The 113539-nt window shown below is 73.0% G+C and carries 95 protein-coding genes, 4 tRNA genes and 1 pseudogene (1 of these 100 cut by a window edge); 51 read left to right on the top strand and 49 right to left on the bottom strand.

Going from position 1 to position 113539, the window contains the following annotated elements:
• Positions 1-468: 468 nt before the first annotated feature.
• Together ACFZB9_RS02740 and ACFZB9_RS02735 are read left to right on the top strand one after the other, a co-directional pair.
• Complete coding sequence (locus tag ACFZB9_RS02740) at positions 469-1428, top strand: PAC2 family protein (protein WP_391443127.1); 960 nt, start codon at positions 469-471, stop codon at positions 1426-1428.
• Positions 1429-1568: 140 nt separating this feature from the next.
• A complete protein-coding gene (locus ACFZB9_RS02735) occupies positions 1569-2540 on the top strand; it encodes an SGNH/GDSL hydrolase family protein (protein ID WP_391443126.1) in 972 nt (323 codons plus the stop codon).
• 71 nt (positions 2541-2611) lie between these two features.
• Here the strand turns inward: ACFZB9_RS02735 and ACFZB9_RS02730 are convergent, their stop codons facing one another.
• Entirely contained in the window at positions 2612-3916 is a 1305-nt protein-coding gene (locus ACFZB9_RS02730; RefSeq protein WP_391443125.1) for an MFS transporter, read from the bottom strand.
• Entirely contained in the window at positions 3913-4581 is a 669-nt protein-coding gene (locus ACFZB9_RS02725; protein ID WP_391443124.1) for a helix-turn-helix domain-containing protein, read from the bottom strand. Before ACFZB9_RS02725 ends, ACFZB9_RS02730 begins: the two co-directional genes overlap by 4 nt.
• 119 nt (positions 4582-4700) lie before the next feature.
• Between ACFZB9_RS02725 and ACFZB9_RS02720 the strand changes: the two genes are divergently transcribed.
• From ACFZB9_RS02720 to ACFZB9_RS02710, 3 genes are all read left to right on the top strand, one after another.
• Positions 4701-6053 carry a deoxyguanosinetriphosphate triphosphohydrolase gene (locus ACFZB9_RS02720; protein WP_391443122.1) on the top strand — a complete coding sequence of 451 codons (1353 nt, stop codon included), beginning with the start codon at positions 4701-4703 and terminating at the stop codon, positions 6051-6053.
• 22 nt (positions 6054-6075) lie between these two features.
• Positions 6076-7971: a DNA primase gene (gene dnaG, locus ACFZB9_RS02715; protein WP_391443121.1), complete on the top strand. Its 1896-nt coding sequence runs from the start codon at positions 6076-6078 to the stop codon at positions 7969-7971.
• Between the two features lie 104 nt (positions 7972-8075).
• Entirely contained in the window at positions 8076-9230 is a 1155-nt protein-coding gene (locus ACFZB9_RS02710; RefSeq protein ID WP_391443119.1) for an RNA polymerase sigma factor, read from the top strand.
• Positions 9231-9250: 20 nt separating this feature from the next.
• On the opposite strand, the gene ACFZB9_RS02705 is transcribed toward ACFZB9_RS02710, so the two are convergent.
• The 4 genes from ACFZB9_RS02705 to ACFZB9_RS02690 all read right to left on the bottom strand — a co-directional run bounded on the left by ACFZB9_RS02705 (position 9251) and on the right by ACFZB9_RS02690 (position 15593).
• Entirely contained in the window at positions 9251-11875 is a 2625-nt protein-coding gene (locus ACFZB9_RS02705) for a GH92 family glycosyl hydrolase (RefSeq protein WP_391443118.1), read from the bottom strand.
• Positions 11876-12213: 338 nt separating this feature from the next.
• Positions 12214-13620, bottom strand: a complete 1407-nt coding sequence (locus ACFZB9_RS02700; RefSeq protein WP_391443116.1) for a glutamate decarboxylase — start codon at positions 13618-13620, stop codon at positions 12214-12216.
• Between the two features lie 108 nt (positions 13621-13728).
• On the bottom strand, positions 13729-15156 hold the full coding sequence (locus ACFZB9_RS02695; RefSeq protein WP_391443114.1) for an FGGY family carbohydrate kinase: 1428 nt from the start codon (positions 15154-15156) through the stop codon (positions 13729-13731).
• Positions 15157-15299: 143 nt separating this feature from the next.
• A complete protein-coding gene (locus ACFZB9_RS02690; RefSeq protein ID WP_391443113.1) occupies positions 15300-15593 on the bottom strand; it encodes a hypothetical protein in 294 nt (97 codons plus the stop codon).
• A gap of 251 nt (positions 15594-15844) precedes the next feature.
• Between ACFZB9_RS02690 and ACFZB9_RS02685 the strand changes: the two genes are divergently transcribed.
• A tRNA-Asn gene (locus tag ACFZB9_RS02685) sits at positions 15845-15917 on the top strand.
• Between the two features lie 50 nt (positions 15918-15967).
• Positions 15968-16040: transfer RNA gene (locus ACFZB9_RS02680), tRNA-Asn, on the top strand.
• A 114-nt stretch (positions 16041-16154) separates the two neighbouring features.
• Here ACFZB9_RS02680 and ACFZB9_RS02675 read toward each other — a convergent pair.
• Positions 16155-16922: a trypsin-like serine peptidase gene (locus tag ACFZB9_RS02675; protein ID WP_391443111.1), complete on the bottom strand. Its 768-nt coding sequence runs from the start codon at positions 16920-16922 to the stop codon at positions 16155-16157.
• A 119-nt stretch (positions 16923-17041) separates the two neighbouring features.
• Positions 17042-17902, bottom strand: coding sequence for a trypsin-like serine peptidase (locus ACFZB9_RS02670; protein ID WP_391443110.1), 861 nt, complete (start codon positions 17900-17902; stop codon positions 17042-17044).
• Positions 17903-18147: 245 nt separating this feature from the next.
• Between ACFZB9_RS02670 and ACFZB9_RS02665 the strand changes: the two genes are divergently transcribed.
• Positions 18148-18221: transfer RNA gene (locus tag ACFZB9_RS02665), tRNA-Ile, on the top strand.
• Positions 18222-18383: 162 nt separating this feature from the next.
• On the opposite strand, the gene ACFZB9_RS02660 is transcribed toward ACFZB9_RS02665, so the two are convergent.
• The 4 genes from ACFZB9_RS02660 to ACFZB9_RS02645 all read right to left on the bottom strand — a co-directional run bounded on the left by ACFZB9_RS02660 (position 18384) and on the right by ACFZB9_RS02645 (position 24322).
• Positions 18384-20123 carry a pentapeptide repeat-containing protein gene (locus ACFZB9_RS02660; RefSeq protein ID WP_391443108.1) on the bottom strand — a complete coding sequence of 580 codons (1740 nt, stop codon included), beginning with the start codon at positions 20121-20123 and terminating at the stop codon, positions 18384-18386.
• A 111-nt stretch (positions 20124-20234) separates the two neighbouring features.
• Positions 20235-20516 (bottom strand): hypothetical protein, encoded by a 282-nt coding sequence (locus ACFZB9_RS02655; RefSeq protein WP_391443107.1) that lies wholly within the window; start codon positions 20514-20516, stop codon positions 20235-20237.
• Positions 20517-20605: 89 nt separating this feature from the next.
• A complete protein-coding gene (locus tag ACFZB9_RS02650) occupies positions 20606-22132 on the bottom strand; it encodes an LCP family protein (protein ID WP_391443105.1) in 1527 nt (508 codons plus the stop codon).
• A 195-nt stretch (positions 22133-22327) separates the two neighbouring features.
• Positions 22328-24322 carry an FtsW/RodA/SpoVE family cell cycle protein gene (locus ACFZB9_RS02645; RefSeq protein WP_391443104.1) on the bottom strand — a complete coding sequence of 665 codons (1995 nt, stop codon included), beginning with the start codon at positions 24320-24322 and terminating at the stop codon, positions 22328-22330.
• 231 nt (positions 24323-24553) lie between these two features.
• Here ACFZB9_RS02645 and ACFZB9_RS02640 point away from each other — a divergent pair, with 231 nt between their 5' ends.
• On the top strand, positions 24554-24934 hold the full coding sequence (locus tag ACFZB9_RS02640) for an ArsR/SmtB family transcription factor (RefSeq protein WP_391443102.1): 381 nt from the start codon (positions 24554-24556) through the stop codon (positions 24932-24934).
• Positions 24927-27608 carry an HAD-IC family P-type ATPase gene (locus ACFZB9_RS02635; protein ID WP_391443101.1) on the top strand — a complete coding sequence of 894 codons (2682 nt, stop codon included), beginning with the start codon at positions 24927-24929 and terminating at the stop codon, positions 27606-27608. Before ACFZB9_RS02640 ends, ACFZB9_RS02635 begins: the two co-directional genes overlap by 8 nt.
• A gap of 25 nt (positions 27609-27633) precedes the next feature.
• Here ACFZB9_RS02635 and ACFZB9_RS02630 read toward each other — a convergent pair whose 3' ends face one another.
• Positions 27634-28077 (bottom strand): MarR family winged helix-turn-helix transcriptional regulator, encoded by a 444-nt coding sequence (locus tag ACFZB9_RS02630; protein ID WP_391443099.1) that lies wholly within the window; start codon positions 28075-28077, stop codon positions 27634-27636.
• A 102-nt stretch (positions 28078-28179) separates the two neighbouring features.
• Here ACFZB9_RS02630 and ACFZB9_RS02625 point away from each other — a divergent pair, with 102 nt between their 5' ends.
• The 3 genes from ACFZB9_RS02625 to ACFZB9_RS02615 all read left to right on the top strand — a co-directional run bounded on the left by ACFZB9_RS02625 (position 28180) and on the right by ACFZB9_RS02615 (position 30582).
• Complete coding sequence (locus tag ACFZB9_RS02625) at positions 28180-29205, top strand: NADP-dependent oxidoreductase (protein ID WP_391443097.1); 1026 nt, start codon at positions 28180-28182, stop codon at positions 29203-29205.
• A 43-nt stretch (positions 29206-29248) separates the two neighbouring features.
• On the top strand, positions 29249-29677 hold the full coding sequence (locus ACFZB9_RS02620; protein ID WP_391443321.1) for an organic hydroperoxide resistance protein: 429 nt from the start codon (positions 29249-29251) through the stop codon (positions 29675-29677).
• Between the two features lie 410 nt (positions 29678-30087).
• A complete protein-coding gene (locus tag ACFZB9_RS02615; protein ID WP_391443096.1) occupies positions 30088-30582 on the top strand; it encodes a DUF3145 domain-containing protein in 495 nt (164 codons plus the stop codon).
• Positions 30583-30703: 121 nt separating this feature from the next.
• Here the strand turns inward: ACFZB9_RS02615 and fabF are convergent, their stop codons facing one another.
• The 5 genes from fabF to ACFZB9_RS02590 all read right to left on the bottom strand — a co-directional run bounded on the left by fabF (position 30704) and on the right by ACFZB9_RS02590 (position 35629).
• The gene (fabF, locus tag ACFZB9_RS02610; protein ID WP_391443095.1) at positions 30704-31972 is read right to left on the bottom strand and encodes a beta-ketoacyl-ACP synthase II; all 1269 of its coding nucleotides are present in this window, start codon (positions 31970-31972) and stop codon (positions 30704-30706) included.
• Between the two features lie 101 nt (positions 31973-32073).
• Positions 32074-32316 (bottom strand): acyl carrier protein, encoded by a 243-nt coding sequence (locus tag ACFZB9_RS02605; protein ID WP_391443093.1) that lies wholly within the window; start codon positions 32314-32316, stop codon positions 32074-32076.
• An 81-nt stretch (positions 32317-32397) separates the two neighbouring features.
• Positions 32398-33444 carry a beta-ketoacyl-ACP synthase III gene (locus ACFZB9_RS02600; protein ID WP_391443092.1) on the bottom strand — a complete coding sequence of 349 codons (1047 nt, stop codon included), beginning with the start codon at positions 33442-33444 and terminating at the stop codon, positions 32398-32400.
• Complete coding sequence (locus ACFZB9_RS02595; protein WP_391443090.1) at positions 33441-34385, bottom strand: ACP S-malonyltransferase; 945 nt, start codon at positions 34383-34385, stop codon at positions 33441-33443. The genes ACFZB9_RS02600 and ACFZB9_RS02595 overlap by 4 nt, the downstream gene beginning before the upstream one ends.
• Positions 34386-34480: 95 nt before the next feature.
• Complete coding sequence (locus tag ACFZB9_RS02590) at positions 34481-35629, bottom strand: helix-turn-helix domain-containing protein (RefSeq protein WP_327071699.1); 1149 nt, start codon at positions 35627-35629, stop codon at positions 34481-34483.
• A 242-nt stretch (positions 35630-35871) separates the two neighbouring features.
• On the opposite strand from ACFZB9_RS02590, the gene ACFZB9_RS02585 reads away from it, so the two are divergent.
• Entirely contained in the window at positions 35872-36645 is a 774-nt protein-coding gene (locus ACFZB9_RS02585) for a pirin family protein (RefSeq protein WP_391443089.1), read from the top strand.
• Between the two features lie 3 nt (positions 36646-36648).
• Here ACFZB9_RS02585 and ACFZB9_RS02580 read toward each other — a convergent pair whose 3' ends face one another.
• Positions 36649-37482, bottom strand: a complete 834-nt coding sequence (locus ACFZB9_RS02580) for a serine hydrolase domain-containing protein (protein ID WP_391443087.1) — start codon at positions 37480-37482, stop codon at positions 36649-36651.
• A 102-nt stretch (positions 37483-37584) separates the two neighbouring features.
• Between ACFZB9_RS02580 and ACFZB9_RS02575 the strand changes: the two genes are divergently transcribed.
• Positions 37585-38052: a MerR family transcriptional regulator gene (locus ACFZB9_RS02575; RefSeq protein ID WP_391443086.1), complete on the top strand. Its 468-nt coding sequence runs from the start codon at positions 37585-37587 to the stop codon at positions 38050-38052.
• Between the two features lie 5 nt (positions 38053-38057).
• A complete protein-coding gene (locus tag ACFZB9_RS02570) occupies positions 38058-39101 on the top strand; it encodes an aldo/keto reductase (protein ID WP_391443085.1) in 1044 nt (347 codons plus the stop codon).
• Between the two features lie 76 nt (positions 39102-39177).
• On the opposite strand, the gene ACFZB9_RS02565 is transcribed toward ACFZB9_RS02570, so the two are convergent.
• The 4 genes from ACFZB9_RS02565 to aceE all read right to left on the bottom strand — a co-directional run bounded on the left by ACFZB9_RS02565 (position 39178) and on the right by aceE (position 44546).
• Positions 39178-40356: an alpha/beta hydrolase gene (locus tag ACFZB9_RS02565; RefSeq protein ID WP_391443084.1), complete on the bottom strand. Its 1179-nt coding sequence runs from the start codon at positions 40354-40356 to the stop codon at positions 39178-39180.
• Positions 40357-40526: 170 nt separating this feature from the next.
• On the bottom strand, positions 40527-41195 hold the full coding sequence (locus tag ACFZB9_RS02560) for a TetR/AcrR family transcriptional regulator (protein ID WP_391443083.1): 669 nt from the start codon (positions 41193-41195) through the stop codon (positions 40527-40529).
• Between the two features lie 271 nt (positions 41196-41466).
• On the bottom strand, positions 41467-41652 hold the full coding sequence (locus ACFZB9_RS02555; RefSeq protein WP_391443081.1) for a hypothetical protein: 186 nt from the start codon (positions 41650-41652) through the stop codon (positions 41467-41469).
• Positions 41653-41795: 143 nt separating this feature from the next.
• A complete protein-coding gene (gene aceE, locus ACFZB9_RS02550) occupies positions 41796-44546 on the bottom strand; it encodes a pyruvate dehydrogenase (acetyl-transferring), homodimeric type (protein WP_391443079.1) in 2751 nt (916 codons plus the stop codon).
• Between the two features lie 551 nt (positions 44547-45097).
• Between aceE and ACFZB9_RS02545 the strand changes: the two genes are divergently transcribed.
• The 5 genes from ACFZB9_RS02545 (at position 45098) to ACFZB9_RS02525 (ending at position 49173) form a co-directional block, all read left to right on the top strand.
• Positions 45098-45535 (top strand): DUF3052 domain-containing protein, encoded by a 438-nt coding sequence (locus ACFZB9_RS02545; protein WP_391443077.1) that lies wholly within the window; start codon positions 45098-45100, stop codon positions 45533-45535.
• A gap of 306 nt (positions 45536-45841) precedes the next feature.
• Positions 45842-46300, top strand: coding sequence for a peroxiredoxin (locus ACFZB9_RS02540; RefSeq protein WP_391443076.1), 459 nt, complete (start codon positions 45842-45844; stop codon positions 46298-46300).
• A 233-nt stretch (positions 46301-46533) separates the two neighbouring features.
• Positions 46534-47109, top strand: coding sequence for a TerD family protein (locus tag ACFZB9_RS02535; protein WP_391443075.1), 576 nt, complete (start codon positions 46534-46536; stop codon positions 47107-47109).
• Between the two features lie 304 nt (positions 47110-47413).
• Positions 47414-47998 (top strand): TerD family protein, encoded by a 585-nt coding sequence (locus ACFZB9_RS02530; protein ID WP_184935141.1) that lies wholly within the window; start codon positions 47414-47416, stop codon positions 47996-47998.
• Positions 47999-48048: 50 nt separating this feature from the next.
• Positions 48049-49173 (top strand): DUF475 domain-containing protein, encoded by a 1125-nt coding sequence (locus tag ACFZB9_RS02525; protein WP_391443073.1) that lies wholly within the window; start codon positions 48049-48051, stop codon positions 49171-49173.
• A 134-nt stretch (positions 49174-49307) separates the two neighbouring features.
• On the opposite strand, the gene ACFZB9_RS02520 is transcribed toward ACFZB9_RS02525, so the two are convergent.
• On the bottom strand, positions 49308-50435 hold the full coding sequence (locus tag ACFZB9_RS02520) for a DUF2637 domain-containing protein (protein WP_391443072.1): 1128 nt from the start codon (positions 50433-50435) through the stop codon (positions 49308-49310).
• Between the two features lie 403 nt (positions 50436-50838).
• On the opposite strand from ACFZB9_RS02520, the gene ACFZB9_RS02515 reads away from it, so the two are divergent.
• Entirely contained in the window at positions 50839-51561 is a 723-nt protein-coding gene (locus tag ACFZB9_RS02515) for a Tellurium resistance (RefSeq protein WP_391443320.1), read from the top strand.
• Between the two features lie 46 nt (positions 51562-51607).
• Here the strand turns inward: ACFZB9_RS02515 and ACFZB9_RS02510 are convergent, their stop codons facing one another.
• A complete protein-coding gene (locus tag ACFZB9_RS02510; protein ID WP_391443070.1) occupies positions 51608-52699 on the bottom strand; it encodes a TerD family protein in 1092 nt (363 codons plus the stop codon).
• Positions 52700-53165: 466 nt separating this feature from the next.
• Here ACFZB9_RS02510 and ACFZB9_RS02505 point away from each other — a divergent pair, with 466 nt between their 5' ends.
• From ACFZB9_RS02505 to ACFZB9_RS02495, 3 genes are read left to right on the top strand one after another with little or no spacing between them, the layout of a single operon-like run.
• Positions 53166-54299, top strand: a complete 1134-nt coding sequence (locus tag ACFZB9_RS02505; RefSeq protein ID WP_391443069.1) for an HpcH/HpaI aldolase/citrate lyase family protein — start codon at positions 53166-53168, stop codon at positions 54297-54299.
• Entirely contained in the window at positions 54274-56865 is a 2592-nt protein-coding gene (locus tag ACFZB9_RS02500; RefSeq protein ID WP_391443067.1) for a phosphoribosyltransferase, read from the top strand. The genes ACFZB9_RS02505 and ACFZB9_RS02500 overlap by 26 nt, the downstream gene beginning before the upstream one ends.
• Complete coding sequence (locus ACFZB9_RS02495; protein ID WP_391443066.1) at positions 56862-57869, top strand: HAD family hydrolase; 1008 nt, start codon at positions 56862-56864, stop codon at positions 57867-57869. Before ACFZB9_RS02500 ends, ACFZB9_RS02495 begins: the two co-directional genes overlap by 4 nt.
• A gap of 47 nt (positions 57870-57916) precedes the next feature.
• Here ACFZB9_RS02495 and ACFZB9_RS02490 read toward each other — a convergent pair whose 3' ends face one another.
• The 4 genes from ACFZB9_RS02490 to ACFZB9_RS02475 form a co-directional block, all read right to left on the bottom strand.
• On the bottom strand, positions 57917-58609 hold the full coding sequence (locus ACFZB9_RS02490) for a hypothetical protein (RefSeq protein WP_391443064.1): 693 nt from the start codon (positions 58607-58609) through the stop codon (positions 57917-57919).
• Positions 58609-58833, bottom strand: a complete 225-nt coding sequence (locus tag ACFZB9_RS02485) for a hypothetical protein (RefSeq protein ID WP_391443063.1) — start codon at positions 58831-58833, stop codon at positions 58609-58611. Before ACFZB9_RS02485 ends, ACFZB9_RS02490 begins: the two co-directional genes overlap by 1 nt.
• Positions 58834-58917: 84 nt before the next feature.
• The gene (locus tag ACFZB9_RS02480; RefSeq protein WP_391443062.1) at positions 58918-59139 is read right to left on the bottom strand and encodes a zinc ribbon domain-containing protein; all 222 of its coding nucleotides are present in this window, start codon (positions 59137-59139) and stop codon (positions 58918-58920) included.
• Positions 59140-59203: 64 nt separating this feature from the next.
• On the bottom strand, positions 59204-60604 hold the full coding sequence (locus ACFZB9_RS02475) for a hypothetical protein (protein WP_391443060.1): 1401 nt from the start codon (positions 60602-60604) through the stop codon (positions 59204-59206).
• Positions 60605-60724: 120 nt separating this feature from the next.
• On the opposite strand from ACFZB9_RS02475, the gene ACFZB9_RS02470 reads away from it, so the two are divergent.
• Positions 60725-60796, top strand: a tRNA-Val gene (locus ACFZB9_RS02470).
• Positions 60797-60961: 165 nt separating this feature from the next.
• Here ACFZB9_RS02470 and ACFZB9_RS02465 read toward each other — a convergent pair.
• Together ACFZB9_RS02465 and ACFZB9_RS02460 are read right to left on the bottom strand one after the other, a co-directional pair.
• Positions 60962-61141 carry a hypothetical protein gene (locus ACFZB9_RS02465; RefSeq protein ID WP_391443058.1) on the bottom strand — a complete coding sequence of 60 codons (180 nt, stop codon included), beginning with the start codon at positions 61139-61141 and terminating at the stop codon, positions 60962-60964.
• Positions 61142-61213: 72 nt separating this feature from the next.
• A complete protein-coding gene (locus tag ACFZB9_RS02460; RefSeq protein ID WP_391443057.1) occupies positions 61214-61384 on the bottom strand; it encodes a hypothetical protein in 171 nt (56 codons plus the stop codon).
• 225 nt (positions 61385-61609) lie between these two features.
• Between ACFZB9_RS02460 and ACFZB9_RS02455 the strand changes: the two genes are divergently transcribed.
• Genes ACFZB9_RS02455 through ACFZB9_RS02435 form a run of 5 tightly spaced genes read left to right on the top strand, consistent with a single transcriptional unit; the run spans position 61610 to position 70935 of the window.
• Positions 61610-64264, top strand: coding sequence for a lantibiotic dehydratase (locus ACFZB9_RS02455; RefSeq protein WP_391443056.1), 2655 nt, complete (start codon positions 61610-61612; stop codon positions 64262-64264).
• The gene (locus ACFZB9_RS02450; RefSeq protein ID WP_391443055.1) at positions 64261-66042 is read left to right on the top strand and encodes a hypothetical protein; all 1782 of its coding nucleotides are present in this window, start codon (positions 64261-64263) and stop codon (positions 66040-66042) included. The genes ACFZB9_RS02455 and ACFZB9_RS02450 overlap by 4 nt, the downstream gene beginning before the upstream one ends.
• A complete protein-coding gene (locus ACFZB9_RS02445; protein ID WP_391443053.1) occupies positions 66039-67985 on the top strand; it encodes a TOMM precursor leader peptide-binding protein in 1947 nt (648 codons plus the stop codon). The genes ACFZB9_RS02450 and ACFZB9_RS02445 overlap by 4 nt, the downstream gene beginning before the upstream one ends.
• A 20-nt stretch (positions 67986-68005) precedes the next feature.
• Positions 68006-69223 carry a nitroreductase family protein gene (locus tag ACFZB9_RS02440; protein ID WP_391443052.1) on the top strand — a complete coding sequence of 406 codons (1218 nt, stop codon included), beginning with the start codon at positions 68006-68008 and terminating at the stop codon, positions 69221-69223.
• Positions 69220-70935: a thiopeptide-type bacteriocin biosynthesis protein gene (locus ACFZB9_RS02435; RefSeq protein ID WP_391443050.1), complete on the top strand. Its 1716-nt coding sequence runs from the start codon at positions 69220-69222 to the stop codon at positions 70933-70935. Before ACFZB9_RS02440 ends, ACFZB9_RS02435 begins: the two co-directional genes overlap by 4 nt.
• Before the next feature lie 30 nt (positions 70936-70965).
• On the opposite strand, the gene ACFZB9_RS02430 is transcribed toward ACFZB9_RS02435, so the two are convergent.
• From ACFZB9_RS02430 to ACFZB9_RS02420, 3 genes are all read right to left on the bottom strand, one after another.
• Positions 70966-71718, bottom strand: coding sequence for a TetR/AcrR family transcriptional regulator (locus ACFZB9_RS02430; protein WP_391443048.1), 753 nt, complete (start codon positions 71716-71718; stop codon positions 70966-70968).
• A gap of 83 nt (positions 71719-71801) precedes the next feature.
• Positions 71802-73340: an MFS transporter gene (locus ACFZB9_RS02425; protein ID WP_391443046.1), complete on the bottom strand. Its 1539-nt coding sequence runs from the start codon at positions 73338-73340 to the stop codon at positions 71802-71804.
• A gap of 135 nt (positions 73341-73475) precedes the next feature.
• Positions 73476-74510 (bottom strand): TetR/AcrR family transcriptional regulator C-terminal domain-containing protein, encoded by a 1035-nt coding sequence (locus tag ACFZB9_RS02420; protein WP_391443044.1) that lies wholly within the window; start codon positions 74508-74510, stop codon positions 73476-73478.
• Between the two features lie 191 nt (positions 74511-74701).
• Between ACFZB9_RS02420 and ACFZB9_RS02415 the strand changes: the two genes are divergently transcribed.
• The gene (locus ACFZB9_RS02415) at positions 74702-76288 is read left to right on the top strand and encodes an MFS transporter (RefSeq protein ID WP_391443043.1); all 1587 of its coding nucleotides are present in this window, start codon (positions 74702-74704) and stop codon (positions 76286-76288) included.
• A gap of 88 nt (positions 76289-76376) precedes the next feature.
• Here ACFZB9_RS02415 and ACFZB9_RS02410 read toward each other — a convergent pair whose 3' ends face one another.
• Complete coding sequence (locus ACFZB9_RS02410) at positions 76377-79205, bottom strand: penicillin acylase family protein (RefSeq protein WP_391443042.1); 2829 nt, start codon at positions 79203-79205, stop codon at positions 76377-76379.
• Positions 79206-79467: 262 nt separating this feature from the next.
• Here ACFZB9_RS02410 and ACFZB9_RS02405 point away from each other — a divergent pair, with 262 nt between their 5' ends.
• The 8 genes from ACFZB9_RS02405 to ACFZB9_RS02370 all read left to right on the top strand — a co-directional run bounded on the left by ACFZB9_RS02405 (position 79468) and on the right by ACFZB9_RS02370 (position 89187).
• Positions 79468-80715 carry a glycosyltransferase family 4 protein gene (locus ACFZB9_RS02405; RefSeq protein WP_391443040.1) on the top strand — a complete coding sequence of 416 codons (1248 nt, stop codon included), beginning with the start codon at positions 79468-79470 and terminating at the stop codon, positions 80713-80715.
• Positions 80712-81884, top strand: coding sequence for a glycosyltransferase (locus ACFZB9_RS02400; RefSeq protein ID WP_391443039.1), 1173 nt, complete (start codon positions 80712-80714; stop codon positions 81882-81884). Before ACFZB9_RS02405 ends, ACFZB9_RS02400 begins: the two co-directional genes overlap by 4 nt.
• Positions 81881-82762 (top strand): SGNH/GDSL hydrolase family protein, encoded by an 882-nt coding sequence (locus ACFZB9_RS02395; protein WP_391443037.1) that lies wholly within the window; start codon positions 81881-81883, stop codon positions 82760-82762. The genes ACFZB9_RS02400 and ACFZB9_RS02395 overlap by 4 nt, the downstream gene beginning before the upstream one ends.
• 141 nt (positions 82763-82903) lie before the next feature.
• Complete coding sequence (locus ACFZB9_RS02390) at positions 82904-84334, top strand: DUF2079 domain-containing protein (RefSeq protein WP_391443036.1); 1431 nt, start codon at positions 82904-82906, stop codon at positions 84332-84334.
• Positions 84335-84554: 220 nt separating this feature from the next.
• A complete protein-coding gene (locus tag ACFZB9_RS02385; RefSeq protein ID WP_391443034.1) occupies positions 84555-86549 on the top strand; it encodes a putative Ig domain-containing protein in 1995 nt (664 codons plus the stop codon).
• Positions 86550-86657: 108 nt separating this feature from the next.
• Complete coding sequence (locus ACFZB9_RS02380) at positions 86658-87491, top strand: GNAT family N-acetyltransferase (protein WP_391443033.1); 834 nt, start codon at positions 86658-86660, stop codon at positions 87489-87491.
• A 63-nt stretch (positions 87492-87554) separates the two neighbouring features.
• Positions 87555-88514: a zinc-binding dehydrogenase gene (locus tag ACFZB9_RS02375; RefSeq protein ID WP_391443031.1), complete on the top strand. Its 960-nt coding sequence runs from the start codon at positions 87555-87557 to the stop codon at positions 88512-88514.
• Positions 88515-88530: 16 nt separating this feature from the next.
• On the top strand, positions 88531-89187 hold the full coding sequence (locus ACFZB9_RS02370) for a uridine kinase (RefSeq protein ID WP_391443030.1): 657 nt from the start codon (positions 88531-88533) through the stop codon (positions 89185-89187).
• Here the strand turns inward: ACFZB9_RS02370 and ACFZB9_RS02365 are convergent.
• Positions 89184-89813: a histidine phosphatase family protein gene (locus ACFZB9_RS02365; protein WP_391443028.1), complete on the bottom strand. Its 630-nt coding sequence runs from the start codon at positions 89811-89813 to the stop codon at positions 89184-89186. The two genes, ACFZB9_RS02370 and ACFZB9_RS02365, sit on opposite strands and share 4 nt — an antisense overlap.
• A gap of 98 nt (positions 89814-89911) precedes the next feature.
• Positions 89912-90706 (bottom strand): inositol monophosphatase family protein, encoded by a 795-nt coding sequence (locus tag ACFZB9_RS02360; RefSeq protein ID WP_391443026.1) that lies wholly within the window; start codon positions 90704-90706, stop codon positions 89912-89914.
• A 104-nt stretch (positions 90707-90810) separates the two neighbouring features.
• Here ACFZB9_RS02360 and ACFZB9_RS02355 point away from each other — a divergent pair, with 104 nt between their 5' ends.
• A complete protein-coding gene (locus ACFZB9_RS02355) occupies positions 90811-91821 on the top strand; it encodes an Lrp/AsnC family transcriptional regulator (protein WP_391443025.1) in 1011 nt (336 codons plus the stop codon).
• 7 nt (positions 91822-91828) lie between these two features.
• On the opposite strand, the gene ACFZB9_RS02350 is transcribed toward ACFZB9_RS02355, so the two are convergent.
• Complete coding sequence (locus ACFZB9_RS02350; RefSeq protein ID WP_391443024.1) at positions 91829-92329, bottom strand: hypothetical protein; 501 nt, start codon at positions 92327-92329, stop codon at positions 91829-91831.
• A gap of 273 nt (positions 92330-92602) precedes the next feature.
• On the opposite strand from ACFZB9_RS02350, the gene ACFZB9_RS02345 reads away from it, so the two are divergent.
• Positions 92603-94261, top strand: a complete 1659-nt coding sequence (locus ACFZB9_RS02345; protein ID WP_391443023.1) for a choice-of-anchor A family protein — start codon at positions 92603-92605, stop codon at positions 94259-94261.
• A 124-nt stretch (positions 94262-94385) separates the two neighbouring features.
• Here the strand turns inward: ACFZB9_RS02345 and kynU are convergent, their stop codons facing one another.
• Positions 94386-95636, bottom strand: coding sequence for a kynureninase (gene kynU / locus ACFZB9_RS02340; protein ID WP_391443022.1), 1251 nt, complete (start codon positions 95634-95636; stop codon positions 94386-94388).
• A complete protein-coding gene (locus ACFZB9_RS02335) occupies positions 95633-96484 on the bottom strand; it encodes a tryptophan 2,3-dioxygenase (protein ID WP_391443020.1) in 852 nt (283 codons plus the stop codon). The genes kynU and ACFZB9_RS02335 overlap by 4 nt, the downstream gene beginning before the upstream one ends.
• A 148-nt stretch (positions 96485-96632) precedes the next feature.
• Here ACFZB9_RS02335 and ACFZB9_RS02330 point away from each other — a divergent pair, with 148 nt between their 5' ends.
• A complete protein-coding gene (locus ACFZB9_RS02330) occupies positions 96633-97067 on the top strand; it encodes an Lrp/AsnC family transcriptional regulator (RefSeq protein WP_391443019.1) in 435 nt (144 codons plus the stop codon).
• Positions 97068-97124: 57 nt separating this feature from the next.
• On the opposite strand, the gene ACFZB9_RS02325 is transcribed toward ACFZB9_RS02330, so the two are convergent.
• Together ACFZB9_RS02325 and ACFZB9_RS02320 are read right to left on the bottom strand one after the other, a co-directional pair.
• A complete protein-coding gene (locus ACFZB9_RS02325; RefSeq protein WP_391443018.1) occupies positions 97125-97766 on the bottom strand; it encodes a MarC family protein in 642 nt (213 codons plus the stop codon).
• A 52-nt stretch (positions 97767-97818) separates the two neighbouring features.
• Positions 97819-98133, bottom strand: a complete 315-nt coding sequence (locus tag ACFZB9_RS02320) for a barstar family protein (RefSeq protein ID WP_391443016.1) — start codon at positions 98131-98133, stop codon at positions 97819-97821.
• 116 nt (positions 98134-98249) lie between these two features.
• Here ACFZB9_RS02320 and ACFZB9_RS02315 point away from each other — a divergent pair, with 116 nt between their 5' ends.
• The 3 genes and pseudogenes from ACFZB9_RS02315 (at position 98250) to ACFZB9_RS02305 (ending at position 100432) form a co-directional block, all read left to right on the top strand.
• Positions 98250-98792, top strand: a complete 543-nt coding sequence (locus tag ACFZB9_RS02315; RefSeq protein WP_391443014.1) for a DoxX family protein — start codon at positions 98250-98252, stop codon at positions 98790-98792.
• A 153-nt stretch (positions 98793-98945) separates the two neighbouring features.
• A complete protein-coding gene (locus ACFZB9_RS02310) occupies positions 98946-99857 on the top strand; it encodes an undecaprenyl-diphosphate phosphatase (protein ID WP_391443013.1) in 912 nt (303 codons plus the stop codon).
• Between the two features lie 75 nt (positions 99858-99932).
• Positions 99933-100432: pseudogene (locus ACFZB9_RS02305) on the top strand (Uma2 family endonuclease).
• A gap of 16 nt (positions 100433-100448) precedes the next feature.
• On the opposite strand, the gene ACFZB9_RS02300 reads toward ACFZB9_RS02305, so the two are convergent.
• The 4 genes from ACFZB9_RS02300 to ACFZB9_RS02285 are packed head-to-tail and all read right to left on the bottom strand — an operon-like array spanning position 100449 to position 104206.
• Positions 100449-101117 carry a response regulator gene (locus ACFZB9_RS02300; RefSeq protein WP_391443012.1) on the bottom strand — a complete coding sequence of 223 codons (669 nt, stop codon included), beginning with the start codon at positions 101115-101117 and terminating at the stop codon, positions 100449-100451.
• Positions 101114-102394 (bottom strand): sensor histidine kinase, encoded by a 1281-nt coding sequence (locus ACFZB9_RS02295; RefSeq protein WP_391443010.1) that lies wholly within the window; start codon positions 102392-102394, stop codon positions 101114-101116. The genes ACFZB9_RS02300 and ACFZB9_RS02295 overlap by 4 nt, the downstream gene beginning before the upstream one ends.
• A 25-nt stretch (positions 102395-102419) precedes the next feature.
• Positions 102420-103265: an ABC transporter permease gene (locus tag ACFZB9_RS02290; RefSeq protein WP_391443008.1), complete on the bottom strand. Its 846-nt coding sequence runs from the start codon at positions 103263-103265 to the stop codon at positions 102420-102422.
• Positions 103262-104206 (bottom strand): ABC transporter ATP-binding protein, encoded by a 945-nt coding sequence (locus tag ACFZB9_RS02285; protein ID WP_391443007.1) that lies wholly within the window; start codon positions 104204-104206, stop codon positions 103262-103264. The genes ACFZB9_RS02290 and ACFZB9_RS02285 overlap by 4 nt, the downstream gene beginning before the upstream one ends.
• A 439-nt stretch (positions 104207-104645) precedes the next feature.
• Between ACFZB9_RS02285 and ACFZB9_RS02280 the strand changes: the two genes are divergently transcribed.
• Positions 104646-106445, top strand: a complete 1800-nt coding sequence (locus ACFZB9_RS02280; protein WP_391443005.1) for a glycosyl hydrolase family 18 protein — start codon at positions 104646-104648, stop codon at positions 106443-106445.
• Between the two features lie 101 nt (positions 106446-106546).
• Here ACFZB9_RS02280 and ACFZB9_RS02275 read toward each other — a convergent pair whose 3' ends face one another.
• The gene (locus ACFZB9_RS02275) at positions 106547-107335 is read right to left on the bottom strand and encodes a VOC family protein (protein WP_391443004.1); all 789 of its coding nucleotides are present in this window, start codon (positions 107333-107335) and stop codon (positions 106547-106549) included.
• 113 nt (positions 107336-107448) lie between these two features.
• Positions 107449-107976, bottom strand: coding sequence for a MarR family winged helix-turn-helix transcriptional regulator (locus tag ACFZB9_RS02270; protein WP_391443002.1), 528 nt, complete (start codon positions 107974-107976; stop codon positions 107449-107451).
• Between the two features lie 152 nt (positions 107977-108128).
• Here ACFZB9_RS02270 and ACFZB9_RS02265 point away from each other — a divergent pair, with 152 nt between their 5' ends.
• From ACFZB9_RS02265 to ACFZB9_RS02250, 4 genes are all read left to right on the top strand, one after another.
• Entirely contained in the window at positions 108129-109412 is a 1284-nt protein-coding gene (locus ACFZB9_RS02265; RefSeq protein WP_391443001.1) for an MFS transporter, read from the top strand.
• 71 nt (positions 109413-109483) lie between these two features.
• Positions 109484-111043 carry a dolichyl-phosphate-mannose--protein mannosyltransferase gene (locus tag ACFZB9_RS02260; protein WP_391442999.1) on the top strand — a complete coding sequence of 520 codons (1560 nt, stop codon included), beginning with the start codon at positions 109484-109486 and terminating at the stop codon, positions 111041-111043.
• A 73-nt stretch (positions 111044-111116) separates the two neighbouring features.
• On the top strand, positions 111117-111890 hold the full coding sequence (locus ACFZB9_RS02255) for an ABC transporter permease (protein WP_391443319.1): 774 nt from the start codon (positions 111117-111119) through the stop codon (positions 111888-111890).
• A 205-nt stretch (positions 111891-112095) separates the two neighbouring features.
• A complete protein-coding gene (locus ACFZB9_RS02250; protein WP_391443318.1) occupies positions 112096-112680 on the top strand; it encodes a TMEM165/GDT1 family protein in 585 nt (194 codons plus the stop codon).
• Here the strand turns inward: ACFZB9_RS02250 and ACFZB9_RS02245 are convergent.
• Positions 112677-113539, bottom strand: partial view of a peptidoglycan-binding protein gene (locus ACFZB9_RS02245; RefSeq protein WP_391442998.1) — the 3' portion only. 151 nt of this gene lie beyond the right edge of the window; 863 of the gene's 1014 nt are visible here — the last part of the coding sequence; its start codon lies off the right edge, out of view; it ends in the stop codon at positions 112677-112679. The genes ACFZB9_RS02250 and ACFZB9_RS02245 overlap by 4 nt on opposite strands.

Genomic DNA, 113539 nt, shown 5'->3' with positions numbered 1-113539 from the left:
GAAGGAGTGCGCGAAGGGAAGCAGGCGGCCAGGTGAAGGCAAGGTGCGATGTGGGTGGCTGCTCGTGCATGGATCGGGACCGCGGCCCACGGCGTGACAGACGACGTGGCGACGACGCGATGATGCGTGGCAGCGAGAGGACCATACCCGGCTTGGCCCCGTGCGTCACTTCGCGGCACGCGGGTCGGCGGCGCAAGTGTCCTGATGCTACGCCCCGCCGGGCGCCGAGGGCCAGTGGCCCGCCGACTTTCCCCGCTCTGACCTGCGCCGATGCCCTGGCCGTGGGCAGGGAGCCGGGCCTGGGGCCCGGCCCGGGGATGAGAGGATTCCAGCGTTGCCCCGGCAGCCGGGAATGTCGGTGCCGCGCGGCACGCTGGTGTGTAGACCGGAACGCACCGCCGGCCGAGGTCGGCGGGGCGGGGAGTCCGGGCAGGTTAGGGCCGACGACGAGAAACGGTTGGGTGCGCGGTGCGTGATCCCGAGGCGCTGTACGAGCTGGAACCGCAGGGCATGGCGGCGGTGGCGGCTGCGAACGCGGCCGTGATGTCCACGACCGAGGGCGACGCCCCCGGCGGCCTGGTGCTGCTCTACCACTTCGAGGGCTTCATGGACGCGGGAGAGGCCGGCGAGCAGGTGATGACCCATCTGCTGGCCCAGGGCAGCCCGCAGGTGGTGGCCAGGTTCGACCACGATCGACTGGTGGACTACCGGGCCCGCCGTCCCGCGATGACCTTCGACCGCGAGAGCTGGACCTCCTACGACCCGCCGCAGATCCTGCTCCAGCTGGTCCAGGACGCCACCGGTGCCCCGTTCCTGCTGCTCACCGGCCCGGAGCCGGACGTCGAGTGGGAGGCCTTCGCGGCCGCGATCGCCGGCCTGGTGGAGCAGCTGGGGGTGCGCCTGGTGGTGGACTTCCACGGCATCCCGATGGGCGTGCCGCACACCCGCCCGGTCGGGCTGACCCCGCACGGCAACCGCCTCGACCTGGCCGCCGGCTACCCGCAGTGGTTCGAGAAGGCCCAGGTGCCCGGCAGCGCGCAGGCGCTGGTCGAGTACCGGCTGGCCGAGGCCGGCCACGAGGTGCTGGGCTTCGCCGTGCACGTGCCGCACTACGTGGCCCGCTCCCCCTACCCGGCCGCCGCCGTACTGATCCTGGAGGCCGTCCAGTCCGCCACCGGCCTGGTGCTGCCCGGCAACCAGCTGCGCGAGCGGGTCGGTGAGGTCTACGCCGACATCGAGGAGCAGCTGGCCCAGGGCGACGGCGAGCTGCGCTCGGCGATCCGCGGCATGGAGGGCCAGTACGACGCGGTGGCCGGTGCCGAGGGCCGCGAGAGCCTGCTGGCCGAGGCCGCCGAGCTGCCCTCGGCCGACGAGCTGGGCCGCCGCTTCGAGGAGTTCCTGGCCGAGCACGAGCGCGGCGAGCAGTAGCGGCGGGCGCGGTTCGCGCCCTCGGCGTTGTCGGAGCCGGGAGTCATCGGTGCCCGGTCGTTCGTTGCCCGGGTGGTGGTGACCGGCCGTCACCACCGGTTGGCCATGACCCCCATGGCAGTGCCGCCCGGGAGGCGCGTGTGATCGGCCGACCGAGGCGTGCCGGTCTGTCCGGCGTGGGTGTGCTGGCCGCACTGCTGGCGCTGGCCGGCTGCACCGGCGGCGCGACGCAGGCCGACCGGCAGCACCCTACGGTCGTCACGCCGAGCCCCACCGTGCCGAGCGGCCCGTACGTGGCGATCGGCGACTCCTACACCGCCGGACTGAAGGTCGACCCGGCGGGCGGCGGGGTCAAGGGCTGCTCCCGCTCGGCGGCCAACTACCCGTCCCTGGTGGCCGCGGGCCTGCACCTGGCGCCGGGCGGGTTCACCGACGTGAGCTGCTCCTCCGCCACCACGGCCGACCTCACGGCGGCCCAGCAGGTGACCGGTGGCAGCAATCCGCCGCAACTGGACGCGCTCAACGCCGGGACCGGCCTGGTCACCATCGGGATCGGCGGCAACGACGCGGGCTTCATGAAGGTGATGGAGCACTGCGCCGAGCAGGGCGTGGCCGCCACGCTGTTGCGGGCCATCGACCCCAAGGGCGCCAAGGACGCGCCCTGCCGGGACTCGTACACCGCGTCGGACGGCAGCGACAAGCTGGCCGGGGTGATCGGCACCGTCGGGGACAAGGTGGCCGGGGTGCTGGGCGAGGTCACCCGCCGGGCTCCGCACGCCAGGGTGTACCTGGTCGGCTACCCGGCGCTGCTGCCCACCGACCCGGCGAGCTGCGGTTCGCTGCTCGGCGGCGCGGTCACCGCCGGCGACCTGAGCTTCCTGGCCGCCCAGGAACAGCAGTTGAACGCGGTGCTGAAGGACCGGGCCAAGGCGGCCGGCGCGGTGTTCGTGGACACCTACACGCCCTCGCTCGGGCATGACATGTGCTCCGGCCAGTCGACCCGCTGGATCGAGCCGCCGTTCCCCGCCGCCGGACGGGCCCCGCTGCACCCGAACGCCGCGGGCCAGCAGGCGATGGCGGCGGCGGTGCTCAGGACCGTCCGCGGTGGCTGACGCCCGCTCAGGGCGGTGCCGCTGTTGGGGGTGGCGCTCGGGTTCTTCCTGGTCGAGCGCGCGCCGACGCCTCAGGCGGCCACGGCCCGCACGAGGGAACCCGCCGGCAGGTCGCGGTAGCGGCGCAGCGGGGAGAACCACAGGGTCAGGCCCGCCAGCGGTAGCGCGGCGCAGGTCAGCCACATCGCGGGCAGGACGCCGAGCCAATCGGCCAGTGCCCCGCCGAGCAGCGCTCCGAGCGGCATCAGGCTGTAGGCGAGGAACGAGCTGCTCGCGGTGATCCGGCCGAGCAGCTCGGCGGGGACGTAGCTCTGGGTGAAGGTGGCGCGCAGCACGTTGCCCGCCACCACGCCCGCCGAGACGGCCGCGCCGCCGATCAGGTAGCAGAGCATCCCGGCGCCGGGTCCGGTGAGCGGGATCAGCAGGACCAGGCCGGGCAGGCCGATCAGGAAGAAGAGCATCGCCCGGGCGGTGCCGAGCGCGGCGCCGACCCGGCGGGCCACCAGCGCGCCCAGGATGCCGCCGATGCTGGCGGCGCCGATCAGGGTGCCGAGCGCGCTCTCCGGCAGCTGGGCGCGGCCGAGCAGGAAGACCACCTGGATCGACTGGTAGGCCGTCAGGGCCAGGTTGCCCAGGGCCCCGTAGATCATGAAGCAGCGCAGCCAGGAGTCCCGGACGATCACCCGCAGGCCCTCGCCGACCTCGCTGAGCAGGGTCACCGGCTTGCGGTCGTCCGGCGCGGTGACCGCCTCGCGCTGCCGGATCGAACCGGTGCAGAGCAGCGAGACGAGGAAGGTCGCGGTGTTCGCCAGCAGGCTGTTGACCGGCCCGAAGACCTGTGCGAGGGCGCCGCCGGTGCCCAGGCCCACGATCTGCGCCGCCGAGGCGCTGCCCTGCAGCTTGGCGTTGCCCTCGGCGCGGTCCGGCTCGGCCACCAGGCTCGGCAGGTAGGCGGTGTAGGCGGTCTGGAAGAAGACGGTGCTGGTGCCGGCGCAGAGTGCGACGAGCAGCAGCTGGGGGTAGCTCAGCAGGCCGAGCACGGCGGCCGGCGGAACGGTCAGGTAGAGCAGCAGCGAGGCGGCGGCCGAGGCCAGCATGACGGTCCGCCGGCGCAGCCGGTCCACCCAGGCGCCCACCGGCAGGCCGATCAGCAGCCAGGGCAGCCAGGTGGCGGCGGGCAGCGCGGCGACCTCGAAGGCGCTGGCGTGCAGCCGGGTGACGGCGATCAGCGGTAACGCCAGGCCGGTGACCGAGGAGCCGTACTTGCCCGCCACCTCGCCGGCGAAGAGCAGCCTGAAGTCGCGGTGGCGGCGCAGCAGGCTGCGGCGGGGCGTGATCGCCCAGGAGGTGTCGGTGGTGGCGGTGGCGGTCTTCACTCGGACTCCTCGGTCGGTGCGGTCGGTGCGGTCGGTGCGGTCGGCCCGGTCGGTTCGGGCAGCATGGGCAGGACCTGGAACTGGATCAGGACGGGCTGGGCCCCGTCCGGCACGGGCGCCTCGGGATCGGGCACGTGGCGCCGCACCACGGCCAGCAACTCCTGCCCGAGGGCGTGGAGTTGGGAGGGGGTGAGGCGAACGTCGCCCCAGTCGGACATGTGCCCGGAGCCGACCCAGTCGCCGGTCAGCGGCACCGACAGGGCGCGCGCCGCCCGCCGGAAGGTCCGCTCCAGGTAGTGCTGCTGGTAGACCGACAGCGCCTGGCTGGTCTCCGGGTCCACCGACAGCTCGCGGGTGTTGAGCACCAGCGTGCGGTCCTTCCGTCGCCACCAGCGCTCGCGCTTGGTGCCGCGCCCCATCTCCTCCTCGATGTAGCCGTGCTCGGCCAGGTGGCGCAGGTGCCAGCTGACGGTGCCGGTGTTCTCGCCGAGCTGGGCGGCGAGCCTGGCCGAGGTGGCGGGGCCCTGGTCGCTGAGCAGGTCCAGGATCCGCATCCGCAGCGGGTGGGCGAGGGCGCGCAGGCTGCGCGGGTCGACGGTCCGGGAGTCGGACGGGCCGGTGGGGCCGGTGGGGCCAGTGGGTTCGGCCGGGGGCTCGTTGGTCATGATGCAGAGACTAGCTTGCAGAGGATCCTCTGCATGGGAGAATGTGCAGAGAGTTCTCTGCAATATTTCGAGCGTGCTGCGTCGGAACCGTCACAGTGGCGGCGTACGGTAGCTGTCATATGGACGCCACGTACGCTGCCGCGCACCAGGACCCGCACGACGACCCGCACGACGACCGACCTGACGGCCCATCGGGCGGCCGGCCCGACGAGCACGCCGAGGCCCGCTGGGTGCCCGAGCCGGACAAACGCCCCGGCCGCACCGCCTACCAGCGCGACCGGGCCCGGGTGCTGCACTCCGCCGCGCTGCGCCGACTGGCCGGCACCACCCAGGTGGTGGCCCCGATGCGCAGCGACTTCCCCCGCACCCGGCTCACCCACTCGCTGGAATGCGCGCAGGTGGGCCGGGAGTTGGGCGCCGCGCTGGGCTGCGACCCGGACCTGGTGGAGACCGCCTGCCTGGCGCACGACATCGGCCACCCGCCGTTCGGCCACACCGGCGAGGAGGCGCTGGACCAGGCCGCCAAGGAGTGCGGGGGCTTCGAGGGCAACGCCCAGTCGCTGCGCATCCTGACCCGCCTGGAGCCCAAGCGCTTCGCTCCGCTCGACGAGGCCCCGGTCCGGCTGGCGCCCCGCCCCGGGCGCAGCGTCGGCCTCAACCTGAGCCGGGCCGCGCTGGACGCCGCCACCAAGTACCCGTGGCCGCGCGGCGGCCACCCCCTCGACCCGGACTCCGCCAAGTTCGGCGTCTACGCCGACGACCTGCCGGTCTTCCGCTGGCTGCGCTCGGGGGCCCCGCAGGGCCGCAGGTGCTTCGAGGCCACCGTGATGGACTGGTCGGACGACGTCGCCTACTCCACCCACGACGTGGAGGACGGCCTGTACGCCGGGCACATCGACCCGGCCGCGCTGCGCAGCGCGGACGAGCGGGCCGAGCTGTTCAAGGTGGCCGAGCGGTACGCGCCCGGCGCCGAGCCCGAGGAGTTCGGCGCGGCACTGGACCGCCTGCAGGCCGAGGAGTGGTGGCCCGCCTCCTACGACGGCTCGCCGCGCAGCCGGGCCGGGCTCAAGGACATGACCAGCCAGCTGATCGGCCGGTTCTGCCTGGCCGCCGAGCAGGCGACCCGGGCGCGCTACGGCCCGGGAAGGCTGACCAGGTACGCGGCCGAGCTGGTGGTCCCCATCGGCGTACGGCTGGAGTGCGCGGTGCTCAAGGCCGTCGCCGTCCGCTACGTGATGCAGCGCGACGAGCAGGCCCAGCTGCGGACCCGGCAGCGGATCGTGATCGCCGAGCTGGCCGAGCTGCTGGCCGCCGGCGACCCGGCCGACCTGGACCCGGTCTTCGCCGCCCAGTACGCCGAGGCCGAGGACGACCAGGGGGCGCTACGCGCCGTGATCGACCAGATCGCCACCCTCACCGACGCCTCGGCGCTGGCCTGGCACGCCCGCCTGGTTTCCGCCGCCCGGCCCTGACCCGACCCCGTACACTTCCAAGGTGGCGGGACGGATCAGGGATGAAGACGTACAGGCGGTGCGCGACGCGCTGCCCATCGACGTGGTCGTCGGCGACTACGTGCAGCTCACCAACGGCGGCGGGGGCCAGCTGAAGGGCGTCTGCCCGTTCCACGACGAGAAGTCCGCCTCCTTCTACGTCAGTCCGAGCAAGGGTGTCTTCCACTGCTTCGGCTGCCAGGAGAGCGGCGACACGATCTCCTTCCTGATGAAGATCGAGCACTTCTCCTTCGCCGAGGCCGTCGAGCGGATGGCCACCCAGGCCAACATCACGCTGCGTTACGAGGAGGGCGGCTACTCCTCGCGCGGGCAGCAGGGTGAGCGCACCCGGCTGGTGGAGGCCCACAAGGTGGCTGCCGCCTGGTACCGCGAGCAGCTGGAGACGCCGGAGGGCCAGATCGGCCGCTCCTTCCTGGCCGAGCGCGGCTTCGATGCCGAGGCGGCCGCGCGGTTCGGCGTCGGCTACGCCCCGGCCGGCTGGGAGCACCTGGTCCGCTATCTGCGCGGCAAGGGGTTCACGGACCGGGAGATCCTGCAGGGCGGCCTGGCCTCGCAGGGCCAGCGCGGCGGGCTGATCGACCGCTTCCGTGGCCGTCTCGTCTGGCCGATCAGGGATGTGGCGGGCGAAGTGGTCGGCTTCGGCGCGCGCCGGCTGCGCGAGGACGACAACGGGCCCAAGTATCTCAACACCCCCGAGACGCCGATCTACAAGAAGTCGCACGTGCTGTACGGCATCGACCTCGCCAAGAAGGAGATCGCCAAGACCGGGCGCGCGGTGGTGGTCGAGGGCTACACCGATGTGATGGCCTGTCATCTGGCCGGTGTCACCACGGCGGTGGCCACCTGCGGTACCGCCTTCGCCGAGGATCACATCAAGATCATCCGTCGGCTGCTGATGGACACCAGCCAGTACCGCGGCGAGACGGTCTTCACCTTCGACGGCGATGCGGCCGGCCAGAAGGCCGCGCTGCGCGCCTTCGAGGACGACCAGAAGTTCGCCGCCCGCACCTCGATCGCGATCACTCCCGACGGCATGGACCCGTGCGAACTGCGGCTGGCCCAGGGCGAGGAGGCGGTCCGCGAGCTGATCGCCAACCCGGTGCCGCTCTTCGAGTTCGCGCTGCGCTCCACCGTCGCCCGGCACCGGGTGGACGCGGCCGAGGGCCGCGCCGCCGCGCTGGAGGAGGCGGCCCCGATCGTCGCCAAGATCAAGGACCCGTCGATCCGGCACGAGTACGCGGTCCAGCTCGCCGGTCTGCTCGGCATCCTGGACGAGCAGTTCGTGGTCCGCCGGGTGGGCCAGATCTCCCGCTGGCAGCGCGAGTCGCCGCAGCAGGGCCGCGGCCAGCAGCGCAGGATCGAGCCGCAGGTCGCGCCGTCCCGGCCGGTGCTGCGTCTGGACCCGCGCGACCCGGCCCAGTTCGTCGAGCGCGAGCTGCTCAAGCTCGCGCTGCAGCACCCCGAGCTGGTCAGCCCGGCCTTCGACCAGTACGCCGAGGAGGAGTTCACGGCCCCGCCGTACGCGGCCGTGCGCCGGTCGATCGGCAAGGCCGGCGGCACCACCTACGGTGCCGCGCTGCCGCACTTCCTCACCCAGGTCCAGGAGATCGCCGAGAACGACCAGATCCGCTCGCTGATCAACGAGTTGACGGTCGAGCCGGTGCGCACCCGGCGCAAGCCGGACGAGATCTACGCGGGCGAGTTCCTGGTCAAGCTGCGCCGTGCCTCGGTCAGCCGCCGGGTCCAGGAGGTCCGGGCCCAGCTCCAGCGGCTGGGCAACCGCGCCACGGCCGAGGAACTCGGTCCGGTGCAGCAGGAGTTGTGGGCACTGCAGCAGTACGACGACAACCTGAAGACGCGCGGGCCCGCCGGGCTGTGACCCGCGGGCCGGCCCGGGCGGGCGGCTGGTGACGGATTTTCAGCATCGGACTATCGGCGCGGACCTGTGGCGTACCCCACACTGAAGGGGTCTCAAGTCCGTCGATGTCCGGGCGTCCTCGCCCGCGGAGGGTGGGCCCCTTGGAGATCGTCAGAGCGCCCGAGGAGGTGCCGCCCACCGCCGGGTTCGCGGCCGGGCCGGGCCCCGCCGAGCCGGAACCGGCGCCGGGCCCCGCCGAGCCCGACGCCGATGGGCCTGACATCGACGAGCCCGACACCGACGACCGCGCTCCGGCCGAGCCGGACGGCCGAGGCCTGTCCGCGGCCCTGGCCGGGCAGGACGCCCAGGGCCCCGCCGCCGACCTGTTCCGCCAGTACCTGCGCGAGATCGGCCGGATCAAGCTGCTGTCCGCCGTCGAGGAGGTGGAGCTGGCCCGGCAGGTCGAGGCCGGCCTCTTCGCCGAGCAGTACCTCGGTGAACACGGCCTGCCGGAGGGCCCGTTGGCCGATGAGTTGGACCAGCTGGTGGTGCTCGGCCGGATCGCCAAGCGGCGGCTGATCGAGGCCAACCTGCGTCTGGTGGTCTCGGTCGCCAAGCGCTTCATCGGCCGCGGCCTGACCATGCTGGACCTGGTCCAGGAGGGGAACCTCGGCCTGATCCGGGCCGTCGAGAAGTTCGACTACACCCGCGGCTACAAGTTCTCCACCTACGCGACCTGGTGGATCCGCCAGGCGATGAGCCGCGCGCTGGCCGACCAGGCCCGAACCATCCGGGTCCCGGTCCATGTGGTCGAGCTGATCAACCGGGTGCTGCGGGTGCAGCGCCGGCTGCTCCAGGAGCACGGCACCGAGCCCACCATGGCCCAGCTGGGCCTGGCGCTGGAGCTGACCGAGGTACGGGTGCGCGAGGTGCTGCGGCTGGCCCAGGAGCCGGTCTCGCTGCACACCCCGATCGGGGCCGAGGAGGAGGTGGCGCTCGGCGACCTGATCGAGGACGCCGACGCCGCCTCCCCGGCCGAGAGCGCCGCCTTCCTGCTGCTGCGCGAGCACTTGGAGGCGGTGCTGGCCACGCTCGGCGAGCGCGAGCGCAAGGTGGTGGAACTGCGCTACGGGCTCGCCGACGGGAGGCCGCGCACCCTGGAGGAGATCGGCGCGCTCTTCGGGGTGACCCGGGAGCGGATCCGCCAGATCGAGGCCAAGACCCTGGCCAAGCTGCGCGATCACGCGTTCGCCGACCAGTTGCGCGGATACCTGGACTGATGGACTGGCTGGGCCGTCAACTAGCCTGGGACGGTCCAGCGTTGGGCACCGCTGCCGTTGCAGGGCCAGATCTGCGGCTGGGTGCCGTCGGTGGTGTTGCTGCTCGGTAGATCCAGGCACAGGCCGGAGGGCGGGTTGAGCAGTGAGCCGTCCGAGCGCGGCCACCACTGCTGGGCGCCGGTGCCGTTGCAGGTCCACAGCTGCACCTTGGTGCCGGCGGCGGTACCGCTCTGGGTGATGTCCAGGCAGTGGCCGCCGAAGGCCTGGACGGAGCCGTCCGAGGCCGTCGTCCACTGCTGGGCGGCGCTGCCGTTGCAGGTCCAGAGCTGCACCTTGGTGCCGTCGGCGCTCTGGCTGTGATCGACGTCGAGGCACTTGCCGGCCAGTCCGGTGATCGTGCCGGTGGCCGGGGCGGCCGGCCCGACGTCGAAGGACGGTGGTGCGTCGGCCGGTGTGTTGCCCCACCACGGGTCCGGTGACGTGCTCAGCCCGTAGTCCACGGTGCCGCCGGTCCGGACGAACTGCTCGCTCAGCCAGGGCTGCTGGGTCCAGGTGCCGTTGACGTTCAGGCCGTAGACGTAGGGTGCGTTGTCCGCGGCGGCCGGGGCGTTGAGGTTGATCACCACGCCGTTGCCGCGGGTGATCGTCACGGCGGGGAAGAGCGGGCCGGCGATGGCCAGTTCGGACCGCCCCGGTACTTCCGGGTACAGGCCGATCGAGGCCCAGACGGCCCAGGAGGAGATCTCCCCGAGGTCGTCGTTGCCGGGCTCGCCGTTCGGCGCGTCGGAGAAGAGGCCGGTCAGTGCCTGGCGGACCACGGCCTGGGTGCGGTACGGGCGGCCCGCGTAGTCGTAGAGCCAGGGGGTGCCGACCGAGGGTTCGTTGCCCAGGTAGGCGTAGGGCGCGGTCGGGCCGGCGTTGAGCTGGCCGAAGAAGGAGTCCAGTCGGCTCGCCACCGCGTCGTTGCCGCCCATCGCGTCGAACAGGCCGCGCAGGTTCTGCGGCACTGCCCAGGTGTACTGCGCGCCGTCGCCCTCGGTGAACCCGTCCGGCGAACTCGGTTCGAAGTTGGGCCAGTTGTGGTCGGCGTAGCGGGGCTGCAGGTAGTCGGTGCCGATGTTGAAGAGGTCGCGCCAGTCGGCCGAGCGGTGCAGGTAGACGTCCTGCGCCAGGGTGAAGCCCAGCCGGCCCGCGAGTTGGGAGATCGCGAAGTCGGCACTGGCGTACTCCAGGGTCTCCGAGGCCGGCCAGAACTCGGTCGAACCGGAGGGGATGAAGCCCTCGCTGTCGTAGAGGGCGTGCCCGGGGCGCTCGTTGTCCTTGGTCGTGCCGGCCAGCGCCAGCCAGATCAGACCCCAGGCGTCGAAGTCGGTCGCACCGAAGGCGTACAGGTCGCTCGCGATGATCGGCAGTGGATCCCCGATCATCACCCCGGTGCCGCTGTTCGCCAGCGTCCAGCGGTCCAGGTATCCGGCCTGGTTGCCCTGGTTGACGATCGACTGGCCGATGTCGGAGGCCTGTTGGGGAGCCAGGAACGCGAGCAGCTGGGCCTCGGACCGGTAGATGTCCCAGCCGGAGAAGTCCGCGTACTGGGCGTGGCCGGCCGCGACCGTGTGCAGCTGTCCGTCGAAGCCGAGATAGCGCCCGTCGGTATCGCTGAACACGCTCGGATCCATCAGGGAGTGGTACAGCGCGGTGTAGAAGGTCCGGGTGTCCGCCAGGGTGCCGCCCGCGACGGCGATCCGGTCCAGCATGCCGTCCCAACCGGTCCGGGTGGCGGCCTGGATCTGGCCGAAGGTGCTGGTGCCCTGCTCGGCCTGCAGGTTGGCCAGCGCGCCCGCGGTACTGACGAAGGAGATGCCGACCCGGGCGGTGACGGTGCGGTTGGCCGAGGTGTCGAAGGAGACCTGGGCGAGTGAACCGCCGGTCAGCGTGGCCTGGCTGAACGGACGGTCGAAGACGGCCACGAAGTACAGCCGGTAGTGGTTGCCGGAGCCGCAGAAGTTTCCGCTGTCGGTGTAGCCGGAGAGCTGGTCCGTCCCGATCGTGATCGCACCGGTGGCGGTGTTGGCCGCTTCGCCGGCGTTCACCGTCAGTGCGGCGGGCCGGCCGGCCGGGTAGCTGAACTGGGCGATCCCCGAGCGCTGGGTGACGGCCAGGTCGGTTCTGATCCCGTTGTCGAAGGTGACCGAGTAAGTCCCCGGCGAGGCCGACTCGTTGGTGTGGGAGAAGGTGGCGTAGGCGGCCGGGCCAATGCCGAGGGTCGGCATGAACGGGACGTTCTCGTAGTCGCCGCAGCCGGCGCCGGATATGTGGGTGAGACTGAACCCGCGGATCCGGTTGTCGTCGTAGAAGTAGCCGCCGTGCTGGTCGGTGACCGTGTCCGGGCTCCACTGCATCATCCCGAAGGGGGCGACGGCGCCGGGGAAGGTGTTGCCGGACCCACCGCCGTTCCCGTAGTCGGGCGCGCCGGGCTGCGTGCCGACGAACGGATTCACGTACTGGGCCGGGTCGTTGACCGTGGTGCGCGGCGCCGTGTACGGACCGGCGGAGCTCGCGGTGGCCGCTCTGGTGGTGGCGTTGGCCGCGGGCGCGGGTTGGGCGCAACTCGCCGTCACGAGTGTCGCGCAGGCCGCCAGAGCCACCGAACTCCGCCGCCGCCAGGCGCGCGGATGGCGTTCGGGGCGGCGGGTGCCGGATGGACGGCGGGTGCCGGAGGGACGGACGGGGCTCGCCTGCCGGGACGGGCGTGGCGGGCGTGGGGGCCGCTGGGGCCGCAGGTGGCGCGAGATTTTCGGGCGTCGCAAGATGCGCAACTGATCCCACCTCCTGACTCACTGTCAGTGTTCCCGTGCGGAGCGTGATAACGCATGGTGGGATCGGTCATCTGTTCAGCTTCTGTTCTCACGCCACCAGTTGACTCCGGCGTCGCCTGTTGACCTGTCGCCACCGGTCGGCCCGTCGCCGCCCGATGGCGGCGGCCTCAGTGGTGGAAGCCGCTCTCCGGTTGGATTCCCCGCTCCTGCGCGGGTCCCGGCTGGCGCGACAGCTCGGGCAGCAGCCGGGCGAGGTCGGCGAGCAGCAGGTCCGCCAGGTCCATGGTGAACCCGTTGCGGCAGACCACCCGCAGCACCGACAGGTCCGTCAGGTTGTCCGGGAAGGTGTAGGCGGGAACCTGCCAGCCGCGCTCGCGCAGCCGCCGGGAGACGTCGAAGACGTCGAAGGCCGTCACCCCGTCGGCCACCGTGAAGGCGAAGACCGGCAGCTGGTCACCCCGGGTGAGTAGTCGGAAGGAGCCCAACTTCTCGATTTCGGCGGCCAGATGACGGGCCACCCGGCGGCAGGACTGCTGCACCGCGCGGTAGCCCTCGCGGCCCAGCCGCAGGAAGTTGAAGTACTGCGCGACCACTTCGGCGCCGGGCCGGGAGAAGTTCAGCGCGAAGGTCGGCATCTCGCCGCCCAGGTAGTTGACCTTGAAGACGAGTTCCTTGGGCAGCGCCTCGTGGTCGCGCCACAGTGCCCAGCCCACGCCCGGGTAGACCAGCCCGTACTTGTGGCCCGAGGTGTTGATCGAGGCGACCCGGGGCAGCCGGAAGTCCCAGAGCAGGTCGGGGTCGAGGAACGGCGCCACCATGCCGCCGGAGGCGCCGTCCACGTGCACCGGGATGTCCAGGCCGGTGCGCTGCTGCAACTCGTCCAGCGCCGCGCAGATCTGCTGGATCGGCTCGTAGGAGCCGTCGAAGGTGGAGCCGAGCACGCCGACCACGCCGATGGTGTTCTCGTCGCAGAGCGCCAGCGCCGACTCGGCGTCCAGGTGGTACCGCTCGCCCTCCATCGGCGCCAGCCGGCACTCCACCTCCCAGAAGTTGCAGAACTTCTCCCAGCAGATCTGGACATTGACGCCCATCACCAGGTTCGGCCGGGCCCCGGCGTCGTACCGGTCCTGGTTGCGGCGCATCCAGCGGCGCTTGAGCGCGAGGCCGGCGAGCATGCAGGCCTCGCTGGAGCCGGTGGTGGAGCAGCCGACCACCTGCTCCGGGTCCGGCGCGTGCCACAGGTCGGCCAGGATCGCCACGCAGCGCCGCTCCAGCTCGGCGGTCTGCGGGTACTCGTCCTTGTCGATCATGTTCTTGTCGGCACACTCGGCCATCAGCCGGTCGGCCTCCGGCTCCATCTGCGTGGTGACGAAGGTCGCCAGGTTGAGCTTGGCGTTGCCGTCCAGCATCAGCTCGTCGTGGATCAGCTGGTAGGCGATGTGCGGCGGCAGCGGGGCGTGGTGCAGCCGGTGCTTGGGTGGTGCCATCCGCATCGTCCCGACCGGATCCGCCTCGCCCAGCAGGGCATTGACGGCCAGTCGGTGGTCCGCGCTCGAGCCGGTGTGCAGCGCCATGCCTCAGAAGCCCTTCGTGGGAGACCAGGGCTTTCCACGCTACGGCCTTTCCGGCGGACCTTGTCGGATCAGCGCGCGGCAAGGTCCGCCGGAAAGGCCCTGGGCCATCTAGGCGATCTCAGGGTGGGTTTGGTCGCGCACCACGCCGTACTGCTGCCGGACGGCGGCACCGAACGGCTGGTCCGGGTCGGGCTCGAAGGTCTGCGCCTCCGGCAGCTCCCACTGCGGTGGCTCGGGCGTGCCGGCCAGCGCCCAGGCGGCCTGCCGGGCCGCGCCGCGCGCCGCGTGGTCGCCCGGCGGCGGGATCACCACCGGCACGCCGAAGATCGCCGGGGCGATCTCGCGCACCGCCGCCAGCCGCCCGACCGCGCCCAGCAGGAAGACCCGACGGACCGTCACGCCCTTGGCGCGCAGCGCGTCCAGGGCATCGGCGATGTTGCAGAGCATGCCCTCCACGGCGGCCCTGGCCAGGTGCTCGGGCGTCATCGACTCGGCCCGCAGACCCGTCAGGGTGCCCGCCGCGTGCGGTAGTCGGGGCGTGCGCTCGCCCTCCAGGTAGGGCAGCAGGACCATCCCGTAGGCGCCGGGGGAGGAGTGCAGCGCCAGCTCGCTCAGCCCCTCCAGGTCGCGACCGAGCAGGTTGGCGGTGGACCGCAGCACCTGGGCGGCGTTGAGCGTGCCGATCATCGGCAGGTGGTGCCCGGTGGCGTCGGCGAAGGAGGAGACGGTGCCGCTGGGGTCCACCACCGGCTGCTCGTGCACCGCGAAGATGGTCCCGAAGGCGCCGAGCGAGACCACCGCATCGCCCGGCAACAGGCCAAGGCCCAGCGCGGCGGCCATGTTGTCGCCGGTGCCGGCCGAGATCAGCAGGCCCTCGGGGGTGTGGCCGGCGGGCTCGTTGGGGCCGAGTACCTCGGGCAGCCGCAGCAGCTCATGGCCGAGCGCCAGCTTGATCAGGTCCTGCCGGTACTCGCCGGTGATCGGCGACCAGTAGCCGGTGCCGGAGGCGTCGCCGCGGTCGGTGGTGCGCCGCTGCGGGTGGCCGAGCAACTGCCAGACCAGCCAGTCGTGCGGCAGCAGCACCTCGGCGATCCGCCGGGCGTTGGCCGGCTCGAACTCGGCCAGCCAGCGCAGCTTGGCGATGGTGTAGGTGGCGGCCGGGACCGCGCCGATCGCCTCCGTCCAGGCGGCCGGGCCGCCGAGCGCGTCCACCAGCGCGGCCGCGGCCCCCGAGGAGCGCGGGTCGGTCCACAGCAGCGCCGGGCGCACCAGCACGCCACCCGCGTCCAGGCCGATCAGACTGTGCTGCTGGGCGGAGACCCCGATCGCCCGCACCCCCTCCAGCAGCCCGCCGGTGGCCGCCTCGCCCAGCGAGTGCAGCCAGGACTGCGGGTCCGCCTCGGTGGCACGGGCCTGCGAGGCCTCGGAGGCCGGGTGCGGGGCCTTGCCGGAGCGCAGCACGGCCCCGGTGTCGGCGTCACACGCGACGATCCGGGTGCGAAGGGTCGAGCTGTCGATGCCCGCGACGATGGCCATGAGAGAGATCATGCCGCAGCCGGGGCCGCCCGTTCCGCCGTCCCGCGCAAGTGTTGCCCACTCGGTACGCCCGCCGGTGGCGGCCGGGCCTCACCCGTCACCCACGGCGGCCGGCCGTGAGCGCACGGCGAGAGCCGGCACCTTCAGGGGCGTACGGTGCCCCAGCTGTCATCCGCTTCCCGTTTGCGGTTGAAGCAGGCCACCCGGTCGGTGAGCGCGTTCGGCAGCTTCTCGCCGACCCGCCCGGTGACCGCGCCCACCGCCTTGCCCGCCGCCGAGCCGGCCGACTCCTTGGCCCGCTGGGTGGCGCCCTGCACCGTCGGGTGCTGCGCGACCTTCTGCGCGGCGGCGGCGATCTGCTCGTAGCGCTGCCGGCCGGCCCGGGCTCCCAGCACGTAGCCGGTCGCGGCCCCCACGACGAACGTCAGCTTCCACATCTCTGGGCCTCCACCCTCTTCACGCGGCGCCTGCCGCGATGCCCTACCCGTCCCGCCGGTCGGTGAACCGCCCCGCGTCCCGTCCAGCATCCTCGCCCCGGACCCGCAGGGCGCGCCGGGGCACGCCGGAGGGGGCGAAGCCGCGGCCGGGCGGGGCCGGCCCGGGAAAGCGATTGGCGGAGCACCCCCCTGGATGCGCTAATGTATGTCCCGCAGCAAGCGCCCGACAGTGTGCGCTGCGAACAACACAATCCCGCATAGCTCAATTGGCAGAGCAGCCGACTGTTAATCGGCAGGTTATTGGTTCGAGTCCAATTGCGGGAGCTCAAGCAGCTGAGCCGGTGTCATCCGGCTCGGGTCGCTTGACACAGTGATCCCCCATAGCTCAATTGGCAGAGCAGCCGACTGTTAATCGGCAGGTTATTGGTTCGAGTCCAATTGGGGGAGCAGCTCGACGCCCTCCGGTCCGCCGGGGGGCGTTTGTCGTTCCCGTCCCGCTTGCCCCGACCTGTCCCGCCTGTCCCGCCCGCCTCCTGGCGGTCGGTGCGGGCTGACCCGGTGTCAGCCGGTGGCCTGCTGGTACAGCGCCGAGACCCGGTCGTCGAAGCTCACGCTGTAGGAGACGGCCGGGCTGTCGCCGCCCTCCTGGTACCCGCCGATCACGCCCACCACCGTGCCGCCGCCGTCGGCCGGGCCCAGGTCGGTGAGCCAGGGGCTGCCGCTGGTGCCGTCCGAGAAGCCGCCGCAGTCGAACCGCTCCTGGGTGGCGCTCTGCGCGCTGGTCCTGGTGGAGCAGGTGATCGGCTCCTCGTGGTCGTACGGGTAACCGGTGATGGTCACCGCCAGGTCGAAGCCGCGGTTCACCCCCAGCCGGTTGCCGCCCACCACGTCCTCGATCTGCTTGCCGGCGGACGGCTGGACCGTGAGGAACGCCACGTCGTACTCCGGGTCGGCGTCCTTCTGCCAGCGCTCGTCGGTGACGACCCGGTCCACCGTCCAGGTACCGAGCTCCGTCTGGCCGTCCCGGTAGCCGGGCGCGAAGGACAGGCCGGTCATCGGGGTGCCGTCGGAGTTGGTGACGCAGTGCGCGGCGGTGATCAACAGGTCGTGGGAGGGGCTGTCCACCACGCTGGCGGTGCAGGAGCGGCTGCTGCCCTGGTCGGCCAGCAGCACCCCGACCCGCTGGTCGAGCGCGTCCGGTGGGGCGGCGCTGGCGCTCAGCCCGGGTGGCGGGTGCGCGCCGGGCGGCCGGCAGCCGGCGGCGGCCAGGACACCGGCCAGCGCGGCGCAAATCGCCAGCGCGCGGCGCGCCTGCCCCCGCCCGGTCATCCGCCGCACCCTTCGGCCCGCTCCGGCGCGGCGCGCCGGACGTCAGCCTCAAGATCTATCAGGCCGACACCGGCCCGCGCCAGGTGCGGGCCGCGATGCGGTGGCCGCCCGACGCGGAGTCAGCCGGTGGCGCGGTCGTAGAGCGCCTGGACGGTGTCGTCGAAGTAGCTGCTGTAGGAGATGTCCGGGGTGTTCCCGCCCTGCTGGTATCCGCCGATCACCCCGACCACCGTGCCGGTCTTGGTCCGCGGGTCGAAGCCGGTCACCCACGGGCTGCCGCTGGTGCCGCCGGTGTAGTCGGGGCAGGCGATCCTCAGCTGGGTGGTGCTCTGCTCGGCGGTGGTGTTCATGCAGGTGATCGGCACGTCCGCGGTGCTCGGGTAGCCGGTCATCCGCACCGGCAGCTGGTAGCCCTTGTCGACGCCGAGCTTGTTGGCCCCCAGCACCTGCTGGACCTGCTTGCCGCCCTGCGGCTGGACGACGGCGAAGGCCACGTCCAGATCCGGGTTGCCCTGCTGCGCCCAGCTCGGGTCCACCGTGATCGCCGACAGTGGCCAGACGCCGTTCGGCGCGTCCCCGCCGCGGTAGCCGGGGACGAAGACCAGGTCGGCCCGCTGACCCACCCCTGGGTCGTAGACGCAGTGCGCGGCGGTGACGATCAGGTTCTGCCCCGCGCTGTCCACCACGCTGGCGGTGCAGAAGTGGTCACCCGAGGCGTCATTGGTGAAGACCGCGCCGACCAGCGCGTTGATCGTGGTGGGGGAGGCGGTCCTGGTGGTGCCCTTGTGCTTGTCGAAGGCGGCCAGGAACCGCTGCTTGTTCCAGCCGCCGTGGTGCGGGCCCGGCGAGGCGCTCGCACCGGCCGAGGAGCCGGGGGAGAGCGCCTGGCCCGGTCGTCCGTCGGACGAACCGCAGCCCGCGGTGGTGACCGAGATCACCAGGGCGGCCGCCAGGCCGAGCGGCACCCTACGCGCCGTCATTCGGACTCCCTCCACCGGCTCCTGGGGCACCAGCTTCACTCGGGCGGCAGCGTACTGCCACCCCGGAGCCGACCGGGCTCTCGACGACCCGTGGGCCGCTGGACCGGGCCCGGGAGCGCATTCGTGGTGCGCCCCCGGCGCGCACCACGGCTGATCGACCGGATATGCTGCCCGAGGCGGCCCAGCGGGGCCGTCTGTGCTGCGATGGACAGCCACTGTGGTGGCCAGTACCGACGCGGTGAGTCGGGGCGGTAGCTCAGCCGGTTAGAGCAGGGGACTCATAATCCCTGGGTCGTGGGTTCGAGTCCCACCCGCCCTACTCCGGGATCCTCGGGGTCCATCCATCGAATCCGGGTGGCTGACCTGCGGAAACCCTCGCTCGTCAGGCCAGAGCATAGGCCACCGGGCTGCCCTCGGGCCCCGCGCCACGCCGGAATTCACCTCCATGGCCGAACCGTTGGCCCCGAACCGCCGGCCCCGGTCAACTCCGGGTGAAGGTGCGGGTGGCGGCCGCGGCGATGGCCAGGCCCAGCGTCCAGCCGAGGACGGTCAGCACCACCGTGACCACCGCCGGGACCCCGTGGTACTGCCAGACGTCGACCTGGCCGAAGTGGATGATCGGGATCAGGCGGTCGGCGGCGTAGAGCACCGGGTTGAAGGCCGACTCGTCCTCGCTGCTCACGTGTTGCGGCCGCACGGTGCTGAAGTAGCAGCTGGCGACGACCAGCAGGCCGACCGCCCAGCCGAAGGCGCGCATCGGCCGGTAGCCGTAGCCGACCAGGGCGTCCAGCAGCCGGCCGGGTATCCGGCGCCACCAGGGCAGATGGGCGCTCAGCGAGCGCATCTTCGCGAGCAGCACGGTCCGGGCCTCGCCGTCGTTGCCGAGCGCGCGGTAGTAGGAGGCCAGTTGCTCGTAGGGCTGGGCGCGGTAGCTGCCGGTACTGGTCCGGTCGGTGCGCACCTGGCGGCGGAGCAACCGCAGCCGGTCGCGGGCTTCCAGGTAGCGGGCGAAGGAGCCGTAGCTGAAGCCGTCCAGGTTGAGCCGGTCCGGCCAGGACACCAGGTCGTCGCGGATCCCGGACTCGACGGTCGCGCCGTAGAGGGTCAGCAGGGCCTCGGGGCTGGTCATTCCCCGCACGTCGAGGTGGCCGACGCGGGCGCTGGTCAGCCGGATCTCGCCGTCGGTGGTGAAGCCGTTGCTCAGGTTCAGGGTGCCGGCCACCGTCATCCGGCTCGCGTTCAGCACCGCCTGCTCCCAGGTCGCCCTGGCGCCGTCCGCCGGGGCGGGCCGGTGCAGGGTCGCCCCGCTCATCATCAGGCTGGCGCCGATCCACGCGCCGAGCAGGCTCATCGAGCCGTGGGCGGTGAAGTTCCGCTCCTCGGCGGTGGTCCGGTCCGGACGGAAGGATGCCTCACTGGCGACGGTCATCGAGGTGCCGTTGAACGCGCCGCCCTCCGGGCCGGTCAGCGTGGCGCCGTCGAACAGCAGGGCGCTGCCGATGTGCGCCCCCGGCAGCCGCACTTCGCCGACCGCCTCCAGCCGCTGGGCCAGCAGGCTTCGGCCGACCCGGATACCACCGGCGTTGAGTGACTTGCCGCCGGGCGCGGTGTTCAGCAGCCTCGCGTCGTTCACCGTCACCTGGCCGCTGACCACCGCGTTGATCAGGCTGAACGAGCCGGTGACGGTGATCCGGTTGGCCAGCAGGCTGCCCTCGACCGTGATGCCGTCGGCGTGCACCGCGAAGCGCTCGCCGCCCTCGACCACCGCGTCGCGCAGGTCGAGGGTGCCGTGCACCTGGGCGCCGTACGCGCTGAGGGTGGTCAGGTGGGAGCCGCTCAGATCGATCGGTCCGGTGGTCGCCTCGTCCAGCGTGACCGGCCCCTCGAACCGGCAGCCCTGGAGCAGCACTTGGGAGGTGAACCGCCCGTGCGCCCCGCTGAGCCGACCGGTGATCCGGGCGCCGGCGAGCCGCAGTGCCGAGACCGCTCCGGCCACCGTCGGCCGGGCGCCGAGCAGCAGGGCGGCGATCACCTCGCCGCGCACCACCCGGTCCTCGCCCCACTGGTCGGCCTGCGCCGGGCGGTCCAACTCCTCGTCCCCGGTGCGCAGATCGACCAGGTCGCCATGGGGGAAGGCCTGCCAGACCCGCCGCTCGACCGGGCTGAGCCGGCCGAGCCGGCGGGGTATCTCACTGATCCTGGGGTGGCGGATTCGGCTCATGGCGACCATGCTGCCGTATCCCGCCGACGCCGTCGGCATCGTGATGATCACAGTCCTGAGCGGGCGTCAGCTCCGAGGTGGGAGCGGCCCCTGCCCAGCCCCCGCCGGTGCCTAGCTCAACCGGTCGGTCAACCAGCGGGCGCCGCGCAGCACGGCGGCCCGGCGGCGCTGGCGCCGGGAGTTGAAGCGGGCCTGGGCGGGGATCCGGCCCGGCGGCGTGGCGGCCAGGTCGGCGAGCCGGGCGGCGGAGCGGGCCAGCTCGGCCAGCAGCCGGCGGCGTTGCTCGGGCTCGCTGGTGTGCGTCAGGGCGGCGTGCAGGCCCTCGATCTCGGCGACGGCCGCGGCCAGGCGCAGGGTGGCGGAGTCGGTGGACGCGTGGTCCCCCCAGGACATGGTCAGCGTCGTTCCTTCCGTGGTGGGTGGGCTGGTTCCGGTCGCTCGCAGGGTCGACAGCCCCGGGGGCCCCGGGTGCTGAGGGTGGGTCAGCCATAGCTGAGTCCGCTGCAGGCGTCAGTGTCAGCGGGTCGGGCGTTCTGGGCGATCCCGCCGGGCACCGCGCCGGGCGAGGCGCCCGGCGTGCCGCTCGGGCCCGGGGTCGTGACGGCCGTGGCGTAGTCGGTGCCGAGGGTGATCGTCACCGTGGTGCTCTCGGAGTCGGCCCGCACGTCCGCGCCGGGGAACAGCCGGGCGAGCCGCTCGGCGTCCGCCTGGTGGCCCGGACCGTAGCCGATGCCGGTGACGGCGTGGTCGATGCCGCCGTCCTCCTCGGTGACCTGCTGGTAGCCCTTGGCCTGCAGGTCGCGGACCGCCTTGAGGGTCAGTCCCGGGGTGTGCGTGCCGTTCTGCACGGTGATCGGCACCGTGAGATCGGCGGGCTGGGTCGGGCTCGCGCCGGTGGAGGTGGGGGCGGCCACCTGGCCGGTGCTCCGGCCATCCAGTGTGCGGTCCTGGCGCAGCAGCGTCCACAGAGTATCGGCGTCGGGGTGGAGCAGCGCGACCCGGTCGCCCGCGTACCGCCAGGGCGCGGTGACGAAGGTGATGTCGGCCAGCGTGACGCCGTGCAGGGACTGGACGAAGGAGGCCAGCTTGAGCGCGGTGCCGAGCCCCTGGTCGACGGTGAGTGCCTTGGTCGCCGCATCGGCGAGCGGCAGCAGCGTGGTGAGGTCGAAGCCCTGGGCCTGGATCTTCTGGATCAGCGCGGACAGGAAGGCCTGCTGACGCCGCATCCGGCCGATGTCCGAGCCGTCGCCGATCCCGTGCCGGGCCCGGACGAAGGCCAACGCCTGCTGGCCGGAGACGGTCTGACGGCCCTTCTTCAGCCGGATGCCGAACCCGTCCACGTCGTTGGGCACGCAGACCGGCACGCCGCCGACCGCCGAGGTCATCGCGGCGAAGCCCTTGAAGTCGACCACCACGGTGTGGTCGATCCGCAGGCCGGTCAGGGTCTCCACGGTGTTCTGCGAGCAGGCGGGGTTGCCGTTCGGGGCACTGCCCACGGAGAAGGCCGAGTTGAACATCTGGTTGTGCTGCGGGGCGGTCCACCGGCCGTTCGGCAGCAGGCAGGGCGGGATGTCCACCAGGGAGTCGCGCGGGATCGAGACCCCGACGGCGTGCCGGTGGTCGGCGTAGACGTGCAGCAGGATCGCGGTGTCCGAGTTGCCGGTGCCCACGTCGCCGCCGGCCAGCTCGTCGTTCCCGTGGGCCCGGCTGTCCGAGCCGAGCAGCAGCACGTTGACGGGGGCCGAGCCGGAGGCGTCGCTCGGGCCGGCCGGGGGGCGGCTGGCGGCGACGCCCGCGCTGTCGAAGGTGCTGAGGTTGCCCGTGAGGTGCTGGTAGAGCCAGACGCCGGCGCCCGCGGTGAGCAGCACCAGGCCGGCGGCGGTCGCGGCGGCGATCCTGACCAGTCGGCGGTGTCGTGTCCGGGCAGGCCCGGACTCGGGCCGTAAGGTGGGGTCTTCGGCCGTGGGACGGGAGCGCTGTGGTCCGAGGCCGCCCTCGGGATCGGTCATGAGGCGTTCTCCGTGCGGTCGCCGGCGAGCCGGTCTGGTTGCTCGATAGGACGGCTCGGCCGGGTAGCCGGTTGCACAGTTGCGCAATCTAGCAAGTATTGGACATGGAACCCACCTTGGCAACACCGCCAGACGGGTGGGCGACGACGACGGCCGGGTGGTGGATCCCCGGCCGTCGCGTCAGGTGAGCAGCTGTCAGAAGCCCGGCGTCGGCGCGCCCGGCTCGGTGCGCGGCGGGTACTCCATCGCCGACCCGGTCAGGTACTCGGGGTGGCTGCCGGTCGGGAAACCGGAGTTGGGGTACGCGGGGTAGCCGGTGGGGGTGTTGGCCGGCTGGGGGTAGCCGGGGTTCTGCGCTCCCGTGGGCCAGCCCCCGCCGGGGTGGGCGGGCGCCGTCGGCTGGGCACCGGGGTAACCCGGCATCGGCGGCTGGCCGCCCTGCGCGCCGGGGTAGCCCGCCGCCGGGTGGCCGGGCAGGGTGCCCGGGTGGCCGGCCGGACCCGGCTGACCACCGGGGTAGCCCGGCTGCTGCTGGTCGGTCGGCCCGCCGGGCGAGGCCGGCTGCGGGATGCCGGTGCCGGGCGCGGGCGTTCCGGGGGCGGTGGGTGTGGGGCCCTGCGTCTCGGTCCCCGGGCCGGTGCCGCCGCCGGTTCCCGAGCCGCCGCCGCCCGTCGCGGTCCCGTGCAGGGTCGGCGACCCGTACGGCACCGGCGAGCCGTGCAGCGTGCCGCCGCCCTGCTGGCCGGGCACGCCGCCCTCGGCGGTCACGACCGGCTTCGGCGGCGCGATGGTGCCGGTCGGCTCCGGTTCGGGCTCCAGCTCGGTGCGCCCGGCGGCGTCGCTCAGCTTGATCAGCAGTGCGGTGAGCAGCCAGTTCGCCAGGGTCGAGGAGCCACCGGCGGCCAGGAACGGCAGCGCCTTACCGGTCAGCGGGATCAGGCCGGACACGCCGCCGACCACCACGAAGACCTGCAGCGCCACGGCGCTCGCCAGGCCCACGGCCAGCAGCTTGCCGAACGGGTCCGACAGCATCAGCGCGGTCTTCAGGGCGCGCTGGAAGAAGAGCGCGTAGACCAGCAGTACCGCGGTCACCCCGGCCAGGCCCAGCTCCTCGGCGACCGTGGTGAAGATGAAGTCGCTGCGGCCGGCGAAGCCGATCAGCCAGGGGTAGCCCGAGCCGAGCCCGGTGCCGAGCATGTGGCCGCTGCCGAAGCTGAACAGCGCCTCGGCGGGCTGGAAGGAGGGGACCGCCCCGCTGCCCGGCGGGTTGGTCTTGTAGTACTCCAGCGGGTCCAGCCAGGCGGTGACCCGGCCGTGCACGTGCGGCTCCAGGGTGCCGACCACGGCCGCCCCGCCGACGGCCATGATCACGCCCAGCACCACCCAGCTGGTCCGCTCGGTGGCCGCGTAGAGCATGACGATGAAGACGCCGAAGAAGATCAGTGAGGTGCCCAGGTCACGCTCGAAGATCAGCACCAGCAGGCTGATCACCCAGATCGCCAGCACCGGTCCCGCGTTGCGCCCGCGCGGCAGGCTCAGACCCCAGACCTTGCGGCCCACCAGCGCCAGCGCATCCCGGCTGATCGTCAGATAACCGGCGAAGAAGACGCAGATGGCGAGTTTGACGAACTCGTCCGGCTCGACCTGGATGCCGGGCAGGTGGATCCACCGCTTGGCACCGAAGTCGTCGCCGGGGAAGAAGGCGGGTGCGGCCAGCAGGATCAGCGCACCGATCATCAGGATGTAGACGTAGCGCTGGAAGAAGCGGTGGTGCTTGATGAACACGACCAGGCTCATGGCCACCGGCACCGCGATGAACAGCCACATCACCTGGGAGGGTGCGGAGGGCAGCTTCTGGTAGTCGCCCTTGGCGGAGTGCGCGATCGCGTACGACTGGTCCAGCCGGTTGAGCAGCACCAGGCCGAGTCCGCTGAGCAGCGTCGCGCACGGCAGGATCAACGGGTCGGCGTACCGCGCGAAGCGCCGGACCACCAGATGCACGCCCAGGGTGAGCGCGGTGAACGAAACCCCGTAGACCAGCAGGCCGGGCGGCAGCTTGTCGTTCAGTGCCTCATCGGCATCGATGTAGGCGTAGAAGCAGACCACGAGGGCGAAGAGCAGCATCACCAGCTCGATGTTGCGGCGGCGGTCGGCTCCGCGTTGGCCCTCGGTCCGCTGGCTGCCTATCACACGAACTCCCCACCGGCACGGCACTCTGGACCGGCGAATTCTCGCACGAACCGAGGGGGCGCCGAGCCACCGGCCTGCTCGGGGGTGGTGCGCCGGACCCTTCGCGCCGGGGGGCGGCGCGGTTAGACTGAGCGCCTTCGCGACCATGGGCGGCCTGCCCGGGTGGCCGGCCCGGGCGCAGTGAACGGGCCACGGTGGGGACCAGGGGCGACCAGGAAGAGGGCGGTACGGATGGCGGGCGTCAGCGGATCGGACGACCCGTCCGCCGAGCTGCTCCAAGCGGCGGCGGCCTCCTTCGGGCTGCTCGCCTCCACCATGCGGCTGCACATCGTCTGGGTGCTGAGCCAGGGCGAGGCCGACGTGGGCACGCTGGCCGAGCGGGTCGGCGGCACCCTGCAAGCGGTCAGCCAGCACCTGGCCAAGCTCAAACTGGCCGGCATGGTCTCCAACCGCCGTGAGGGCCGCCGCCAGGTCTACGGCGTGGACGACCCCCAGGTGGCCACCCTGGTGCGGTTGATGATCGAGAAGCTCGCGGGCCCGGGTGCCCTGCCCCAGCAGCCGCCGCGAGCCGGCGGCGGCGAGGTGTACCGGTTCCGGAGCAGCGGTGCCTGAGGAGGGGGCGCGCCTGCTCCCGCTGCCCGGCGGCCGCGCGCCGGGCCCCCGACCGCTGCCCGGACCGCAGTACGGCGACGCCGCCCGGCTCAGCCGGCTGGCCGCGCTGCGTGCGGTGGCCGCAACGCCGCGCGGCCTGACCGAGGGCGAGGCGGAGTCCCGGCTCGCCGAGTACGGCGACAACCTGGTGCTGCCGCTGCCCGAGCCGACCTGGCCCGGCCGGCTGCGGGCCGCCCTCGCCGACCCGTTCGCCGCCCTGCTGGCCGCGCTGGCCGGCGTCTGCGCGCTGATCGGTTCCTGGGGCAGCGCGCTGATACTGGGCGCCCTGGTGCTGACCGCGGGCCTGCTGCGGCTGCACGGCGAGCGCCGTACGGCGGCGGCGCTGCGGGCGCTGCGCGCGCTGGCGCCGAGCACCGCGACCGTGCTGCGCCGGGCCGGGCGCAGCGAACTGCCGACCGCCCGGGAGATCCCGGCCGAGCAACTGGTCCCCGGTGACGTGGTCCGGCTGGCCGGCGGCGACGCCGTCCCGGCCGACCTGCGCCTGCTGCGCGCCCAGGGGCTGACGGTGGACCAGTCGGCGCTCACCGGCGAGGCCACCGCGGTGCCGCGCCACGCGCTCGACCTGCCGCCCGCCCAGCCGCCGGGCGGGCCTTTCGACGAGCCGCAGCTCTGTTTCGCGGGCAGCACGGTGGTCACCGGCAGTGGCACCGGCCTGGTGCTGGCCACCGGCGCCGCCACCCGCTTCGGCGCCGCGCACCAGCCGGGAGCTGCGGCGGACCAGGGACCCTCGGCGGTCGAGCGCGGGGTGCGGCGCGCGGTGCTGGCGCTGATCCTCTTCATGCTCGCCGCCGTTCCGGTCACCATCGGCACCGACACCCTGCTGCACGGCTGGACCGGCACCCTGCTGCCGTTCGCGGTGGCCGCGGCGGTCGGGCTCACCCCGGAGCTGCTGCCGGTGGTGGTCAGCTCGGTGCTGGCCCGCGGCAGCCGTCAGCTGGCCGCCGAGGGCCTGCTGGTGCGCCGGCTGCCGGCGATCAGCGAGCTGGGCGCCCTCGACGTGCTCTGCCTGGACAAGACCGGCACCCTGACCACCGGCGAGCTGGCCGTGGCCGGCGCGCTGGACCCGGCCGGGCGCCCGGACCCGCAGCCGCTGCGGTGGGCCGCGCTGCTGGGCGAGGCCGCGCTGCTGCACGACGAGCCGGGCCTGCTGGACCCGCTGGACGAGGCACTGCTGGACGCCGCGGAGGCCGCCGGGCTGCTGGCCGGCCCCGCGCCCGCTGTGCTGGAGGTGATCCCCTTCGATCCGGAGCTCCGGCGCTCCGGCGCGGTGCTGCGCGAGGGGAGCCGGCGCCTGCTGGTGCTCAAGGGTGCGCCGGAGGCGGTGCTGGAGCGCTGCACCAGGCTGGCCCCGGCGCGCCCCGGCCAGGCGCCCCGGCCGCTGGACGCGCCGGCGCGCGTCGAACTCGACCGGCTGGTCGAGGACCGTACGGGGCGGGGGCTGCGGCTGATCGCCGTGGCCCGGGCCGAGCACGAGCCACGGCTCGGGGGGCACCGGCTCGCGGACGAGGAGGGGCTGACCCTGCTCGGCTTCGTCGAGCTCTCCGACGAGCCGGTGGACTCGGCCGAGGAGGCGCTCGCACTGCTGAGCCGCTCCGGTGTCACCCTCACGGTGCTGACCGGGGACCATCCGCGCACCGCGCTGCGACTGGCCGAGCGGCTCGCACTGGCCCCCGGCCGGGTGCTGCTCGGCGCCGAGCTGGCCGGCCTGGACGAGGCGGAGATCGCCGCGGCGGCGGCCGAGCAGGCGGTCTTCGCCCGCTGCACCCCCGAGCAGAAGGCACGGGTGGTGCGGGCGCTGCGGCGGGCGCACCGCTCGGTCGGTTTCCTGGGGGACGGGGTGAACGACGTCCCCGCGCTGCGCGCGGCGGACCTCGGGATCGGCACGGCCGGTGCGGTCGGCGCCGCCCGTGAGTGGGCCGACCTGCTGCTCGGCGGGCGCGACCTGGTGCTGCTCGGCCGGGCGCTGGCGGTGGGCCGTGAGGCCACCGCCCGGGTGGCCGCGTACCTGCGGATCGCGCTCTCCTGCAACCTGGGCAACGCCGTCTCGATGCTGGCCGGCGGGGTGCTGCTGCCGTTCCTGCCGATGCAGCCGGCCCAGGTGCTGCTGCAGAACCTCTGCTTCGACGTGGCGCAGCTCTCCTTCGCGGTCAGCGGCCGGGCCGCCGGCCCGGGGGAGCGGCCGGTCAAACTGCGCTGGGGCGCCCTGGCCGGCTTCGCGGCCGCCTTCGGGCTGCTCAACTCGCTCTCCGACATCGCGATGTTCCAGGCGATGCGCACGGTCACCCACGGCTTCACGGCCGCGAGCTCGGAGTCGATGTTCCACACCGCCTGGTTCACCGAGAACCTGGTCACCCAGGCGATCGCGCTGCCGGTGCTCTACCGGCTGAGCCGCACCCGGCTGCGCCCGCCGCGCCCGGTCTGGTGGGCGGCGGGGCTGCTCGCGGTCGTCGGGCTGCTGCTGCCGGCCAGCCCGCTGGGCGAGCGGCTCGGCTTCGAGGCGCTGCCGCTGGCCGCCTACGGTCCGCTGGCGCTGGTGGTGGCGGGGTACGCGGCGCTGCTCGGCGCGGGTCGCTGGCTCTGGTGGTGGCGGCTGGAGCGCGCCCGGGTCTCCTGACCCCGGCTCGACTGCCGGACCGGCCTCAGCCGCTCGCGCCGACCAGCATCCGGTGCAGCAGGTCGCGCAGCGTCCGGCGCTCCTCGGGGCCGAGGGTGGCCAGCGGCTCGCGGGCGAAGTTCAGCGACTCGCGGAGCTCCGCGGAGGCCGCTCGGCCCTGTTCGGTGGCGGCGACCAGCTTGACCCGGCGGTCCTGCGGATCGCTCTCCCGGGTCACGAAGCCGCGCGCCTCCAGCCGGTCCACGATGCCGGTGATGTTCGACGGTTCGCAGCTGAGCGTCTGGGCGATGTGGCGCATGGGCCTGGGGCCGTGCCGCAGCAGCGCGAGCACCTTGGCCTGGGCGCCGGTCAGCGAGCGGGCGGCGGCGGCTTCCTCGTACTCGCGGTGGAAGATCGCGACCAGGCCGGCCATCAGGTCGACCACCTCGCGGGTCAGCGCGTCCTCGCGGGTCAGCTCCTCGTTCGACATGCCGGTAGTCTACCTGAATATTTGACATAGTGAACCTTTCATGGCCATGGTTACTTCATTGCATCAACCTTTCAGGTGGAACGAACAGCAAGGAGCGAACCGATGGCTGAGCAGCCCGTGCCCGCCACTGCCCGCGAGTGGCACCTCAAGGCCCGGCCCGACGGCTGGCCGGTGCCGTCCGACGCCGCCCTGGTCGAGGCGCCGGTCCGCGAGCCGCAGCCGGGCGAGATCCTGGTGCGCAACGCCTACCTCTCGGTCGACCCGTACATGCGTGGCCGGATGAACGACGTCAAGTCCTACGTCCCGCCGTTCGCGCTGGACCAGCCGATGGACGGCGGCGCGGTCGGTTACGTGGTGGCCTCGGCCGCCGAGGGCTTCGCGGTGGGCGACGCCGTGCTGCACGGCCTGGGCTGGCGCGAGTACGCCACCGTGCCGGCGGCGCGCGCGGTCAAGGTGGACCCGGCGCAGGCGCCGCTCTCGTACTACCTCGGCGTGCTCGGCATGCCCGGCCTGACCGCCTACGCGGGCCTGGTCGAGGTGGCCGGCATCAAGCCGGGCGACGCGGTCTTCGTCTCCGGTGCGGCCGGCGCGGTCGGTTCGCTGGTCGGCCAGATCGCCCGGCTCAAGGGTGCCTCCCGGGTGGTCGGTTCGGCCGGTTCGGCGGCCAAGGTGGCCAAGCTGGTGGACGACTACGGCTTCGACGCCGCCTTCGACTACAAGCAGGGCCCGGTGGCCGAGCAGCTCGCCGAGGCCGCGCCCGAGGGCATCGACGTCTACTTCGACAACGTCGGCGGCGACCACCTGGAGGCCGCGATCGGCGCCCTCAACGTGCACGGCCGCGCGGTGCTCTGCGGCGCCATCGCCCAGTACAACGAGACCGCGCCGCCGGCCGGTCCGCGCAACCTGGCGCTGGCGATCGGCAAGCGGCTGCGGCTGCAGGGTCTGCTGGTGGGCGACCACGCCGCGCTGCAGCCGCAGTTCGTGGCCGAGGTGGCCGGCTGGCTGAAGGACGGCAGCCTGCACTACGACGAGACGGTGGTGGACGGCGTCGAGCACATGATGGACGCCTTCATCGGCCTGATGCAGGGCGAGAACACCGGCAAGATGGTCGTTCGCCTCGCCTCCTGACCCGGCGTCAGCTTCAGCTTCCCTTCGCTCACACCCAGGAGAGATCGTGTCCAACCCTGTCAAGATCGCCTACACCGCCGTAGCCACCGCCGAGGGTGGCCGCGACGGCCGGGTCGCCTCCTCGGACGGCCGGCTCGACGTCGTCGTCCGCCCGCCCAAGGAGCTGGGCGGCAGCGGCGAGGGCACCAACCCGGAGCAGCTCTTCGCGGCCGGCTACGCGGCCTGCTTCCAGAGCGCGCTGTTCGTGGTGGCCCGCCGGGCGAAGGCCGATGTCACCGGCTGCGAGGTGACCGCGCAGGTCGGCATCGGCCCGGACGCCGAGGGCGGTTACGCGCTGGCCGTCGAGCTCGCGGTCAAGCTGCCGGGCCTGCCGGCCGACCAGGCGCGGCAGTTGGTCGAGGCCGCGCACCAGGTCTGCCCGTACTCCAACGCCACCCGTGGCAACATCGAGGTCGCGCTCAGCATCGTGTGACCCGCGCGCTCCGGCGCTCCGGATCCGCTCCCGCGCCCCGATCGGCCGTCAAGGCCGGTCGGGGCGCGCGGCGTTGTCGCGCGCGACCCCGAGTGGCGCGTTCCGGCCGGTTCCGACGGAGCGTCAGACGGCCCTGGTCGTGGCGCGATAGCGTGAAGGCACCGCCGTAGCGCCACCCGATGGGGCCGTTCGGGGGAGAGATCCCGATCAGGGGTAGACCTCTCCTCGGAACTGACTACCATGGTGGAAGCCTGTCCGTTTTGCTCAAGTTAGTGACTTAATGTCGGTTGATCTGAGTCACAACTGGATCAGAATCGGACAGGAGTCGGCCAAGTGGCGCCCAGGACCAACCGGCCACCGGCACGAGGCAGCTGGGGAAGGCGACCCTCGTCCACAGCCTGGAGGTCCCGGTGACGACACGTGGAGTCCTGTACATCCACTCCGCGCCCCGCGCGCTGTGCCCGCACGTCGAATGGGCGGTGGCGGGCGTGCTCAACGTGCGGGTCAGCCTTGACTGGATCCGCCAGCCGGCCGCCCCCGGCCTGTGGCGCTCGGAGCTGTCCTGGCAGGGGGAGGTGGGCACCGCCTCCAAGCTCGCCTCCGCGCTGCGCGGCTGGCAGCTGATGCGCTACGAGGTGACCAGCGAGCCCTGCACCGGGGCCGAGGGCGAGCGCTACAGCAGCACCCCCACGCTCGGCATCTTCCACGCCGTCACCGGCATCCACGGCGACATCCTGATCCCCGAGGACCGGCTGCGCGCGGTGCTGCTGCGGGCCCGCAGCGAGGGCAGCGACCTGGAGGCGGAGCTGTCCCGGCTGCTCGGCAAGCCCTGGGACGACGAGCTGGAGCCGTTCCGGTACGCCGGCGAGGGCGCCCCGGTGCGCTGGCTGCACCAGGTGGTCTGAGCCCGACGCGAAAGGCCCGACGTGAGAAGGGGCCCCCGGCAGGGGGCCCCTTCTCACGTGCTGGTCCGTCAGGCGGTGCGGTTGCCGAGCGGACCGGTCCAGGCCTTCGTCAGGCGGTCGGTCAGACGGTGCGGAAAGCCAGCACCACGTTGTGACCGCCGAAGCCGAAGGAGTTGTTCAGCGCGGCGATCCGGCCCTCGGCGGGCAGCTCGCGCGGCTCGAAGCGGACGATGTCCGCGTCCACGTCGTCGTCCAGGTCGTCCACGTTGATGGTCGGCGGAGCCTGCCGGTTGGCGAGCGCCAGCACGGTGGCCACCGTCTCGATGCCGCCGGCGCCGCCCAGCAGGTGGCCGGTCATCGACTTGGTGGAGGAGACCGCCACGTGGTCCAGGTGCTCGCCGAGCTCCTTGCGCAGCGCCTTGATCTCGGCGACGTCGCCCTGCGGGGTGGAGGTGGCGTGCGCGTTGACGTGCACCACCTCGGCCTTGTCCAGGTCGGTGGAGGCGAACAGGTGGGCCAGGGCCCGGGCGATGCCCGAGCCGGTCGGCTCCGGCTGCGCGATGTGGTGGGCGTCCGAGGACAGGCCCTGGCCGACCGCCTCGCAGTAGACCTTGGCGCCGCGGGCAGCCGCGTGCTCGGCCGACTCCAGCACCACCACGCCGGCGCCCTCGCCCAGCACGAAGCCGTCGCGGCCCTTGTCGAAGGGACGGGAGGCGCGCTGCGGCTCGTCGTTGTTCTTGGACATCGCCATCATGTTGGCGAAGGCGACGATCGGCAGCGGGTGGATCGCCGCCTCGGTGCCGCCGGCCACCACGACGTCGGCGCGGCCGCTGCGGATCATCTCGATCGCGTAGCCGATCGCCTCGGCGCCCGAGGCGCAGGCCGAGACCGGGGTGTGCACACCGGCCTGGGCGCCGACCTCGATGCCCACGTTGGCGGAGGGGCTGTTGGGCATGAGCATCGGCACGGTGTGCGGGGACACCTTGCGAACGCCCTTCTCCTTCAGCACGTCGTACTGGTCGAGCAGGGTGGTCACGCCGCCGATGCCGGAGGCGATCACGGTGCCCAGTCGCTCGGGGTTCAGGGTGGAGGCCTCGTTGGTGGCCGCGACCTGGTAGCCGGCGTCGGCCCAGGCCTCGCGGGCGGCGATCAGCGCGAACTGGGCCGAGCGGTCCAGCTTGCGGGCCAGCGGGCGGGGCAGCACCTCGCCGGGGTCCACCGCGGTGCGCGCGGCGATCCGGACCGGCAGGTCGGCTGCCCACTCCTCGGTCAGAGCGGCAACCCCGGAGCGCCCGGCGAGCAGTCCCTCCCAGGTGGTGGCGGCGTCGCCGCCCAGCGGCGTGAAGGCGCCGATACCCGTGACTACCACGGTGCGGTTTTCAGCGGTCACTGGTTCTTCTTCTCTCACGTGTGCGGGGGCGGGGTGGGGCCGACCGGCCGGAGGGGGCCCGGGCGGGGGCGGCGGATCGGCCGCCCCCACCCGGTGGGGGATCAGGCGTTGGCGAGGATGTACTCCACCGCGTCGCCGACGGTCTTCAGGTCCTTGACCTTGTCGTCCGGGATCTTGACGTCGAAGCGCTCCTCGGCGGCCACGACAACCTCGACCATGGAGAGCGAGTCGACGTCCAGGTCATCGGTGAAGGACTTGTCGAGTTCGACGTCCTCGGCCGGGATCCCGGCGATCTCGTTGACGATCTCCGCGAGACCTTCCAGGACCGCTTCCTTGGTAGCCATCTTGGCTGCTCCTCTGAGTGATGGTGACGCCAGGCGGGATGCTCGGCGCCGGTTTGACGGTACGTAAGGCGCTATGTGTGCCTATGGGAGGGTAACGACTGCCGCAGCGTAGACCAGACCCGCCCCGAACCCGATGATCAGGGCGAGGTCTCCGCTCTTGGCTTCGCCGCTCTCCAGCATCCGCTCCATGGCGAGCGGGATGGAGGCAGCCGAGGTGTTCCCGGTCTCGGCGATGTCGCGGGCGACCGGCACCGATTCGGGGAGCTTGAGGGCCTTGATCATGGCATCGGTGATGCGCATGTTGGCCTGGTGGGGGATGAAGGCACCGAGCTGGTCGGCGCTCACCCCGGCGGCGTCCAGCGCCTGCTGGGCCACCTTGGCCATCTCCCAGACCGCCCAGCGGAAGACCGGCTGGCCGTCCATCCGCAGCGCGGGCCACTGGGGGCCGGCCTCGGGGTGCTCGGTTCGGCCGTTGACGGCGTCCGGCTTGGCGAAGGCGGTGTCCCAGGCCTCGGTCTGGGTGATGACGTCCTTCTGCGAGGCGTCCGAACCCCAGATGACCTTGCCGATGCCCGGGGTGTCCGAGGGGCCCACGACCGCCGCGCCCGCGCCGTCACCGAAGATGAAGGCGGTGGAACGATCATGCATGTCGGTGAGGTCGCTGAGCCGCTCCACGCCGATCACCAGCACGTACTCGGCGCTGCCGCCGCGGATCATGCCGTCGGCCAGGTTGAGCCCGTAGCCGAAGCCGGCGCAGGCCGCGGAGATGTCGAAGGCCGGCGCGGTGCCGCAGCCCAGCCGCAGCGCGATCTCGGTGGCCACCGCCGGGGTCTGCTTGAAGTGCGAGACGGTGGCCACGATCACGCCGCCGATCTGTGCCGGGTCGATGCCCGCCTGGGCGATCGCCTTGCCGGCGGCCTGCACCGACATCTCGGTGACGGTCTCCTCCGGGCCGGCCCAGCGGCGCTCGGTGATGCCGCTGCGGGTGCGGATCCACTCGTCGGAGGAGTCGATCCAGGTCAGCACCTCGCTGTTGGGGATCACCCGGACCGGACGGTAGCCGCCGACGCCGTGGATCCGGGAGAACGCGGCACCGCCGGCGGGTCGGATCTGTGGAACGGCGGTCATGCGGCGTTCTCCTCACCAGCGTGTTCGGCCACCAGGGCGGCGGCCTTCTCCAGGTCGGCCGGGGTCTTCAGGGCCAGCGTCGCGACGCCCTTGACGTTGCGCTTGACCAGGCCGGTCAGCGTGCCGGCGGGGGACAGCTCGATCACGCAGGTCGCGCCGAGCTGCTCGATGGTCTCCATGCACAGGTCCCAGCGGACCGGGTTGGAGACCTGGGCGACCAGCCGGGCCAGCACCTCGGCACCGGACTGGACGACCTCGCCGTCCTTGTTCGAGATGTAGGGCACCGCCGGGTCGGCCACCGTCAGGCTGGGGGCCAGTTCGGCGAGCCGGGCCACCCCCGGAGCCATGTGCTCGGTGTGGAAGGCGCCGGCCACCTTGAGCGCGACCAGCTTCGCCTTGGCCGGCGGGTCGGCGCGCAGCGCCTCCAGCTGGTCCAGCGTGCCGGCCGCCACGATCTGGCCGCCGCCGTTGTTGTTGGCCGCGGTCAGGCCGTGCTCGGCCAGCTTGGCCGCGACCTCCTGCGGGTCGCCGCCCAGCACCGCGAGCATGCCGGTCTCGGTGACCGCGGCGGCCTCGGCCATCGCCCGGCCGCGTTCGCGCACGAAGGTCAGCGCGTCGGCGGCGCTGAGCACGCCGGCCCAGGCCGCGGCGGTGATCTCACCGACGCTGTGGCCGGCCACGGCGCCGACCGGCTTGCGGGCGTCCTGCTCATCGGGGAAGAGCGCACGGGCGGTGACCAGGCCGGCGGCGACCAGCAGCGGCTGGGCGACGGCGGTGTCCTTGATCTCCTCGGCCGAGGCTTCGGTCCCGTAGTGCACCAAGTCGATCCCGGCCACCTCCGACCAGGCGCGCAGCCGGTCGGCAACGCCGTCCAGCTCGAGCCAGGGGCTGAGGAATCCGGGGGTCTGGGCACCCTGTCCAGGGGCGACGATTACGAGCACGGTTCAACCCTCTCTCGCCAGGCGCCCGTGGGCGGGTAGGCGACGGTAACGAAGATAAGGACCTCGGATTGTGGGGTCTCCACAGGGGGACCGAGTCAGTCCCCGGTGGAGTCCAGCCGACCCAGGGCCAGGGCAATGCGGAGCGTGAAGGCCGAACGCACGTCCGAGGGGGCGTAGCCGGTGACGTCAGTCACACGACGTAGCCGGTAGCGCACGGTATTCGGGTGGACGAAGAGCATCCGGGCGGCGCCCTCCAGGGAGGAGGCCTGCTCCAGATAGACACTCAGCGTCTCCAGGAGTGCCGAGCCGGCCTCGTTCAGCGGTGTGTAGATCTCCTCCACCAGCTGACGGCGCGCGACCTGGTCGCCCGCCAGCGCGCGCTCCGGCAGCAGATCATCGGCGAGCACCGGGCGCGGGGCGTCCGGCCAGGCGGCGCAGGCCCGCAGGCCCGCGGCGGCCGCATGGGCCGAACGGGTGGCCGAGAGCAGATCGCCGACGGTCGGGCCGATCACCACGGGACCGGGCGCGAACTGGCCGATCAGTGCCCGCGCGGCGTGCACCGGCTCCTTCTCGCCGCCGACCACCACCACCAGGCGCTTGCCGAGCACCCCGGTGAGCACGTGCAGCCGGGCGTACCGGGCGGCCCGCCGGATCGCCTCGACCACCGCCTCGCTGTCGCCGTCCGGGGCGCTGCCCATCACCACCCGCACCTGGCTGGGCTGGCCCCAGCCCAGGGCGGCGGCCCGGGACAGCACGCCCTCGTCGGCGTCCCCGGAGAGCAGCGAGTTCACCACCAGGGCTTCCAGCCGGGCGTCCCAGGCGCCGCGCGCCTCGGCCGCCTGGGCGTACACCTGGGCGGTGGCGAAGGCGATCTCGCGGGCGTAGACGAGCACCGACTCGCGCATCCCGTCCTCGTCGCCGGGTGCGGCGACCTCGGGGATCGCCTCCTCCATCACCTCGATCGTGGTGCGGATCAGCTCCACGGTCTGGCGCAGCGTGATCGCCCGGGTCAGCTCGCGCGGGGCGGTGCCGAAGACGTCGGTGCTGATCGCCTGGGGGGCCTCCGGGTGGCGGTACCACTCGGTGAAGGCGGCGATACCGGCCTGGGCGACCAGGCCGATCCAGGAGCGGTGCTCCGGTGGCATCCGCCGGTACCAGCCGAGCTGGTCGTCCATCCGGGCGATCGCGGCGGTGGCCAGCTTGCCGGCCGACTTCTCCAGCCGTTTCAGCGTGGCGGCGCGCAGCTCGGCGCGCTCGGCCGCGAGCCGGCGTTCGGTGGCGGTGGCGGTGGCACCGGAGGTGGCGGTCTTGCGTACGGTCCGCTTGGCGGGCGGCGACTGCTCGCTCGCCGCCGGGTCCGCTGGAGCTTCTGGATCTGAGGGGGCTGGCACAGGGACAAGACTGCCTCACCGCGCGCCGACCTCGCGCCCGCCCCCCCTCGCGCTGAGCACGGATGGGGCCGCGCACAACCGCTACGGTGGGTCAGATGACCGACCCCGCGCGCCCTAGGGCCGACCTGCGCCGTACCGCTGAACGCTACCGCTCGACGCCCGCACCCGGGGTCGAAACCCGGCATGCCTTCTCGTTCGCGGGCCACTACGACCCGAAGAACGTTCACTTCGGCGCGCTGCTGGCCTGCAACGAGGAGACGCTGCAGCCGGGAGCCGGGTTCGAGGCGCACCGGCACCGCGACGTGGAGATCGTCACCTGGGTGCTGGAGGGCGCGCTGGCGCACCGGGACGCGGACGGTCACGCCGGGGTGGTGCGCCCCGGGATGGTCCAGCATCTGAGCGCCGGGCGCGGGACCAGCCACACGGAGCGTAACGTCGGCGGGGCCGACGTCCCGGTCCGGTTCGTCCAGATGTGGCTCCAGCCGGACGTGTTCGACTCCGAGCCCTCCTACGGCCTGCGCCGGGTGGCGCCGGCCGCGGACACGGTCACCCTGCTCGCCTCCGGGCTGGAGCGCGACGCCGGCACCGAGGCGCTGCGGCTGCGCCGCTCGGACGCCGCGCTGCACCTGGTCACCGCCGGTCCCGGGCAGGCGCTGCCCGACCTGCCCGAAGCCCACTGGCGCTACGCGCACCTGACGGCGGGTTCGCTCGGCTACCGCACCATCCCCGGACCGCGCGGGGTGGGCCGCTCGATGGAGCCGGGCGACAGCCTGCGGCTCACCGGGGAGGCCTTCGCCAACCCGGTGGCCGGGCCCGAGGGCGCCGAGCTGCTGCTCTGGGAGATGCACTCCGACCTGAAGGTCGGGTAGCCGTCAGCCGCGCAGCTCTGCGAGCACCGCGTCGGTGAAGACCGGCCACACCTCGGCCGCCCACGGCCCGAAGTCCCGGTCGGCCAGTGCCACGCAGGCCACGCCCACGGCCGGGTCCACCCACAGGAAGGTGCCGGACTGGCCGAAGTGGCCGAAGGTCTCGGGCGAGCTGGCACCGCCCGTCCAGTGCGGCGCCTTGTGGTCGCGGATCTCGAAGCCCAGCCCCCAGTCGTTGGGCTTCTGGTGTCCGAAGCCGGGCAGCACTCCGCCCAGCCCGGGGAAGGCCACCTCGCGGGTGGCGGCGGCCAGCGTCGAGGGGTGCAGCAGCCGGGGGGCCTGCAGCTCGGCCGCGAACCTGGCCAGGTCGGCGGCGGTGGAGACGCCGCCGGCCCCGGCCGGGGTGCGGTGGGTCGCCTCGATGGCGGTGTCCGTCATGCCCAGCGGCTCGAAGACCGCCTCGGTGGCGTACTGCTCGAAGGGGATCCCGGCCGCCTTGGCCAGCGTGTCCGCGAGCACGTCGAAGCCGGCGTTGGAGTAGAGCCGCCTGGTCCCCGGCTCGGCCATCGGGCGGTTGTCGTCGAAGGCCAGACCCGAGGCGTGGGCCAGCAGGTGGCGCACCGTGGAGCCCGCCGGGCCCGCGGGGTCGTCCAGCTCGAAGACGCCCTCCTCGACCGCGACCAGGGCCGCGTAGGCGGTCAGTGGTTTGGTCACCGACGCCAGTTGGAAACGGTGGTGCTGCGGGCCGTGTGCGCCCAGCAGCGCGCCGTCCGCGCCCCGCACCACCGCCACGGCCGCCGTGTCGACCGGCCAGTCCTCGATCATCCGCAAGCTCTGCATGGCAGGAACTGTAGTGCGGTGACCGGGGGAGCTTGCTTCGAGTGCACTCGAACTCGATAACGTCGGGTGCATCACGCCGCACGACCTTCGGGGGAGCCCGCCATGAGTGCCCTGCCCGCCGTCGAACTCGCGCTCGACCCGGTACTGAACAGCTGTGGTCTGGCCGACTACCACACGCCCACCGCCTTTCCCACCGACCCCGCCGCCCATCAGCTGCGCCACACCATCAGTGAGGTGGCCACCCGCACCGGGCTGACCGCGCACACGCTGCGCTGGTACGAGCGGATCGGCCTGCTCGACCCGGTGGACCGCTCGCACGCGGGCCGCCGCCTGTACAGCGACGGCGACCTCAACCGGCTGGCCTTCCTGAGCCGGCTGCGGCTGACCGGCATGCCGGTGGCGGACATGCTGCGCTACGTCGAGCTGGCCCGCGAGGGCGACCACACCTTCGACGAGCGGCGTGAGCTGCTGGTCGCCCACCGCGACGGGGTCCGGCAGAAGATCGCCGACCTGCACGCCACCCTCGCGGTGATCGACCACAAGATCGACCTCTACTCAGGGAAGAAGTAGTACGCATGACGCAGTCGACGCCCACCCACACCTCCGACCTCCCCGCCGGCCTCCCGACCGCCCGCCTGGGCACGGACGGACCGCTCGTCGGCGTCCAGGGTCTGGGCTGCATGGGCATGAGCGAGTTCTACGGCCCGACCGACACCGCCGAGGCGCTGGCCACCCTGGAGGCCGCGCTGGACGCCGGGGTCACCCACTTCGACACCGCCGACATCTACGGCTCGGGCCACAACGAGGAGCTGATCGGCCCGTTCGTGCGGGCCCACCGCGACCAGGTGGTGCTGGCCACCAAGTTCGCCGTCGAGCGCAGGGCCGACGACCCGCACTACCGCGCCATCCGCAACGACCCCGGCTACATCCGCGGCGCGGTGGACGCTTCGCTGCGCCGCCTGGGCATCGAGGTGATCGACCTCTACTACATGCACCGCCGCGACCCGAACGTCCCGCTGGCCGAGTCGGTGGGCGCGATGGCCGAGCTGGTGCAGGCCGGCAAGGTGCGCCACCTGGGCCTGTCCGAGGTGACCGGGGCCGAGCTGCGCGAGGCGCACGCGGTGCACCCGATCGCGGCCGTCCAGCAGGAGTGGTCGCTCTTCTCCCGTGACGTGGAGCAGAGCGTGGTCGGGGCCGCCGCCGAGCTGGGGGTCGGCTTCGTCCCGTACTCGCCGCTCGGTCGCGGCTTCCTGACCGGTGCCTTCGCCAGCTCCGCCGAGCTGGCCGAGGACGACTTCCGCCGCCACCAGCCGCGCTTCAGCGGGGACAACGCGGCCGCCAACGCCGCGCTGATCGCCCCGATCCAGCGGATCGCCGCGGACCGCGGAGTGACGGCGGCTCAGGTCGCGCTCGCCTGGGTCCACCAGCGGGCCGAGGTGCACGGCCTGACGGTGGTTCCGATCCCCGGCACCCGCAAGCGCAGCCGGCTGGCCGAGAACACCGCCGCCGCAACGCTGTTGCTGGACGCGGCCGAACTTGCCGCGCTGGAGCCGCTGGCCGCCGAGGTCGCCGGCACCCGCTACCCGGACATGACCTTCACCGCCACCGCCCGCGAGTAGGGGGGAGGGCCCGTCAGTAGGGCGTCGGCGTCGCCGGCCCCCTACTGACGGACGCTCCAGGCCACTTGGCGCCGGGTCAGCCCGTGCGGTAGACCACCGACCGGTAGTCGCCCAGCGCGATCGCCGCGAAGTTGTGCAGGCTGGTGGTCCCGGGGTCGAAGTAGCCCACGTGGCCCGAGGCGCCGGCCGAGGAGATCTGCTCGGCGCCGAAGTCGGCGCTGGTCGGGTCGGCCCCGTGGCCCAGGCCGCCGACCTGGAGGTAGGGGACCGCGCCGATCCAGTCGCTCGGGTTGCGGGTGGCCCACAGGTGGACCCCGGAGCCGAGCTCGTCCACGTTCTGCACACCCATGCCAGGGCTGCCCAGCACCACCATGTCGGTGGTGCGGCCGTGCAGCCTGGGCGCCACGGTGCCGCAGACCACGGTGCCGTAGGAGTGGCAGATCAGGGCCGGCGGGGCGACGGGGGAGCTGGTCTGCGCCAGGCCGTCGAGCAGCCGGGCCAGCCGGGGCGCACCGGCGTCGGACAGCCGGGAGGTGACCGCGTCCGGGCCCAGGCCCACCGGGGTGACGTAGCCGGTCCAGGCGATGACGGCGGTCTTCACGCCGGGCTCCTGGCTGCGCTCCTCGGACTGCAGCGCGCGAGCCATCCCGGCGGGCGAGCGCAGCGGGTCGACCGCGCGGTCGTGGTGGCCGAGGTCGGTGTCCGAGCCGGGCACGATCACCGAGACCCGCTGGGCGCTCGCCAGGTCGCCGAAGACCTCGGTGACCAGGCCGCGGCCGCGCGGGTCGAAGGCCAGGATCTGGCGGCCCGGGGCCAGCAGTGCCTGGCAGTCGTTGGCGCGGGAGACGGCGAGTGCGTGGGTGGTGGGGTCCACCTTGCGGTCTGCGGCCTGGGCCCTGGCCCGGGCCACCTCGGCCGCCAGCGCCAGCGCGTTGGCCCGGTAGCGCAGCTGCAGCGGGGCGCCGTCCAGGTTGCCCACCACCAGCGGGTAGGCGTGCGCCAGCCGGTCCTGCTGGGCGGGGGAGAGCGCGGCGAAGAAGGCCGCCACGGTGGCCGCGTCGGCGGTGGCCGGGTCGGGCAGCGGGTGGCCGAGCGAGGTGTCGTGCACCCAGGCGTCCGAACCGGCGGGCGGGGTGGTGATCGCGACCTGCTCGTTGGAGGCCGCGGCCTGGGCGGCCGCGGCGCCGGCGTCGGCCAGCACCGAGCAGGCCGCGAAAGCGCCGATCAGCATGCGCTTCAGCCGCCTGCGCTGCATTCGCGTCAACTCCTGGTGCTATGACGGCCGGGACGATCGAGTGATCGGATCCACACGGCGGCCTGGCTAAGACAACGTTCAGTCGGCCAGCGTATTCGGTCCGAAGGAGTGCTGGAGCCGCCCTAAACTGTGGGTTGAGTCACAGTGACCTCTGCGTGCCCTGCTCGTTCTCAGTGCCAGTCGCCGGCCAACGCCGGTCCGAGCTGGTCGAGATGACGCCCGATCATGGCGATCATGCCGTCCGGGCCGTCGGCGGCGGGTCGGCCCCCGGCGGCCGTCCAGGCCTGGTGGGCGGAGCGGATCACGGCCCCGAAGGTGGCCGCCAGCAGCTGCGGTCGCAGGTCGGTGGCCGGGTCCACCCCCTCGCGGGCGGCCAGCACCTCGACCACCCGCTGCTCCTGCTCGGCCGAGCGGCGCAGGTGGGCGGCGAGCAGCGTGGGGGTCGACTCGATCAGTGCGACCAGCTCCAGCGCGGCGGTGGCGCCGCGCCCGTCGTGCCGGTGCGAGGTGTGCAGATCGCGCCAGGACTCGCAGATGGCCGCGTGCATCGCGGTGAGCGGGTTCTCGGCGGCCGGCCGGGCGCGCAGGCGCTGCAGGAAGTACCGCTCGGCGTCGGCCAGCACCGCGAGGGCGGCCTCCTCCTTGTTGGCGAAGTAGCGGAAGAAGGTGCGCTGCGAGACGTCCACGGCGGCGGCGATCTCGTCCACGGTGGTGCGGGCGTACCCCTGGGTGAGGAAGAGCCGGTGTGCCGCGTCCACCAGGGCGTCCCGGGTGCGCTGCTTCTTGCGCTCGCGCAGCCCCGGGGGTGTGGGGCGCGGGGCAGCGGTGGTGGTGGACATGCCGACACGATAGCGCGCGGACCGGGCCCGGCCGGGAGGTGAAGCCGACGGGCTCGGGGGTTCATCGATGGCAGGCCGTCGCCGCGCGGCCAGAAGTCAGAGATTGCCGATTGTCAGCTGCTGACATAATCTCTTCGCGGTGGCGCCCGCGTGGCCGATGAGCTCGTGGGGACGGGCGGGCCCGGGCGCCACCCGTTCATCGCTCCCGGCCCCGCCTCCGCCTCCGCCTCCGCCCCCGCCCGCGGCTGCGGCCGGCTCGGCGTCGGCCGATTCAGCGCCGGCCGGTCAGGCCGGGGTGCTCGACCGGTACCGCGGCCGCCTCGCGCAGATAGCGGCTGCGCTCCTCGCGCTCCAGATCCGGGAAGTAGTCCAGCAGGCGGGTGTTCGCCTCGGCGGGGGACAGGTGCACCTCGCACAGCAGCCAGCGCGCCCGGGTGAGGATCTCGTCGTCGTGCATGGGGCGATCATCACCACCGGGGCGCCCGGCCGGCACGCCGGACTGAGCCGGACGATGGCCGGCCCCCTGCGGCCTGCCGCCAGACGGCCCGAGGGCCGGACTCCAGTGGAGTCCGGCCCTCGGGTGTTTCGACGCTCGACGGCTCAGGCGTCGCCGCCCGCCGCGCCCGGGTGGGCGGCGGTCACGTCCAGCAGCTGGTAGCGGTCGATCGCCTCCTTGAGCGCGTGGCGGTCGATCTTGCCCTGCTTGGCCAGCTCGGTCAGCACGCCCAGCACCACCGACTGCGCGTCGATGTGGAAGAACCGGCGCGCCGCGCCACGGGTGTCGGCGAAGCCGAAACCGTCGGCACCCAGCGACTGGTACTGACCCGGCACCCAGCGCGCGATCTGGTCCGGCACCGCGCGCATCCAGTCGGAGACCGCGACGAACGGGCCCTCGGCACCGGAGAGCTTCTCCGTCACGTACGGGACACGCTGCGGCTCCTCGGGGTGCAGCAGGTTGAACTCCTCGGCCTCCACCGCGTCGCGGCGCAGCTCGTTCCAGGAGGTCGCGGACCAGACGTCGGCCTTGACGTTCCACTCCTCGGCCAGGATCCGCTGGGCCGCAAGGGCCCACGGCACGGCCACGCCGGAGGCGAGGATCTGCGCCGGGATCTGGCCCGCGGTGCCGGCCTGGTAGCGGTGGATGCCCTTGAGGATGCCCTCGACGTCCACGTTCTCGGGCTCGGCCGGCATCTGGATCGGCTCGTTGTAGACCGTCATGTAGTAGAAGACGTCCTCGCCGTGCGGGTGCTCGGCGGAGGAGCCGTACATGCGGCGCAGACCGTCCTGCATGATGTGCGCGATCTCGAAGCCGTAGGCCGGGTCGTAGGCGACGACGGCCGGGTTGGTCGAGGCCAGCAGGTGCGAGTGGCCGTCGGCGTGCTGCAGGCCCTCACCGGTCAGCGTGGTGCGGCCGGCGGTGGCGCCGATCACGAAGCCGCGGGCCAGCTGGTCGGCCATCTGCCAGAACTGGTCGCCGGTGCGCTGGAACCCGAACATCGAGTAGAAGACGTAGACCGGGATCAGCGGCTCGCCGTGGGTGGCGTAGGACGAGCCGGCGGCGATCAGCGAGGCGGTACAGCCCGCCTCGGAGATGCCGTCGTGCAGCATCTGGCCGGTCGGGGACTCCTTGTACGCCAGCAGCAGCTCGCGGTCGACCGACTCGTAGGTCTGGCCGAGCGGGTTGTAGATCTTGGCGGACGGGAAGAGCGAGTCCATGCCGAAGGTGCGGTACTCGTCCGGTGCGATCGGCACGAAGCGGTTGCCGATGCCCTTGTCCCGCATCAGGTCCTTGAGCACGCGGACGAACGCCATGGTGGTGGCGATGGTCTGCTGGCCGGAACCCTTCTTGACGCCCTTGTAGGCGTCGTCGCCCGGCAGCTCCAGCTTGCGCGGCCGCACCTTGCGGGTCGGCATGTAGCCGCCCAGCTCGCTGCGGCGGTCGTGCATGTACTGGATCTCTTCGGAGTCCTTGCCCGGGTGGTAGTAGGGCGGGTAGCCCTCGTCGAGCTGCTTGTCCGTGATCGGGATGTGCAGGCGGTCGCGGAAGCGCTTCAGGTCCTCGACCGTCAGCTTCTTCATCTGGTGGGTGGCGTTGCGGCCCTCGAAGTTGGGGCCCAGCGTCCAGCCCTTGACGGTCTGCGCCAGGATGACGGTCGGCTGGCCCTTGTGCTCGCGGGCCGCCTTGAAGGCCGCGTAGACCTTCTTGTGGTCGTGGCCGCCGCGACCCAGGTGCTGGATCTGCTGGTCGGACATGTTCTCGACCATCGCACGCAGCCGCAGGTCGTCACCGAAGAAGTGGTCGCGGATGTACGCGCCGGTCTCGGTGGCGTAGGTCTGGAACTGGCCGTCCGGGGTGGAGTTCAGCTTGTTGACCAGGATGCCGTCACGGTCCTGGGCCAGCAGCGGGTCCCAGCTGCGGTCCCAGACCAGCTTGATGACGTTCCAGCCGGCGCCGCGGAACTGCGACTCCAGCTCCTGGATGATCTTGCCGTTGCCGCGGACCGGGCCGTCCAGGCGCTGCAGGTTGCAGTTGACCACGAAGGTCAGGTTGTCCAGGCCCTCGCGCGCGGCGAGCGACAGCTGGCCCAGCGACTCCGGCTCGTCCATCTCGCCGTCGCCGAGGAAGGCGTAGACGTGGCTGTCGGAGGTGTCCTTGATCCCGCGGTGCTCCAGGTAGCGGTTCATCCGCGCCTGGTAGATCGCGCCGAGCGGGCCGAGGCCCATCGAGACGGTCGGGAACTCCCAGAAGTCCGGCATCAGCCGCGGGTGCGGGTAGCTGGACAGGCCGTAGGGGGCCTTCGACTTCTCCTGGCGGAAGGCGTCGAGCTGCTGCTCGCTCAGTCGGTCCAGCAGGAAGGCGCGGGCGTAGATGCCGGGGGAGGCGTGGCCCTGGAAGAAGATCTGGTCGCCGGACTCGCCGTCGGCGTCCTTGCCACGGAAGAAGTAGTTGAAGCCCACGTCGTACAGGGACGCGGAGGAGGCGAAGGTGGCGATGTGGCCACCGACACCGATGCCCGGGCGCTGGGCCCGGGAGACCATCACGGCCGCGTTCCAGCGGGTCGCGTTCAGGACCTTGCGCTCGATCTCCTCGTTGCCGGGGAAGAACGGCTCGTCCTTGGTGGCGATGGTGTTGACGTAGTCCGTGCTGCGCATCTCGGGCACGGCGACACGCTTCTCGCGGGCGCGCTCGATCAGGCGGAGCATCAGGTAGCGGGCGCGCTCACGGCCCCGCTCGTCGATGGCCGCGTCGAGCGACTCCAGCCATTCCGCGGTCTCCTCGGGATCGAAGTCCGGGACCTGACTCGGAAGGCCGCCAATGATGATCGGGTTGCGATCGGATCCGGAAGCCACGCTGTTCCTTCACTGTCGGTCGAAACTGAGGTGTGTCGCGCCGCCTCCATCGTGTACCGCAACTCGGAGATCCGTCATCTCTACCGATGGGTAACCGAAGCGCCTGGTGGGCGAATCGGTCAGGTGGGGGCGGTTCGGGCGTCGTCGCCGTCGCCGACCTCCACCGGGTCTTACGAAGAGGTGGTCCGACCTGGTACCTGGACTGCTCCAGGTTCCCCGCTCGTCCGATGGCGGGCGGTCGGGGTGAGGGCCAACAGGAGACTTTACGCCCGTGATCGCGCTGGTCTCGAATGCCGTTCGTATCGCGGGCGGGAAGGCGGTCGACTGGTCGCGAACCCGCCGGTGGACGAGCGGCATCCGCAGCATGGGCGAACGGTCCGCAAAAGGGCAAATCGGTGTGATTCCCGGCACAGGACTCGGCGTGTCTTGCTACGAGACGTCAACCTTTGGGTGGGATCGGGGGTCGGGTACTTGCGCGAACCGCCGCGCCCGTGTGGACTACGGCCACAGCCCTGGCATCGATGCCAGGCCGAATACTGGAGGTTATTCCCGTGAGCGCGACCGCGGACCCCGCGGACAAGTCCAACCCGGCTAACAAGCTGGGCTTCGAGCCCGGCCAGATCGTTCAGGAGCTCGGGTACGACGAAGACACCGACCAGGAGCTCCGCGAGGGCATCGAGGAGATCACTGGTGAGGACCTCGTCGACGAGGACTACGACGACGTCGCCGACGCCGTCCTGCTGTGGCACCGCGAGGAGGACGGGGATCTCACCGATGCCCTCGTCGACGCCCAGGAGTACCTGGCCGATGGCGGCCTGATCTGGCTGCTGACGCCCAAGAAGGGCCGTGATGGCCACGTCGAGGCGCACGAGGTCGCCGAGGCCGCGCAGACCGCCGGCCTCTCGCAGACCAGCTCGATCACGGTGGCCAAGGACTGGGCCGGTACCCGCCTGGCCACGCCGAAGGCGGCGAAGTCCGGCCGGCGCTGAGCCCGGCCCCGCGCTGAGCCCGGACCGACCTGAGTCCGGCCCGCCCGGAGCATGACGGACCCCGCTGGAGGAGTCTCCAGCGGGGTCCCGCCGTCGGCGCGGCCGGTTTGGCGAGATCGCCGAGCCTGCTGTTCGCTCACGGCGAAATCAGTCCGGAAATGCCCGTGACGGGTGCTGCCGAGTCACTCGTACGGCCGAAATCCGCAGCCCGGATGCGAGGATGAGCGCGCGGTCGGCCGCTGCGCCGCCCGCGGGAAACCCGTGGGCACGGTGCGCGCCGCGCCCACCGCTGAGAAAGGTCTCACCATGGCCATCGAGGTCGGCACCCAGGCTCCGGATTTCGAGCTGAAGAACCAGCACGGTGAGCTGGTCAAGCTCTCCGAGTTCCGGGGCGAGAAGAACGTCGTCCTGGTCTTCTACCCCTTCGCCTTCACCGGTGTCTGCACCGGCGAGGTCTGCGCGATCGAGAAGGAGCTGCCGCGGCTCCAGAACGAGGACGTGCAGATCCTGGCGGTCTCCAACGACTCGCCGTTCACCCTGCGGGTCTTCGCCGACCAGGAGGGCCTGTCGTACCCGCTGCTGTCGGACTTCTGGCCGCACGGCGCGGTCTCCGAGGCCTACGGCGTCTTCGACAGCGAGAAGGGCTGCGCGGTGCGCGGTACCTTCGTGATCGACAAGGCCGGCGTGGTGCGCTGGTCGGTGGTCAACGGCCTGCCGGACGCGCGGGACGAGCAGGAGTACCTCAAGGTGCTCGCCGCGCTCTGAGGCGGCCTCAGGGGGCGGCCTCGACGCGATCCTCGGGCCGGGATCCCCGGGCGGAGATCCTCCGGAGCGCGTCGGCCGGAGATCTCCGCCAGCCACGCCGGGCCGCCTAGTGTTCCGGTCGGGAACCCGGTACTACGATCTGGCCGTTGGCAGGAGCGTGGGCCGGTCCCAAGGGCTCAACGGCCACATCGCCGAGGCGCCCGAGGGGTGCCTCCCGCATCTTGGAGGAACCTGTGGGTGTCAGCCTGAGCAAGGGCGGCAACGTCTCGCTGACCAAGGAGGCCCCGGGCCTGACCGCGGTGCTCGTCGCCCTCGGCTGGGACGCGCGCACCACGACCGGTGCGGAGTTCGACCTGGACGCCAGCGCGCTGCTCTGCACCGAGCAGGGCAAGGTCGCCAAGGACAGCGACTTCGTCTTCTTCAACAACCTGACCAGCCCGGACGGTTCGGTGGAGCACACCGGCGACAACCTGACCGGTGAGGGCGAGGGCGACGACGAGACGATCAAGGTCAACCTGGCCGCCGTGCCGGCCTCGGTCGCCAAGATCGTCTTCCCGGTCTCGATCTACGAGGCGGAGACCCGGCTGCAGAACTTCGGCCAGGTCCGCAACGCCTACATCCGGGTGGTCAACCAGTCCGGCGGTCAGGAGATCGCCCGCTACGACCTGACCGAGGACGCCTCCACCGAGACGGCGATGGTCTTCGGCGAGCTCTACCGCAGCGGCGCCGAGTGGAAGTTCCGCGCCATCGGCCAGGGCTACGCCTCGGGGCTGCGCGGCATCGCCCAGGACTTCGGCGTCAACGTCTGACGGCACTTCAGGCGGATGGCACGACCAGGACCCTGGTCGCCCGAGCGGGCGACCAGGGTCCTGGTCGTGCGTGCGGCGAAACGGTGCGTCCGCTGACGGCCCGGCGCAGGGAGTGCGCGGCCCGGCGGCCCGGCAGCCGAACGCCGGGCGGAACCGGGGATTCGGCCCCTTGATAGGTTCGAAGTTCAGGATGTTCAGTGGGCGGTTCGGAACCGTTCGGGGGCTGGAGGGCGTACATGTGGAGTTCGCCCTCTGTGTCTCACCGCACGGTGCCGGCCGCCAGGGAGTGGGAGGAAAGACGACGATGAGTGTCACGCTCGCCAAGGGCGGCAACGTCTCGCTGAGCAAGGCCGCGCCCGGCCTGACCCAGGTTCAGATCGGCCTGGGCTGGGACGCCAGGTCGACCACCGGCGCGCCCTTCGACCTCGACGCGAGCGCACTGCTCTGCTCGGGCGGTCGGGTGCTCGGCGACGAGTACTTCGTCTTCTACAACAACCTCAAGAGCCCGGAGGGCTCGGTCGAGCACCTGGGCGACAACCTGGTCGGCGGCCAGGAGGGCGACGAGGGCGACGAGGAAGTGATGCTGGTCAACCTGGATCTGGTGCCCGCGCAGGTCGACAAGGTGGTCTTCCCGGTCTCGATCTACGACGCGGACGCGCGGCTGCAGAGCTTCGGCCAGGTGCGCAACGCCTACATCCGGGTGGTCAACCAGGCCGGCGGTCAGGAGATCGCCCGCTACGACCTGACCGAGGACGCCTCCAGCGAGACCGCGATGATCTTCGGTGAGCTCTACCGCTACCAGGGCGAGTGGAAGTTCCGGGCGGTCGGTCAGGGGTACGCGTCAGGTCTGCGCGGAATCGCCCTCGACTTTGGGGTCAACGTACAGTAAAGGCATCGTCAAATTCTCGGCGCGCCATGTCACCGAAAGGTAGTAATACCGTGTTCCTCCGCACTTTCGGATGGTCCTTCGCGACCACGGTCGCCGGGCTCATCGCGGCCGGGCTGATCTGGGGCGCCGAGGGTTTCGGCGTGGTGCTGATCCTCGCGATCCTGGAGATCTCGCTCTCGTTCGACAACGCGGTCGTCAACGCCACGGTGCTGAAGCGGATGAGTCCGTTCTGGCAGAAGATCTTCCTGACGGTGGGTGTGCTGATCGCCGTCTTCGGGATGCGGCTGCTCTTCCCGCTGCTGGTCGTTGGCCTGACCGCGCACATCGGCCCGAGCACGGTGATCGACCTCGCGCTCAACTCGGGCCACACGTACCACGGTCTGACCTACGGCCAGCATCTGGAAGCGGCCAACCCGGCGATCGCCGCGTTCGGCGGGACCTTCCTGCTGATGATCTTCCTGGACTTCATCCTCGAGGAGAAGGACTACCACTGGCTGCGCTGGGTCGAGCGTCCGCTGGAGCGGATCGGCCGGCTGGAGGCGCTCTCCTCGGTGATCGCGCTGGTCACGCTGGCGCTGGCGGCCCGCTTCTTCGCGGCGGGGCACGCGGAAACGGTCCTGCTCGCGGGGCTGCTGGGGCTGGCCACCTACCTCGCGGTCAACGGGCTCTCGGGCGTCTTCGAGTCGAACATGGAGTCCGCCGAGGACGCCGACGAGGAGGGCGAGGAGGCCGGTGCCGCCGCGAAGCCCGGCAAGTCGCTGGTCCAGGTGGCCGGGAAGGCCGCGTTCTTCCTCTTCCTGTACCTGGAGGTGCTGGACGCCTCGTTCTCCTTCGACGGGGTCGTCGGCGCCTTCGCGATCTCCAACGACATCTTCCAGATCACCCTGGGCCTGGGCATCGGGGCGATGTACATCCGCTCGCTGACCGTCTTCCTGGTCCGCAAGGGCACCCTGGACGACTACGTCTACCTGGAGCACGGCGCCCACTACGCGATCGGCGCGCTGGCGGCGATCCTGCTGATCTCGATCGAGTACAAGATCCCGGAGATCGTCACCGGGCTGATCGGCGTGGCCTTCATCGGCGCCGCGCTCGCCTCCTCGATGCTGCGCAACCGGCGCACCGCGGCGCTGGAGGCGGTGGCCGAACCGGAGCCGACGGTGGCCGGCAAGCGCTAGTCGCGCCGGTTGCCGGTTGCCGCTTGCCGGGTCGGGGGTTGTCGGTCGGGGGTGGCGTGCCGGACAGCCGGACGGCCGGATACGGGAAGGGCCCTGCTCGTGGGAGCAGGGCCCTTCCGTCGTTCTCGGGTCGGTCAGCCCAGGCGCTTCTCCATGGCGCGCAGCTTGCGCTCCAGGGAGTCGAAGGGCGAGTCGAGCTTGGGCAGCGAGAGGGTGTCGTCCTCGGCCGTCAGGTCGACGCTGTCGAGCCCGGCGCGGCCGCCGCCGACGGCCGTGCGGCGCGGGGAGGCGGAGAGCGCGGCGGGCTCCAGCGCGGACCGGCCGACCTTGGCTCGCGTGGCGTCGGCTCCGGTCAGGGCGGCGTCGCTCAACGCGGGGTCGGTGCGGGCGGCTTCGGCTAGGGCAGGCTCCGTAGCGGGCTGGCCGTCGCCGGAGCCGGCGGTCAGCGCGGGCACCTGGCGTCCGCCGCGGGTCCGGGCCAGCACGCCACCGCGGGAGATCGCCTTCAGCTCGGCCCGCTCGCGGCGGTCCGCACTGCGCGCCTGCACCTTGGCGTCCAGCTTCGCCTGCCGCTCCTCGCGGACCTCCTCCACCGCCTCGTCCAGGCTGCGGACGTTCTCCAGCAGCATCAGCGACCAGGCCGCGTAGGTCTCGCGCGGGGCGCGCAGCCAGCGCACGATGCGGATCTGCGGCAGCGGACGCGGTATCAGGCCCTGCTCGCGCAGCGCCGCCCGGCGGGTCTGCTTGAGCGCGCGGTCGAAGAGCACGGCGGCCGAGATCGACATGCCGGAGAAGAACTGCGGAGCACCGGCGTGGTCGCCGCCGCGCGGCGCGTGCACCCAGTTGAACCAGGCCGAGGCGAAGGCGAAGAGCCAGACCAGCAGACGCGAGCCGAGCGCCGCGTCACCGTGGCTGGCCTCGCGCACGGCGAGCACCGAGCAGAACATCGCGGCGCCGTCCAGGCCGAACGGGACCAGGTACTCCCAGCCGCCCGACAGGCCCAGGTTCTGGGTGCCGAAGCCGACCAGACCGTGGAAGGAGAGCGCGGCCGCGACGCCGGCGCAGCAGAAGAGCAGCACGTAGGAGGAGATCCCGTACACCATCTCCTTGCGGCGGCGGCGCTCCTCGCTGCGCTCCCAGGAGTCCCCGTTCTCCTGGGTCTTGGCGCTCTTGAAGCGCAGCGTGGCCGTCAGGACGGCTATGACGAGCAGGGCCGCGCCGCCGACGACGACCCAGGCCAGCTGTGTGGACGAGAATGACATTGCGGCGTTGGCCTCTGCTTTCCGCGGTCGGGTGGGAGTGGACGGTCCCCGGCGGGGGCCGGAACGGCGTCAGTTCCCAGAGCGAGCACCCGCCCTGATGGTCCGTCGTGCACGCAGGAATGCGCGGCTGGGACGGGTGGGGCTAGCTCGCGCGGGTGACGGGGACACCTGTGCGGCTAGACGATATCGCGTCTGACGGGGCGGCATGGTACGGGAGTCACGTTCGTGCTGCTATCCGCCGCTCGGGTGGCAGTGCCGAACCGGTGACCGGACATCCGACGTCGGTGTTCGAAACCGACGGTGACTCAGAGCCGCTGCTGGGTATGGACCGCAGTGCACAATGATTCGTCAGCTGAACGGCAACGGGCCGGGCGGCGACACCTCTGGGCTGGGGGCGGTCGGGATGGCCACGATCTGGGAGTACCTGCGCGGCGAGCGCAACCTGCCCGACATGATGGGGCAGGTGGGAAAGGTGACGCTCACCAAGTCCCGCCCGCAGCACCTGATCACCACCTCCGGGCCGACCACCGGGACCCTCTACGTCAACCTGCACTGGACGGCCCGCCTGGTCGCCGGCTCGCAGGGCGCGCTGCGCCGCAAGCTGCTCCAGCCCCGGCTGCTGCGCCCGGCCCAGACCGAGACCACCCAGGGCGGCGCCGAGAACGTGGACCTCGACCTGGCCTGCATGTACGAACTCACCGACGGGACCCGGGGCGTGGTGCAGCCGCTCGGGAAGTTCTTCGGGGACCTGCAGCACCCGCCGTACATCAAGCTGAGCGGCGACGACAAGTACGGGGCGCCGTCCGGCGAGACGATGTACATCAACCTGGAGAAGAAGGACCAGTTCAGGCGGCTGCTGATCTTCGTCTACATCTACGACGGCACGCCGGCCTTCGACCAGACGCACGCGCAGATCCAGATCGTGCCGCCGAGCGGGCCGCGACTGGAGATCAACCTGGACGAGCGGGCGGCGGCGGCCCGTTCGTGCGCGGTGGTGCTGATCGAGAACAAGGACGGGGAGCTGATGGCCCGTCGGGAGGTGCGGTACGTGCACGGGTTCCAGTCGGACCTGGACCGGCTGTACGGCTTCGGGATGGAGTGGCAGCGGGGGTACAAGGAGGAGTAGGGCGGCGTGTGTGCCGGCGCCGGCCGGGCGGTGCCGCGGCCGGGGCTCAGCGGGGCTGGAACTGGGGGCCCTGCGGGGGCAGGGCGAAGTCCGGGTCGAGCACCTGGGTGGGCTGGGGTGCCGGGGGCTGCTGCGGGTAGCCGTAGGGCGGCGGTTGCTGGGGATAGCCGTACGTGGGAGCGGGAGCGGGAGCGGGAGCCGGTGCCGGGATGGTGGTCGGCGCCGGGGGCTGTTGGGGGTAGCCGTAGGGGGGCTGCTGCTGCGGGTATCCGTAGCTGGGCTGGTGCGGCTGCGGCTGTGGCTGCTGTGGCGGGGCCGGCGGGTAGCTGGGGGTGGTGACGGCCGGGGGCTGCTGCGGGTAGCCGTACCCGGGCGGGGTGACGGGCGCGGCGGTGGGCGCGGAGGTGGGCGCGGTGGCGGGCGGCGGGGGCGTCGTCGGGGCGCCGGTGGGTGGCGGCGGGACGGCCGGGGCGAGCGTGTAGGTGCCCGGCTCCGCGGTGCGCGGTGCGGGCCGTGCCGGGGGCGCGGTGGGCTGCGCCGGGGCGGCCGGGGCACTCGCGCCGGGCCGGGTGGCGGCGGCCGCGACAGCCGAGTCCTCCTCGACCGCGATCCCGAAGTCGGTGGCCAGGCCGCCGAGGCCGGAGGCGTAGCCCTGGCCGACCGCGCGGAACTTCCAGCCGCCGTCGCGCCGGTAGAGCTCGGCGCAGACCAGGGCCGAGACCGGCTCGCTCTCGTTGACCGGGAACTCGGCCAGCGGCTCGCCGCCGGGCGCGGCCGCGTCGTAGAGCAGTACCCGCAGCCCGTGGACGGCGCGGAAGTCGCCGCCCTCGACCGAGCCGGCCAGTACCACCCGGTGGACCTCGGCCGACAGCTTCCCGAGGTCCACCTCGATGGTGTCGGTGATCTCCTGGTGGCCCGGGGCCTGGTGCTTGGGCAGGTGGCGCACCGTGCCCGAGGGGTGCCGGGGCTGGTTGTAGAAGACGAAGTCGGCATCGGAGCGGACCTTGCCGGCGGCGTCGAGCAGCAGCGCGGAGGCGTCCAGATCCGGCGCCCCCGTCGCCGCGCTCCAGCGCAGCACGGCGCGGACCGCGGCCGCGGTCAGCGAGATGTTGGCGCCCTTCGCCATCACGTGCGTCATAACTGCCCATCCTGCCTGCTGGGGACCACTGCGGACAACGTGGGTGCTGGTGTCCGGCGGGGTGGCACGGGGGATTGGAATGGCTGAAAACTTGCGCAATTGAGCAAGTAATTCGTGGGCGCCAATGTGCCGGCCGCTGTTCTGTCGCTTCTTCCGCCCGGGCTTTTGCCGGTGTTCGGTCCGGTCGGGGAATGTTCAGCGAATTCCATGTTCCCTGCCGCTGCCAGGTCTCGCCATGGACCGTACGATGGCGGCCGAAGGGGGTGCGAGCTGCGGAATCGAGAGTTTCGGCCCGTCCGGCCGACGGTTCGTCGGGCACGTCGGTTCGTGGGGAAAGCAGTCGGTCCCACTCGCGCCGAGCCGCTCGTCCGTTCCGTGGTCCGCCGCCTCGTCCGCTTCACCGGTCGGTCCGCTGACTTCTCGGTTCCGCTCTGCCCGTTCGTCGTGACGCTCCTGGGAGTGCATTTTGCGCCATTTCGGCCACCTCGGCGTGGACGTCCGCCGCCGGCTCTTCCTGGTCGAGCCGGCGGCGTTCGACCGGCATGCCCCGGCGGCGACGCTGGCCACCGCACTGGGCGCCACCCTCTACCTGCCCGCCACCCGCCCCACTCTGGTGACCGATGTGCGCAGGCAGGCGGCCCGCGGGGTGACCTCGATGGTGCTCTGCCTGGAGGACGCGATTGCCGACGGCGAGGTGGCGGCCGCCGAGGCGAACGTGGTCGACGGGCTGCGCGCGCTGGCCGGGCCGGTGTCGACCGGGGTGCCGCCGCTCGTGGGGTTGCCGCTGCTCTTCGTGCGGGTCCGGGACCCCGAGCAGATCGGTGTGCTGGTCGGCCGGTTGGGCCCGGCGGCCCGGCTGCTGAGCGGCTTCGTCCTGCCCAAGTTCACCGAGGAGAACGGCGGACACTACCTGGAGGCCGTGGCCGATGCCGAACTCGCCTGCGGAGAGCGGCTGTTCAGCATGCCGGTGCTGGAGTCGCCGGAACTCGCCCATCTGGAGCACCGGCGCTCCGAACTGCTGGGCATCGCCGCGCTGTTGGCGAAGTACCGGGACCGGGTGCTGGCCGTCCGGCTCGGCGTCACCGACCTGTGCGCGGCCTACGGGCTGCGCCGCTCGCCCGAGTCGACCGCCTACGACCTGGCCCTGGTGGCCGGGGTGATCGGGGACGTGGTCAATGTGCTGGGCCGGGCGGACGGCAGCGGGTTCACCGTGACCGGGCCGGTCTGGGAGTACTTCCCGCTCGGGCGCACCGGGGCGGAGCTGACCGGTCTGCTGCGCGAGCTCGCGCTCGACCGGGTCAACGGGCTGCTGGGCAAGACCTGTGTGCACCCCAGCCAGGTGCCGGCAGTGCACGCCGGCCTGGTGGTCGGACACGAGGAGTACTGCGACGCGCGCGACGTGCTCAACGGCGCCTCCGAGCGCGGTGGGGGCGTGGCGGGCTCGGCGTACGCCAACAAGATGAACGAGGTCAAGCCGCACCGCGCTTGGGCGGAGCGGGTACTGGGGCGCGCCGAGCTGTTCGGGGTGGCCCGGGCGGGGGTCGGGTTCGCGGAGCTGTTCGCGGCCTGCCGGGATGCGGAGGTTCGTGGTGGGCGCTGACGTGGGTGACGGTGCGGTGTGGTCCGGGCAGTGGGTGACCGAGCGGCTGGGCATGGAGCTGGCGGGAGACCCTGAGCTGACCGATCTGCTCGGGCTGGCGGTCCGGGACAATCCGAAGCGGGCGCAGTTGCTGGTCTCGCAGGTGCTCGGCAAGCATGTGCCGCAGCGTCCGGGGCTGGTGCTCGGCGCCGGGCGGCGGCTGGGTGCGGCCGTGCGCGAGCGGCTGAGCGGCAGGGCTGATCCGCTGGGGAGCGCGCTGGGGGGTGCCGCGCGCGCTGCCGGGCCGGTGCTGGTGCTGGGCTTTGCCGAGACCGCGACCGGGCTCGGCCACTGCGTGGCCGACGAGCTGGACGCGCGCTATCTGCACTCCACCCGGCGGCCGGTGGCCGGGATGCGGCCGGCGGCCGGCTTCGAGGAGGAGCACTCGCACGCCACCTCGCACTTGCTGCTGCCTGCCGATCCCGAACTGCTCGCAGGCGGCGGGACGTTGGTTCTGGTGGACGACGAACTGTCCACCGGACAGACGGTGTTGAACACGATCGAGGCGCTGCACCGGAGCCGGCCGCGTCGGCGCTACCTGCTGGCGGCACTCGTCGACCTGCGCGGCGACGCCGACCGGGTGCGATTGACCGAGTTCGCGGCCGAGTTGGGCGCGAGCATCGAGGTGGTGGCACTGGCCCAGGGGCGGGTGCGGCTGCCTGTGGGCGCGGCTGCGCGGGGGCAGGAGCTGGTGGCGGCGCTGGGTGCGGGCGGGGGCTCGGGGTCCGGCGGGGCGTCGCGGGGCGAGCTGGTGCGGGCCGAACTGCCGTGGCCGGCCGAGGTTCCCGAGGGCGGGCGGCACGGGTTCCTGCCGGCGCAGCGCCGGGTGCTGGAGGCGGCGCTGCCCGAGCTGGGGGAGCGGCTGGCCAAGGAGCTGCTCGGCAGCGAGCGGCGGGTGCTGGTGCTGGGCTGCGAGGAGTTGAGCTACGCGCCGCTGCGGCTGGCGGAGGCGCTGGCGGAGGCGCTGGAGACGGCCGTGGACTGCGCGGGCGCGTCGGTGAGCTTCTCGACGACCACGCGCTCGCCGGTGCTCGCGGTGGACGACCCCGGTTACGCGATACGGACCGGGCTGGTCTTCCCCGCGCACGGCGCGCCGGCCGAGGGCGGCGGCACCCGCTTCGCCTACAACGTGGCACCGGGGTGTGAGGCGGCGCGGCGGTTCGACACGATCGTGCTGGTCGTCGACGCCGCGTCCGACACGCCCGAACTGCATGCGACGGACGGGCTGTTGGACCGGCTGCGGATGGTGACGGACCGGGTGGTGCTGGTGGTGCTGCCGGTCTGGTGCCCCGGCCGGGGCACCGTGCCCTCGGCCCAGCCGTCGCCGGCTCCGTCGGTTCGGCTGCCGGCGGGTGCGTTGCGGACGGGTGCATCGCAGACGGGTGCGCTGCCGATGGGGTCGCTGCCGGTTCCGCTGCGTGGCCCGGCGTTCTCCTCCTACCCGGCCGAGGAAGTGGGCTGGCTGCTCACCGATCTGTCCGGCGTCGCGCTGGAGGCGCCCACCGAGGAGCGGGAGGAGGCCGTGCAGTCCGGCGGCGCCCACTACGCGGAGTCGTTGCCGGTGGAGTACCACCCCGGCCCCGAGTACCTGGAGCTGTTCCAGCAGGCGCTGCGCGGCTCGGCCCGGCGGATCGCGCTGGCGGTCGGCACGGTCGCCGAGACGCTGGTCCGCGAGCGCGGCCGTGGCCTGGTGCTGGCCTCGCTGGCCCGGGCCGGCACCCCGGTCGGCATCCTGATCCGCCGCTGGCTGGCCGCCGAGCACGGCTTCGACGCGCCGCACTACGCCGTCTCGATCATCCGCGGCCGGGGCGTCGATCCGGCCGCCCTGCACTATCTGACGGATTGTCACGATCCGCGTCAGGTGGTCTTCGTGGACGGCTGGACCGGGAAGGGCGCGATCACCCGGGAGCTGTCCGAGGCGCTGGCCGGAACCCCGTTCGACCCCGACCTCGCGGTGCTCGCCGACCCCGGCCGCTGTGTGCGGACCTTCGGCACCAGGCAGGACTTCCTGATCCCGTCCGCCTGCCTCAACTCGACGGTGTCCGGCCTGATTTCGCGTACCGTGCTGCGGGCCGACCTGATCGGTCCCGGCGACTTCCACGGCGCCAAGTACTACCAGGAGCTGGCGGCCGCGGACGTCTCGCGCGCCTTCCTGGACACCGTGACCGAGTGGTTCCCCGAGGTCCGCCGGGAGGTGGCCGCCGCCGAGCCACCGGCCGACGCGGACCGGGCACCGACCTGGACGGGCTGGGCCGCGGTGGAGCGGATCAGCGCCGAGTACGGGATCGGCAGCCTCAACCTGGTCAAGCCCGGCGTGGGTGAGACCACCCGGGTCCTGCTGCGCCGGGTGCCGTGGCGGATCCTGGCCCGCCGGGGCGCGGGGGCGGACCTGGACCACGTCCGGCTGCTGGCCGCGCAGCGTGGCGTGCCGGTGGAGGAGGTGGACGAGTTGCCCTACTCCTGCGTGGGCCTGATCCATCCGACGTTCAGCCGGGGCGCGACCGGGCCGACGGGGCTGGCGGTATGACGGAGCGTCGCAGTGGGTCGCCGATGTCGGCCGTGTCGGTGTCGGCCGCCGTGTCGGGGGCGGTGGTGCCGGGGTCGGCTGCGTCGGTGTCGGCCGCCGTGTCGGGGTCGGCTGTGCTGGTGGCGAGCGATCTGGACCGCACGCTGATCTACTCGCTGCGCTCGGCCGAGCTGCCGCCCGGATCGCCGGTGCGGCTGCGCCTGGTGGAGCGTGACGGCGAGGGCGCTCCGCTCAGTCATCTCACCGAGCGGGCAGCCCAGTTGCTCGCCGCGCTGGCCCGGGAGGCGGTGGTCGTACCGGCCACCACCCGCACCGTCGAGCAGTACCGGCGGATCCGGCTGCCCGGCCCGGCAGCCGGTGGCGGCGGGGCCCACTGGTGCCCGCCGTACGCGGTCTGCGCCAACGGCGGCCGGCTGCTGGTCGCGGGCGAGCCGGACCAGGACTGGGCCGCCGTGGTGGCGTGGCGGCTCGCCGAGCACGCCGCCCCGCTGCCCGAGGTGGCCGAGCGGCTGGCAGCCGGCGGTGCCGGCGCCGGCGGCAGTGGCGCTGACGGCAGCGGCGGTGCTGCTGGTGGCTGGCTGCTGCGGCAGCGGGTGGCCGAGGGTCTGTTCGTCTACGCGCTCGTGGATCGTGAGCGGCTGCCCGCCGCCTGGCTCGACGAGTTGACCGCCTGGTGCGCGGAACGCGGCTGGACCGTCTCGCTCCAGGGCCGCAAGCTCTATGCCGTCCCCCGCGTGCTGACCAAGAGCGCCGCGGTCGCGGAGGTGGTCCGCCGCCAGGGTGGCCGGGTCACGGTGCTGGCGGCCGGGGACTCGCTGCTCGACGCCGACCTGCTGCTCGCCGCCGACCGTGCCTGGCGCCCCGGCCACGGCGAGTTGGCGGAGCGGGGCTGGACCGGTCCGCGGGTGACCGCGCTGGAACAGCGCGGCGCGCTCGCGGGCGAGCAGATCCTGAGTGCCCTGCTCGCCCACGTCCGAAGCCTGACCGGCCGGATCACCGGCTAGGGCCTGTCGCCCTTGTCCGGCGGGCCGGGCCTGCTCCCTGGTGTCAGCTAGCGCCGCTTGCGCTTCTTCTTGCTCCGGTTGTCGGCGCTCGGCTTGGCACCGTTCAGCGGGCCGGGCGCCGGCGGGTTCGCCGCGGCCTCGCGCAGGCCGATCCGGCGGGTCTGCCAGACGGTCAGCTCCCACAACCCGATCGCGACGCCGACTCCCGCGACGCCGACGGGGAGGGAGCTGAAGTCGGCATCGGCGGGTTGTGGGGCCAGCCAGCCGCTCGGGTCCACCAGCAGGTCCTCGGTGGTGCCCGCGTCCTCCGTGCCGTTGCAGCCCATGTCGACGATATCGGCGTGGTCCATCGGCTTGCCGTCGGTCCGCTTCAGCCTGCAGTGGTAGATCGGGCCGGTCTTGCCCTTGGTGGTGTACACCGAGGTGATCCGCACCTCGGTGCGCTGTCCCTGGCTCTGCATCAGCGCGGCCTGGAAGACCAGCCCGGAGCCGAGCACGGCGGCCAGTCCGATGATCAACCCGGCAAAGAACACCCACCCCTTGGTCGCGGTCGCCATCAGCACCGCGATCGCGAGGGTCACGGTCAGCACACCGAGGAGCAGCGCCGCCGGAAACCAGTCCGGGCTGGTGCCGAGCACGCCGATGCCCACCATCAACAGGGGGACGAGCGCGGCTATCCGGGCGAGCCGCCGCACCACGTGCGGGGGCCAGGCCACGTTCTTCCGGGACCCGGGCGCCATCAGCGGCCCTCGAACCGGCGCAGCCCGGCCCGCCGGGACAGCCAGACCAGCAGCTCGAAGAGCACCAGGACCACCGGCAGTGCCCACGCGGCGATGTCGATCCCGCTCCTGTCCGGATCGGCGGCCGGCAACGACAGCCCGACGATCACCGGCGGACCGAAGAACGCGATCGTGGTGAGGTGGCGGACCTGCCGGGACGAGGTGGCGGTGGCTGTTCGAGGCACGGCGTCAGTGTGACGAACGGGGGCGTCAGGCGGAAGAGCGGGGTCCGTTATGACAGCCGTCGATGGAACGTCCGGCGCAGGAGACTAGCCGCAGCAGCCCCCACCGCAGCAGCCACCACCGCCGCCACCGGCGGGCGGCTGCGGGGCGCTGCCGCCGCCCGCGCCGGTCACGGCGACGGTGGAGAGCAGCTTCACGGTGTCCGGGTGCCCCTGCGGGCAGGTCGCCGGGTCGTTGGCCTGGGCCATGGCGCGGCGGAGTTCGAAGGTCGCACCGCAGGAACGGCAGCGGAAGTCATAGCGTGGCATGCCCGCAGCGTACCCGGCCGGGGCGGGCTCACCCCGGCACCGGCCGATTCCGTGCGAAGCCCGGCTACTGCCGGCCGAGCTGACCGCGGATCAGCTCCACCACCTCGGCCGCCGTCGCGCGCACCCCGTCCAGCTCGGTGAGGAAGTGCCAGTAGTCCGGGTGCCGGCCGGCCGCCGTCAGCGCGGCGACCGCCCGGTCCAGCCGCCCCACCGCCGCGTCCAGCGGTCCGGCATGGCGCGGATCGGGTGCCTGGCGGCCGGCCATCGCCAGCCGCTGGGCGTCCCGCAGCGCGAACCGTGCGCGCTGCACCTCCGCCTGCGGATCACGCTCCGCCTCGTTCAGCCGGCGCAGCCGGTCGGCCACCGCGGCCACCGAGCCGTCGGCCGTCTCCAGCAGCGCCCGCACCGTTCCGAGCACCGTCGCCGCGTCCGCCCACCGCTGCTCGTCGCGGGCCCGCGCCGCCTCCGCAAGCCTGGCCTGCGCCGCCCGGCCCGCCTCCGCGACCTGCCGCGGCACCTGCTGCAGGTCCTGCCAGCAGCCCGCCGAGAACCGTCGGCGCAGCTCGCTGAGTGTCGGCTCGACCGTGCCGGCCTTGGTCTCCAGCGCCTGCACCCGGGTCCGCAGGCTCGCCACCCGGCGGTCGATCTCGCGGGCCCGCTCCGGCCGCTGCTCGGCGTCCGCCAGGATCGCGGCCGCCCGCAGGCGTACGTCCTCGGCCCGCCGCAGCGTGTCCGCCACGCCGTGCCGGGCCGCGCCCTCGTTCAGCTTGGTCAGCTCCGGCCGCAGCTCGGCCAGCCGGGCCGCCAGGTCGTCCGCGCCCAGGCCCGCCGCCCGCACTGCCTCCAGCCCGCCGCCGGCCGCCAGCAGCGCCCGCTTGGCCTGCTCGACCGCCGGTGTCACCCGCACCAGCTGAGCCTCCGCGTGCTGCACCAGCGGCTGCAGGCGCTGCAGGAAGTTCGCCAGCTCCGCCTGCTTGGCCGCCAGCTCGCGCTTGGCCTGCTCCAACTGCTGCCTGGCCTGGGCAGCAGCACCCGGCGCCAGTTCCGCGGCCTCCAGGTCGACCGCGTCCAGCGCCGCCAGGTAGGCCATGGTGACCTGGTTGATCCGGCCGCTCAGATCCTGGAAGTCGGCGAGTGCCTGGCGCACCGAAGCGCCGTCCTCGGCGGCCCGCACCGTCTCGACGGCGAGTTCCACCTCGCGCTGCGCGGAGTCCAGCTCGTAGAACGCCTCCTGCGCTGCGTCCCGCGCGGCCACCGCCGCCGCCCGCTGCCCGTCCTCCCCGCGCCGCCACCAGGGCCGCCCACCGCCGGCCCCCGGCCCACTGAAGGACCCGGCCACCGCCACGAGGACCCCGGCCATCGCCACGGGTACCACCAGCAGCTCCGCCGTGACCCGCCCCGCGTACCCCCGCGTGCTACCCGCCCTCACCGCGCGCTCCCTGCTCCACCGAACTGGAGCCCTCATTCTCCCCGATCACCCCCCTCCTCCCCAGCCCCGCCCCGCACCCTGCACCGCGCCGTACCCGGGACCAGGTACTCTTACCTTTCACCGCAGGACCCCTCACCCGGGACCACCATGCGGCGGGGGTGCGTAGCTCAGTGGTAGAGCGCCGCTCTTACAAAGCGGATGTCGGCGGTTCGAAACCGTCCGCGCCCACCCAGAACGAACATGTTCATCAGGTCGATCGACCTTCGTTCGGTCGATCGACCTTCGGCACACCTGCCGCACACCCGGTCGGCCTGCCATCGCGGCCGCCACCGCCACGCCACGGATCGCCGGCGGTATGGGCAGGTGCCTTGAGCGCCTGCCCATACCGTCAGGTCAGTCGATCTTGATGGGGATGGTGCAGCAGCACGAGCAGGTGCTGAAGGCGAGGGCGGTATCGGGCTTCGTTGCCGAGTCGTTCATGCTGACCACGGTCAGCGCGCCGAGGTCGAGGTCGGCGAGGTCGAACTCGTCGGTGATGGTGCTGATGTCGAGGTGACTGATCGTCTGGGTCATGTCTGTCCAATCCGGTTGTTCGGTCGTGCTGTGGCCGTCGGGCCGGTTCCGTTCGGGTGGTTGGGCGTCACCTCACATGCTCTGGTGCCAGGTGCAGGAGCAGCAGGAGCTGCCCGCCGAGGCGGTGACGGGCCCGGACTGCTCGGCCGAGTCGCGCATGCTGACCACGGTCAGCGCGCTGAGGTTGAGGTCGCCGAGGTCGAACTCGTCGAGCAGGCTGGTGGTTTCGACGATCTGGGGCATGACGCCCTCCTTCGGGTCGGACCGGACGCTACGTGTCCGGTCCTTCCACACTGTCGGCCTGTGGCCCCTGCCTGGCATCGGTAGAAGTACCTAATCGGTTTACGCAAGCTGCGCGGGCCTGATCTGCCGGAGTCGTCCGTAGACGGTTCGGTAGTTCTACCGATGCGGCCGGGCGGGGGCGGCTGCGAGCCTCGGATCACACGATCCGGCAGCCGAGGAGTCCAGATGACCGACACGACGGTCGCCGCAGCGGATCTGCCGGCCGCCTCGCCGGGCGCGGTGACGGTGGCGCCGTATGCGGTGGTCCGGACGGTGGCACTCCCCGCCCCGCAGCCCTCGTCGATCGCGGGCGAGTTCCGCGAGCACGTCGGACGGCTGGTCGACCTGATCGTCCGGTGCGAACAGGCCGGTCCCGAACTCTGCGACACCCTCTACGAACTGGCCGGATCCGCGCCGTCGGATGCCCGCAGACGGGTGCTGGTTCCGCTGCGGCGTGACGTGCACAACCGCCGATCGCCACGGCCGCCGCTGCGGGCCGCACTGGCGGACCTGCCCCGGCAGGTGCCGTTGCTGGACGAGTGGCTGGCCGCGCGCGACGAGATCGACCGGATCGGCGAGCTGCTCGACACGCTCACCGGCCCGGCCCTGGAGAGTGACCGCACCGCGCTGGCCGCGCTCTGCCGGTCCGAGGACCTGCAACGCGCGGTGGCCCTCACCAGTTCGGATCTGCTGCGTGCGGTGCGACGTGCGGCCGCGCAGGGCGCCGCCCCGGACGGCCGTGCCCGCAAGTCCGAGGCCACCGTGCTGCGGTACGCGATGCGCGCCGTCACCAAGACCGCCCCGCTGTCCTGGTTCTCGCACGTCGGCTGGGGCCGATGGCACGAGGACGCCGACGGACCTGAGCCGGGCCCGGGCCCGATCCGGTCGATCCCGGAGGGCGCGGCCGATCCGTCCGCGGTGACCCGGGTGGACCGGTGGACGCTGGAAGCCCTGGTCCAAGCGGTTCTGCGGCGCCCGGAGCTGCGCGAGGCAGTGCACTACCAGCTCGTACCGGGTCTGCGTTCGGACGGCTCGCAGGTGGTCTACCGCCGGTCGCCCCCGGGCGACCGGACCTCCCCCCGGGCGCTCCCGGAGGAGCAGGTGTTCCTGCCGCTGAACGCGCCGCTGCGCCATGTGCTGGCCGCCGTCGGGGCCGGTGGCGCGGTGCGGCCGGCCGAGCTCACGGCCGGGATCGCCGGCCGGCTCGGCGGCCCTCGGGAGCAGGCGGAGCACGCCGCAGCGGCGTACGTCGCCTCGCTCATCGACCAGGGGCTGCTTCAGCCGGCGTATCCGGTCGACCCGCAGTCGACGGACGTCGTCCGCGAGCTCAGCGGCTGGCTGGTCGACGTCGGGTTCGCCGACCTGGCGGCGATCCTGGCCGAGATCGGAACGGACACCGAGCGGTACGCGCGGCTGCCCGCGCAGGCCAGGCCCGCCTGCCTGGTCAGGATCCGTTCGCACTGGTCACAGGCGTTCGCGCGGGTCGGCGCCGAGCCGGTGAGCCACCGGGTGCCGCTCACCGAGGACGTCGCCGTCCGCACGGTCCTGGACCTCGGCCTCGGCCACGGAAGTCAGGTCCTCCCGGACATCGCCCGACTCGTCCCCCTGTTCGAGGTGTTCGACGAGTACGCGGTGATCCGCCGGATGGCGCGGGACCGGTTCGTCGCACGGTTCGGCGTCGGCGGGAGCTGCGGGGCGGTCGGTGACTTCGCCGAGGAGCTCGCCGACACGTGGCGGGCACTCGACCTCGTCGACCCGGCCGGCACGGCAGCCGACGCCGACGGCGGGCCGCCCGTCGGCCGCGAGCTGCGGGATCTGCTGCGGCTGCGTGCCGAGCTGGCCCGCGCCGTCCCGGCCGCCGTCCCGGTCGGCGAGGTGGTGCTACCGGAGGAGGTCGTCGTCGAGGCCGGGCGTCGAAGGCCGCACTGGCTGCGGAAGCGCCCGGCCTCGTACGGAGTCTTCGTCCAGCCCGTCCCACGGGACGACGGCTCCACCCGACTGTGCGTCAACCATGTCTACGGCGGTTGGGGGCGTTTCACCAGCCGCTACCTCGAATACCTCGACCCGGGCGCCAAGGCACTGGTCTCGGCCCGGATCGGGGACGCACTTCCCGCGACGGAACGCGTCGCCCAGATCCGCCCGGTGTCCGGCTTCAACGCGAACCTCCACCCCCGACTGGTGGCTGATGAGGTGTCGGAGACCCCGGCCTGGGCAACGCTGCGGCCCGAGCAGCTCCAGCTGGTCCACGACGCCGCCGACGACCAACTCCGGCTGCGGGTCGCCGCCACGGGCGAGCTGATCAACGTTCTGTACCTGGGATTCCTCGCCCCGTTCGTCCTGCCGGGCCGGCTGATGCCGATGCTGAACGACCTGGGGTCGGGCGTCGTGGATCTCGGGAAGGGCCTGGTGGCGACTCGGAGCCGGGACACCGCCGTGGGCCGCATCCGGTACCGGCCCCGGCTGCGCTACCGCGACGTGATCGTGTCCCGTGCCAAGTGGCGGCTGCCGGCCGAGCTGGTACGGGACTGGCGCGCCGACCTCGACCAGGAGCCACCCGCAGCGGCCGCGTCCCGCTGGCGGGCTCAACTCGGGCTGCCCGAGCAGATCTTCGTCGCTGCGGCGCCTGCCGAGGACGCCGGCGGGCTGAGCGCGGTCATGTCCTTCTTCGAACAACCCAAGTCCCAGTACGTGGACCTCGGCAGTGCCCTGCACCTGCGCTGCCTGTCGCGCACCCTCGCCCGCTACCCCGGCGGCGTGATCGTCGAGGAGGCGTTGCCGGAGCCGAGGCCGGGCGCACGCACCGTCGAGATCGTCGCCGAGACCTACAGGAGTCACCCGTGACAGCCACATCCCTTGCGGTGGAGCGCGCCATGGACCGCGCGGTGGTGCTGCGACTGCGTCCGGTCGTGCACGCCAGTCCGGTGCGCGACGGAGTTCACGTCCGGGGGGCGCGGTCGAGTTTCACCATGAACGGCGGTTCGGGGCTGTGGCGGCTGTGGCAGGCGGTCTCGGTGGCCCTGGCCGACGGCCGTTCTCGCGAACAACTGCTGGAGCTGGGCCCCAACCCCGCCGTCCGGGCCGCAGTGGCCATGATGGTGCGGCAGTTGGACGAACACGACATGCTGGTCGCGGTGCCTCCGGGCTGGGGTGAGTCGTTCGGCCCCGCCGACCCGCCCGCGCGGATCGCCGGTTGGCTGGCGGCGGTCGCACCGGATCCCGCTGACGCGTGGCAGCGGCTCAGGTCCGCGTCGGTGACCGTCGGCGGGCCCGGCCCGGTCGCCGCCGCCGCTGCCCGGGCCCTCGCGGGCGCCGGTGTGAGGGTGCGCCGACCGGAGCAGGCCGGTGGCGAGGTGACCGCGCCCGTCGTGCTCGCCACCTGCGAGGCGTCGGTGGTGGCGGCGGTCGGCGGCGAAGTCGGCTTCGTGGCACCCGTATCCGCAGTCCTGACGTCGGCGGACCTGACGTCGGCGGACCTGACGTCGGCGGACCCGACGTCGGCAGTCCCGGTGTCGGCGGCCCCGTCCGGATCCGCCGCAGCGGCATGGGGCCAGGCCGCGGCGATCGCCGACCGGATCGGGCTCCGGGCCGGGACGCCGTCGCCGGTCGTCCTCGCCGCGCTGGTCGGCGGCGCCGCCGCGCATCGTCTGGTGTGCGGGATCGCGGGTCTGCCCGACCCCGGCGAGGACACGCCGGCCGACGCACCGCCGCCGGCCGCGTTCCGCCACCCGACAGCCCTCGTCGCCCGTCTCGATCCGCTGCGTGCCGAGTACCACCCGTGGTTGGCCTGCGCCGAGCGGGCACCTTCGGTGGGCGGGCGGATCGACCTGGACGCCGCGCTGGCCCGGGTGGCGGCGCTGGGGGACCCGGAGACCGGCGTACTGCCCGTCCTCGAACTCGACGACCTGCCGCAGCTCCCGGCCGGACTCGCCCGGTGCCGGGTCGGCGCCGACCTCGTCTGCGGCATCGGCCCTGATGCCGGCACGGCCCGGCTGAGTGCTGCCGTGGGTGCCGCGGAGCACCTGGTCGGCCTCGCGGATGGCGTGGTGGGCGCCGACAGCACCCACGCCGAGGGTGTTCTCCTGCGCCGGTGGGTCCACCGACGTCACCCGCACCCGCAGGGCACGGAGTTGGACGGCCGCGAGTGGGCGTCCCCTGAGGCCCGACGCTGGTTCAAGGCGGTGACCCTGCGCTTCGGGGTCCGGGCCGAGCTACGAGTGCGCCGGCTGGCCGATGGTGTCCATCACGCCGAACTGCGCACCCGCAGTGAGCTGTTGGGTTGGGCCGTGGAGGCCGGCCCGGCGGATGCGGCGGCGTTCTGTGCGCTGGCCGCAGCCGGCGCGCTGCAGTGGCGGGCCGCCGGCGGGAACCCGTCGGCAACGGTTCACGCACCCTGTGGTGCCACTCCCACAGCCGCCACGGACGGGCAGCACCCCGCGCCCTGGGACGGCGCCACGGGGGTCTGGCCGGCCGGCGCGGCTGAACGGGAGGCCGCCCTGCAACAGGGGCTGCGTCGTCTGCTCGGCACCCGTGCGCCGTGCGCCGCGCCGGCCGCGCCGAACACACCGCTGACCCGGGCGCTGGCGGCCGCCGGTTTCGCTGCCCTGGAGGTCACGCCATGACACAGCGGTTGGCCGACCTGCTCGCCGCCGAGCTGGCCGACTCCGGTCAGCCGTGGCCGGTCCTGGACCTCGCGACGGCCCTGAGCACCACTGCGGAGGCCGGTGCTGCTGCCCCGGTCGCGATGGTGGCACTGGACGAGTGGACCCCGGACCAGGCCAACGCCCTGTCCGCGCACGCCTGGCGGACCGGAGCCACGCTGCTGCCCGTCCGGGTCGACGGAACCACGGCGCTGATCGGGCCGGTGCTGCACCGCGGCGCCCCGGCCTGCCTGAGCTGCGTGGAGACGGAGCGACTCGCGACCATCGGCGGCCGTACCCCTCGGGACCAGGGCGATCTGCTCCTCGGCGGCGTCGCCGCGCCGACCGTGCTGCCCGTGCTCGCCGCCCTCGCCGCTGCTGCCCTGGCCGACCCCGCCGGCCGGCCGGGCACGGTGTGGGCGGTCCGTTCCGAGGACGGCGCCTGCACCACCCACCGGTCCAGGCCTCGCCACGGTGGCTGCCCGATCTGCGGGCCGCTGCCCGAGGACACGCGGGAGGGGGCCAGGTTCGCTCCTGCCCGGCTGCCGCTGCCCGATCCGTACCGGCTGCGTCAGGACAACCCGGCCACCACCGTGGCAGGGCTGCGCTCCGCGCTGCTCGACCGGAGGCTGGGACCGGTGGCGTACGTGTCCCGTCCTGACAGGTACCCGATAGCCCTCGCCAACGCCGAGGTGGTCGGCCCCTGGGAGGAGCGCGAGGGCGGATACGGCCGCGCGTCGACCTTCGCCGACGCCGAACGGATCGCACTGTTCGAAGCGGTCGAGCGGATGACCGGGATGACTCCGCGTGGCAAGCGCACCGTGCTGCACGGGAGCTTCGCCGAGCTCGGGCCGGAGCGCGCGCTCGATCCCGCCCGGCTGGGGCTGTTCGAGCCGGAGGTGGTGGACTCGCCGTCGTTCCGGCTCGCCCGCTACACCCCGGACCTGTCCATGAGTTGGGTGTACGGCTGGTCGATGGGCGAGGACCGGGCGCTGGCGGTGCCCGAGCAGGTGGCGTACTGGGGCCTTACCGAGGCGCCGGACGGTGGCGGGTCGGCGACGTTCGTCCAGGAGAGTTCCAACGGCTGCGGCCTGGGCAACAGCCTGGCGGAGGCGGTGCTCTACGGCCTGCTGGAGGTCGCCGAGCGGGACGCGTTCCTGATGGCCTGGTACGCGCGCACACCGCTGACCCGGGTGGCGACTCCCGGTGACGACCCGCTGGTGGGCCACTTCGTCGATCGGCTCGACGCGCTCGGCTACGACCTGCTGCTCTTCGCGGCCGACAACGACTTCGGCGTTCCGGTGGTGGCCTCGCTCGTGCTCTGCCGCGACGCCCGGTCCTCGGCCCCGCAAGCGTTCTTCGCGGCCGGAGCCCATCTCGACCCCCGGGAGGCGATCCGCTCCGCCGCCGTCGAGGCGGTGGTCAACCTCGAACTCGCGGCGGAACAGGCCCGCGCCCGGCCCGCCAAGTTCGACCGGGACCGCCTGCGGCCGATGCTCGACGAGCCGGGGCTGGTGGCCGCACTGGACGATCACATCGGGCTGTACACGCTGCCCGAGGCTCGCGCGCGCTTCGAGTTCCTGCTCGCGGACGGTGCGCCTGCCCGACCGTGGCAGGAGGTCTGGCCCGGCAGGCCGAAACCGGTGGACGATCTCGGCGCCCTGCTGACGGAGCTGGCCGCCCAGGTCGTACGGGCCGGCATGGACGTCGTCGTCGTCGACCAGACGGACCCGGTGGTGCGCGAGGGCCTCGGTCTGTACGCGGCGAAGGTGGTGGTGCCCGGCGCGCTGCCGATGACCTTCGGTCATGTCCACCGCCGGACCCTCGGTCTGCCACGGCTGCTCGACGTGCCGTGGCAACTGGGCCGGCTGGCGGCTCGCCCCCGGTACCAGGACCTGTCCCTCGACCCCCATCCCTTCCCTTGAGCGCCGCCGAGCGGGTTCCCTTGAGCTCCGCCGAGCGGGCCGAGCCGGCCGAAGCGATCCGCACCGAGTTGGCCGCCGCCTACGCGCACGGACCCGGCAAGGCGGTCCGGGCGCCGCGCTGGACCGCACCCCCCGTCAGGAACCGCCGAGCGCACTCCGTCGGCCTGAGCCGCCTCGCGGACATCCCGCTTCTGGGCCCCGCCCTGGTCCGCACGCTGACCGCAGCGCTGGCCCCCCGCCGGTGGGAGCCCTGGAACATGTACAACGACCACCGGGCCTACCCGTCCGCGCGCTCCGCGTACCTGGTGGACGCGACGCTGCGGCTCGGCGCGGATCGCCGGCCGATAGACCCGGTCAGACTCCTCCTGGAAGGAGCCGAACCCCTACCGGACCCGTCCACCGTCACCTCGGCCGCCATCGAGCTGACCGTCGATCCCGGGAGGCTGCCCGACGGGTACGGCACCCTGCGTGACGCGCTCGCCCTGCTGGAGGCGGGCCACCTCGGCGGGGCTCTCGTCGAGGCGGGCCTCGCCGCCGGGCTGGCCGCGCAGGCCCGGGCCCGGGGTGCCGGGGGAGCGTCCGGCGTGGTGACGGAGGTGACGCTGAGCCACGGCACGGCGGTGACCTGGTCGTGGGAACGGGTGGTCGCCGCACGCAGTTCGGCGCTGAGCCCGCTGGGCCTGTCCGCGGATCCCAGGCCGCTGCCCGCCGAGATCCTGCAGCGCCTGATCCGGGACAGCCGGCCGCCGGAGGGCTCGTTGGCCGGGCCGTCCGGTGCGCACGGCCTGCGACACAGGCTCGCCGTCCGAGGGGTGACCGGCGTCCGGGACGGGTTGTACGCACTGGACGAAGGCGGGCTGGTGCTCATCCAGCCGGGTCGGGTCACCGAGCGGATCCAGTCCGCGTTCGGGCTCGGCCCAGGTGACGTCGACGTGGCCGGGATGAACGTGGTCTGGGTGATCACCGCCGATATCGGGGCCGTGCTCCGTGGCCAGGGCCCCGACGGCTACCCGAACACGTTGATGAGCGCGGGGGCGACCGCGCAGCACGTCTGCTCGGCGGCCGCCGCGGCCGGACTGTTCTGCCGTCCGGTGCGCAGCTTCGACGAACCCGCCGTCGAGGCCACCGTGCAGGCTGACCCCGGGGAGGACCTCGTCTACATGCTGCTGATCGGCCGCCCTCGGGCCCTGGACTTCTGCTACGACCTGACTTCCCCGGAGGATCCGACATGGCCGTGACTCCACCTCCCTGGCGCAGCGCGTACTGCTTCCTGCGCTGGCGGCCCGAGCACACCGACGCCTTCCTCACCGAGACCCTGGCACCGCGGATGGACGCCCTGCGCACGGCCGGCCGGATCGAGGACTGGTTCTTCATCCGCTACTCCGAGCACGGGCCCCACCTACGGATCAGGGTCCTGGGAGCCGGCCCGGCGACGATGCGCGAGCTGTGCGAGCAGCTGACCGAAGCCGTACGGGCCGCGCCGTACCCGGTCGAGCCGTACCCGGTCGAGCCGGCCGCCCGGCGGGCCACCGGTGACCCGCAGGTCCCGCGCGAGCACGGCGAGGTGTGCGAGACGGCCTACGAGCCGGAGACCGAACGCTACGGCGGCGCCGCCGCGCTGCCGATCGCCGAGGAGGTGTTCTGCCGGTCCAGCGCGATCGCCGCAGCCGCCGTCGCTCGCACCCCCGAGCCGGCCAGGCGACTGGCCGCCGCAACGGACTTCGTGCTGGCCACCGCGGTCGCGCTCGACCTGGACCCGCTCGGCGCCGTCCGGTGGCTGCGCCGCAGCGCGATCGCCTGGCGGGGGCACCCCGGCACCACGGTCCTGGCACCGACCACCGTCCAGGGCTCGGCACTTGACGTGGCGCAGGCCCAGTCCGCAGCCGTTCTCCGGCGCTGGCACGACATCCGGGCATCGGACACTTCCGGCACTTCCGGCGCTGCCGGCGCTTCCGGGACGCGGTTGCGTGACCAGTGGGCCGCCTGCGTCAGGGCGGCGCGCGCACGACTGGAGCCGGCGTCCGAGGTCGGCCGGGAGCGCTGGCTGCAGGTCTGGTCCTCCCAACTGCACATGCTCCTCAACCGGATGGGTGTGCTGCCCGACGAGGAGCGCTCGCTCCAGTGGTTCATCGCCTCGTCCCTCCTCGCCCCGGAGGGGGCCACCGACTTCTTCGCCGACCACCCGGCCGCCGTGGACCGCCGCTACCTCGACGCCAGTAACTTCGCACCGAGCCGGATGCGGTGGCAGCGGCCGAGGAACGTACCCCGGGTCCCGAAGCAGCCGCCGCACAGTCCGTTCGCCGGACCGCCGGTGGCTCTGCCGGCCGGAGAGCCGCCGAGCATGCCACTGGGTGAGGCGATGACCCGCCGGGCGAGCGCGCGCGGAGAACTCGGCACGACCATGGCCGCGCAGGAGCTCGGCACCCTGCTGTGGTCGGCCTATGCCGGAGCGGCCGAGGCCGATGCCCGTGGTTGGGTGCCCCGCCCGTACCCGAGTGCGGGTGCGGGCTACGTCGCCCGGCTGCGGCTCATCGTCCGCGACGTCGACGGTCTGCGCCCGGGCATGTACGAACTCGATCCGGCGACCAGGACCCTGCTGCCGATCGGGGCGGCTCCCACGACCGACGACCTGGAGGCCACCTACGTGGGGTTCGGGCGTCATGAGTCGGCCGACCCGTACATCGACGTGGCGGTGCTTCCCGCCATGGTCGGCCTCTATGTCGACCTCGGCGCCCTCCGCGAGCGCTACGGGCTGCGCGCGATGCGATTCGCCTTCCTGGAGGCCGGACACCTCGCGCAGAACCTGGGCCTGACCGCGGCGGCCACCCAGCTGTCCGTGGGCGTGGTGGGCGGCTTCTACGACGACATCGCACACGAGGTGTTCATGCTGGACGGCGTCGACGAGGTACTCGCCTACCTCCTGCCCGTCGGTCGGCGCCGATCCGGGTGAGGCGGGCGGCTCCCGGACGTCCTCCGTGCGTCAACGCGCCGGGTGGCCCCCCACGATGGTGGCTTCGATGCCGGCCAGGGCGAGCTCCAGGCCCTGGGTGAAGCGGTGGGTGCGGGCGGCGCCGAAGGCGTCGGCGGGGCTCATCTCGACCTTGTCGGCGTTCTCCACGAAGCGGGGGTCGACCTGCTGGGCCACGCCGTAGACGAGCCGGTAGAACTCGTCCTCGCTCAGGCCCGACTCGCGGAGCCGGCGGGTCCACTGCGCCTCGAGCACCGCGAAGCCGTAGGTGTACTCGAAGATCAGGCCGAGGGCGGCGCTGAGCAGCTCGCGGGGCAGGCCGGTGCCGAGGACCGCCTGGACTCCGCCGGTGGAGAAGGCCAGGGAGTTGGGGCCCAGGGCGACGAACTGGCCGGCCAGCGCGGCGGCCCAGGGGTGCCGCTGGAAGCAGTCGCGGTAGGCGTGGGCCATGGCGCGCAGCTGGTGGCGCCAGTCCTCGTGCTCCTCCAGGGCCGAGGAGCGGGTCTCGCCGAGCACGTGGTCCAGGGCGAGTTCGAGGAGTTCGTCCTTGGTGTCGACGTACCAGTAGAGCGACATCGGCGTGACGTCGAGCTCGGCCGCCAGCTTGCGCATGGAGAAGCTCTGCGCGTCCTCGGCGTCCAGCAGCGCCACGGTCGCGCACACGATCCGGTCCCGGCTCAGGCCGGTGGGGGCACTGCCGCGCTTGGGGCGCTTGGGCGGGCGCACCCAGATGCTGACGGTGGGATCGCGGGGCTTGTCGGTCATGCGCTGTCCTTCGGGTCATCGCCGCGTGACCGCTGGTCAGCGGCCACGCAGCGATGGTAGGGGGCGGGCGCCGAGCCGGTCGTTCAGCCCGCCGGAGCCAGCGGCTCGGCAGGCTCGGACTCGGGCCCGGCCTCGGCCGCCAGCGGCGTCTGGCTCGCCGCCCGGCTGAGCAGCCAGGCGGCGACGAGCCCGCCGAGCAGGACGGCCACCGCGCCGATCAGCTGGCTGCTGGTCAGGCTGTCCGCGAAGGCGCTGCGGACCTGGTGCTGGTGGGCGGCGTCCGGGCCGGCGGCGGCGAGTGCGTCCGGCAGTGAGCGGGCGGCCGCGTGCGGGATGTCCGAGGGCAGCGAGGAGGCGAACCCGGCGGTGAGCACCGCGCCGAGCACCGCGACGCCGAGCGAGTTGCCCAGCTCGCTGAGCGTGCCCATCAGGCCGGACCCGAGACCGGCCTTCTCCGGCGGGATCGAGGACATCACCGCGGTGGCCATGGTGGGCTGCGAGCAGGCGACACCGGTGCCCATCAGCACCAGACCGAGCAGGACGCCCGGGTAGGAACCGTTGTGGCCGAACTCGGCGATCGCGGCCAGACCGGCGGCCAGCAGGGCCAGACCGCCGGCGATCGCCAGGGGCGGCTTGAGTTTCGTGGTCAGCCGCATGCCCACGCCGGTGAAGTTGAGCGCGACGACGGTCAGTGCCATCGGAGCGGTGCGGATGCCCGCGGCGAGCGGGCCGTAGCCGAGCACGAACTGCAGGTGCTCGGTGAGCAGGAAGAGCGAACCGCCCAGGCCGAAGGCGACCAGGACGCCGCCGGAGATCGCGCCCCGGAAGCGGGCGTTGCGGAAGAACGACATGTCCAGCAGCGGGTGTTCGACCCGGCGCTCCCAGAGCACGAAGGCCAGCAGCAGGAGCAGACCGAGGACGGCGGTCAGCAGGGTGCGCGGGGCGGTCCAGCCGATGCCGGGGCCCTGGATGATCGCGTACACCACCCCGACCAGGCCCGCGGTGGACAGCACCGCGCCGAGCAGGTCGGGGGAGTCGCCACGCGGGTCCTTGGACTCGGGCACCAGCTTGGCGATGGCGACCAGGCCCAGCGCCGCGACCGGCAGGTTGACCAGGAAGACCGAGCCCCACCAGAAGTGGTTGAGCAGCAGTCCGCCGATCACGGGGCCGAGGGCGAAGCCGAGGGAGGTTATGGCGCTCCAGATGGTGATGGCCCTGGGCTGCTCCTCGGCGTCGAAGGTGCGCACGATGATGGCCAGGCTGGTCGCGAGCAGCAGGCTGCCGCCGACGCCCATGCCCGCGCGGGCGGCGATCAGCTGCCCGGGGCTGCCGGCCAGGGCCGCGCCGAGCGAGCCGACCCCGAACAGCGCGAGCCCGAGCAGCTGCACCTTCTTGCGCCCGTAGCGGTCGGCGAGCCCGCCGGCGGCGATCAGCAGGCCGGCCTGGGCCAGCGAGTAGGCGCCGATGATCCACTGGGTCTGCGCCGTGGTCGCGCCCAACTCCTCGGTCAGGGAGGGGATGGCGACGTTGAGGATGGTGTTGTCCAGGATCACGACGAGTTGCGCGAGACAGATGACCGCGAGGATCACCCACCGATCCGGCCTGCGCTCCAGCTGGGGCATGCCCGCTCCGCTCTTGTACGGCGTATATGACTTCTACAACGTATAAGGACGGGCGGGCGGAGCGCCAATCGATTTGTTCCGGGGACGGTGCGGCGGGGCCGGGGGCGGGGGCAGGGTCGGGGCGGTGAGGCCGCGTCAGTCCGCCCGCGCGGTAGGCGATTCGAGCAGCAGGGCGAGCCCGTCGAGGACCCGGGCCAGCGCGAACTCGAAGAGCTGGTCGAGGTCGAAGTCGAAGTCGTCCTCCCCGGTCGCGGCGTCCAGCTCGGCGAGCAGGGCGCCGAAGATCGGGTACTCACCGCCGCCGAGGACGGCCTGCAGGGGGGCCTCCTGGGACTCCATCCACTCCTCGTCGGTCAGCGCGCTGGTCGCCTGGTCGCGGGCCTGGGCCTCCAGGTTGACGGCGATGCCGCGGACGAAGGCGAACATCGTGATGTGGATGTAGAGCCGGGTGGCCGGCGGCAGGTCGAACTCCTGGACGCTGGCCAGCACCCATTCGCCGTGGCGCAGCGCGCCGGGCAGCGGAGTGGGCCGGGTCAGCGAGATGGTGCCGGCCAGCCAGGGGTGGCGGCGGTAGATCGACCACTGCAGGCGGGCCAGCGCGGCCAGCCGGTGACGCCAGCCGGCGAGGGCGGCCGGCGGGAGCGGTTCGCGGCCGATCACGGTGTCGGCCATCAGGTCGCTCAGCTCCTCCTTGCTCGCCACATGGCGGTACAGCGCCATGGGGGCGACGCCGAGTTCGGCGGCCACCCGGCGCATGGTCACGGGGGCCAGGCCCTCGGCGTCGGCGACGGCGAGGGCGGCTTGGACGATCCGCTCGCGGGTCAGCCCCTGGTCGCCGCCGCGGGGCTCCCTGCGTCGCGTGCGGATGGGCGCGGGGGCGGGGGCGGGTGCGGCGACGGGCGCGGGAACGGGGGAGGGTGCGGTGGCCGGTCGCACCGGGACGGGGAGCGGGTCGGCGACCACCGTGCCCGCGCCGGGGCGGGAGTGGACCAGGCCCTCCTGGCGCAGGGTCGCCAGCACCTTGGTGGCGGTGGCCATCGCCACGCCCCACTCCTGGGTGATCGCGCGGGTGGACGGCACCCGGTCGCCGGGCTTCAGGGTGCCGGCGGCGATCCGCCCGCGCAGCTCCGCGGCGATCCGCAGGTAGGGCGGTGCGTCAGGGGTGGTCACGGGTGCTTCTCCTCGCCGCTCGGGTCTGCCTTCGAGTCGAGTGTACTAGTGCACTACCCCCTGCCTGTCGAGTCCCCCCTGGAATCGCCCTTTGCGTGCGTGACTGCACTATGCGTACCATGTACGCATCGAAGCGCGTACGTCGTACGCGCCGACGCTTCGCCGCACCCAACAGCCCCGGGGGAACACTGATGGACACCCAGGAACGCCAGGCCGGTACGGCCGGCGGCACCACACCGGCAACCGCACCCGCCACCCGCCGCGCCTGGATCGCACTCGCGGTACTGCTGCTGCCGCTCCTGCTCGTCTCGATGGACGTCTCGGTGCTCTACTTCGCCGTGCCGTTCATCAGCCAGGACCTGCACCCGAGCAGTACCCAGCAGCTCTGGATCTTCGACATCTACGGCTTCGTGCTCTCCGGCCTGCTGATCACCATGGGCGCGCTCGGCGACCGGATCGGCCGCCGCCGGCTGCTGCTGACCGGCGCGCTGGCCTTCGGCGCGGCCTCCACCCTGGCCGCCTACGCCGACAGCGCGGCCACGCTGATCGGCGCCCGCGCCGTGCTCGGCGTGGCGGGCGCCACCCTGATGCCCTCCACCCTCGGCCTGATCCGCAACCTGTTCCCCGATCCCGCGCAGCGCAGCAGGGCCATCGCCATCTGGACGGCGGTGACCAGCGGCGGGATCGCGGTCGGACCGGTGCTCAGCGGCATCCTGCTGGAGCACTTCTGGTGGGGCTCGGTCTTCCTGATCAACCTGCCGGCGATGGTGCTGCTGCTGGTGCTCGGCCCGGTCCTGGTGCCGGAGACGCCGCGCAGCACGGCCGGCCGCTTCGACCTGGCGAGCGCCGTGCTGTCGCTGGCCGCGATCCTGCCGTTGATCTACGGCGTCAAGGAGCTGGCCCGCAACGGGTTCCAGCCGCTGCCGCTGGTCGCGATCCTGCTCGGCGCGGTGTTCGGCATGCTCTTCGTGCGCCGCCAGCGCAGCCACCCCTATCCGCTGGTCGACCCGGTGCTGGTGCGCAGCCGGGCCTTCTCCGCCTCGGTCGCGATGAACGTGCTGGCCATGTTCGCACTGGTCGGGATGGCCGTCTTCGTCACCCAGTACCTCCAACTGGTGCTCGCCATGAGCACCTTGCGGGCCGCGCTGTGGAGCGTGCTGCCGAGTCTGCTGGTCGGTGGGGTCGCCCCGTCGGCGGCCGCGCTCGGTCGGCGGTTCGGTCCCGGCCCGGTGGTCGCGGGCGGATTCGCCGTGATGGCGCCCGGGTTCGCCGTGCTGGCCCTGCTGACCCCCCACTCGCCGCTCTGGCTGCTGCTGGTCGCCGCCGGCCTCTACGCCTGTGGTGCGGTCGGGGTGATGTCGCAGGTCAGCGAGGTGGTGATGGCCTCGGCGCCGGCCGAACGGGCGGGCGCGGCTGCCGGGTTGCTGGAGTCGGGCACCGAGCTGGGCGGTGCGCTCGGGATGGCGCTGCTGGGCAGTGTCGGGACGGCGCTCTACCGATCCGACATCCGCGGCCTGCTGCCGGCCGGCCTGCCGGGCGACCTGCTCGGCCGGGTGCGCGACTCGCTCGGCGGGGCCGACGCGGTGGCCGGGCAACTGCCGGGCGGGCTCGGCCACGGCGTGCTGGCGGCGGCGCGGGAGGCGTTCACCAGCGGCCTGCAGGGGGCCGCGATCTGCGCCGCGGTGCTGACGGCGCTGGGCGCGGTGCTCGCGGCGGTGCTGCTGCGCGGGGTGCGGGTCGGCACCCCGGGCTCGCCGTCGGTGCACCGGGGCCAGTAGTCCTGACCCGGTGGTCCTGGCCCGGTGGTCCTGACCCGGTGGTCCTGACACGGTGGGGGCGCCGAACTCGGCACCCCCACCGGGATTTTCAGCGGTGCGAGGGGAACTCCACCACCTGCTGGTAGGTCGGCCGGTTCTGCCAGCTGATCTTGTTGTCGGTCACTCCGCCCAGCGGCCGCTGGATGATGGTGTCGGCGCACCACTGGTCACCGGCCGCACAGCTGCTGTCCCCGGGGTAGACCTGGGCCGGCGTCTGGGCCGCCGCCTGCTGGAGGGTGTTGAGCAGCACGGTCCGGCAGGCCGCCAGGTTGCCGCCGCCGCAGAACGGCTGCGCCAGCGGCCCGGCCACCGGCTCGCCGAGCACCGAGCGCAGGTCCTTGTCCAGGTAGCTCCACCAGCCGTACTGGAACGACGAACCCTTGTGCGGGATCGACTCGTTGGCGCTCACCGGGCCGCCGCCCACCGGGCCGCTCTGGCCACCTGAGGGCGATTCGTTGATCTGCAGCGCGCCGGTCAGCGCGTTGAACAGCTGGTCGCCGAGCCCGGGATGCATCACCCCGTCGGCGACCAGTGGCCACCAGGCGTCCATGATCCGGATGGCGTCGGCGTCCGTGTCGGTCTGGCTGCCCGCCGAGGTCTCGGTCCGCTTCGAGCCGGCCGCCTGCCATGCCGACAGTTCGGCGACCACCGAGGCGAGTTGGGGATCGGTCACCGGAGAGCTGTCGATCACCTGGAGCAGCTTGGGCAGCACGTCCTCACCGCGCAGGTCGGTGACCGCCGCGTCCTCCATCGCCTGGGTGAGCGAGGCACGGGTCACCTTGCCGCCTGCCACCAGCGCCTTCACCCGCGTGTCCAGCAGGTTGGCCCGGAACACCGAGCCGTTGCCGTAGCCCGCCGAGCCGAAGTCCTGGGCCTGCTTGTTGTTCCAGGAGACGTAGTAGTCCTGGTCCACCGACTGCGGATGCTGGGAGGGCGGGGTGTACTGCGCGGTGTTCGTCGCGGGGTCGAACCCCTGCCACTCGTAGGCGGGTTCGGCCATGATCGGCAGGCCGGGGTCGACCACGGGCGAACGCACCGGGTTGCTGCCGGAGTTGTAGTAGGCGATGTGCTGGGAGTCGGCGTAGAACCAGTTGAAGGTGTAGTCGATGTTCTGGGCGGCCTGCTGGAAGCTCGCCGGATCGTGCACCGCGCCCGGGTCGTTGAGCATCTGGAAGCCGATGATCGAGTCGGCCTCGTGCCGGTAGGTCGAGCGCAGCGAGGTGAACGCGACGGGTTTGCCGCCGACCGTGCCGCGGGCCGTCACCAGGCCGTAGTCGGAGCGGTACATCACCAGCGAGTAGGAGCCGGCCGGCGTGGAGTCGGCGGTGGTCGGCGCCCAGGAGTCCTGCTGCACCAGCTTGTCGAAGGGCGTGCAGACACCGTGGTAGAGGTAGGACTGGGCGGCCAGGGTGACCGGCGAGCCGTCGGTGGTGCACAGCGGCACGGCGTAGGTGTCGGTGATGTCCTGCCCGGCCGAGGTGGCGCTCCACGCGTAGTCCTGGCCGCGGCCCAGCTCCACGTAGAAGCTCAGGCCGGCGAAGGCGGCGCCGCGTGCGCTGATCCCCGGGCCCTGCAGCTCCTCCAGCATCAGCAGCTGGGGCGCGAAGTAGCCGGTCTGCGGGCCGAAGACGGCCACCGGGTGCCCGCTGGCGGTGTCCTTGCCGGAGACCAGCAGCGCGTTCGACATGCCGTGCTTGGCGGTCAGCAGATTGCCCGGCAGCACGCCGGGGGCCGCGGTGCTGGTGCTGGTGGCCGAGCCGGTCGGGTTGTAGATCAGCTGCTCGGGGACGACCGAGCCGGGGTCGGGCATCGCCACGCCCTGCGGGTTGTCGGGCGGCAGCGCGTACGGGAAGGACTGCCCGTCGTGCAGTGTGGTGACCGCCTCCGGGTCGTTGACCTCGCGCAGCGACTGCCACACCTGGTCGCCGACCGCCGTGCCGTAGCGTGCCTCGGCGGCCTGCTTGACCTCCGCCGACTGCACCTGCCCGCCGCCACCGGAGCCGAACAGTGCGCCGATCACCGAGGCGAGCGCGATCAGGTCGGTCAGCTTGAACGGCTGGATCGAACCGGCGTTGGTGATCGCGTCGATATGCCCGGTCAGGTCGTACTCGCCCGGAAACGTCCGGTTGTCGTAGGCCTGGGTGATGTACTGGTTGATCCCGTCGACGTAGGCCTGCGCGTCGGCCAGCGCCTGCTGGGCGCGCGGGCCCTGCTGCGAGATGGTGTCGATCTGCTGCTGCAGCTCGTCCTCGGTGTACGGCGCGGCCTGCCAGAAGCTCTGCTCCAGCTGGCGGTTGGCCTCCGCCCCGCCCGCGAAGCCGGACAGCTCGCCCCGGCCCACGTGGCGGAACAGGTCCATCACCCAGAGCCGGTCCTGCGCGGCCGCGTAGCCCGCCCCGAACTCGGTGCCGTAGCGGGTGGTGCCGGTGATGTGCGGGACCCCGGTGGCCTTGTCGCGCACGATGGTGACGTCCGGGCGCGGGTTGATGCTGCTGGCCACCTGGTCGGCCGGCACGCCGAACGAGGAGTCGTTGAAGAAGTTGCCCAACTGCGCGTCGGTGAGACCGGGGTAGCCGGAGGCGAGTGAGGCGTACGGACCGAGCTGGTCGTCGGTGTGCGCCGGGCGGGTCCCGAAGAGCTTGTTGCCGATGATGTCGGCCAGCGTGGCGTTGCCGTTCTCGCCGGGCGGCAGGATGTCGTTGCACTGCCCGCCGCAGTAGTCGGACGCCGCGGCGGGCAGCGCGGCCGGGCGGGCACCGGCGGAGGCGGCGCCCGGTGAGGCGGCCAGCAGGGCACCGGCCAGCAGGGCCGCGAGGGCGGCGGCGGGGAACCTGAGCCGTCTGGGCTTGCCCGAACGGCCGGAGCGGTGACGGGTCATGGGCGACTCCTCACGCTGGGGGATGGGGAGTTGACCGTAAGTGGGTTACCGGCCGGTTGCCTAGCCGTGCCGCACCGAATTGTCATGATTGTTTGACATGGCAGGGGCGAACCTGAGCCCTGGCCGCGCGGACTCGGCTTGACCGGCCCGAACGCGTGGTCGCACCCGCCGGACGGCATCGGCGGCAAAGAGCTGGCCGCAGTTCGCCTGTTCGACAGATCCCTTTGGCCCAGCGCACGTTCGGCCCGGCAACAACCTAGGCATGCGTGTCGCCCTCGTCACCGAGTCCTTCCCGCCCGAAGTCAACGGCGTCGCCCACAGCGTGCTCCGCACCGCCGAGCACCTGGTCCGGCGCGGCCACCAACCCCTGGTCATCACTCCTGCGCCGGCCCGCGGTTCGAGCTGCCCGGCGCACTCCTTCGGACCGGACGCCATCGAGCTGCCGGTCGTGCGGATCCCGTCCGTCCCGCTGCCCGGCTACCCGCAGGTCCGCCTGGCGCTGCCCAGCTCCCGGCTGGGCGCGGCGCTCACCGCCCACCGGCCCGACCTGGTCCACCTGGCCAGCCCGTTCGTGCTCGGCGCCCGGGCGATGGCCGAGGCCACCCGGCTGGGCCTGCCCGCCATCGCCGTCTACCAGACCGACCTGGCCGGCTACGCCCAGGCCTACCGGGTCGGCGGCGGCCTCGGCGCCGCCACCGCCTGGCACCGGATCCGCACGGTGCACCGGGCCGCCGCCCGCACCCTGGCCCCCTCCACCCCCGCCGCCCAGGACCTGACGGCGCACGGCGTGCCGCGGGTGCACCTGTGGCCGCGCGGCGTCGACTCGCTGCGCTTCCACCCGCGCCACCGCGATCAGGCGCTGCACCGCGCGCTGGCCCCCGGCGGCGAGGTGCTGGTCGGCTACGTCGGCCGGCTGGCGCCCGAGAAGCGGGTCGACCTGCTGGCCGGGGTCTGCGCGCTGCCCGGCGTTCGGCTGGTGGTCATCGGCGACGGACCGAGCGCTGCCGCACTGCGCGGCGCGCTGCCCGGCGCGGTCTTCCTCGGCCGCCGCACCGGCGAGGAACTCGCCCGCTGCTACGCGAGCCTGGACCTGTTCGTGCACACCGGTCCGCTGGAGACCTTCTGCCAGACCATCCAGGAGGCGATGGCCAGTGGCGTGCCGGTGATCGGCCCGGCGGCCGGCGGCCCGCTCGACCTGGTCGGCCACCGCCGCACCGGCCTGCTGGTGGCACCGCGCGACGGACGGGCGGTGGCCGAGGCGGTCGCCGAGCTGGCGGGGGATCCCGAACGGCGGGTCGCCTACGGGCGGGCCGGCCGGGCGGACGTCACCGGACGGACCTGGGAGGCGGTGGGGGACGTGCTGCTGCGGCACTACGCCGAGGTGCTGGCCGAGCACCGGGGCGAGGTGCTGGAGGTGGCCTCGGGAGCAGCCCCTGCGCCCGCCCCCGCACCTGCGCCTGCCCCTGTCTGCGCCCCCGCCCCCGTGCCGACCGAGGAGCAGCCGGCATGAGCGCGCCGAGAAGCACCGGCGGCGCGGGGCTGCGGATCGTCCGGGTGGCCAACTTCGTCACCCCCGTCTCCGGCGGCCTGCGCACCGCGCTGCACCACCTGGGCGCGGGCTACCTGGCGGCCGGCCATGAGCCCGTCCTGATCGTGCCCGGCCCCGAGCACCGGGACGAACTCACCGACCAGGGCCGGGTGGTGACGCTGCCCGGCCCGGTGCTGCCGGCCGGCGGCGGCTACCGGCTGCTCACCGACCGCCGCCTGCTGTCCCGCACCCTGTCCGCCCTGGCCCCGGACCGCCTGGAGGTCTCCGACCGCACCACCCTGCGCTGGACCGGCAGTTGGGCCCGCCGCCGGGGGATCCCCGCCGCGATGGTCTCGCACGAGAACGTCACCGGCCTGCTGCGCACCCGCGGGCTGCCGGCCCCGGCCGCCCGCGCCCTCGCCGACCGGCTCAACTCCCGCACCGCGCAGTGCTACGACACCGTCGTGTGCACCACCGTCTGGGCCGCCGCCGAGTTCGCCCGGCTCGGCACCCGCAACCTGGTGCGCGCGCCGCTCGGCGTCGACCTGACGCGGCTGCACCCGCGCTGCCACGACCCCGCGGTGCGCGCCCGGTACGCGGGCCCGGGCCGCGCCCTGCTGGTGCTCTGCTCCCGCCTGTCGCCCGAGAAGCGCCCGGGCCTGGCCCTGGCGGCGCTCGCCGAGCTGCGGCGCGGCGGGCAGGACGCCGCGCTCGTGGTGGCCGGCACCGGGCCGCTGCACGCCCGGCTGGCCGAGCGCGCCGACCGGGACCGGCTGCCCGTGCGGTTCCTCGGACACCTCGCCGACCGGGCCGAGTTGGGCGCGCTGCTGGCCTCGGCGGACGTGGTGCTCGCCCCGGGGCCGGTGGAGACCTTCGGGCTGGCGGCGCTGGAGGCGCTGGCCTGCGGCACGCCCGTCGCGGTCAGCCGCTCCTCCGCGCTGCCGGACATCGTCGGGCCCGCGGGTGCGGTGGCCGTCGACAGCGGTGCGGGATTCGCCGCCGCGGTGGCGGAGTTGCTCGCCCGCCCGCAGGCCCGGCGGCGGGCGGCGGCGCGCGCCAGGGCCGAGTGCTACGGCTGGCCGGCCGCGGTCGCGGCCTTCCTGGCCGTGCACCAGGCGGATCCGGCGCACCTGGTCGGCAGGCCCCGATGACCGCGCCGACCCGGCCCGCGCCCGCGGAGGCCGCCGCCCGACCGGAGGCCGTCCGGTTCGCCGCCCTCGGCGACTCCCTCACCGAAGGGGTGGGCAGCCCCTGCGGGGACGGGTGGCGGGGCTGGACCGCCCTGCTCGCCCCCGCGTTGGCGCCGGATCCGGCCCTGGTGGCGCACCACAACCTGGCGGCCAGCGGGGCGCTCGCCACCGATCTGACGGAGCGTCAACTCCCCGGCGCGCTGGCGCTGCGGCCGCAGTTCGCCGCCGTTGTGATCGGTGGCAACGACACCCTGCGCGCGGGCTTCGACATCGCCCGCACCGCTGCCGCACTGGACGCCGCGCTGCGCGCACTCGTCGGCCAGGGAGCCGTACCGCTCACCGCCTGCCTGCCCTCTCCGGGGCTGCTGCTCGGCCTGCCCGGCGCGCTGGCCCGGCCGTTGGCCCGGCGGATGGCGGCGGTCAACGCCGTCGTCCATGAACTGTCCCTGCGGCACCGGGCGATCCACCTCCACCTGGCCGAACTCCCCTGGCTGGACGAGCGGGCCCTGCTCAGTGCCGACCGGCTGCACCCCAGCCCGGCCGGTCATCTGCTGATCGCCCGTCGGTTCCACGCCCTGCTCGCCGAATCCGGTCACCGGGTCGGCCCGCCGCCCGCCGCCGTCCAGGCGCCCCCGCCGCCCGGCCGTGCGGCCGACCTCTGGTGGCTGGCCACCCGGGGCACCGCCTGGCTGGCGCGGCGCAGCGTCGACCTGCTCCCCGGCCTGCTCGCGCTGGCCGCCGCCGAGAGCGCGCATCGCCTGTGCGGCACCGCGCCCGCGCTGGACGTCCGTTCCCGGGCCGCCACCGAGGCGGCGCTGGCCGCCCTGCCACCGCCCTGAGGCCGGCCGGGTCGGCGTGGCCGCCCAGGGGTCGTGAGTCGACGCACGATTTCCCGATGGTAGGATCGGCTGCTCTGAATACTGCCCAGGTGAGGGCGTCGGGCAGACTCTGAGGGGGACCGTCTCGTGACGGGACACGTGGTGCAGCAAACGATCGCCGAGCCGATACCGGCGACCCGGACCAGCCCCCCGCAGAGCGCCGCACCGGACCGGGTGGGGCCGCGCTGGCTGCCCTACGGCCTGGCGGGCCTCTTCTTCGTGGTCTACGCGATCGTCTCCATCCGACGCCAGCAGCGCGTCATGTCCGGCGGCTACGACCTCGGGATCTTCGAGCAGGCGATCCGCAGCTACGCGCACCTCCACGCGCCGGTCGCCGCCCTCAAGGGCCCGGGCTACAGCGTGCTCGGCGACCACTTCAGCCCGATCATCGCCGTGATCGCGCCGTTCTACCGCCTCTTCCCGACCCCGATCACGCTGTTGGTGGCGCAGGCCCTGCTGCTCGCGCTCGCGGTGATCCCGATCACCCGGTGGGCCCAGCAGACCAGGGGTCTGTGGGTCGGCCTGGCCGCCGGGCTCGGGATGGGCTGCGCCTGGGGCATCGCCCGGGTGGTCGCCTTCGACTTCCACGAGATCGCCTTCGGTGTCCCGCTGGTGGCCTTCGCCATGGAGGCGGCCGGGCGCGGCCGTTGGCGCCAGGCGGCGCTCTGGGCGCTGCCGCTCGTGCTGGTCAAGGAGGACCTCGGGCTGACCGTGGCGATGTTCGGCTGCTACATCGCCTGGCGCGGCCCGCGCAAGCTCGGCATCACGCTCGTCGTGGTGGGGGTGGTCGCCACCGCGGTGGAGATGTTCGTGCTGATCCCGATGGCCAGCCCGCTGGGTGCCAACGACTACCTGCAGCAGCTGGAGCCCAGCGCCGCCCCGCACATCCCGGGCAACCACTGGTGGCCGCCGACCCGGCTGGACACCGTGCTGATGCTGCTGGCGCCCACCGCTTTCCTGGCGCTGCGCTCCCCGCTGGCCGCGATCGCGCTGCCCACCCTCGGCTGGCGCTTCATCTCGCACAACCCCGCCTACTGGGGCCAGTCCTACCACTACAACGGCATCCTGGTGCCGATCGCGTTCGGCGCGATGGTCGACGTGCTGGCGCGCCGCCCCGACTACTTCTCGGGTCTGCGGCTGCGCCTGGTGCTGGCGGCCGGCCTGGCGGTGACGGTGGCGACGCTCCCCTCCTTCCCGCTCGCCGAGGTGGTCAGTCCGGCCACCTGGCGCACCACGGCGCACCAACGGGCGGCGCTACGGCTGGCCGCCGAGATCCCGGACGGCGCGACGGTGGCCGCGACCAACCAGCTCGCCGCCCAGCTGACCAGCCGCACCACCGTGAGCATGGCCTGCCCGTACCACAAGCCGCCCCAGCCGGTGCAGTGGCTGGTGGTCGACCCGCAGGACCCGACGGCCGACACCTCCAACTGCCCGGCCGGGTGGCAGCACGTGGTGAGCGTCGCCGAGCAGACGGGGTACACGGTGGCGGCCGCCCAGGACGGGATCACGCTGCTCAAGCGCAGCGAGGGCTGACGGTCCGTCGGCCCTTCGGTCTGCCGGCTCGGCACCCGCTTTCGCGAACCGAACACAAATCACCATAAACGCGTATCAATTCTGAGTGATCGCGTTGGGTCTTGTGCTGCCTCGATCAGTAAAATATCGTATTGCACATTGCATCATGCGTTCTGGACCACCCCCCCGCCCGCAGGTCGCGGGCGGGTCCTCCACGTCACCAGAAACGGACGCTGACCCCGTGATCACAGACAGATCCGGCCTGCTCCACCGCGGCCGGCGGACGGCGCTGCTCGCCGTGGCCGCCGCACTGGCCGCCGCCGGGCTGGCCAGCCCACTGACGGCCGTCGCCGACCCCAGCCACCCGGGCGCCGTCGCCGCGCCGGCCAAACCCGGCACCCCGAAGAGCGTCGCCGCTCCGACCGGCCCGCACCGCGCGGCGCCCGGCCGGGTCGGCTCCGCCCGCCCGGCCCCGGCCGCGAACTCCGGCGGCAAGAACGGCGGCAAGGTCACGCCGAACCTGGCCGACGGCGCCGACCCGGGCACCGGCGAGGGCGGCGACGGCAATGTCGCCAACGAGTACGACCAGCAGGTCACTTACAAGGGCGGCCAGGACTCCGCCGGCGTGGTGATCGGCCCGCCCAAGGTCTACCTGGTGGTGTGGGGCTCCCAGTGGGGCACCCCGTCCACCAGCTCCACCGGCGACGTGGTGATGTCCGGCGACAAGGACCAGGCCGTCCCGTACCAGCAGGACTTCTTCAAGGGCCTGGGCAGTGCCGGCGACGGCTGGAGCGCGGTGCTGACCCAGTACTGCGAGGGCATCGCGACCGGCAGCGTGCAGTGCCCCTCCAGCGCGGCGCACATCCCCTACCCCCAGGCGGGCAGCGTGCTCGCCGGCGTCTGGGTCGACAACGGCACGGCCGCCCCCCAGGCCGCCACCGAGCCGCAGCTCGGGGCCGAAGCCCTCGCGGCCGCCCAGCACTTCGGCAACACCACCGAGGCGCAGAACCGCAATGTGCAGTACATCATCGACTCGCCGCAGGGCACCGACCCGGACAAGTGGCACGAGCTGGGCTACTGCGCCTGGCACGACTTCCAGCGCTCGTCCTACGGCCAGCTCGCCTACACCAACATGCCCTACCTGACCGATGTCGCGGGCTGCGGCACCAACTGGTTCGGTGAGAACACCGCGCGCGGCCGGCTCGACGGCTACGGCATCATCGGCGGCCACGAGTACGCCGAGACGGTCACCGACCCGGACACGCCCGGCGGTTGGACCGACGGCACCGGCCAGGAGATCGCCGACAAGTGCGCCTGGATCCCCAAGGGCTCCAACGGCGGCCTCTTCGTCGAGAACCTGTCCACCGGCTCGTTCCCGCTGCAGACGCTCTGGTCCAACACCGACCACCTGTGCATGGCCTCGGACCCGGTCTACACCAACCCGCCCGTCGTGCTCAGCACCATGTGCGACCGCACCGACGCACCGAACACCCCCGTCTCGATCCCCGCCGTCGCGGTGGACAGCGCGGGTTCGGCGGTCAGTTACAGCGCCACCGGCCTGCCCGGGGGCTTGAGCATCAACGCCGCGACCGGCGTCATCTCCGGTACCGCCGCCGCCACCAACGGCTACCAGCGGGTCACCGTCAACGCGACCGACACGTCCGGGAAGACGGCGAGCACCGGCTTCTGGGAGTCCGTCACCAGCGCCGGCCGGCCCGGCTGCGGCGGCATCGAGCAGCTCACCGACGCGGGCTTCGAGAACGGCTCGGCGGATGTCGACCACACCGTGATGACCGACGCGTGGAGCCCGTCCGGCTACAACGTGATCACCCCCTCCAGCCTGCACGCGCCGCACTCCGGCAGCTGGTACGCCTGGCTGGGGCAGGACACCGGCGCCGACTCGATCACCAACTACCTGAACACCTACCCCGGTTACTCCTCGGCCACGTTCTCCTTCTGGCTCGACACCGAGACCACCAACACCTCCGCCAGTACGCCCGACACGCTCTCGCTGGTCGCGATCGACCAGTACACCGGCCAGCCGCTCGGCACGGTGCGGACCTGGAGCAGCCAGAACCCCACCAGCGGCTACCAGCAGCAGTCGGTGGACCTGAGCCCCTTCATCGGCCAGGTCGGCTGGGGCACCACGATCGGCCTCCAGCTCGTCTCCCACGAGAGCGGCCTGACTCCCACGACCTCCTTCCTGATCGACGACGCCTCGGCTCACGAGAGCTGACCCCTCGTCGATCCCCGTGCCCGTGCGGACCGGAGTGTGCCCTCCGGTCCGCGCGGGCCGCCGGCAAATCCAGTGGCGTGGTCGGCGCTCCGGTGCTTGGATCCGGCGGTGATCCCTACCGACCATGACCTGCTGGCGCGCCTGGAGCGCTACTACGACGCCGTGCCGCGCACCGCCGCCCGCACCGAGGACTTCGGGTCGCTGACCCTCTTCGTCCGCGAGGGCGCCGGCTGGCCCTACTACGCCCGCCCCGCGCTGCCCGGCGCGGCGCCGGTGACCGAGGCAGACGTGCGCCGAGTCCGCGCCCGGCAACGGGAGTTGGGCATACCCGAGGCCTTCGAGTGGGTGGCCGAGACCTCGCCCACCCTGCGCGCGGCCGCCGAGCGGGCCGGCCTCGCCGTGCACGAGCACCCGCTGATGGTGCTCGACCCGGGCGCCCCGACCCCCGCTGTCCCCGCCCTCCCCGGCCCGGACGGCACCCTCGTGCGGATCGTCGGTCCCGAGGACCCGGCCCTGCCGAGCGCCCTGGCCGTCCCCCACCTGGCCTTCGCCGAGCCCGGCACCGGCATCGGCACCGCCGGCCCGGCCGAACTCGCCGCCGCGATCCGCGAGGGCGCCGGCGAGGTGGCCCGGATGGCCGACCGCATCCGGGCCGGTGTCAGTACGGTGGCGGCCGCCGTCCGGGACGGCTCGGCCTGCTGCGCCGGCCAGTACCTCCCGGTCGGCGAGGTGGCCGAGATCGCCGGCCTCGGCACCCTGCCGACCGCCCGCCGCCAGGGCCTGGCCCTCGCCGTCACCGCCGCCCTGGTCGCCGATGCCCGCGCGGCCGGGGTGCGGACCGTCTTCCTCTCGGCGGACAGCGAGGACGTCGCCCGCATCTACGCCCGCCTGGGCTTTCGCACCATGGCCACCGCCCTGATCGCCGAGCCGGTCACCGCTTGACCTCAAGCGCGCTTGATGAGCGAGGATGCTGATCAACCATCAGCACGATCAAGGAGTCGCGCCATGCGTGCCGTCTGGCTGAAGCGGTTCGGTGACCCGTCCGTCCTCGTCCCCGGGGAGGCGCCCGACCCTGTTCCGGGGCCCGGGCAGGTGGTGGTCGACGTCGCCTACGCGAACATCACCTTCGTCGAGACGCAGTTCCGCGCCACCGGCGCCGGGCCGTTCCGGGCCGAGCCGCCGCTGATCCCGGGCAACGGGGTGGGCGGTACGGTCGGCGAGCTGGGGCCCGGCGTCGACCCGCAGCTGCTCGGGCGGCGGGTGGTGACGGGGACCGGCGGGGCGGGCGGGTACGCCGAGCGGGTGGCGGTGCCGGCCGACGGGCTCTTCGTGGTGCCGCAGGGCCTCGCGCTGGACGACGCGGTGGCGCTGCTCGCCGACGGGCGTACCGCCGTGATGCGGCTGCGGGCCGCCGGGGTGCGGGCGGGGGACCGGGTGCTGGTGGAGGCGGCCGCGGGCGGGGTCGGCAGCCTGCTGGTGCAGCTGGCCAAGGCGGTCGGGGCGCGGGTGGTCGCCGTCGCGGGTGGTGCGGGCAAGCTGACGCTCGCCCGTGAGCTGGGCGCGGACTTCGCCTTCGACTACCGCGAGGCCGACTGGGCCGAGCGGGTGCACCGAGAAGTCGGCCCGATCGACGTCGTGTTCGACGGTGTCGGCGGCGCCGTGGGCCGGGCGGCCTTCGAACTGCTCGCGCCCGGCGGCCGGATGGACAGCTACGGTCTGGCCAGCGGCGAGTGGGCCGGGATCACCGACGCGCAGGCCGCCGCCCGCGAGGTGCGCCTGGTCAGCACCGACCGCAGCCCGGAGCAGCTGCGGGCCTGCACCGAGCACGCGCTCGCCGAGGCCGCCGCGGGCCGGCTGCGCCCGGTGATCGGCCAGCGGTTCCCGCTGGAGCGGGCCGCCGCCGCGCACGCGGCCATCGAATCCCGCGCCACGCTCGGCAAGACCCTGCTGGAGACGGCGAGTTGACCAGGAGCGCGCACCGATGACCGCCCCCCGCCTGCACCCGATCAGCTGGCCCCGGCTCGCCACGGAGCTGGCCGACCGCGTCGAGCGGCTGACCCCGGCGGACGGCGGCGCCTGGCCCCGGGTGCTGATCGACGGTGCCCCGGCGGCCCGGCCCGAGCGGCTGGCCGCCGACCTGGCCCAGGAGCTGCGGCTGCGCGGCCGGGCCGTGCAGCGGGTGCGCTCGCGCTCCTTCCTGCGCCCGGCCTCGATCCGCCTGGAGTACGGGCACCAGGACGCCGACGCCTATCTCGACCTCTGGCTCGACGACAACGCGCTCTTCCGGGAGGTCTTCACGCCACTGGACCCGGGCGGCAGCGGGCGGGTGCTGCCCGACCTGCGCGACCCCGACACCGACCGCGCCACCCGCAGCCCGTACGTCGAACTGCCCCCGGGCGCCGTGCTGTTGCTGGACGGTCCACTGCTGCTCGGACGGTGGTTCCCGGCCGACCTGACGGTGCATCTGCGGATGTCCGAGGCCGCGCTGCGCCGCCGCACCCCGGAGCCGGAGCAGTGGACCCTGCCGGCCTTCGCCCGCTACCAGGAGGAGGCCCGGCCGGACGAGGCGGCCGACGTCCTGGTCCGGGCCGACGATCCCGAGCGTCCGGCCTGGAGCCGGCCCCCGGACAAGCCCTAGATGTGCCACTCCGGCGGGAATCCGGTCCAGCGCAGTTCGGCCGGCAGGTGCCGCTGGTCGTTGAGGGTCATCACGGCGGCCGGGCGGCCGGGCGCGTAGCGGATCACGGTGAGCGCGGCGTTGGCGCTGTTGTGGCCGAGCCAGCGCCAGTCGGGCGCCTGCAGCGCGTGCCGGACCAGCCAGGCGACCAGGAAGGCGTGGGTGACCACCAGTTCGTGCCGGTCCGCCTCGCCCGCCACCGGCCCGGTGAAGCGGGCTGTCGCCTGCGCCGCCAGGGCCGCGCCGCGCTCCCGCTCCGCCTGCGGCACCTCGCCGAGGAAGCCGAGCAGGTGCTCGGCGCTGTCTGTCGGCAGCTCCGCTCTGCCCGGTACGCAGGGCAGGTAGTCGCCGGCCGCCTCGTCCAGGTGCACGGGGACGGCCCCCAGCTGCTCGCGGACCAGCCGCGCGGTCTGCGCCGCCCGCGGCAGCGGACCGTGGTGCACCGCGGCCAGTGGCACGTCCCGTAGCCGTCGCCCGAGCAGCACCGCCTGCCGGCGTCCGTTCTCGGACAGCGCGGGCCCGCCCTGCCCTGACAGCGCCTCGCCGTGCCGGGCGAGGTAGAGATAGCGGGTGGCGCTGGCGGTCATGCGGGCTCCTCTGACGGTCCGTAGGTTTGCCCAGCAGGGACGTGCCGCGGCTCACCGCGGTTCCGCCCGATCGCCGTTCACTCCACGGCGCCCAGGGCTTATCGGACCAGCCCCAGCACCCGCACCAGCGCCTCGTGCTGCCCGGCCGGCGCGGCCAGGAAGCCGGTCGAGGCGGCCGGCTGCCACGGCCGGCCCGCGTGGTCGGTGACCCGGGCCCCGGCCTCGGCGGCGATCAGTGCCCCGCCCAGCAGGTTGGGCGCGTCCGGCCCGCACTCCCAGAACGCGTCCAGGTGGCCGGAGCCGACCTGGGCCACCTGCAGCGCGGTCGGTCCGAGGTTGCGCACCGCGAGCACCCCGGCCCTGAGCACGGCGGAGGTGGTCGCGCCGACCCGGCGCAGTGCCTCCGGGTCCCCGGCGACCGTCGGCGGGTGGCTGGTGGCGACCACGGCGGTCTCCAACTCCCGCTCGGACGGCGTGATCCGGCGACCGTTGAGCCGGGCCCCGGCGCCGCGCACGGCGGTGTAGGTGGCGTCCAGCCGCGGCGCGTGGACCACCGCGAGCACGGCCTCGCCCTCGCGCAGCAGGGTCGCGGTGACCGCCCAGTGCGGCAGGCCCAGCAGGTACTGCACGGCGCCGTCGGTGGCGTCGCAGCTCCACCACTCGCCGTCGGCCGGCACCGCGGTCTCCAACTCGTCCGCCGGCCAGCCGGCCTGCGGCCGCAGCGCGCCCAGCCGCTCGCGCAGCAGGCCGGCGGCCGGCCGGTCCAGCGCGCCGAAGGCGGCCAGCGCCTCGGCCCGGGTGCGCGCGGCGATCGGCTCGGTGCTCTGCTGCTCGGCCAGCAGGCCGCCGACCTCGCGCACGACCTTCTCGACCTCGGTGATCAGCTGTTCCATCGGTCCGGCTCCTCTCGGGTGGTGTGCTCGTCGGCCCAAGGAGTACCGTCACCGCGGTAGAACGCGACGTCGCACCCCGGTCGGCCGGCGGAGATCGGACAACGATGCGCACCGAAACGACGGATCCGGCCACCGTGCTCGACACGCTGGACCGCCGCCTGGTCTGCGCCCTGCAGCTGGACGGCCGGGCCGAGCCGGGCCTGCTGGCCGAGGTGCTCGGCGTCTCGGTGCGCACCGTGACCCGGCGGCTGGCCCGGCTGCGCGAGACCGGGGTGCTGCGCGTGGTGCTGCTGCCGAGGGCCGCGGACGAGGCGGTGGGCGCGCTGCTGCTGCGGGTCCGGGTGCTGGGCGGGCGGGTGGCCGCGGTGGCGGACGCGCTGGTGGCCAGGTCGGACGTGCCGTTCGTCGACCTGATGCTCGGCGGCCAGGAGATCGGCGCGGTGGTGGTCACCGACCGGATCGGACGTGACCAGCTGCTCCACCGCCTGCTGCCGGGGACGGACGCGGTGGCCGAGACCACGGTCCACGCGGTGCTGCACCTGTTCGCGGACGCCGCGCGGTGGCAGGCCGGGCTGCTGGGCGCCGAGGAGGTCGCCGCGCTGACCCCCGCCGATCCCGCGCCGCCGACCGCGCCGCCGGAGCTGGACCCGCTGGACCGGGCACTGCTGGGGGAGTTGGCCCAGGACGCGCGCCGCTCGGCGGCCGCACTGGCCCAGGCGCTCGACACCCCGGAGTCCACCGTGCGCCGCCGACTGCGCCGGCTGGCGGCGGCGGGCCTGCTACGCACCCACGCGACCGTCGACCCGCGCCTGCTCGGCATGATGGTGGACGCCAACCTCTGGCTCTCGGTGCCGCCCGGGCGGCTGGCCGAGGCGGGCCGGGTGCTCGCCGCGCACCCGCAGGTGCACGGCGTGGCGGCGACCAGCGGGCCGCACAACCTGATGGCCGCCGTCTTCTGCCCCGACCACGGGGCGCTCTACCGCTTCACCGCCGAGGTGCTCGGCCCGCTGGGCGCCGACCGGGTGGAGACCGCCATCGTGGCGCGTGCACTGAAGCGCGCCGGTGTGCGGATCACCAGGCCGGGGGCCCAGCGCCCTGGCGCGACGAAGATCTGACGGAACGTCAGGCGTGGGTGGTGGAGCCCGGGCGGAGCACCATCAGCACCGTGACCACGGCCCAGAGCAGCGAGAAGACCCCGGTGCTCATGGTGAGCAGCTTCAGCCCAGCGGCGGCGCCCACCGGGTCGGCGTCCGGCCGGCCGGCGAGCGCGGAGACCACGGCCTCCTGCCGGGGCAGCACCAGCACCAGCAGGACCAGCGCGGCGACCACGGTGATGACCAGCGAGGTGATCAGCCAGGCGCTGCCCATCACGCCCATCACCTGGGCGGTCCCGATACCGAGCACCGGCACGGCGATCCCCAGCGCCGCGTAGATCTGGGTGATCCGGAAGAGCAGCCGCACCGAGGCGGCGTTCTCGGCCAGTTCGTCTGCCGCGGCCTGCGGGTTCCCGGCCGCCGCCAGGGCGGCCTTCGCCTTGCGGGGGAACATGCTCGCCGCCACCGTCACCGGGCCGATCGCGATGATCGCAGCCAGCACGTGCAGGCTCAACAGAAACTTGGCCATGGGGATCGACAGCCTTCACGCTTGTCCGAGGTGGCGGGCCGGGGCCCGGGGGCGCTGGAGTGCGGCAGCCCCGCCCGGCACGCTAACACTCGCCCGTTCGGTGGCTTGACCCCGGCCTAAACCTGGGCCATCCGAGTGGGATTCGAATGATGATCGCACTGCCTCGGTGTCGCCTACGGCGCCTTTGCCCACCGTTTGCCTTGGATGGTCCGCGTCCGCCCTGGTCAGCCGAGCCCGGCACACCCCAGAAACCGGGGCCAGGGAGGCAGCCGCATGAGACACGTGACCAAAGCCGCACTGCTGGTGGCGACCACGGTGACAGGCGCGGTGATCGCACTGCCCGGCGCGTCCGCGGTGCCGTTCCCGGCACCGCTCGGGCCCTGCGCCGGACCGGACTGCCCGGTGCCGTTCCCGCCGGTCAGCAACGGCGACTTCGCCGGCCGCGACGCCAATATCAACGTCTTCACCGGCGGCGACTACACCGTGGAGGGGCTGTCGGCCGAGGTCGAGGGCCGGGTGGTGACGCTCGGCAACCTCACCGTGGAGAAGAACGGCGGGGGCCTGTTCAACATGGGCGTGGCCGGCGTCGGCTCCCGGGTCCCCCCGCCCACCGGATCGGACTTCGTCTCGGTCGGCGGCAACGTCACCGTGCAGCCCGGCAACTCGGTGGAGATCGGCGGCTCGGACTCCAGGACCACGGTCTGGGGCAACCTGCGCTACGGCGCCCTGAGCACCGGCACGATCAACCTGGTCCCGAACGGCCGGCAGATCCAGGACCCGACGGTGGCGAGCACCTACGCGCCGCTGCGGACCGACATCGAGTCCATCTCCGCCTGCGCGGCCGCGGCGACCGCGACCGGCACGGTGGCGGTCACCAGCTTCGACGCCACCTTCACCGGTGACGGCAGCAGCGCCCGCCAGGTCTTCAACGTGACCCAGGACCTGGGCACCGCGACCCGGGCGATCGACCTGAACTTCAAGAACATCCCGGCCGGCGCGACCGTCATCGTCAACATGCTGGAGCCCAACGCGCTGATCAACACCAACACGGGGACCGGGCTGCCCGGCGACCAGTTGACCGCGCTCGGGCCCACGCTGCTGTGGAACTTCCCGACCCAGGACACGGCGGAGATCAGGGGCGGCGCACAGTTCCAGGGCTCGGTCCTGGCGGGCAACCCGAACGGGACGATGACGCTCGCCCAGCCCGGCATGAACGGACGGGTCTACCTGGCCGGCAGCCTGATCCAGACCGGCACGGGCGGCTACGAGCTGCACGCCTACCCGTTCAACGGCGACCTCCCGGACTGCTCGACGCCGACGCCGACGCCTACCCCGACGCCGACGCCTACCCCGACGCCGACGCCGACGCCGACGCCGACGCCGACGCCGACGCCTACGCCGACGCCGACGCCGACGCCTACGCCGACGCCGACGCCTACGCCGACGCCGACGCCTACGCCTACGCCGACGCCGACGCCGACGCCGACGCCGACGCCGACGCCTACGCCTACGCCGACGCCGACGCCGACGCCGACGCCTACGCCGACTCCCACGCCGACGCCGACGCCTACGCCTACGCCGACCCCCACACCCACGCCGACCCCTACGCCTACGCCTACGCCGACCCCCACACCCACGCCGACCCCCACACCCACGGCGACCTCGACGCCTACGCCGACCCCCACACCCACGCCGACCTCGACACCCACTCCCACCCCCACCCCGACCTGCACCCCGACCCATGGCCACGGTCACGACCACGACCACGACCACGGCCAAGGCCCGCACCCCGCGCCGAGCCACACCGGTCAGCTGCCGACCACCGGCGAGACCGGCACGATCCCGCTGCTCGGTCTGGCCGGATCGCTGCTGGCAACCGGTGCGGGCGCGCTGTTCTTCGGCAACCGCCGTCGCCGCGGCCGCCACAGCTGAGCCGCCCGGCAGCCCCGAACCGGAAAGCTGACCCGTAGCGAGCCGAGCACCGACACGACGCGGCCGCCCGGCCACCCCCAACAGGGTGGCCGGGCGGCCGCGTTCAGGTCCTCGACCCGCGCGTTCAGGTCACCGCGCCCCGCTTGGCGAACCGCTCGTCCCGCCACTCCCCGCTCGCCAGTACCTCGTGCAGCGCCTGGGCCGCGTCCCACACCTCGGTGTACGACACGTACAGCGGGGTGAAGCCGAAGCGCATCAGGTCCGGCGCCCGGAAGTCGCCGATCACCCCGCGCTCGATCAGCGCCTGCACCACCCGGAACCCGTCCGGGTGCCGGATCGCGACCTGGCTGCCGCGCTGCTCGGGCCGGCGCGGCGTCACCACCTCCAGGTCCGCGCACTGTTCGATGAACAGTCCGGTCAGCGCCAGGCTCTTGGCCCGCAGCTGCGCGAGGTCGACCTTCTCCCAGATCTCCAGGGTGGCCCGCAGCCCGGCCAGCGCCAGCAGCGGCGGGAAACTGGTGAGGAACTGACCGATCCCCTCGGCCGGCCGGTACCCCGGCTCGAAGGCGAACGGCGCGGCGTGCCCGAACCACCCGGTCAGCGGCTGTTCGACGGTGCCGTGGTGGCGCGGTGCGGCGTACAGGAAGCTGGGCGCGCACGGCCCGGCGTTCAGGTACTTGTAGGTGCAGCCGACGGCGAAGTCCACCTGGTGGGCCGTCAGGTCGATCGGCAGGGCGCCCGCCGAGTGGCACAGGTCCCAGATCATCAGCGCGCCGGCCCGGTGCACCTTGGCGGTGATCTCGGCCATGTCGAGCAGTCGCCCGGTGCGGTAGTCGACCTGGGAGAGGACCACGGCGGCCACTCCCTCGTCCAGGTGGGCGTCCAGGTCGTCGGCGGAGTCGAGCGAGGGCAGCAGCACGCTGCGCGCGCCCTCGAAGAGGCCGGTGACCCCCTCGGCGATGTACAGGTCGGTGGGGAACGACTCCCGTTCGCCGAGCACCGTGCGCCGCCCGGGCCGCATCCGCAGCGCGGCCGTCAGGACCTTGAAGAGGTTGACCGAGACGCTGTCGCAGACCACCACCTCGCCCGGCCCGGCCCCGACCAGCCGGGCGATCCGGTCGCCCAGGGTGAACGGCAGTTCGGTCCAGCCGTGCTTGTTCCAGCTGGTGATCAGATCCTGGCCCCACTCCTCCTCGACCGTCCGGCGGACGATCTCGGGGGTGCGGACCGGCAGGACGCCGAGCGAATTGCCGTCCAGGTAGACGCCGCTCGCCGGCAGCGTGTACTCCGCGCGGAACGGCGCGAGCGGATCGGCGGCGTCCAGGGCCAGGCACTGCTCGCGGGAGGTGGGGATCTGCACTTGGCTGTCGCTCACAACTCTCCTCGTACGGCCCACAGTTCGGGGAAGACGTCCTGATCGGCGGCCGCCTTCAGCCAACTCAGGCCGCTGGAGCCGCCGGTACCGGGCTTGGCGCCCATCGACCGCTTCACCGAAGCGTAGTGGCGCTGCCGCCACCGGGTGACGCGTTCGGCCGTGTCGAGCAGCGCCTCGGCCAGGACGACGAGTTCGGCCTGGGCGGGGTCGGTGTAGACGGTGTGCCAGGCGGCCTGGACCGCTTCGTCGGCCCGGTAGCGCTCGCCGGTCACCGTCGGCTCGCCGGTCAGCCCGCGGCGGGCCAGCAGCGCGAGCACGTCGTCGTACAGGCTCGGCCCGGCCAGCGCCTCGGCCAGCTCCCGGTGCACCTCGGGCGAGCCCTGGTACATCTCCAGCAGCCGCTCGGACTTGTTGCCGAGCATGAACTCCAGCCGCAGGTAGGCCGAGGACTGGAACCCGGAGGCCTCGCCGAGCACCGGCCGGAACGCGCTGAACTCGACGGGGGTGAGCGTGGCCAGCAGGTCCCAGGAGCTGTTCAGCACGTCCTGGACGTGGGCGCCGCGGCGCAGCGCGGCCAGCGCACCGGGCAGGTCGTCGGACCGCAGCGCCTGCTGGGTGAGCGTCCACTCGTGCTTGAGCAGGTCGAAGAGCAGTTCCATCACCTGGGTGGTGATGATGAAGGAGAGTTCGGCGTCGACCGTGCTGCGCGGCTCCTGCAGGGTGTGCAGAACGTCGAGCCTGGCGTACCTCTCGTAGGGGGTGGCGCCGTTGGTCCGCAGGTCCGCGACCGCTCCCTCGCGCGCCGGGTCGAAAGCCAGGTTGGGTGTCTGGACGGTGGACGGGGCCATGATCTCGTTCCCCCTAGGTGGCTGGTTGGGAACTATTGTGCGGCGGTCCCGCGCGCTCTTGAATGGGTGACGGGGACCCGATCGGGCCGCCGACCTTGCGTTCGCGAGGTCTTTTCCGGATCGGCCTGTCACTTGGAAAGGAGCGGCCTTGGACGCCCTCGACCGCCGTCTGCTCGCCGAACTGCAGGCCGACGCACGGCTCTCCTACAACGAGTTGTCCCGCCGGGTCAGCCTCTCGGCGCCGGCCGTCGCCGAGCGGGTGCGCCGGCTGGAGGCGGACGGTGTGATCGGCGGCTACCACGCACACGTGGACCTGACCCGGGCCGGGCTGCCGATCACCGCGCTGGTGCAGGTGCAGTGCTACGGCCCGCGCTGCGTGCTGCGCGATCCGGCGGTGGCGACCTGGCCCGAGGTGCTGCAGCTCTACCGGGTCACCGGCGGGGCCTGCTGCGTGCTGCTGGTGGCGGTGCCGGAGATGGCCCGGTTCGAGGAGCTGATCGACCGGCTCGGCACCTACGGGCAGCCGGCGACCTCGATGATCCTCTCCACCCCCGTCCCCTGGCGCCCGGTCATCGTGCCCTGAGCCCCGTCCCCACCCCCGGCCGCGTCGTCGGTGCCCACCGGCTCAGCGTCCACCGGTTCAGTGCCCACCGGTGCTGTGGAACGGCACGCCCAGTCCCTGCAGGCCGTTCAGGAACAGCTCCACGCCCACCGCCGCCAGCAGCAGCCCGAGCAGCCGGGAGAGCACCTCCAGCGAGGTCTGGTGGGTGCGCCGCAGCAGCGGAGCCAGGACCAGCACGCACACGGTGTTGATCGCCACCACCGCGGTGTACGCCCCGGCCACCGTGAACCGCCAGCCCCAGTCCTCCTTGGTCAGCGACTCCACCAGCACGGCCGTCATCGCCAGCGGGCTCGCCACGTACGGCACCAGCAGTTCGCGCACCCCCTCGGCCAGCGGGTTGGCCAGCGCGTCCTCCTCGTCCTCGCTCGCGCCGCCGAAGTGCACGCCGAGCACCAGGCCGACCGCGTAGATGAAGAAGATCACCCCGCCGGCCAGCTGCAGCGACTCGTCGCTGACGTGGAAGAAGTTGGTGATCGCATCCGCGCTGAACGCCATCACCACGCCGACCAGCAGGGCCAGCAGCGCGCTGACCGCGAGCAGCCGGCGCAGCTCCGCCAGGGTGCGGGTCCGGCTCAGCTGGGCGTAGGCCAGCAGCACCTTGGGCGGGCCGACCACGGCGAAGAAGGTGATGAACGCACTGCTCAGGTTGAGAACCGACATCCCCACAGCATGGTCGAGCCCGGGCGCCCCGGGTCGCTGCCGCACCGGCGGGTCAGCGCAGCCGCACCGTGACGCCCGTCTCACGCAGCAGGTCGACCACCGCGCGGGCGTAGCCGGCCGGCAGCTGCGGGGAGTGCTCGGCCACCGCCCAGTCGTGCCAGACCAGGGTGAACGGCGGCTCGGGGCCGAAGCCGCCGCGCAGGCAGTCGGCCAGCGCGTCCAGGTTCCGGCCGTAGTAGCCGCCCGGACCGTTCACCGCGCCGCCCAGGGCCGCGTACAGACCGGCCCGGGTGCCGGCCCCGGTGCCGTCCAGCTGGAACTCGGGCTGCTGGGACCCCGGCTGCTGGGACTCGCGCTGCGCCCTCATCGGCAGACCTCTCCTCGACAGCTTCCAGGGTCCCCCGGATGGCCTGCTCCGGTCGAGGAGGCGCCGGGGGTCGGCTGGGATGGGAGGCGCACGGGGGTAGAGGAGATGAGGACACAATGGGCTGCGTCAACCGCACAGATCTGGGGCTGCTCGCCCTGCGCGCCGCCGTCGGCGGGGTGCTCTTCGCCCACGGCGGCCAGAAGCTCTTCGGCTGGTTCGGCGGCGGCGGCCTGGAGGGCACCGCCACCGGTATGGAGGCCATGGGATTCAAGCCCGGCGGGCAGAGCGCGCTGGCCGCCGGCCTCGGCGAGGCGGGCGGTGGGGCGCTGCTGATCGCCGGGCTGGCCACGCCGGTGGCCGGGCCGATCGTGGCGGGCACCATGGCGGGCGCCAGCGTGGTGCACTTCCCGCACGGCTTCTTCGCCACCAAGGGCGGCTACGAGTACCCGGCGCTGCTCGGCGTCTGCGGCCTGGCCCTGGGCATCGCCGGCCCCGGCCGCTACTCGCTCGACCAGCTGACCGGGCACCGGCTGAACCGCCCGTGGCTGGGCGCGCTGGCCTTCGTGGCCTCGGCGGCGGGCGCCTTCTCGGTGGTCTGCAAGCGCGAGCGCGGCATCCGGGAGGCGGCCGCCAAGGCGATGGAGAGCGAGCCCGAGTAGCGAGCAGATGAGCAGCAGGTGAATTCGGGCCTCGCCCCGGCTGACGTCTACAGATCCGTAGTACGTTCTGCCGGGGAGGGGCCCGAGCCCGTGTCAGCACGCCTGGGTACGTTGTCGCCCTCCCACGACCCGTACCAGTGCAGAAGGTGTGCGATGTCCCTGACCTACCCGGAGTCGATCGGCGTCGGCCTGCTGCAAGGCGTCACCGAACTCTTCCCGGTCTCCAGCCTCGGGCACAGCATCCTGATCCCCGCGCTGATCGGCGGCAGCGTCCAGAAGGACCTGAACGTCACGACGGCCACCTCGCCCTACCTGTCGGTGCTGGTCGGCCTGCACCTGGCGACCGCGCTGGCGCTGGTGCTCTTCTTCCGCAAGGACTGGGTCCGGGTGATCCGGGGCCTGTTCAGCTCCATCCGCGATCGCCGAATAGAGACCTCCGAGCAGCGGCTGGCCTGGCTGCTGATCGCCGGCACCATCCCCGTCGGCCTGGTGGGACTGGTCGCCGAGAAGGCGCTGCGCGACGCGCTCGGCAAGCCGGTGGTCGCGGCGGTCTTCCTGGCGCTGAACGGCTTCGTGCTGCTGGGCGCCGACCGGCTGCGGCGCGGCGGCGGCGGGCGGCGCCGGGCCGGGGCGCAGGTCGCGCACGTGCCGGGCACCGACCCCGCGATCGAGTCGGACCGCCGGCTGGCCAGGCTCAGCTTCCGCCAGGGCACCTGGATCGGCGCCGCGCAGATCCTTGCCCTGCTGCCGGGCATCAGCCGCTCCGGCGTCACCATGAGCACCGGCATCCTGCGCGGCCTCAACCACGAGGACGCCGCCCGCTTCTCCTTCCTGCTCGCCACCCCGGTGATCGGCGCGGCCGCCGTCCTCAAGATGCCCGAGCTGCTCAAGCCGGAGAACGCCGCCATCCGCGGCCCGCTGCTGGTCGGCTCGCTCTGCGCCTTCGTGGCGGGCTACGTCTCGGTGAAGTTCCTGACCAAGTACTTCGAGAACCGCAGCCTGACGCCGTTCGCCGTCTACTGCATGCTCGCCGGCATCGGCAGCGCGGTGTACCTCAGCATGTGACGGCCGCTCGCCCGGAAGAGTGAGCCGGTGCGCAAAAGCCCTCACCTGCCGGGCGCCGTCGGCCAGGATCGCCGTATGGACGGAACTGCGAACGGCTGGCCGCGCCGGCTGATTCCGCCGGCGGATGGGTTCACCGCCGATGATCTCGACCGCCTGCCCGATCTCCCGTCACACACACAGCTGTTGGACGGGAATCTGGTCTTCGTCCATCCGCAGACACGCTGAGCAGGCACGATCGGCCCGAACCCGACATCTCTGTCGTGCGTGCCTCGGCGGTGAGTGCCGATGGGGAGGAGACGGGGTACCAGGTCGCCGACGTCCTGCTCGCCGTCGAGGTCGTCTCGCCCGACTCCGTCATCCGGGATCGCGAGGTCAAGCCGCGCAAGTACGCAGAGGCGGGTATCCAGCACTTCTGGCGGGTCGAGAAGGGGGACAAGGGCCGCCCCGTCGTCTACGTCTTCGAGCTGGAGCCGGTCACCCGGACGTACGTGCCGACCGGTATCTACCACGACGAGCTGAAGACCGACTTCCCCTACCCGATCGCGATCGACCTCACCGCCATCGACCGCCTCTGACGACCGGCCTCCGGCCTCAGGTCGGCAGCACCAGGCGGTTCTCGTAGGCGAAGACGACGGCCTGGACCCGGTCGCGCAGGCCGAGCTTGAGCAGGATCCGGCTCACGTGGGTCTTCACGGTGGCCTCGGCGAGGTAGAGCTCGGCGGCCACCTCGGCGTTCGACAGGCCGCGGGCGACCTGCGCCAGCACGCTGCGTTCGCGCGCGGTGAGCATCTCGACGGCGCTCTCCGCGCGGGCCGGGGAGCCGCCGTCGGCGGGCAGCTGGGAGGCGAAGGTGTCCAGCAGGCGCCGGGTGATCCGGGGCGCCACCACCGCGTCGCCGACCGCCACGCTGCGGATCGCGCTGAGCAGTTCGGCCGGCTGGGCGTTCTTCAGCATGAAGCCGGAGGCACCGGCCCGCAGCGCGGCGAAGGCGTACTCGTCGAGGTCGAAGGTGGTCATGATGAGCACCTTGGTGTCGGGGGACTCCTCGACGATCCGCCGGGTGGCCTCGATGCCGTCCATGCCGGGCATCCGGACGTCCATCAGCACCACGTCGGGGCGGTGTTCCAGCGCCAGGCGCACAGCCTGGGCGCCGTCCTCGGCCTCGCCGGCCACCGCCAGGTCGGGCTGCGAGTCCAGCACCAGGGTGAAGGCCACCCGCAGCAGCGGCTGGTCGTCCACCAGCAGGACGCGGATGGTCATCGGGGGGCCTCCTGGGGGTCCGGGCCGAGGTCGAGGGTGGCGGCCACCTGCCAGCCGCCGCGCGGCAGCGGGCCCGCGGTGAGGCCACCACCATAGGCGGCGATCCGTTCGCGCATCCCGGCCAGGCCGTGCCCGGACTCGCGCGACCCCTCGGCGCCGGCGCCGACCGCCGCCGGGTGCAGCGCGCGCCCGTCGTCGCGGACCTCGACCCGCAGGGCCTGCGCCGTGCACTCCACGGTGACCTCGGCGCGGGCGCCGGAGGCGGCGTGCTTGAGGGTGTTGGTGAGCGACTCCTGGACCAGCCGGTAGACGGTCAGCTGGGCGCCGGGGGAGACGGCGGCAGTCTCGCCGGTCACCCGCAGCTCGGTGGGCAGGCCGGCGGCGCGCACCTGGGCCACCAGGGCGGTGAGCTGGCCCAGGCCCGGCTGCGGGTGGCGCAGTGCGTCGGGCTCGTCGGCGCGCAGCACGCCCAGGAAGCGGCGCATGTCGGTGATGGCCTGGCGTCCGGTCTCGGCCGACTGGCGCATCGCGGCGGTGGCCTTCTCGGGGGCGGTCGGGTTGGCGTAGACCGCGCCGTCGGCCAGTGCCACCATCACCGAGAGGTTGTGGGTGACGATGTCGTGCATCTCCCGGGCGATCCGCGAGCGCTCCTCGGCCACCGCCAGGGCGGCCTGCTGGTCGCGCTGGCGCTCCAGCTCACGGGCCCGCTCGCGCAGCGCGCGCAGCTGGGCCCGGCGGGCCCGGACGTTGAGGCCGAGCACGGCGGCGGCCGTGGTGGCGCCGGAGAGTGCGAAGGCGGCCTTGAACATGGTGTGCAGCGGCGGCTCGATCAGGTCGCCCGCGTGGCGGATGTCGGAGACGACCAGTGCGACACCGAGTTCGGCGACCAGGTAGGAGAGCAGGACGCTGCGGCGCGAACAGTGGCCCGCGACGGTGTACAGCGCGATCAGCACCGCGATGTTGGCGGGCATCGCCTGGTAGGTCAGCCACTGCACGAAGGAGACGCCCGCGATCACCCCGAAGACGGCCAGGGGGGCCCGGCGGCGGAACGCCAGCGGCAGGATCAGCGCGAGCTGCGGCAGCCACACCAGCGGGTCCCGGGACAGCTCCCGGCCGTGCGCCGCGGTGGCCAGGGCGAGCACCACCAGCGCGAAGGCGAGGTCGACGGCGAACGGGTACCGCTCGTCCAGCAGCCAGCCCCGCAGCGCGGCCAGCCCTCGGGCGGCGCCGGGGAAGCGCCGCCCGAGGGCTGCCGGGAGCTGGTCGATCGCACTCATCGCGCCATTGTGCACCCGGAGCAGGTCAGGCATCACGCCGCTTGAGCACCGCGGCGGCGCCGATCAGCGCGGCCACGACGTAGATCCAGAGCACCCCGTAGCCGGTCCACGGGGCGAGCGTGCCCGGGTCCGGGTTGAGGGTGGCCACCGCCTGGCCGGCCGCGCCGGGCAGGTAGGGCGAGATGTGGGCGCTCCAGTTCGCGGGCAGCACCTCGACCAGGGTGGGCAGCACCAGCAGCATGCCGAAGATCGCGGCGATGCCGCCCGCGGTGTTGCGGATCAGCGTGCCGATGGCGACTGCGAAGATGCCGATCGCGGTGAGGTAGAGCGCGGTGCCGATCACCGTGCGGGTCACCCCGGTGGCCGACAGCGTGGTCTGCACGTTGTGGCTGGAGAGCACGGCCTGGCCGCCGAAGAACGCGACGAACGCGGTGATCAGGGTCACCACGAAGGTCACCGCACCGAAGACGCCCGCCTTCGCCCAGAGCATCGGCAGCCGGCGCGGCACTGCGGACAGCGAGGCGCGGATCATGCCGGTGCTGTACTCGCCGCTGACCACCAGCACGCCGAGCACGCCGACGGCGAGCTGGGCGGCCAGGTAACCGCGCAGGCTGCGGTCGGCGGCGTTGATCGAGAAGCCGTGGTCGCGGACGTCCGGGTGGTTCAGGTGGTCGATCGCGCCGTAGCAGGCGAGCAGGCCGAAGCCGACCATGAAGACCACCGCGGCGAGCAGCGTGAAGTAGGTCGACCGCAGGGTGCGGAACTTGATCCACTCGGAGTGGACCACCCGGGCCAGCGTGACCGGGCTGCCTGCCACGGTCCGGGCCGGGGCCGCCGCGGGGGCGGCGGGGGTGGCGGTGGCGGTGCTCATGCGGCGTGCTCCTCGACCAGCGTGCGGGGGGCGACCACGGCGTCGTACTCGACGGCGTCCTTGGTCATTTCCATGAAGGCCTCCTCCAGCGAGGCCTTCTGCGGCGTCAGCTCGAAGAGCGTCAGGGCGTGCTCGGCGGCCAGCCGGCCGACCCGCTCGCTGTCGGTGCCGTCCACGGTCAGCAGCTGGGCGTCCTCACCCGTGGTCACGGTGACCCCGGGCAGCTCGCGCAGCAGCTCGCCGAGCCGCACCGAGTCGGGGGTGCGCACCAGCACGCCGCCGCGCGAGGCGCGCTCGGTGAAGTCGGCCACCGAGGTGTCGGCGATCAGCTGCCCGCGGCCGATCACGATCAGGTGCTCGGCGGTGAGCGCCATCTCGCTCATCAGGTGCGAGGAGACCAGTACGGTGCGGCCTTCGGCGGCGAGCGACTTGAGCAGGTTGCGGATCCACAGGATGCCCTCGGGGTCGAGGCCGTTGACCGGCTCGTCGAGGATCAGCGTGGCGGGGTCGCCGAGCAGCGCGGAGGCGATGCCCAGCCGCTGGCCCATGCCGAGCGAGAAGCCGCCGGCCCGCTTGCGGGCGACCTGGCGCAGACCGACCAGGTCGATCACCTCCTCCACCCGTGCCCGGGCGATGCCGTGCGTGGCGGCCAGCGCGAGCAGGTGGTTGAAGGCGGAGCGGCCGGTGTGGATGGCGCGCGCCTCCAGCATCGCGCCGACCTCGCGCAGCGGGGCCGCGTGGTCGGCGTAGCGGCGGCCGTTGATGGTGGCGTGGCCGGAGCTCGGGTTGTCCAGGCCGAGCAGCATCCGCATGGTGGTGGACTTGCCGGCGCCGTTGGGGCCGAGGAAGCCGGTCACGATGCCGGGGCGGACGCTGAAGCTCAGGTCCTGGACGGCGGTTTTGGGGCCGTAGCGCTTGGTGAGGCCGACGGCTTCGATCATTTTCTGGTCCTCAGACGAGGGGGGACGGGCGACGCTGTCCACGCTAGGTGGCGGACCCGGGCGCCACGAGCCGCGTGAGGAGGAGTCGAACGAGGGACGGCTGCGACGCCAGATGCAGCGGGACTACATCTTGAGACGGACCCTGCTCCGGGTACGGACGTTTAGCCGCAGGTCAGGCATCGAGGCCTGGTGAGGCGAACCTTAACGGCAACTCAAGGGCGGATTCCGGCTCTTGACGCCGATGTTGGTCTAGTCCATTTTAATCGACAGGTGCAGGGAGCCCCTGAGTCACCGTCAGAGGTCTCGGCCTCTGGCGGTGGCCCTGGGGCGCTCGGCGTCCGCACGATTCCCCCATGTCATGCCCATGGCCGAGTGGTCCCACCCACCCCGCCGGTCCCCGCGGGCGTGACGGTCCCCCACAGCCAGGAGTCACGCACCCATGTTCACCCGCACGCTTCCCAGGGGAGCCGACGGCGCTCCTGCCGAGCGCCGCCGCACCAAGGGGCTCGCCGCGCTCGCTCTCGGCGCCTGTGCCTCACTGCTGCTCGGCGCCACGCTCTCGCTGAGCTCCGGCGGCACCGCGCTGGCGGCCGCCACCAACACCACCGGCGCGCCCGCCACCAGCGGCGGTCTCAAGGTGGCCTACTTCGACCAGTGGTCGGTCTACGCGAACGGCTACACCGCCAAGACCATCCAGGACACCGGCGAGGCCGGCAAACTGGACTACCTGATCTACGACTTCGAGAACATCGACCCGACCAGCGGGAAGTGCTTCGAGGCCACCAAGGCCGCCTCCCAGGACGACAACAACCCGAACGCCGGTGACGGCGCGGCGGACGCCTTCGCGGACTACCAGAAGTCCTTCGACGCCTCCAGCAGCGTCAGCGGCGTCGCGGACACCTGGAACCAGCCGATCACGGGCAACTTCAACCAGCTCAAGGAGCTGAAGGCGAAGAACCCGAACCTCAAGATCCTGCTGTCGATCGGCGGTTGGACCTACTCGAAGTACTTCTCCGACGTGGCGGCCACCGACGCCTCGCGCAAGGCCTTCGCCTCCTCCTGCATCGACATGTTCATCAAGGGCAACCTGCCCACCGACGCCGGCTTCGGCGGTCCGGGCTCGGCGGCCGGCATCTTCGACGGCTTCGACATCGACTGGGAGTACCCGGGCGGTGGCGGCCACACCGGCAACCACGCCTCCCCGGCCGACAAGCAGAACTACACCGCGCTGCTGGCCGAGCTCCGCTCCGAGCTGGACGCGCAGGGCAAGGCCGACGGGAAGACCTACGCGCTGAGCGCGGCGGTCGGCGCGGGCCAGGACAAGATCCAGAACGTCGAGACCGACAAGATCGGCCAGTACCTGACGTTCATGGACGTGATGTCCTACGACATGCACGGCGGCTGGGAGGCCACCGGCCCGACCAACCACCAGGCGGCGCTGTACTCGGACCCGGCAGATCCATCTGGCCCCATCGCCCCCGGGACCAGCAAGTACTCGATCGACGAGGCCATCAAGGCCTGGACCGCGGGTGATCCGCAGTACGGCATCCCGGGCGGCTTCCCCGCGAGCAAGATCAATATGGGGGTGCCGTTCTACTACCGCGGCTGGACCGGCGTGCCGGCCGGCAGTTCGCACGGTCTCTTCCAGACCGCGACCGGCCCCGCGCCCGGCGCGGCGATGTCCGGCAACGTCAACGGCATCCGGATGTACAAGGAGCTGAACGGCGTCGTCGACAACCCGGCCGACACCTTCTGGGACCCGGTGGCGCAGGCCGCGTACTTCTACGACGGCACCAACTTCTGGTCCGGTGAGGACGCCCAGTCGATCCAGGCGAAGGCGGACTACCTGCACTGCAACGGGCTGGGCGGCTCCTTCGCCTTCTCGCTCTACGACCTGGGCACCCAGACCGGGCTCTTCGACAAGATGGTGGACGCCACCAACGGCTCGGCCGCCAGCTGCCCGGCGCCGCCGACCACCGGCCCGACGACTGGCCCCACCACCGGCCCCACCACCGGCCCGACGACTGGCCCCACCACCGGTCCGACGACCGGTCCGACGACCGGCCCCACCGCCGGTGTCTGCACCGCGCCGAGCTGGTCCGCCTCCGCGGTCTACGCCACGGCCGGCACCAAGGTCTCCTGGAAGGGCCACAGCTACACCAACAAGTGGTGGACCACCGGCGACGACCCGAGCCAGAGCGGCTCCTGGGGCGCCTGGACCGACAACGGCCCCTGCTGACCCACCCCCCCGAGCGGCACCGCCCGCTCCCGCACAGCACCGCGGCCCGGACCGAGCACAGCATCGGTCCGGGCCGCGGCCCATGGTGCCGACCCGGCGGGTCAGCCGTTCTCGAACGGCTTCGGCTTGATCACGTTGAACAGCCCGCCCTGGGGGTCCTTGAGTCCCGCGACGCGGCCCACCGCGGTGTCCGTCGCGGGCGCCAGGATCGAAGCGCCGGCCCGCACCGCGGCGTCCACCACGCTGTCGGCGTCGTCCACCGCGAAGTAGGTGGCCCAGTGCGAGGGCGTGCCGGGCGGGTGGTTGTCCAGGCCCTGCGCCCCGCCGACCGTCTTGCCCTCCACGATCAGCCCGCGGTACTCCGGCATCTCCGGCATCGGGGCGACATCGATGTCGAGGGCCGCCTTGTAGAAGGCGGCGGCCGCCTTGATGTCGGAGGTGTTCAGCTCGTTCCAGATCACCGCGCCGGCCTCGTTGACGATCTCCGCGCCGCCGAAGTCCACCGCCTGCCAGACGCCGAAGACCGCGCCGGTCGGGTCGACGGCGGGGAACATCCGGCCGACGGTGCCCACGTCCATCACCGGGAAGAGCAGCTTGCCGCCGTTCGCGGTGACCTTGGCGGCGGTGGCGTCCGCGTCGGCGGTGGCCAGGTAGGTGGTCCAGACGGTGGGCGGCGGCGGGTTGCCGTCCATGGACATGGCCGGGCCGATGCCGGCCACCGGCTTGCCGTTCAGGGTGAGCACCGAGTAGCCGCCGAACTCGTCGGGGCCGCGCTCACCCTGCCAGCCGAACAGGTCGCGGTAGAAGTCGATGGCCGCCTGGAGATCGGGGGCCATCAGGTCGACCCAGCAGGGGGTGCCGGGCGGGTAGGGAGTGCTGACCACGGGCATGAGTGTCGCCTCCAGGGCGGAGAGTGGTCCGGACAGACGTTCCTGCCCCCCGCACTCACCCTGCCGCCGCCGCGGTGCTCCCGCCACTCAACGCGCCCCGCGCGTGCCGGGGCTCAGGCGCCGTCCTCGATCCGGGTCAGCATCCGGCCGAGCAGCCCGGAGAGCACCCCGCGCTCCGCGGGCCCGACGTCCTGGAGCAGCTCCTCCTCGAAGACGGCGGCCATCCGCATTGACTCCAGCCACTTGTCCCGGCCGTTCTCGGTCAGCTCGATGATCACCCGCACCCGGTTGGCCTCGTCGCGCTCCCGGGTGACCAGGTCCTCGGCCACCATCCGGTCGATCCGGTGGGTCATCGCCGCCGGGGTCAGGCCCAGCCGCTTGGCCAGCTCGCCGGGTCCGAGCCGGTACGGGCTGCCGGCCACCACCAGCGCCTTGAGCACCTCCCACTCGGCGCTGGTGATTCCGAGCACAGTCAGCTGCCGGCTGTAGGCGACCCCCATCCGTCGGGCGACCCGGGACAGCGAGGAGACGATGGTCTCCACCTGGGGGTCGACGGTGGGGAATTCCCGCTGGTAGATGGCTACTTGCTCGGCAATGTCCAGCTCGTTGCCGGCGGCCGGCGCGGGCTTCGGTGCGCTCATGGCCTCAGTCTCCCACGCTCGGCTGCCCTCGTTAAGACTTTGACACGACAGTATTTCTATCCATAGACTTTAGCTCTGAAATCTTGCGAGTCGAAAGCGTCGATCAACAGTCCAGTGATCCGCCGGCTCCCGACCGACAAAGGGGTGTCTCCATGAAGCAGCAGAAGTACGGCGCGGGTGGGCCCCTGCGTCGCGTCCAGCTCGGCAACGCGCTCAGTGCCTTCGGCAGCGGCTTCACGATGCCGTACATGTTCGTGTACGTGGACCAGGTGCGCGGGCTCGGTTCGCTCACCGCAGGCCTGGTCTTCACGCTCTTCGCGCTGGCCGCGCTCGTCGTGCTGCCGTTCGCCGGGCGCGGCATCGACCGTTACGGTCCGCGTCCGGTGCTGCTGGCCGGCTGCGCGCTGGCGGCCACCGGCGCCTTCTCCTTCGGGCAGGCGAGCGGGACCACCGGGCTGCTGATCGCCGCCTTCCTGTTCGGCGGCGGCGTCACCACCTGCCAGCCGGCGCTGGCCACCATGATCGTGCGCTGCTCCACCGCGAAGACCCGCTCGCACGCCTTCGCGCTGCAGTTCACCCTGGTCAACCTGGGGATGGGCATCGGCGCGCTGGTCGGCGGGCAGATCGTCAACGTGGCCGACCCGGCGAGCCTGACCCGGCTGTTCACCATCGAGGCGCTGACCTTCCTGGGTCTGGCGCTGGTCACCGGCACCGCCAGGATCCCCGGCCCCGCGCCGGTCCTGGTCACCGAGGGCACCGAGCAGCGCAGCGGGCTGCGCGCACTGGCCGCCGACAAGGCGATGGTGCGGCTGTGCCTGCTGGCCGGGCTGATCTTCTTCACCTGCTACGGCCAGTTCGAGTCGGGGGTGGCGGCCTTCGCCACCGACACGGTCAAGACCGCCCCGTCCACCCTGGGCATGGCGATCGGCGCCAACGCGCTGACCATCGTGGTGCTGCAGATGTTCATGGTGCGGATCACCGCCCGGCGCCGGCGCACCACCGCGATGGCCGCCACCGGCGTGGTCTGGCTCGGCGCCTGGGGTGCCGCGCTGCTGGCCGGGCTGGTCCGCGGCGAGGCCGCGGCGGCCACCATCGCGATCGTCTCGATCTACGTGCTGTTCGGCGTCGGCGAGTCGATGCTGGCCCCGACCCTGGGCCCGATCGTCGCCGACCTGGCCCCGGCCCGGCTGCTGGGCACCTACAACTCGGCCTTCGCGCTGGTCAAGCAGACCGCCATCGCGGTGGGCCCGGCGGTGGGCGTGCTGCTGGTCGGCTCCGGCACCTGGCCGCTCTACCTGGCGGCGATGACCTGCTGCACGCTGCTGATCATCGTCCTGGCGCTGCGGCTGCGCCGGCACCTGACCCCGGTGCAGGACAACGCCGAGGCACCGGCCCCGGTGATCGTGCCGATCCGCGAGCTGCAGACGGCGGCATGAGAGGGTGACGGGGGAGAGTGCCGTCGGCCAGGGCCGGCGGCACTGATCGGCGAGTCGGGCACGGTGGGGTCATGGCAGATACGGCAGTCACCGAGCGGCCGGCGGCGCAGGCGCCGCCGGCCCGCCCGTCCGTGCTGCTGGAGCTGCGTCGCCGCACGCCCTGGCTGAGCCGCTACGCCGGCTGGCTGGGACCGATCGCGGTGGCGCTCTTCGCCGGGGTGCTGCGGTTGTGGAACCTCGGCTCCCCGAACGCCTTCGTCTTCGACGAGACGTACTACCCCAAGGACGCCTGGTCGCTGCTCCAGCAGGGCTACGAGGGGGTCTGGCCGGCCAACGCCAACGACCAGATCCTCGCCCACCCCCCGGTGATCCCGCTCACCTCGGCCCCCGCCTTCATCGCCCACCCGCCGCTCGGCAAGTGGGTGATCGCGCTCGGTGAGGCCGCCTTCGGGCTGAACCCCTTCGGCTGGCGGGTGATGGTCGCGCTGCTCGGCACCCTGTCGGTGCTGATGCTGGCCAGGATCGGGCGCCGGCTCTTCGGCTCCACCCTGATCGGCTGCACGGCCGCGCTGCTGATGTCGGTGGACGGCCTGCAGTTCGTGATGAGCCGCACCGGGCTGCTCGACGGCCTGCTGATGTTCTTCGTCCTGGCGGCCTTCGGCTGCCTGCTGATCGACCGCGACCGGGTGCGCGCCAGGCTGGCCGAGCCCGGCGTGGACGGCGACCGGATCAACCTCGGCCTGCGGCCGTGGCGGCTGGCCGCCGGGCTGCTGCTGGGCGCGGCCTGCTCGGTGAAGTGGAACGGCGCGCAGATCCTGGCCGCCTTCGGCCTGCTCACCGTGCTCTGGGACCAGGCAGGCCGCCGGGCAGCCGGCGCCCGCTCCCCGCTGCGCAGCATGCTGCGCCGGGACGCGGCGCCCGCCTTCGGCTCGCTGGTGGTCGTCGGCGCGCTGACCTACCTGGCCTCCTGGTCCGGCTGGTTCGCCACCTCGGGCGGCTACGACCGGCACTGGGCGGACGGCCGCTCCGGCCTGCTGCCCGCGCCGCTGCGCAGCTGGTGGCACTACCAGTCCGAGATGTGGCGCTTCAACACCACGCTGACCACCCCGCACACCTACCAGTCCAACCCGTGGAGCTGGCTGGTCCAGGGCCGCCCGGTGAGCATGTACTGGCAGCCGGTGCCGACCGGCCAGCAGGGCTGCACCTCCTCCGGCGGCTGCACCACGCAGATCCTGGCGCTCGGCACCCCGCTGCTCTGGTGGACGGCCTGCTTCGCGCTCGCCTACCTGCTCTACCGCTGGTTCTTCCGGCGGGACTGGCGCTCGGGCGCGGTGCTCTGCGGGGTGGCCGCCACCTACCTGCCCTGGTTCGAGTTCCAGCAGCGCACCATCTTCTCCTTCTACATGGTGGTGCTGGTCCCGTTCCTCTGCCTGGCGGTGGCCCAGATGCTGGGCGCGATGGTCGGCCCCGCCGGGGTCACCCCGGCCCGTAGGGCGGTGGGCTCGGTGGCGGCCGGCGGGATCGTGCTGGCCGTCATGGGCTGTTTTCTCTACTTCCTGCCGCTCTACACTGCGCAGGTGATTCCGATGAGTGTGTGGCAGGACCACATGTGGTTCACCAGCTGGATCTGAGGTGGCGCTGACGCACGCGGCGTCCAGCGGCTCGGGGCAGCTGCTGCCGGTCACCCCGCTGCTCGGGGTGGCCATGGCCGTGCTGCTGGTGGCGGCGGTCGTGGTGGCAGGGCGCGGGATGCTCGGGCACGGCCACGCGGTGCTGCGGGCCGGGGTGCGGGCGGTGGTGCAGCTCGCGGCGGTCTCGCTGGTGATCACCTTCGTGGTGCACTCGCTCTGGTGGACGACGGTCTTCGTGCTGCTGATGTTCACCGTGGCGGTGCGCACCGCCGGGCGGCGGATGACCGACGAGCCGGGCTGGAGCTGGGCCTGGGCGGCGGCGCCGATCGGCGCCGGGGTGCTGCCGGTGCTGGTCCTGCTGCTGGCGAGCCGCCTGCTGCCGCTGCAGGGACTGTCGATCGTGCCGGTGGCCGGGATCCTGATCGGCGGCGCGCTGAGCGCCACCTCGCTGGCCGGGCGCCGGGCGCTGGACGAGCTGAACCAGCGGCACGGCGAGGTGGAGGCGGCCCTCGCGCTGGGTCTGCAGGACCGCGAGGCCCGGTTGGAGATCTGCCGCACGGCGGCCGCCACCTCGCTGGTGCCGGCCCTGGACCAGACCCGCACGGTGGGTCTGGTCACGCTGCCCGGCGCCTTCGTCGGCATGCTGCTGGGGGGCTCCTCGCCGGTGGCCGCGGGCGCGGTGCAGCTCTTCGTGCTGGTCGCGCTGCTCGCGGTGGAGGCGGTGGCGATCGTGGTGGTGCTGGAGCTGGTCGGCCGCGGGTTGGTGCGGCGCTCGGTGCGGGTGCGCGGGTCCGGCCGTCCCAAGCCCAGGACCCGGCGGGGGCTGCTACGGCGTCCGGTACAGTAAGAGGTGTTGAAGGGGAGTAGCCCTCCACCGGACCGTCGACATACTGGCCGGCTCTTCGCGGAGCGGCCCGGCGCCCGGGACACCTCATCAGGGTGTTGGCGAGACCTTCGGCCGCAGTGCTGTGATCATGACCAGTGCTGTCGGGCCGAGGTCTCTTTTTTATTGGGCCGCGCGGTCGGGCAGCCCGACCGTAGGGACCTCACTCCTGATGGAACTGACCGTATTCGCCGTGACCTTCGGCATCATCTTCCTGGCCGAACTGCCGGACAAGACCGCGCTGGCCGCGCTGATGCTCGGCACCCGCTACCGGGCGGCCTACGTCTTCGCGGGGGTCGCGGCGGCGATGGCGGTGCAGGTCGGCCTGGCACTGGCGGCCGGCAGTCTGCTGGCGCTGCTGCCGCACCGCTGGGTGGAGGGGGTCAGCGGGGCGCTCTTCCTGGCCGGTGCCGTGATGCTGCTGCTGCACAAGGACGAGGAGGAGGGGCACGAGGCGAAGGAGCCGTCCTCCACCGGGTTCTGGAAGGTGGCGGGGGCCAGCTTCCTGGTGGTGGCGGTGGCCGAGTTCGGCGACCTGACCCAGATCATGACCGCCAACCTGGCTGCGAAGTACGCCGACCCGCTCTCGGTGGGCCTGGGCGCCTGGCTGGCGCTGTGCGCGGTGGGCGGCCTGGCCATCGTGGGCGGCCAGAAGCTGCTCAAGCACGTGCCGATGAAGGTGATCATCCGGGTGGCGGCGGCAGCGATGCTGGTCCTGGCCGGGGTGAGCATCGTGGGCGCGGTGACGGGTTAGTTGCAGGTGTCGCCGGCGGCCAGCGCGTCGCTGGTCTGCTGGTCGTAGACGCCGTAGTCGTTACGGTCGCCGATGTTGTTCCAGTCCTGGAGGTTCTCCACCGCCTGCTGCGTCCGGCTGTCGTAGGTGCCCGGGGTGAAGCGGTTGCCGCACCCCGCCGCGCGCAGCTGCTGCTGGAGCGTGGTGACCGCGGGGCCCGAGGAGCCGTACTGCAGCGTCTGGAACGACGCACTCGGCGAGGGGCCGGTGCTGGTCGGCGCCGCGCTGGTCGGCGGTGCGCTGCTGGGCGCCGGCGCCTGGGTGTTCGGGGGCGCGCTGGACGGCGCCGGGGCCGCGGTGGTGGCCGGCGCGACGGGCGCGGGCGCGGGGGCCTGGGTGGTCGCGGGGGCGGCCGTCCTCGCCACGGGCCGCGGTGCGGCGGAAGTCGGCCGGGTCGACGTCGCGGGCGCGCTGCTGGTGGGGGCGGCGCTGGCGCCGGCCGTGGTCGGGGCGGACTGCGGGGTCTGGCTCGGTGAGGGCGCCGGGTCGGGCGCGCCGGTGGGCAGCACCGGCAGGGCCTCGTGATGGCTCTGCGGGCCGGGTGAGAGGGCGAAGGCCAGGCCCACCCCGAGCGCGACCACCCCGGCGCCGGCGGCGGCGATCACGCCGCCGCGTCTACTGCTGCTGCCGCGGCTTCTGGCCCGGCGGTTCGCCGCCCGCCCGCCACCCGCCGGGGCGGGATCACCGGTGAGCGGGAAGAGCCCGAGCTCCCGCGGTGGGGCGGTGTGCGGCGCACTCGGCGGGGCCGGGGGCAGCAGCGGGGCGGCATCCGGCACCGGCGGCAGGACGGCGGTGACGTGCGGCGGCGGGAGCTCGTCGG

This window comes from Kitasatospora sp. NPDC008050, assembly GCF_042957465.1.
Lineage (GTDB): Bacteria > Actinomycetota > Actinomycetes > Streptomycetales > Streptomycetaceae > Kitasatospora.
The sequence above is the reverse complement of the archived record's forward strand: the minus strand, read 5'-3'. Positions and strand labels throughout refer to the sequence as shown.

Coding starts and splice junctions, on each gene's coding strand:
- ACFZB9_RS02565 (WP_391443084.1), bottom strand. CDS start 40,356: ATGCAGCGCAGGCGGCTGAAGCGCATGCTGATCGGCGCTTTCGCGGCC.
- ACFZB9_RS02405 (WP_391443040.1), top strand. CDS start 79,468: ATGCGTGTCGCCCTCGTCACCGAGTCCTTCCCGCCCGAAGTCAACGGC.
- ACFZB9_RS02370 (WP_391443030.1), top strand. CDS start 88,531: ATGACCGCCCCCCGCCTGCACCCGATCAGCTGGCCCCGGCTCGCCACG.
- ACFZB9_RS02650 (WP_391443105.1), bottom strand. CDS start 22,132: ATGACCGATCCCGAGGGCGGCCTCGGACCACAGCGCTCCCGTCCCACG.
- ACFZB9_RS02655 (WP_391443107.1), bottom strand. CDS start 20,516: ATGTCCTGGGGGGACCACGCGTCCACCGACTCCGCCACCCTGCGCCTG.
- ACFZB9_RS02515 (WP_391443320.1), top strand. CDS start 50,839: ATGGCCACGATCTGGGAGTACCTGCGCGGCGAGCGCAACCTGCCCGAC.
- ACFZB9_RS02410 (WP_391443042.1), bottom strand. CDS start 79,205: ATGACCCGTCACCGCTCCGGCCGTTCGGGCAAGCCCAGACGGCTCAGG.
- ACFZB9_RS02630 (WP_391443099.1), bottom strand. CDS start 28,077: ATGTCGAACGAGGAGCTGACCCGCGAGGACGCGCTGACCCGCGAGGTG.
- ACFZB9_RS02640 (WP_391443102.1), top strand. CDS start 24,554: ATGGCGGGCGTCAGCGGATCGGACGACCCGTCCGCCGAGCTGCTCCAA.
- ACFZB9_RS02510 (WP_391443070.1), bottom strand. CDS start 52,699: ATGACGCACGTGATGGCGAAGGGCGCCAACATCTCGCTGACCGCGGCC.
- ACFZB9_RS02430 (WP_391443048.1), bottom strand. CDS start 71,718: ATGACCGACAAGCCCCGCGATCCCACCGTCAGCATCTGGGTGCGCCCG.
- ACFZB9_RS02555 (WP_391443081.1), bottom strand. CDS start 41,652: ATGCACGACGACGAGATCCTCACCCGGGCGCGCTGGCTGCTGTGCGAG.
- ACFZB9_RS02520 (WP_391443072.1), bottom strand. CDS start 50,435: ATGTCATTCTCGTCCACACAGCTGGCCTGGGTCGTCGTCGGCGGCGCG.
- ACFZB9_RS02475 (WP_391443060.1), bottom strand. CDS start 60,604: ATGAGGGCTCCAGTTCGGTGGAGCAGGGAGCGCGCGGTGAGGGCGGGT.
- ACFZB9_RS02425 (WP_391443046.1), bottom strand. CDS start 73,340: ATGCCCCAGCTGGAGCGCAGGCCGGATCGGTGGGTGATCCTCGCGGTC.
- ACFZB9_RS02710 (WP_391443119.1), top strand. CDS start 8,076: ATGTCCGGGCGTCCTCGCCCGCGGAGGGTGGGCCCCTTGGAGATCGTC.
- ACFZB9_RS02575 (WP_391443086.1), top strand. CDS start 37,585: ATGAGTGCCCTGCCCGCCGTCGAACTCGCGCTCGACCCGGTACTGAAC.
- ACFZB9_RS02695 (WP_391443114.1), bottom strand. CDS start 15,156: ATGGCCATCGTCGCGGGCATCGACAGCTCGACCCTTCGCACCCGGATC.
- ACFZB9_RS02480 (WP_391443062.1), bottom strand. CDS start 59,139: ATGCCACGCTATGACTTCCGCTGCCGTTCCTGCGGTGCGACCTTCGAA.
- ACFZB9_RS02490 (WP_391443064.1), bottom strand. CDS start 58,609: ATGGCGCCCGGGTCCCGGAAGAACGTGGCCTGGCCCCCGCACGTGGTG.
- ACFZB9_RS02670 (WP_391443110.1), bottom strand. CDS start 17,902: ATGACGGCGCGTAGGGTGCCGCTCGGCCTGGCGGCCGCCCTGGTGATC.
- ACFZB9_RS02325 (WP_391443018.1), bottom strand. CDS start 97,766: ATGTCGGTTCTCAACCTGAGCAGTGCGTTCATCACCTTCTTCGCCGTG.
- ACFZB9_RS02675 (WP_391443111.1), bottom strand. CDS start 16,922: ATGACCGGGCGGGGGCAGGCGCGCCGCGCGCTGGCGATTTGCGCCGCG.
- ACFZB9_RS02690 (WP_391443113.1), bottom strand. CDS start 15,593: ATGTGGAAGCTGACGTTCGTCGTGGGGGCCGCGACCGGCTACGTGCTG.
- ACFZB9_RS02365 (WP_391443028.1), bottom strand. CDS start 89,813: ATGACCGCCAGCGCCACCCGCTATCTCTACCTCGCCCGGCACGGCGAG.
- ACFZB9_RS02720 (WP_391443122.1), top strand. CDS start 4,701: ATGGACGCCACGTACGCTGCCGCGCACCAGGACCCGCACGACGACCCG.
- ACFZB9_RS02580 (WP_391443087.1), bottom strand. CDS start 37,482: ATGCAGAGCTTGCGGATGATCGAGGACTGGCCGGTCGACACGGCGGCC.
- ACFZB9_RS02455 (WP_391443056.1), top strand. CDS start 61,610: ATGACCGACACGACGGTCGCCGCAGCGGATCTGCCGGCCGCCTCGCCG.
- ACFZB9_RS02530 (WP_184935141.1), top strand. CDS start 47,414: ATGAGTGTCACGCTCGCCAAGGGCGGCAACGTCTCGCTGAGCAAGGCC.
- ACFZB9_RS02375 (WP_391443031.1), top strand. CDS start 87,555: ATGCGTGCCGTCTGGCTGAAGCGGTTCGGTGACCCGTCCGTCCTCGTC.
- ACFZB9_RS02495 (WP_391443066.1), top strand. CDS start 56,862: ATGACGGAGCGTCGCAGTGGGTCGCCGATGTCGGCCGTGTCGGTGTCG.
- ACFZB9_RS02270 (WP_391443002.1), bottom strand. CDS start 107,976: ATGAGCGCACCGAAGCCCGCGCCGGCCGCCGGCAACGAGCTGGACATT.
- ACFZB9_RS02300 (WP_391443012.1), bottom strand. CDS start 101,117: ATGACCATCCGCGTCCTGCTGGTGGACGACCAGCCGCTGCTGCGGGTG.
- ACFZB9_RS02280 (WP_391443005.1), top strand. CDS start 104,646: ATGTTCACCCGCACGCTTCCCAGGGGAGCCGACGGCGCTCCTGCCGAG.
- ACFZB9_RS02585 (WP_391443089.1), top strand. CDS start 35,872: ATGACCGACCCCGCGCGCCCTAGGGCCGACCTGCGCCGTACCGCTGAA.
- ACFZB9_RS02310 (WP_391443013.1), top strand. CDS start 98,946: ATGTCCCTGACCTACCCGGAGTCGATCGGCGTCGGCCTGCTGCAAGGC.
- ACFZB9_RS02345 (WP_391443023.1), top strand. CDS start 92,603: ATGAGACACGTGACCAAAGCCGCACTGCTGGTGGCGACCACGGTGACA.
- ACFZB9_RS02625 (WP_391443097.1), top strand. CDS start 28,180: ATGGCTGAGCAGCCCGTGCCCGCCACTGCCCGCGAGTGGCACCTCAAG.
- ACFZB9_RS02350 (WP_391443024.1), bottom strand. CDS start 92,329: ATGGCCAAGTTTCTGTTGAGCCTGCACGTGCTGGCTGCGATCATCGCG.
- ACFZB9_RS02265 (WP_391443001.1), top strand. CDS start 108,129: ATGAAGCAGCAGAAGTACGGCGCGGGTGGGCCCCTGCGTCGCGTCCAG.
- ACFZB9_RS02260 (WP_391442999.1), top strand. CDS start 109,484: ATGGCAGATACGGCAGTCACCGAGCGGCCGGCGGCGCAGGCGCCGCCG.
- ACFZB9_RS02400 (WP_391443039.1), top strand. CDS start 80,712: ATGAGCGCGCCGAGAAGCACCGGCGGCGCGGGGCTGCGGATCGTCCGG.
- ACFZB9_RS02460 (WP_391443057.1), bottom strand. CDS start 61,384: ATGCCCCAGATCGTCGAAACCACCAGCCTGCTCGACGAGTTCGACCTC.
- ACFZB9_RS02605 (WP_391443093.1), bottom strand. CDS start 32,316: ATGGCTACCAAGGAAGCGGTCCTGGAAGGTCTCGCGGAGATCGTCAAC.
- ACFZB9_RS02660 (WP_391443108.1), bottom strand. CDS start 20,123: ATGAGCCGAATCCGCCACCCCAGGATCAGTGAGATACCCCGCCGGCTC.
- ACFZB9_RS02295 (WP_391443010.1), bottom strand. CDS start 102,394: ATGAGTGCGATCGACCAGCTCCCGGCAGCCCTCGGGCGGCGCTTCCCC.
- ACFZB9_RS02275 (WP_391443004.1), bottom strand. CDS start 107,335: ATGCCCGTGGTCAGCACTCCCTACCCGCCCGGCACCCCCTGCTGGGTC.
- ACFZB9_RS02335 (WP_391443020.1), bottom strand. CDS start 96,484: ATGGCCCCGTCCACCGTCCAGACACCCAACCTGGCTTTCGACCCGGCG.
- ACFZB9_RS02540 (WP_391443076.1), top strand. CDS start 45,842: ATGGCCATCGAGGTCGGCACCCAGGCTCCGGATTTCGAGCTGAAGAAC.
- ACFZB9_RS02570 (WP_391443085.1), top strand. CDS start 38,058: ATGACGCAGTCGACGCCCACCCACACCTCCGACCTCCCCGCCGGCCTC.
- ACFZB9_RS02445 (WP_391443053.1), top strand. CDS start 66,039: ATGACACAGCGGTTGGCCGACCTGCTCGCCGCCGAGCTGGCCGACTCC.
- ACFZB9_RS02560 (WP_391443083.1), bottom strand. CDS start 41,195: ATGTCCACCACCACCGCTGCCCCGCGCCCCACACCCCCGGGGCTGCGC.
- ACFZB9_RS02355 (WP_391443025.1), top strand. CDS start 90,811: ATGCGCACCGAAACGACGGATCCGGCCACCGTGCTCGACACGCTGGAC.
- ACFZB9_RS02315 (WP_391443014.1), top strand. CDS start 98,250: ATGGGCTGCGTCAACCGCACAGATCTGGGGCTGCTCGCCCTGCGCGCC.
- ACFZB9_RS02415 (WP_391443043.1), top strand. CDS start 74,702: ATGGACACCCAGGAACGCCAGGCCGGTACGGCCGGCGGCACCACACCG.
- ACFZB9_RS02700 (WP_391443116.1), bottom strand. CDS start 13,620: ATGGCGCTGCACACCGGCTCGAGCGCGGACCACCGACTGGCCGTCAAT.
- ACFZB9_RS02360 (WP_391443026.1), bottom strand. CDS start 90,706: ATGGAACAGCTGATCACCGAGGTCGAGAAGGTCGTGCGCGAGGTCGGC.
- ACFZB9_RS02320 (WP_391443016.1), bottom strand. CDS start 98,133: ATGAGGGCGCAGCGCGAGTCCCAGCAGCCGGGGTCCCAGCAGCCCGAG.
- ACFZB9_RS02290 (WP_391443008.1), bottom strand. CDS start 103,265: ATGAGCACCGCCACCGCCACCCCCGCCGCCCCCGCGGCGGCCCCGGCC.
- ACFZB9_RS02285 (WP_391443007.1), bottom strand. CDS start 104,206: ATGATCGAAGCCGTCGGCCTCACCAAGCGCTACGGCCCCAAAACCGCC.
- ACFZB9_RS02465 (WP_391443058.1), bottom strand. CDS start 61,141: ATGACCCAGACGATCAGTCACCTCGACATCAGCACCATCACCGACGAG.
- ACFZB9_RS02255 (WP_391443319.1), top strand. CDS start 111,117: ATGGCCGTGCTGCTGGTGGCGGCGGTCGTGGTGGCAGGGCGCGGGATG.
- ACFZB9_RS02500 (WP_391443067.1), top strand. CDS start 54,274: ATGCGGAGGTTCGTGGTGGGCGCTGACGTGGGTGACGGTGCGGTGTGG.
- ACFZB9_RS02395 (WP_391443037.1), top strand. CDS start 81,881: ATGACCGCGCCGACCCGGCCCGCGCCCGCGGAGGCCGCCGCCCGACCG.
- ACFZB9_RS02725 (WP_391443124.1), bottom strand. CDS start 4,581: ATGACCAACGAGCCCCCGGCCGAACCCACTGGCCCCACCGGCCCCACC.
- ACFZB9_RS02600 (WP_391443092.1), bottom strand. CDS start 33,444: ATGACCGCCGTTCCACAGATCCGACCCGCCGGCGGTGCCGCGTTCTCC.